General features: G+C 42.2%; 125 protein-coding genes, 1 pseudogene, 1 riboswitch and 2 other annotated features (2 of these 129 only partly in view). Of the genes and pseudogenes, 28 read left to right on the top strand and 98 right to left on the bottom strand.

Translation table 11 applies throughout. The features are described from left to right. The 5 genes and pseudogenes from P0G38_RS07315 to P0G38_RS17200 form a co-directional block, all read left to right on the top strand. Positions 1-662: the 3' portion of a LacI family DNA-binding transcriptional regulator gene (locus tag P0G38_RS07315; protein WP_005229927.1), read on the top strand. The gene continues 319 nt to the left of window position 1, outside the view; the window shows 662 of its 981 coding nt (coding positions 320-981); its start codon lies beyond the left edge, outside the window; the stop codon is at positions 660-662. Positions 663-736: 74 nt separating this feature from the next. After that, positions 737-2,140: a tagaturonate reductase gene (locus P0G38_RS07310; RefSeq protein WP_275854850.1), complete on the top strand. Its 1,404-nt coding sequence runs from the start codon at positions 737-739 to the stop codon at positions 2,138-2,140. 12 nt (positions 2,141-2,152) lie between these two features. After that, entirely contained in the window at positions 2,153-3,664 is a 1,512-nt protein-coding gene (locus P0G38_RS07305; protein WP_275854848.1) for a UxaA family hydrolase, read from the top strand. Positions 3,665-3,684: 20 nt separating this feature from the next. Beyond that, complete coding sequence (gene uxaC, locus P0G38_RS07300; RefSeq protein ID WP_151195043.1) at positions 3,685-5,073, top strand: glucuronate isomerase; 1,389 nt, start codon at positions 3,685-3,687, stop codon at positions 5,071-5,073. A 10-nt stretch (positions 5,074-5,083) separates the two neighbouring features. Continuing rightward, positions 5,084-5,699 (top strand): annotated as a pseudogene (locus P0G38_RS17200) (GDSL-type esterase/lipase family protein). Positions 5,700-5,945: 246 nt separating this feature from the next. On the opposite strand, the gene P0G38_RS07285 reads toward P0G38_RS17200, so the two are convergent. The 5 genes from P0G38_RS07285 to P0G38_RS07265 all read right to left on the bottom strand — a co-directional run bounded on the left by P0G38_RS07285 (position 5,946) and on the right by P0G38_RS07265 (position 10,140). After that, the gene (locus P0G38_RS07285; protein WP_005229917.1) at positions 5,946-6,752 is read right to left on the bottom strand and encodes a gluconate 5-dehydrogenase; all 807 of its coding nucleotides are present in this window, start codon (positions 6,750-6,752) and stop codon (positions 5,946-5,948) included. Positions 6,753-6,774: 22 nt separating this feature from the next. Further along, the gene (gene kduI, locus P0G38_RS07280; RefSeq protein ID WP_005229915.1) at positions 6,775-7,617 is read right to left on the bottom strand and encodes a 5-dehydro-4-deoxy-D-glucuronate isomerase; all 843 of its coding nucleotides are present in this window, start codon (positions 7,615-7,617) and stop codon (positions 6,775-6,777) included. A 12-nt stretch (positions 7,618-7,629) separates the two neighbouring features. Beyond that, the gene (locus P0G38_RS07275) at positions 7,630-8,628 is read right to left on the bottom strand and encodes a sugar kinase (RefSeq protein ID WP_115232477.1); all 999 of its coding nucleotides are present in this window, start codon (positions 8,626-8,628) and stop codon (positions 7,630-7,632) included. 1 nt (position 8,629) lies between these two features. Beyond that, on the bottom strand, positions 8,630-9,277 hold the full coding sequence (locus P0G38_RS07270) for a bifunctional 4-hydroxy-2-oxoglutarate aldolase/2-dehydro-3-deoxy-phosphogluconate aldolase (RefSeq protein WP_005229908.1): 648 nt from the start codon (positions 9,275-9,277) through the stop codon (positions 8,630-8,632). Positions 9,278-9,387: 110 nt separating this feature from the next. Continuing rightward, positions 9,388-10,140, bottom strand: coding sequence for an IclR family transcriptional regulator (locus P0G38_RS07265; protein ID WP_026008086.1), 753 nt, complete (start codon positions 10,138-10,140; stop codon positions 9,388-9,390). A gap of 151 nt (positions 10,141-10,291) precedes the next feature. Between P0G38_RS07265 and P0G38_RS07260 the strand changes: the two genes are divergently transcribed. After that, the gene (locus P0G38_RS07260; protein ID WP_074932736.1) at positions 10,292-11,032 is read left to right on the top strand and encodes a MurR/RpiR family transcriptional regulator; all 741 of its coding nucleotides are present in this window, start codon (positions 10,292-10,294) and stop codon (positions 11,030-11,032) included. Positions 11,033-11,050: 18 nt separating this feature from the next. Here the strand turns inward: P0G38_RS07260 and P0G38_RS07255 are convergent, their stop codons facing one another. From P0G38_RS07255 to recQ, 15 genes are all read right to left on the bottom strand, one after another. After that, entirely contained in the window at positions 11,051-12,424 is a 1,374-nt protein-coding gene (locus tag P0G38_RS07255) for a gluconokinase (protein ID WP_010749542.1), read from the bottom strand. Between the two features lie 220 nt (positions 12,425-12,644). Continuing rightward, on the bottom strand, positions 12,645-13,976 hold the full coding sequence (locus P0G38_RS07250) for a 6-phospho-alpha-glucosidase (protein ID WP_034858513.1): 1,332 nt from the start codon (positions 13,974-13,976) through the stop codon (positions 12,645-12,647). Continuing rightward, entirely contained in the window at positions 13,976-15,604 is a 1,629-nt protein-coding gene (locus P0G38_RS07245; protein ID WP_115232480.1) for a PTS transporter subunit EIIC, read from the bottom strand. The genes P0G38_RS07250 and P0G38_RS07245 overlap by 1 nt, the downstream gene beginning before the upstream one ends. A gap of 162 nt (positions 15,605-15,766) precedes the next feature. Then, entirely contained in the window at positions 15,767-16,345 is a 579-nt protein-coding gene (locus P0G38_RS07240) for a YesL family protein (protein ID WP_115232481.1), read from the bottom strand. 13 nt (positions 16,346-16,358) lie between these two features. Beyond that, positions 16,359-18,002: a type 2 periplasmic-binding domain-containing protein gene (locus tag P0G38_RS07235; protein ID WP_016610972.1), complete on the bottom strand. Its 1,644-nt coding sequence runs from the start codon at positions 18,000-18,002 to the stop codon at positions 16,359-16,361. Between the two features lie 18 nt (positions 18,003-18,020). After that, positions 18,021-18,896, bottom strand: coding sequence for a carbohydrate ABC transporter permease (locus P0G38_RS07230; RefSeq protein ID WP_005236529.1), 876 nt, complete (start codon positions 18,894-18,896; stop codon positions 18,021-18,023). 12 nt (positions 18,897-18,908) lie between these two features. Further along, positions 18,909-19,856 carry an ABC transporter permease gene (locus P0G38_RS07225; RefSeq protein WP_016610970.1) on the bottom strand — a complete coding sequence of 316 codons (948 nt, stop codon included), beginning with the start codon at positions 19,854-19,856 and terminating at the stop codon, positions 18,909-18,911. 48 nt (positions 19,857-19,904) lie between these two features. Beyond that, positions 19,905-20,831 carry an ROK family protein gene (locus P0G38_RS07220; RefSeq protein ID WP_181409206.1) on the bottom strand — a complete coding sequence of 309 codons (927 nt, stop codon included), beginning with the start codon at positions 20,829-20,831 and terminating at the stop codon, positions 19,905-19,907. Between the two features lie 13 nt (positions 20,832-20,844). After that, positions 20,845-21,846 (bottom strand): LacI family DNA-binding transcriptional regulator, encoded by a 1,002-nt coding sequence (locus P0G38_RS07215; RefSeq protein WP_275854831.1) that lies wholly within the window; start codon positions 21,844-21,846, stop codon positions 20,845-20,847. 222 nt (positions 21,847-22,068) lie between these two features. After that, on the bottom strand, positions 22,069-24,213 hold the full coding sequence (locus P0G38_RS07210; protein ID WP_275854829.1) for a glycoside hydrolase family 3 N-terminal domain-containing protein: 2,145 nt from the start codon (positions 24,211-24,213) through the stop codon (positions 22,069-22,071). 303 nt (positions 24,214-24,516) lie between these two features. Then, the gene (locus P0G38_RS07205) at positions 24,517-26,841 is read right to left on the bottom strand and encodes a lectin-like domain-containing protein (protein ID WP_275854827.1); all 2,325 of its coding nucleotides are present in this window, start codon (positions 26,839-26,841) and stop codon (positions 24,517-24,519) included. A gap of 45 nt (positions 26,842-26,886) precedes the next feature. Then, positions 26,887-27,252, bottom strand: a complete 366-nt coding sequence (locus P0G38_RS07200; RefSeq protein ID WP_008381556.1) for a hypothetical protein — start codon at positions 27,250-27,252, stop codon at positions 26,887-26,889. Positions 27,253-27,793: 541 nt separating this feature from the next. Continuing rightward, the gene (locus P0G38_RS07195; protein WP_074535191.1) at positions 27,794-28,534 is read right to left on the bottom strand and encodes a MurR/RpiR family transcriptional regulator; all 741 of its coding nucleotides are present in this window, start codon (positions 28,532-28,534) and stop codon (positions 27,794-27,796) included. A 57-nt stretch (positions 28,535-28,591) separates the two neighbouring features. Next, positions 28,592-29,011, bottom strand: coding sequence for a GNAT family N-acetyltransferase (locus P0G38_RS07190; RefSeq protein ID WP_275854824.1), 420 nt, complete (start codon positions 29,009-29,011; stop codon positions 28,592-28,594). 57 nt (positions 29,012-29,068) lie between these two features. After that, positions 29,069-30,835, bottom strand: coding sequence for a DNA helicase RecQ (recQ, locus tag P0G38_RS07185; protein WP_275854822.1), 1,767 nt, complete (start codon positions 30,833-30,835; stop codon positions 29,069-29,071). A gap of 118 nt (positions 30,836-30,953) precedes the next feature. Here recQ and P0G38_RS07180 point away from each other — a divergent pair, with 118 nt between their 5' ends. Continuing rightward, positions 30,954-32,069 (top strand): NAD(P)/FAD-dependent oxidoreductase, encoded by a 1,116-nt coding sequence (locus P0G38_RS07180; RefSeq protein WP_275854820.1) that lies wholly within the window; start codon positions 30,954-30,956, stop codon positions 32,067-32,069. A gap of 93 nt (positions 32,070-32,162) precedes the next feature. Here the strand turns inward: P0G38_RS07180 and P0G38_RS07175 are convergent, their stop codons facing one another. Continuing rightward, on the bottom strand, positions 32,163-33,173 hold the full coding sequence (locus P0G38_RS07175) for a plasmid pRiA4b ORF-3 family protein (RefSeq protein ID WP_275854818.1): 1,011 nt from the start codon (positions 33,171-33,173) through the stop codon (positions 32,163-32,165). A 66-nt stretch (positions 33,174-33,239) separates the two neighbouring features. After that, positions 33,240-34,778, bottom strand: a complete 1,539-nt coding sequence (locus tag P0G38_RS07170; RefSeq protein ID WP_015509936.1) for a metal ABC transporter substrate-binding protein — start codon at positions 34,776-34,778, stop codon at positions 33,240-33,242. 322 nt (positions 34,779-35,100) lie between these two features. Beyond that, positions 35,101-35,200: riboswitch (TPP riboswitch) on the top strand. A 93-nt stretch (positions 35,201-35,293) separates the two neighbouring features. On the opposite strand from P0G38_RS07170, the gene P0G38_RS07165 reads away from it, so the two are divergent. The 4 genes from P0G38_RS07165 to P0G38_RS07150 are packed head-to-tail and all read left to right on the top strand — an operon-like array spanning position 35,294 to position 38,528. Next, entirely contained in the window at positions 35,294-35,917 is a 624-nt protein-coding gene (locus tag P0G38_RS07165) for a YkoF family thiamine/hydroxymethylpyrimidine-binding protein (RefSeq protein ID WP_010749531.1), read from the top strand. Then, positions 35,910-36,512, top strand: coding sequence for an ECF transporter S component (locus P0G38_RS07160; RefSeq protein WP_010749530.1), 603 nt, complete (start codon positions 35,910-35,912; stop codon positions 36,510-36,512). Before P0G38_RS07165 ends, P0G38_RS07160 begins: the two co-directional genes overlap by 8 nt. After that, positions 36,509-37,921 carry an ABC transporter ATP-binding protein gene (locus tag P0G38_RS07155; protein WP_275854814.1) on the top strand — a complete coding sequence of 471 codons (1,413 nt, stop codon included), beginning with the start codon at positions 36,509-36,511 and terminating at the stop codon, positions 37,919-37,921. The genes P0G38_RS07160 and P0G38_RS07155 overlap by 4 nt, the downstream gene beginning before the upstream one ends. Then, positions 37,848-38,528, top strand: coding sequence for an energy-coupling factor transporter transmembrane component T (locus P0G38_RS07150; RefSeq protein WP_151195015.1), 681 nt, complete (start codon positions 37,848-37,850; stop codon positions 38,526-38,528). The genes P0G38_RS07155 and P0G38_RS07150 overlap by 74 nt, the downstream gene beginning before the upstream one ends. 62 nt (positions 38,529-38,590) lie before the next feature. On the opposite strand, the gene P0G38_RS07145 is transcribed toward P0G38_RS07150, so the two are convergent. After that, a complete protein-coding gene (locus P0G38_RS07145) occupies positions 38,591-39,109 on the bottom strand; it encodes a S24/S26 family peptidase (protein WP_010749528.1) in 519 nt (172 codons plus the stop codon). Positions 39,110-39,287: 178 nt separating this feature from the next. Between P0G38_RS07145 and P0G38_RS07140 the strand changes: the two genes are divergently transcribed. Together P0G38_RS07140 and proS are read left to right on the top strand one after the other, a co-directional pair. Continuing rightward, positions 39,288-41,129 carry a hypothetical protein gene (locus tag P0G38_RS07140; RefSeq protein WP_275854811.1) on the top strand — a complete coding sequence of 614 codons (1,842 nt, stop codon included), beginning with the start codon at positions 39,288-39,290 and terminating at the stop codon, positions 41,127-41,129. A gap of 96 nt (positions 41,130-41,225) precedes the next feature. Continuing rightward, positions 41,226-41,430: a binding site (T-box leader), on the top strand. A gap of 40 nt (positions 41,431-41,470) precedes the next feature. After that, the gene (gene proS / locus P0G38_RS07135) at positions 41,471-42,904 is read left to right on the top strand and encodes a proline--tRNA ligase (protein ID WP_142968228.1); all 1,434 of its coding nucleotides are present in this window, start codon (positions 41,471-41,473) and stop codon (positions 42,902-42,904) included. Positions 42,905-42,949: 45 nt separating this feature from the next. On the opposite strand, the gene P0G38_RS07130 is transcribed toward proS, so the two are convergent. The 6 genes from P0G38_RS07130 to P0G38_RS07105 all read right to left on the bottom strand — a co-directional run bounded on the left by P0G38_RS07130 (position 42,950) and on the right by P0G38_RS07105 (position 49,795). Further along, entirely contained in the window at positions 42,950-43,954 is a 1,005-nt protein-coding gene (locus P0G38_RS07130; RefSeq protein WP_275854808.1) for a lipoate--protein ligase, read from the bottom strand. 18 nt (positions 43,955-43,972) lie between these two features. Next, a complete protein-coding gene (locus P0G38_RS07125) occupies positions 43,973-44,713 on the bottom strand; it encodes an MBL fold metallo-hydrolase (RefSeq protein ID WP_005229857.1) in 741 nt (246 codons plus the stop codon). A 207-nt stretch (positions 44,714-44,920) separates the two neighbouring features. After that, the gene (locus tag P0G38_RS07120; RefSeq protein WP_338070821.1) at positions 44,921-45,691 is read right to left on the bottom strand and encodes a DUF975 family protein; all 771 of its coding nucleotides are present in this window, start codon (positions 45,689-45,691) and stop codon (positions 44,921-44,923) included. Positions 45,692-45,715: 24 nt separating this feature from the next. Further along, positions 45,716-46,798 (bottom strand): M42 family metallopeptidase, encoded by a 1,083-nt coding sequence (locus P0G38_RS07115; protein ID WP_010749523.1) that lies wholly within the window; start codon positions 46,796-46,798, stop codon positions 45,716-45,718. 188 nt (positions 46,799-46,986) lie between these two features. Then, the gene (locus P0G38_RS07110; protein WP_060793061.1) at positions 46,987-49,041 is read right to left on the bottom strand and encodes an FtsX-like permease family protein; all 2,055 of its coding nucleotides are present in this window, start codon (positions 49,039-49,041) and stop codon (positions 46,987-46,989) included. Beyond that, complete coding sequence (locus P0G38_RS07105) at positions 49,031-49,795, bottom strand: ABC transporter ATP-binding protein (RefSeq protein WP_151195010.1); 765 nt, start codon at positions 49,793-49,795, stop codon at positions 49,031-49,033. The genes P0G38_RS07110 and P0G38_RS07105 overlap by 11 nt, the downstream gene beginning before the upstream one ends. Before the next feature lie 287 nt (positions 49,796-50,082). Here P0G38_RS07105 and nrdD point away from each other — a divergent pair, with 287 nt between their 5' ends. Beyond that, a complete protein-coding gene (gene nrdD, locus P0G38_RS07100; protein WP_034869343.1) occupies positions 50,083-52,278 on the top strand; it encodes an anaerobic ribonucleoside-triphosphate reductase in 2,196 nt (731 codons plus the stop codon). An 83-nt stretch (positions 52,279-52,361) separates the two neighbouring features. Next, positions 52,362-52,958 carry an anaerobic ribonucleoside-triphosphate reductase activating protein gene (gene nrdG / locus P0G38_RS07095; protein WP_005229836.1) on the top strand — a complete coding sequence of 199 codons (597 nt, stop codon included), beginning with the start codon at positions 52,362-52,364 and terminating at the stop codon, positions 52,956-52,958. A 137-nt stretch (positions 52,959-53,095) separates the two neighbouring features. On the opposite strand, the gene P0G38_RS07090 is transcribed toward nrdG, so the two are convergent. From P0G38_RS07090 to dnaX, 13 genes are all read right to left on the bottom strand, one after another. Further along, a complete protein-coding gene (locus P0G38_RS07090) occupies positions 53,096-53,752 on the bottom strand; it encodes a DNA alkylation repair protein (protein ID WP_074932775.1) in 657 nt (218 codons plus the stop codon). A 19-nt stretch (positions 53,753-53,771) separates the two neighbouring features. Beyond that, the gene (dinB, locus tag P0G38_RS07085; RefSeq protein ID WP_005229832.1) at positions 53,772-54,896 is read right to left on the bottom strand and encodes a DNA polymerase IV; all 1,125 of its coding nucleotides are present in this window, start codon (positions 54,894-54,896) and stop codon (positions 53,772-53,774) included. A 150-nt stretch (positions 54,897-55,046) separates the two neighbouring features. Beyond that, a complete protein-coding gene (locus P0G38_RS07080) occupies positions 55,047-55,388 on the bottom strand; it encodes a P-II family nitrogen regulator (RefSeq protein WP_005229830.1) in 342 nt (113 codons plus the stop codon). 16 nt (positions 55,389-55,404) lie between these two features. Beyond that, a complete protein-coding gene (locus P0G38_RS07075; protein WP_005229828.1) occupies positions 55,405-56,622 on the bottom strand; it encodes an ammonium transporter in 1,218 nt (405 codons plus the stop codon). A gap of 171 nt (positions 56,623-56,793) precedes the next feature. Next, entirely contained in the window at positions 56,794-57,654 is an 861-nt protein-coding gene (rsmI, locus tag P0G38_RS07070; protein ID WP_015509949.1) for a 16S rRNA (cytidine(1402)-2'-O)-methyltransferase, read from the bottom strand. 70 nt (positions 57,655-57,724) lie between these two features. Continuing rightward, on the bottom strand, positions 57,725-58,072 hold the full coding sequence (locus P0G38_RS07065; RefSeq protein WP_026008088.1) for a DNA replication initiation control protein YabA: 348 nt from the start codon (positions 58,070-58,072) through the stop codon (positions 57,725-57,727). Positions 58,073-58,091: 19 nt separating this feature from the next. Continuing rightward, on the bottom strand, positions 58,092-58,892 hold the full coding sequence (locus P0G38_RS07060; RefSeq protein WP_194193730.1) for a PSP1 domain-containing protein: 801 nt from the start codon (positions 58,890-58,892) through the stop codon (positions 58,092-58,094). Between the two features lie 29 nt (positions 58,893-58,921). Then, positions 58,922-59,854, bottom strand: coding sequence for a DNA polymerase III subunit delta' (gene holB / locus P0G38_RS07055; RefSeq protein ID WP_005231923.1), 933 nt, complete (start codon positions 59,852-59,854; stop codon positions 58,922-58,924). Between the two features lie 14 nt (positions 59,855-59,868). Then, a complete protein-coding gene (locus P0G38_RS07050) occupies positions 59,869-60,198 on the bottom strand; it encodes a cyclic-di-AMP receptor (protein WP_005229817.1) in 330 nt (109 codons plus the stop codon). A gap of 32 nt (positions 60,199-60,230) precedes the next feature. Beyond that, on the bottom strand, positions 60,231-60,878 hold the full coding sequence (tmk, locus tag P0G38_RS07045; RefSeq protein WP_005229815.1) for a dTMP kinase: 648 nt from the start codon (positions 60,876-60,878) through the stop codon (positions 60,231-60,233). 20 nt (positions 60,879-60,898) lie between these two features. After that, complete coding sequence (recR, locus tag P0G38_RS07040) at positions 60,899-61,495, bottom strand: recombination mediator RecR (protein WP_005229813.1); 597 nt, start codon at positions 61,493-61,495, stop codon at positions 60,899-60,901. 14 nt (positions 61,496-61,509) lie between these two features. After that, on the bottom strand, positions 61,510-61,824 hold the full coding sequence (locus P0G38_RS07035) for a YbaB/EbfC family nucleoid-associated protein (RefSeq protein ID WP_005229811.1): 315 nt from the start codon (positions 61,822-61,824) through the stop codon (positions 61,510-61,512). A gap of 20 nt (positions 61,825-61,844) precedes the next feature. Then, positions 61,845-63,566: a DNA polymerase III subunit gamma/tau gene (gene dnaX / locus P0G38_RS07030; RefSeq protein WP_275854792.1), complete on the bottom strand. Its 1,722-nt coding sequence runs from the start codon at positions 63,564-63,566 to the stop codon at positions 61,845-61,847. Between the two features lie 283 nt (positions 63,567-63,849). On the opposite strand from dnaX, the gene P0G38_RS07025 reads away from it, so the two are divergent. Genes P0G38_RS07025 through P0G38_RS07015 form a run of 3 tightly spaced genes read left to right on the top strand, consistent with a single transcriptional unit; the run spans position 63,850 to position 67,038 of the window. Next, positions 63,850-65,079: an SPFH domain-containing protein gene (locus tag P0G38_RS07025; protein ID WP_074535172.1), complete on the top strand. Its 1,230-nt coding sequence runs from the start codon at positions 63,850-63,852 to the stop codon at positions 65,077-65,079. A gap of 16 nt (positions 65,080-65,095) precedes the next feature. Beyond that, positions 65,096-66,217 carry a TFIIB-type zinc ribbon-containing protein gene (locus P0G38_RS07020; protein ID WP_275854790.1) on the top strand — a complete coding sequence of 374 codons (1,122 nt, stop codon included), beginning with the start codon at positions 65,096-65,098 and terminating at the stop codon, positions 66,215-66,217. After that, positions 66,214-67,038, top strand: a complete 825-nt coding sequence (locus P0G38_RS07015; RefSeq protein ID WP_275854788.1) for a TPM domain-containing protein — start codon at positions 66,214-66,216, stop codon at positions 67,036-67,038. Before P0G38_RS07020 ends, P0G38_RS07015 begins: the two co-directional genes overlap by 4 nt. A 199-nt stretch (positions 67,039-67,237) precedes the next feature. Here P0G38_RS07015 and P0G38_RS07010 read toward each other — a convergent pair whose 3' ends face one another. Beyond that, a complete protein-coding gene (locus tag P0G38_RS07010) occupies positions 67,238-68,206 on the bottom strand; it encodes a pyridoxal-phosphate dependent enzyme (protein WP_275854786.1) in 969 nt (322 codons plus the stop codon). 210 nt (positions 68,207-68,416) lie between these two features. On the opposite strand from P0G38_RS07010, the gene P0G38_RS07005 reads away from it, so the two are divergent. From P0G38_RS07005 to P0G38_RS06995, 3 genes are all read left to right on the top strand, one after another. Beyond that, positions 68,417-69,436 carry a branched-chain amino acid aminotransferase gene (locus P0G38_RS07005; protein ID WP_275854785.1) on the top strand — a complete coding sequence of 340 codons (1,020 nt, stop codon included), beginning with the start codon at positions 68,417-68,419 and terminating at the stop codon, positions 69,434-69,436. 148 nt (positions 69,437-69,584) lie between these two features. Then, positions 69,585-69,758 (top strand): hypothetical protein, encoded by a 174-nt coding sequence (locus tag P0G38_RS07000; RefSeq protein ID WP_005231922.1) that lies wholly within the window; start codon positions 69,585-69,587, stop codon positions 69,756-69,758. 368 nt (positions 69,759-70,126) lie between these two features. Next, a complete protein-coding gene (locus tag P0G38_RS06995; RefSeq protein WP_275854782.1) occupies positions 70,127-70,480 on the top strand; it encodes a YolD-like family protein in 354 nt (117 codons plus the stop codon). 279 nt (positions 70,481-70,759) lie between these two features. Here P0G38_RS06995 and P0G38_RS06990 read toward each other — a convergent pair whose 3' ends face one another. The 28 genes from P0G38_RS06990 to terS form a co-directional block, all read right to left on the bottom strand. After that, complete coding sequence (locus P0G38_RS06990; RefSeq protein WP_275854780.1) at positions 70,760-72,874, bottom strand: YfhO family protein; 2,115 nt, start codon at positions 72,872-72,874, stop codon at positions 70,760-70,762. A 134-nt stretch (positions 72,875-73,008) separates the two neighbouring features. Beyond that, entirely contained in the window at positions 73,009-73,986 is a 978-nt protein-coding gene (locus P0G38_RS06985) for an N-acetylmuramoyl-L-alanine amidase (RefSeq protein ID WP_275854777.1), read from the bottom strand. A gap of 47 nt (positions 73,987-74,033) precedes the next feature. Next, positions 74,034-74,366, bottom strand: a complete 333-nt coding sequence (locus tag P0G38_RS06980) for a phage holin family protein (protein ID WP_275854774.1) — start codon at positions 74,364-74,366, stop codon at positions 74,034-74,036. After that, positions 74,363-74,599 carry a hypothetical protein gene (locus P0G38_RS06975; protein ID WP_275854772.1) on the bottom strand — a complete coding sequence of 79 codons (237 nt, stop codon included), beginning with the start codon at positions 74,597-74,599 and terminating at the stop codon, positions 74,363-74,365. The genes P0G38_RS06980 and P0G38_RS06975 overlap by 4 nt, the downstream gene beginning before the upstream one ends. A gap of 12 nt (positions 74,600-74,611) precedes the next feature. Beyond that, positions 74,612-76,273 (bottom strand): pyocin knob domain-containing protein, encoded by a 1,662-nt coding sequence (locus P0G38_RS06970; RefSeq protein WP_275854770.1) that lies wholly within the window; start codon positions 76,271-76,273, stop codon positions 74,612-74,614. Beyond that, on the bottom strand, positions 76,274-76,540 hold the full coding sequence (locus tag P0G38_RS06965) for a hypothetical protein (protein WP_275854768.1): 267 nt from the start codon (positions 76,538-76,540) through the stop codon (positions 76,274-76,276). It lies immediately after the preceding gene. Further along, on the bottom strand, positions 76,537-77,118 hold the full coding sequence (locus P0G38_RS06960; RefSeq protein ID WP_275854766.1) for a putative phage tail protein: 582 nt from the start codon (positions 77,116-77,118) through the stop codon (positions 76,537-76,539). The genes P0G38_RS06965 and P0G38_RS06960 overlap by 4 nt, the downstream gene beginning before the upstream one ends. Then, positions 77,115-78,248 carry a baseplate J/gp47 family protein gene (locus P0G38_RS06955; protein ID WP_275854764.1) on the bottom strand — a complete coding sequence of 378 codons (1,134 nt, stop codon included), beginning with the start codon at positions 78,246-78,248 and terminating at the stop codon, positions 77,115-77,117. The genes P0G38_RS06960 and P0G38_RS06955 overlap by 4 nt, the downstream gene beginning before the upstream one ends. Further along, positions 78,245-78,616 carry a DUF2634 domain-containing protein gene (locus P0G38_RS06950; RefSeq protein ID WP_275854762.1) on the bottom strand — a complete coding sequence of 124 codons (372 nt, stop codon included), beginning with the start codon at positions 78,614-78,616 and terminating at the stop codon, positions 78,245-78,247. The genes P0G38_RS06955 and P0G38_RS06950 overlap by 4 nt, the downstream gene beginning before the upstream one ends. 4 nt (positions 78,617-78,620) lie before the next feature. Next, positions 78,621-78,869, bottom strand: coding sequence for a DUF2577 domain-containing protein (locus tag P0G38_RS06945; RefSeq protein WP_275855229.1), 249 nt, complete (start codon positions 78,867-78,869; stop codon positions 78,621-78,623). A gap of 65 nt (positions 78,870-78,934) precedes the next feature. Then, the gene (locus P0G38_RS06940; RefSeq protein ID WP_275854760.1) at positions 78,935-79,912 is read right to left on the bottom strand and encodes an XkdQ/YqbQ family protein; all 978 of its coding nucleotides are present in this window, start codon (positions 79,910-79,912) and stop codon (positions 78,935-78,937) included. Then, complete coding sequence (locus P0G38_RS06935; RefSeq protein WP_275854758.1) at positions 79,912-80,586, bottom strand: hypothetical protein; 675 nt, start codon at positions 80,584-80,586, stop codon at positions 79,912-79,914. Before P0G38_RS06935 ends, P0G38_RS06940 begins: the two co-directional genes overlap by 1 nt. Positions 80,587-80,595: 9 nt before the next feature. Further along, positions 80,596-85,251 carry a tape measure protein gene (locus P0G38_RS06930; protein ID WP_275854756.1) on the bottom strand — a complete coding sequence of 1,552 codons (4,656 nt, stop codon included), beginning with the start codon at positions 85,249-85,251 and terminating at the stop codon, positions 80,596-80,598. Positions 85,252-85,456: 205 nt separating this feature from the next. Further along, positions 85,457-85,633 carry a hypothetical protein gene (locus tag P0G38_RS06925; protein WP_275854754.1) on the bottom strand — a complete coding sequence of 59 codons (177 nt, stop codon included), beginning with the start codon at positions 85,631-85,633 and terminating at the stop codon, positions 85,457-85,459. Beyond that, a complete protein-coding gene (locus tag P0G38_RS06920; protein ID WP_128489468.1) occupies positions 85,633-86,028 on the bottom strand; it encodes a phage tail assembly chaperone in 396 nt (131 codons plus the stop codon). The genes P0G38_RS06925 and P0G38_RS06920 overlap by 1 nt, the downstream gene beginning before the upstream one ends. 18 nt (positions 86,029-86,046) lie before the next feature. Further along, entirely contained in the window at positions 86,047-86,514 is a 468-nt protein-coding gene (locus P0G38_RS06915; RefSeq protein ID WP_213334283.1) for a phage tail tube protein, read from the bottom strand. Between the two features lie 18 nt (positions 86,515-86,532). Beyond that, entirely contained in the window at positions 86,533-87,837 is a 1,305-nt protein-coding gene (locus P0G38_RS06910; RefSeq protein WP_275854751.1) for a phage tail sheath family protein, read from the bottom strand. Then, the gene (locus P0G38_RS06905) at positions 87,838-88,044 is read right to left on the bottom strand and encodes a hypothetical protein (RefSeq protein ID WP_275854749.1); all 207 of its coding nucleotides are present in this window, start codon (positions 88,042-88,044) and stop codon (positions 87,838-87,840) included. Further along, positions 88,041-88,460 carry a phage tail terminator family protein gene (locus P0G38_RS06900; RefSeq protein ID WP_275854747.1) on the bottom strand — a complete coding sequence of 140 codons (420 nt, stop codon included), beginning with the start codon at positions 88,458-88,460 and terminating at the stop codon, positions 88,041-88,043. The genes P0G38_RS06905 and P0G38_RS06900 overlap by 4 nt, the downstream gene beginning before the upstream one ends. Further along, entirely contained in the window at positions 88,457-88,924 is a 468-nt protein-coding gene (locus P0G38_RS06895) for an HK97 gp10 family phage protein (protein ID WP_275854745.1), read from the bottom strand. Before P0G38_RS06895 ends, P0G38_RS06900 begins: the two co-directional genes overlap by 4 nt. Then, positions 88,921-89,283 carry a hypothetical protein gene (locus tag P0G38_RS06890; RefSeq protein ID WP_275854743.1) on the bottom strand — a complete coding sequence of 121 codons (363 nt, stop codon included), beginning with the start codon at positions 89,281-89,283 and terminating at the stop codon, positions 88,921-88,923. Before P0G38_RS06890 ends, P0G38_RS06895 begins: the two co-directional genes overlap by 4 nt. Before the next feature lie 4 nt (positions 89,284-89,287). Then, positions 89,288-89,662, bottom strand: a complete 375-nt coding sequence (locus tag P0G38_RS06885) for a head-tail connector protein (RefSeq protein WP_275854741.1) — start codon at positions 89,660-89,662, stop codon at positions 89,288-89,290. A 10-nt stretch (positions 89,663-89,672) separates the two neighbouring features. Then, positions 89,673-90,671: a head protein gene (locus tag P0G38_RS06880; protein ID WP_275854739.1), complete on the bottom strand. Its 999-nt coding sequence runs from the start codon at positions 90,669-90,671 to the stop codon at positions 89,673-89,675. Further along, entirely contained in the window at positions 90,671-91,258 is a 588-nt protein-coding gene (locus P0G38_RS06875) for a phage scaffolding protein (protein ID WP_275854737.1), read from the bottom strand. The genes P0G38_RS06880 and P0G38_RS06875 overlap by 1 nt, the downstream gene beginning before the upstream one ends. Positions 91,259-91,423: 165 nt before the next feature. Beyond that, entirely contained in the window at positions 91,424-92,431 is a 1,008-nt protein-coding gene (locus tag P0G38_RS06870; protein WP_275854735.1) for a minor capsid protein, read from the bottom strand. Positions 92,432-92,434: 3 nt separating this feature from the next. Beyond that, positions 92,435-93,826: a phage portal protein gene (locus tag P0G38_RS06865; protein WP_275854733.1), complete on the bottom strand. Its 1,392-nt coding sequence runs from the start codon at positions 93,824-93,826 to the stop codon at positions 92,435-92,437. A gap of 10 nt (positions 93,827-93,836) precedes the next feature. Next, positions 93,837-95,111, bottom strand: coding sequence for a PBSX family phage terminase large subunit (locus P0G38_RS06860; protein WP_275854731.1), 1,275 nt, complete (start codon positions 95,109-95,111; stop codon positions 93,837-93,839). Positions 95,112-95,116: 5 nt separating this feature from the next. Next, positions 95,117-95,935, bottom strand: coding sequence for a phage terminase small subunit (gene terS / locus P0G38_RS06855; protein ID WP_275854729.1), 819 nt, complete (start codon positions 95,933-95,935; stop codon positions 95,117-95,119). A 127-nt stretch (positions 95,936-96,062) separates the two neighbouring features. On the opposite strand from terS, the gene P0G38_RS06850 reads away from it, so the two are divergent. After that, positions 96,063-96,623 carry a hypothetical protein gene (locus P0G38_RS06850; RefSeq protein ID WP_275854727.1) on the top strand — a complete coding sequence of 187 codons (561 nt, stop codon included), beginning with the start codon at positions 96,063-96,065 and terminating at the stop codon, positions 96,621-96,623. 258 nt (positions 96,624-96,881) lie between these two features. On the opposite strand, the gene P0G38_RS06845 is transcribed toward P0G38_RS06850, so the two are convergent. From P0G38_RS06845 to P0G38_RS06830, 4 genes are all read right to left on the bottom strand, one after another. After that, the gene (locus P0G38_RS06845) at positions 96,882-97,817 is read right to left on the bottom strand and encodes a TIR domain-containing protein (protein WP_275854725.1); all 936 of its coding nucleotides are present in this window, start codon (positions 97,815-97,817) and stop codon (positions 96,882-96,884) included. Between the two features lie 292 nt (positions 97,818-98,109). Next, complete coding sequence (locus tag P0G38_RS06840; RefSeq protein WP_275854722.1) at positions 98,110-98,625, bottom strand: ArpU family phage packaging/lysis transcriptional regulator; 516 nt, start codon at positions 98,623-98,625, stop codon at positions 98,110-98,112. An 82-nt stretch (positions 98,626-98,707) separates the two neighbouring features. Further along, positions 98,708-98,914 carry a hypothetical protein gene (locus P0G38_RS06835; protein ID WP_275854720.1) on the bottom strand — a complete coding sequence of 69 codons (207 nt, stop codon included), beginning with the start codon at positions 98,912-98,914 and terminating at the stop codon, positions 98,708-98,710. A 114-nt stretch (positions 98,915-99,028) separates the two neighbouring features. After that, complete coding sequence (locus tag P0G38_RS06830; protein ID WP_275854718.1) at positions 99,029-99,925, bottom strand: hypothetical protein; 897 nt, start codon at positions 99,923-99,925, stop codon at positions 99,029-99,031. A gap of 133 nt (positions 99,926-100,058) precedes the next feature. Here P0G38_RS06830 and P0G38_RS17220 point away from each other — a divergent pair, with 133 nt between their 5' ends. Next, a complete protein-coding gene (locus P0G38_RS17220; protein ID WP_420842479.1) occupies positions 100,059-100,265 on the top strand; it encodes a KTSC domain-containing protein in 207 nt (68 codons plus the stop codon). Positions 100,266-100,297: 32 nt separating this feature from the next. On the opposite strand, the gene P0G38_RS06825 is transcribed toward P0G38_RS17220, so the two are convergent. From P0G38_RS06825 to P0G38_RS06735, 19 genes are all read right to left on the bottom strand, one after another. Then, complete coding sequence (locus P0G38_RS06825; RefSeq protein WP_275854716.1) at positions 100,298-100,630, bottom strand: nucleoside triphosphate pyrophosphohydrolase family protein; 333 nt, start codon at positions 100,628-100,630, stop codon at positions 100,298-100,300. A gap of 14 nt (positions 100,631-100,644) precedes the next feature. After that, positions 100,645-100,854 (bottom strand): hypothetical protein, encoded by a 210-nt coding sequence (locus P0G38_RS06820; RefSeq protein WP_128489414.1) that lies wholly within the window; start codon positions 100,852-100,854, stop codon positions 100,645-100,647. A 133-nt stretch (positions 100,855-100,987) separates the two neighbouring features. Further along, positions 100,988-101,713 (bottom strand): hypothetical protein, encoded by a 726-nt coding sequence (locus tag P0G38_RS06815; protein ID WP_275854714.1) that lies wholly within the window; start codon positions 101,711-101,713, stop codon positions 100,988-100,990. After that, positions 101,714-101,923 carry a DUF6877 family protein gene (locus tag P0G38_RS06810; protein WP_275854712.1) on the bottom strand — a complete coding sequence of 70 codons (210 nt, stop codon included), beginning with the start codon at positions 101,921-101,923 and terminating at the stop codon, positions 101,714-101,716. It abuts the gene before it with no gap. Between the two features lie 11 nt (positions 101,924-101,934). Further along, a complete protein-coding gene (locus P0G38_RS06805) occupies positions 101,935-102,405 on the bottom strand; it encodes a DUF1064 domain-containing protein (RefSeq protein WP_275854710.1) in 471 nt (156 codons plus the stop codon). A gap of 4 nt (positions 102,406-102,409) precedes the next feature. After that, positions 102,410-103,285 carry a DnaD domain-containing protein gene (locus tag P0G38_RS06800; protein WP_275854708.1) on the bottom strand — a complete coding sequence of 292 codons (876 nt, stop codon included), beginning with the start codon at positions 103,283-103,285 and terminating at the stop codon, positions 102,410-102,412. Positions 103,286-103,297: 12 nt separating this feature from the next. Next, positions 103,298-104,026 carry an MBL fold metallo-hydrolase gene (locus tag P0G38_RS06795; RefSeq protein ID WP_275854706.1) on the bottom strand — a complete coding sequence of 243 codons (729 nt, stop codon included), beginning with the start codon at positions 104,024-104,026 and terminating at the stop codon, positions 103,298-103,300. Continuing rightward, entirely contained in the window at positions 104,023-104,910 is an 888-nt protein-coding gene (locus P0G38_RS06790) for a recombinase RecT (protein WP_275854704.1), read from the bottom strand. The genes P0G38_RS06795 and P0G38_RS06790 overlap by 4 nt, the downstream gene beginning before the upstream one ends. Beyond that, complete coding sequence (locus P0G38_RS06785) at positions 104,907-105,098, bottom strand: hypothetical protein (protein WP_128489404.1); 192 nt, start codon at positions 105,096-105,098, stop codon at positions 104,907-104,909. Before P0G38_RS06785 ends, P0G38_RS06790 begins: the two co-directional genes overlap by 4 nt. Next, on the bottom strand, positions 105,095-105,409 hold the full coding sequence (locus P0G38_RS06780; protein WP_275854701.1) for a hypothetical protein: 315 nt from the start codon (positions 105,407-105,409) through the stop codon (positions 105,095-105,097). Before P0G38_RS06780 ends, P0G38_RS06785 begins: the two co-directional genes overlap by 4 nt. Beyond that, positions 105,409-107,355 carry an AAA family ATPase gene (locus tag P0G38_RS06775; RefSeq protein WP_275854699.1) on the bottom strand — a complete coding sequence of 649 codons (1,947 nt, stop codon included), beginning with the start codon at positions 107,353-107,355 and terminating at the stop codon, positions 105,409-105,411. The genes P0G38_RS06780 and P0G38_RS06775 overlap by 1 nt, the downstream gene beginning before the upstream one ends. After that, entirely contained in the window at positions 107,355-107,654 is a 300-nt protein-coding gene (locus tag P0G38_RS06770; RefSeq protein WP_275854697.1) for a hypothetical protein, read from the bottom strand. Before P0G38_RS06770 ends, P0G38_RS06775 begins: the two co-directional genes overlap by 1 nt. A 31-nt stretch (positions 107,655-107,685) precedes the next feature. Beyond that, on the bottom strand, positions 107,686-107,952 hold the full coding sequence (locus P0G38_RS06765) for a hypothetical protein (RefSeq protein ID WP_275854695.1): 267 nt from the start codon (positions 107,950-107,952) through the stop codon (positions 107,686-107,688). Beyond that, positions 107,953-108,135: a hypothetical protein gene (locus P0G38_RS06760; protein ID WP_275854693.1), complete on the bottom strand. Its 183-nt coding sequence runs from the start codon at positions 108,133-108,135 to the stop codon at positions 107,953-107,955. Between the two features lie 14 nt (positions 108,136-108,149). Beyond that, entirely contained in the window at positions 108,150-108,287 is a 138-nt protein-coding gene (locus P0G38_RS06755) for a hypothetical protein (protein ID WP_275854691.1), read from the bottom strand. Next, positions 108,284-108,451: a hypothetical protein gene (locus P0G38_RS06750; RefSeq protein WP_275854689.1), complete on the bottom strand. Its 168-nt coding sequence runs from the start codon at positions 108,449-108,451 to the stop codon at positions 108,284-108,286. Before P0G38_RS06750 ends, P0G38_RS06755 begins: the two co-directional genes overlap by 4 nt. Further along, entirely contained in the window at positions 108,448-108,744 is a 297-nt protein-coding gene (locus tag P0G38_RS06745) for a hypothetical protein (protein WP_275854687.1), read from the bottom strand. Before P0G38_RS06745 ends, P0G38_RS06750 begins: the two co-directional genes overlap by 4 nt. 204 nt (positions 108,745-108,948) lie before the next feature. Then, positions 108,949-109,233 carry a hypothetical protein gene (locus P0G38_RS06740; protein WP_275854685.1) on the bottom strand — a complete coding sequence of 95 codons (285 nt, stop codon included), beginning with the start codon at positions 109,231-109,233 and terminating at the stop codon, positions 108,949-108,951. After that, positions 109,233-109,424 carry a helix-turn-helix transcriptional regulator gene (locus P0G38_RS06735; RefSeq protein WP_128489394.1) on the bottom strand — a complete coding sequence of 64 codons (192 nt, stop codon included), beginning with the start codon at positions 109,422-109,424 and terminating at the stop codon, positions 109,233-109,235. Before P0G38_RS06735 ends, P0G38_RS06740 begins: the two co-directional genes overlap by 1 nt. Before the next feature lie 311 nt (positions 109,425-109,735). On the opposite strand from P0G38_RS06735, the gene P0G38_RS06730 reads away from it, so the two are divergent. The 3 genes from P0G38_RS06730 to P0G38_RS06720 are packed head-to-tail and all read left to right on the top strand — an operon-like array spanning position 109,736 to position 111,682. Continuing rightward, entirely contained in the window at positions 109,736-110,071 is a 336-nt protein-coding gene (locus P0G38_RS06730) for a helix-turn-helix domain-containing protein (RefSeq protein ID WP_086372743.1), read from the top strand. Positions 110,072-110,080: 9 nt separating this feature from the next. Then, positions 110,081-110,485 carry an ImmA/IrrE family metallo-endopeptidase gene (locus P0G38_RS06725; RefSeq protein WP_275854681.1) on the top strand — a complete coding sequence of 135 codons (405 nt, stop codon included), beginning with the start codon at positions 110,081-110,083 and terminating at the stop codon, positions 110,483-110,485. A gap of 57 nt (positions 110,486-110,542) precedes the next feature. Beyond that, positions 110,543-111,682 (top strand): site-specific integrase, encoded by a 1,140-nt coding sequence (locus P0G38_RS06720; protein ID WP_275854679.1) that lies wholly within the window; start codon positions 110,543-110,545, stop codon positions 111,680-111,682. 79 nt (positions 111,683-111,761) lie between these two features. Here P0G38_RS06720 and rplL read toward each other — a convergent pair whose 3' ends face one another. From rplL to rplK, 4 genes are all read right to left on the bottom strand, one after another. Beyond that, a complete protein-coding gene (gene rplL, locus P0G38_RS06715) occupies positions 111,762-112,133 on the bottom strand; it encodes a 50S ribosomal protein L7/L12 (protein ID WP_003127081.1) in 372 nt (123 codons plus the stop codon). A 61-nt stretch (positions 112,134-112,194) separates the two neighbouring features. Then, a complete protein-coding gene (rplJ, locus tag P0G38_RS06710) occupies positions 112,195-112,695 on the bottom strand; it encodes a 50S ribosomal protein L10 (protein ID WP_005236672.1) in 501 nt (166 codons plus the stop codon). A gap of 65 nt (positions 112,696-112,760) precedes the next feature. Beyond that, positions 112,761-112,887 (bottom strand) — a sequence feature (ribosomal protein L10 leader region). A 63-nt stretch (positions 112,888-112,950) separates the two neighbouring features. Continuing rightward, positions 112,951-113,640 (bottom strand): 50S ribosomal protein L1, encoded by a 690-nt coding sequence (rplA, locus tag P0G38_RS06705; RefSeq protein WP_005229790.1) that lies wholly within the window; start codon positions 113,638-113,640, stop codon positions 112,951-112,953. Between the two features lie 100 nt (positions 113,641-113,740). Beyond that, positions 113,741-114,163, bottom strand: a complete 423-nt coding sequence (rplK, locus tag P0G38_RS06700) for a 50S ribosomal protein L11 (protein WP_005229787.1) — start codon at positions 114,161-114,163, stop codon at positions 113,741-113,743. A 318-nt stretch (positions 114,164-114,481) separates the two neighbouring features. Here rplK and sdaAB point away from each other — a divergent pair, with 318 nt between their 5' ends. Together sdaAB and sdaAA are read left to right on the top strand one after the other, a co-directional pair. Beyond that, complete coding sequence (sdaAB, locus tag P0G38_RS06695; protein WP_005229781.1) at positions 114,482-115,147, top strand: L-serine ammonia-lyase, iron-sulfur-dependent subunit beta; 666 nt, start codon at positions 114,482-114,484, stop codon at positions 115,145-115,147. Positions 115,148-115,161: 14 nt separating this feature from the next. Beyond that, positions 115,162-115,343, top strand: partial view of an L-serine ammonia-lyase, iron-sulfur-dependent, subunit alpha gene (sdaAA, locus tag P0G38_RS06690; RefSeq protein WP_081118463.1) — the start only. It continues 691 nt past the right edge of the window; only the first 182 of its 873 coding nucleotides appear in the window; its start codon is at positions 115,162-115,164; its stop codon lies off the right edge, out of view.

The raw sequence follows: 115,343 nt of genomic DNA, 5'->3' as shown, positions 1-115,343 counted from the left end.
ATGAAGAGCCGAATCGCCTCGATGGAGCGATCGTGATGAGTCAAAGCGATCGTGATGACGGTTTTATCGCTGCTCTTTCAAAGAAAAACATTCCCATCGTCGTTTTGAATCGTCAATTGCAGGATGCAACTTTGATGAATGTCACTAGTAATGATGCCCAAGGGGTCTATCAAATGATCACCTATGTGCTTGAACAAGGCTTTCGAAAGATCGCCATGATCGAAGGGATCGCTTCCTTTGGTTCCGCTAGAGAGCGCCGCAAAGGATTTATGAAAGCGATTCAAGAAAAGCAGCTTGTCTGCCCGAAAGAATACTTCGTAGCTGGCGACTACTCGTTGGAAAGCGGTCAGCTGGGTGCCCAGCAACTACTCGCTTTACCTGAACCACCTGAAGTGATTTTTTGCGCCAATGATGATATGGCGATCGGTGCGATCAATGCCTGTCATCAAGCAGGACGAAAGATCCCAGAGGAGATAGGCATCATCGGTTTTGATGATAGTTCTTTTTCTCCCTATACGTATCCCCCATTAACAACGATCCGCAAACCAGTCTATGAAATGAGTCAATTGGCAGCAACCCTGCTGTTGCAGGCATTTGCCAATCAAGTAGTTGAGAAACAACATTTCTTTGATACCTCGTTAATCATTCGTCAATCGCTGTAAGCCTCTTGTTTTCAAGAGCGCTTACGCAAAAATGTTAACGTGTGCATATATATATTTTTTTTAAGGAGGATTCTATGAAAAAAATTACCGAACAACCCCATCAAACCTATCCAGCCCGAGTGATTCAATTCGGGGAAGGCAATTTTATGCGGGGCTTTTTTAACTGGCAGCTGCAGCAAATGAACAAGCAAGGTCTTTTTAACGGCAGTGCCGTTGTGGTACAGCCGATTGATCACGGCTTGAAAGAGCTGTTGGCACAACAAGAAAATCTCTACACCGTTATCTTAGAAGGGCTTGTCGATGGCGCTTTATCTCAAACATTTGAAGTCGTCTCCACCATTGATCAAGTGCTGAATCCTTATCAGCAATGGGAAGACTATCTTGCTTTAGCCGAAGACGAGCAACTTGAGATCATCGTTTCTAATACGACGGAAGCAGGTATTGCGTTTCACCCAGAGGATACCTTACACGATACCCCTCCCCAAAGTTTTCCCGCAAAACTGACCGCTCTTTTGTATCGTCGTTTTCAACTACGAAAAAAGGGATTTTTGATCATTCCTTGTGAATTGATCGATCGGAATGGGGAAAAACTAAAAGAGATCGTCTTACAATATGCCGCATTATGGTCTTTGGAATCAGACTTCGTCAACTGGTTAGAAAAAGAAAACACCTTCTGCTGCAGCTTAGTCGATCGGATCGTTCCAGGATATCCTCGCGACAAAGTGGCACAATACCAAGAGGTTCTTGGCTATGAGGATGCCGTAATGGTCACTGCGGAACCCTTTATGCTATGGGTGATCGAAGGAAACGGCGTAGCCGAAAAGCTCCCTTTGCAAGAAGCTGGGTTGAATGTGATCGTGACAGAAGATATGACTCCTTACCGTGAACAAAAAGTACATTTATTAAATGGTCCTCATACGGCGATGGTTCCACTCGGTCTTTTAGCGGGTTTAGAAACCGTTGAAGAAGTAATGAACGACCGTGAATTTGCAGCCTTTTTGGATGGTCTTTTTCAGGAAGAGTTGATTCCAATGCTTGATTTGCCTAAAGCACAGCTTGCAGCTTATGCGGACCAAATCAAAGAGCGCTTCAGAAATCCTTATGTGAAGCATCAGCTGCAATCGATCGCTTTAAACAGCGTCTCAAAATTCCGTGCGCGTCTTCAACCAGTCTTAAGTCGTTATGTCCAACAAAACCAGCAGGTACCAAAACGAATCACTGCCGCACTGGCTGGATTGCTGACTTTCTATCTCACACGATCCTTTCAAGATGATGAGCTAGTGACAACCATATTTCAGCAAGTGAAACAATTACCAGCAGAAGAACAGATCGCAGCTCTATTAAAAAATGAGCAACTTTGGCATGCAGACCTGAGCTTTATGACAGAGACAATCAATGAAATGTGCGCATGCCTAAAACAAGACGGACCCCGCCAGTTACTTGCGTCGATTGACACCCCTGAGCCAAGTTTGAAATAAAGGAGAATCTTTATGTCCAGCACATTAACAGAAACACCCGCGCAACTATTGAAATTGCACCCTAAAGACAATGTCGCAGTCGCATTAAAACCACTAGCTGCTAAAACGACCCTTGCATTTGAAGGCAAAACGATCACCCTTTTTGAGGATATTCCACAAGGACACAAAATCGCCCTCAAAGACCTCGCACAATCACAAGACGTGATCAAATATGGCTATCCCATTGGACATCTCTTAGCTGACGTGAAAACTGGCCAATGGTTGCATACCCACAATGTCAAAACCAACCTTTCTGGCACCTTAACATACACCTATGCTCCCGATTTGCATCCCGTCCGTTATCCAAAAAGGGCTGCGACGTTCCAAGGGTACCGTAGGGCAAACGGCAAAGTTGGAATTCGTAATGATTTACTGATCGTGCCAACAGTTGGTTGTATCAATGGCATCGCAGAGATCATTGTTGAAAACTTCAAGAAGAATCATCCGGATCTTGGCACTTTTGATCATATTACGATCCTTAAACATCCCTACGGCTGCTCTCAGTTAGGCCAAGATCATCAAAACACCCGTCAAATTTTAATTGATGCGGTGCATCATCCAAATGCCGGTGGCATCTTGGTCTTTGGCTTAGGTTGTGAGAACAACACCGTTCCCGAGTTTAAGAAAAACCTGGGTGACTACGATCCAAAGCGCGTCAAATTTATGGTGGCACAGGAAAGCGACGATGAAATTGCGGTCGGCGAAAGCTTATTAGAAGAATTACTGGAAGCAGCAAAAGAGGATCAACGAGAAGCCGTTCCCTTGAGTGAGCTAAAGATCGGGTTAAAATGTGGGGGTTCCGACGGGTTTTCTGGGATCACCGCCAACCCTTTGTTGGGGGCATTTTCTGACTTTTTAGTTTCTCAAGGTGGCAGTACAGTCTTGACGGAAGTACCCGAAATGTTTGGCGCTGAACAAGTCTTGATGGCGCGTGCACAAGATGAAGCCACCTTTGAAAAAATTCTCCATCTAATCAACGACTTTAAAGATTATTTCCTTGCATACGGTGAACCAGTCTATGAAAATCCTTCTCCTGGCAATAAGGCAGGCGGTATCACTACGCTAGAAGATAAGTCATTAGGCTGTACCCAAAAATCTGGGACTTCCGCTGTCGTCGATGTCTTAAAATATGGGGAAAAACTCCGTAAGCCAGGCTTGAGCCTGCTGGAAGGTCCAGGAAACGACCTTGTTGCCGCTTCTGCACTGGCTTCTGCCGATTGCCAACTCGTCTTATTTACCACTGGTCGCGGCACGCCATTTGGTGCCTATGTGCCGACCATGAAAGTTGCCACAAATCAAGAGATTTATCATAAGAAACCCCACTGGATGGATTTCAACGCTGGTCGCTTGTTGGAAGAGCCGATGGAGGTCGTGCTGGAAGATTTTATTCAAGCGATCATCGATACTGCCAGTGGAAAACCGACGCGTAATGAAGCCAACAACGTTCGTGAGATCGCCATCTTTAAAAATGGCGTGACACTATAATCAAAGAAAAGAGGTCCGACATGTTTTTAAATGAAAACTATTTATTGCCAAATGAAATTGCTCAAACACTATACCATGACTATGCCAAAGAGCTGCCGATTATTGATTACCACTGCCACCTAGACCCGAAAGAAATCTATGAGGATCGGCCGTTTAAAACTATCACCGAGGCATGGCTAAGTGGTGATCATTACAAATGGCGATTGATGCGCGCTTGTGGCGTACCCGAAGAAGCGATTACGGGCAATGCCAGTGATTATGAAAAATTTTTGGCATGGTGTCAAACAGTGCCAAAATTGGTGGGAAATCCCCTTTACAGTTGGACCCATTTAGAATTAAAGCGATTTTTTGAGATCGATCTTCCCGTTACTGAAGAAAATGCCGAAACTTTGTGGAGGCTATGCAACGAAAAATTGCAGCAAAAAGACTTTACCCGAAGAGCTTTGATTGCTCGCAGTAACGTCGAGATCGTTTGCACCACAGATGATCCAGTCGATGATCTTCACTATCATCACCAATTAAGCCAAACCGAGCAACGTTTTCGGGTCTTGCCGACCTTTCGACCTGACAAAGCGTTACAAATCGATAATCCGAATTTTCTTACCTATGTTACCAAACTCGAAAAGAGTGTCGAAAACGCGATCACTACCTACGATGCTTTCTTGAGAGCCTTGCGAGATCGTGTAACCTACTTTCACCAGCATCACTGCCGCTTGTCTGACCATGCGCTGGATACTTTAGTGTATGCTGCAGACGAACAGTTATCCCTAGAAGCAATTTTTGCCAAAGCATTAGCTGGAGAATCTTTGGAGGAAAACGAAGTCTCGTTCTTCAAAACCAATGTTCTAGTTGAACTGATGAAGCTGTATCACGAACATGGTTGGACGATGCAACTGCATGTCCATGCGTATCGTAACTGCAATCAACGAATGTTTGAGCGCTTAGGACCAGATACGGGCTACGATGGCATCAATGATCAACCACTGACTCAAAGCTTGCAGAAATTATTGAACGCCGCTGATGCGCAGGACCATTTGCCTCAAACGATTCTCTACTCCTTAAATCCCAATGACTATGATGCACTCGTCGCTTTGATGGGGTGCTTCCAGCAAGAAGGCAATAATAAATTGCAGTTAGGATCTGGCTGGTGGTATAACGACACCCGCGCAGGCATGCGTCACCAATTGACGAAATTCGCAGATGGCAGTGTGATCTTTAACTTTGTCGGCATGCTGACGGATTCAAGAAGCTTTTTGTCTTACACCCGTCATGAATATTTCCGACGCGTCTTTTGTGAATGGCTTGCTGAGATCGTTGTACGTGGTGAAGCACCTGCTGATCTTCGTCAGCTAAAACCATTAGTAGAAAATGTCTGTTATCAAAACGCCAACAACTACTTCAAATTTTAGGAGAAAGACAATGGAAAAAATCGTCATCGTCGGTGATTCCACCGCATCGATCAAAGAGCCTAGCGCTCGTCCAGAAACGGGCTGGGGTGAAAAGATCTCACGCTATCTCCCCCAGCATCAAATCGTCAACTTGGCAAAAAATGGGCGTTCCTCCAAAAGCTTCATTGAAGAAGGACGCTTGTTGCAGGCAAAAAAAGAACTATATGCTGGTGATTATCTCTTGATTCAATTTGGACACAACGATCAAAAAACAGATAGTCGTGGTACGACACCTGTAGAATATCAGCATAATTTAGCAACCTTCGTGCAAACGGCAAGACCAACAGCAACTTGATCCTTTGGCAGTCGGTCCTTACCCAGAAGCAATGCGTGCTTTGGCTACCTCCTTGGATGTGGTCTGTCTGGATCTTTTTGTCGCAACACAACGGTTTTTTTCAGCACTGGAACCACAACAGGCGAAAAACTATTTTCTTCATTTAGAAAAAAACCAGCACCCCAATTATCCAGCCGGCATTACGGATAACACGCATTTGAATGACCAAGGTGCTACAGCCGTCGCCAAATTAGTTGCCAAATGTTTGACAAATGCTCCATTACCGCTTGCACAACAAGTTTTGTTAGATTGAAACTCATTGTTCGTGTTAAATCTTCCCCTAACATAAATACGCTACCTGATTTGAAAAAGAGCTACTCAAGCAAAACGCTGCGAAGAACATTTTCCTTCACAGCGTTTTGCTTTTGATTCTTTTTAAAAGATTTGTTTGCCATTCCTTTGCTTCAACCCATTTATTTTTAAAGCCCTGCATTTCTTGGGTGTTGGACCATAAAAATGGGAACGATTGCAATCGTCCCCATCCTTACTACTGATTGTTTTATTCAGGTTGTTTCCCGATATACGCCAAGATACCGCCGTCTACATATAAGACATGGCCATTGACAAAGTTGGATGCCTCAGAAGCTAAGAAAACCGTTGGTCCTGCTAAATCTTCTGGCTCACCCCAACGGGCAGCAGGTGTTTTCGCTACGATAAATTGATCAAATGGGTGACGAGAACCGTCTGGTTGGATCTCTCGTAATGGTGCGGTTTGCGGTGTTGCAATATAACCAGGCCCGATCCCATTACATTGAATGTTAGCTGAACCAAATTCAGCACAAATGTTTTTCGTCAACATTTTCAAGCCGCCTTTAGCCGCTGCGTAACCAGCCACCGTTTCTCTTCCCAATTCACTCATCATTGAGCAAATGTTGATGATTTTTCCATGTCCTTTTTTGATCATTGACGGTAAGACTGCTTTTGAAACGATAAATGGAGCGTTCAAGTCCACGTCAACGACTTGGCGGAAGTCTTCAGCAGACATCTCCAACATCGGGATCCGTTTGATGATCCCAGCATTATTGACTAAGATATCGATCACGCCAACTTCTTCTTCGATCTGCTTGACCATTTCGTTGACTGCTTTTTCATCCGTTACATCACAGACATAGCCGTGGGCTTCGATCCCTGCTTCACGATAGTTTGCTAATCCTTTATCCACTGATTCTTGATCCAAGTTGTTAAAAACGATCGTTGCTCCTGCTGCTGCTAATGAACGAGCGATCGTAAAACCGATCCCATAGACAGCTCCAGTCACTAATGCGATCTTACCATCTAAACGAAATTGATCCATTGAAAAATCCATAATTGATAAACCCTCTTTCTTTTTATTTTAAGTCGTCCATTGCCACCATATCCATGTCGGTATAGGTGATATTTTCGCCACACATTGCCCAGATAAAGGAGTAATTACTGGTTCCAACACCCGAATGGATCGACCAGCTTGGAGAAATAACTGCTTGTTCTTCACTAACGACTAAATGCTTCGTTTCATCTGGTTTGCCCATCATATGGAACACTTTTGTGTCTTCGTTGGCAAAATCAAAATACACATATGCTTCCATCCGACGTTCATGGGTATGACTTGGCATCGTATTCCAAGCACTGCCTGGTTCTAAGATCGTGTACCCCATTTGTAATTGACAGCTTTCACAAACATTTGGGTGAATGTATTGATAAATTTTCCGTTCATTTAATGTCAAGCCCTCGCCTGTCTCCATTGGTGTGACTTGATCGATACTGATTTTTACATTTGGGTATTTCTTATGTGCTGGCACGCAAGATAGATAGAATTTCGCTGGATTTGCTGGATCATCTGAGTGGAACAAGACTTGTTTGGTTTCCTTGCCGATATAGTAGCCGTCTTGTTTTTTCATTGGTTCTTTTTGGCCATCGATCGTGATCGCACCAGGTCCTCCAATATTGATGACGCCTAATTCGCGACGTTCTAAGAAGTATTCCACCCCTAATTCGCTGCTTAATTGCACTTCTAACGCTTCTTCTGTCGGTGTCACTCCGCCAAAGATCATCCGATCATTGTGGGTATAGGTCAGCATGATTTGTCCTGGTGTGAAAATTTTCTCTACCAAAAATTCTCTGCGTAATTCCTCGGTACTATAGTGACGAATATCAAGTGGACTATGGGTATAGCGTGTTTCCATGTGTTGCATGTTTTATTCCTCCTATCGGATAATTTTTCCTGAACCTGTTGCAATAAATTCTTGTATCTCATTGGCGCTAAACTGATTACAGTCGCCATGGATCGTATGTTTCAAAGCAGATGCTGCAGTGGCAAAATCAATGATTTCTTGGTCTTGTTTCTTCGTGACAAGACCATGTAGGATACCAGCTGAAAAGGCATCGCCGCCTCCGACGCGATCAACGATGGGATTGATCTCATGGGTAGCAGAAACGACATAATTGCCGTTGTGCCATAGGCTTCCTGTCAATTGATTGTGACTTGCTGAGAGCACCTGACGACTAGTTGAATAAAAGAGCTGGATATTTGGATATTTCCGATGCATTTCTTGATAATAGTAGTCATCTTCGACTTCCTCTGTTGGAGCTGATACATCCATAAAGACTTGGGCATCTAACTGTCCTGCCGAGCAATAATCGACATAGGGGAGCACTTCTTGCAAAAAGACGCGTGCTTCAGCGGTCGTCCACAGTTTTCCACGATAATTGATATCGAAACTGATTTTACAACCAGCTGCTTTCGCTTCTTTGATCAACGTCAGTAAAAGTGTCTGCCAAGTCGTTGAAAGAGCGGGCGTGATCCCTGAAAGGTGAACAATGTCAACCCCATCAAAAAGGTCAGATTGCCACTCATTTTCTTTCATTTGAGCGAAGCTAGAGCCTGCGCGATCATAAACCACTCGCGCTGCTCGTTCCCCGATACCGGTTTCAATATAGTAAGTACCTAGTCGGGAACCGCCACGAAGCACGTGGCGACAATCGACGCCATAGCTTCGTAAATGATGAAAAACGGCATCTCCTAAAGCATTCTCAGGCACTTTACTAGCAAAAGAAACGCGATGACCAAAATTCGCTAAGGAGATCGCAACATTGGCTTCTCCACCGCCATAATGGGCAGCAAACATCGAACTATGGGCGATTCGGTCGCCTAACGTTGTCGATAGACGCAACATGATTTCTCCTAGTGTCAGAATGTTTGCCATCTTACTTTCCTCGAATCTCTTTTAATTTTGCCGCATATTGTTTCGCTACTTCTGTTACTTTGTCAAAATCCCCACTTGCTGCTGGCGCTAACAAATTCCCCCCTACACCAACGGCTACGACACCCGCCGCAAACCATTCTTGCATGTTGTCTAAGCTGACACCACCGGTCGGCATAATGTTTAATTGTGGCAATGGCGCTTTGAAGGCCGAGATGATACTTGGTCCATACGCACTACCTGGGAATAGTTTAATGATATCTGCGCCTGCTTTTAAGGCGTCCTTCATTTCTGAAATGGTCATGCAACCAGGCAGATACGGGATTTGATATAAATTACATAATTCAGCCGTTTCTTGATCAAAGGTTGGGCTTACCACATATTGTGCTCCTGCCATGATCGCTAAGCGAGCGGTCACTGCATCAAGAACGGTCCCAGCACCAACGACTACCTCTGGATTATCTTTGAAGGTTGCTACTAATTCAGCGATTACATCTGCCGCTTGAGGCACTGTAAAAGTCAACTCAATGCCAGTGATCCCCCCCGCAACGATCGCTTTACTTGCTTGTAGTGCTTCTTCTTTAGAAGCGCCACGCACAACAGCGATCACGCCGCTTTCCTTTAGTTTCATTAAATTCGCTACTTTTTTCATTGAGACCCTCCATTTATTTCCTATTTGGAAAATGGTATTTATTATAAAGAAACTTACACGTTTATTATACCGTTCTCGTTTTTATTTGCAAGGGCTTTCCACTAAAAAGTTTATAATGCTTGTTCAATTTGTTGTTTTGTCGCAATAATCGCATCGATCAATGTCGATTTGTATTCTGGGGTCAAACGGTATTTCGGTAGGCTGATAGAAAACGCCCCAACGATCTCCTGATCCTTTATCAGTGAGGCGCCGATGCAATAGATTTCTTGTTCCATTTCTTCATCATCAAACGCTACTTGGTTTTCTTTTGCCTGTTCCAATTCTTTCTTCAACTTCAACTGATTCGTAATGGTGTTTTCCGTATAAGCGGTTAAAGGCGTTGCTGCCAAATATTCTTCCACTTGAGGGGCATCAAACTCCGCTAAAACGGCTTTCCCCATGGCAGAGCTATACAACGGTCTTGTGATCCCTACTTTTGAAGACATGCGGATCGTTTGATTGTGGGGCTCCAATTTATTGACATAAAGAATCTCATTGGCAGTCAAGACCCCTAAGTGGATCGTTTCATCCGCCGTTTTCTGCAATGCTTCCAAGTAAGGCAAGCTGATTTCCACTAAATCAAGCTCTTGAATGTTTTGATTGGCATACTTGATCAGCTTAGACCCTAAGCGATAATTCTTCTCTTTGTCGCGTTTGACATAGCCGATCATTTGCAGCGTTTCTAATATTTTCAAAGCTGTGGATGGGGTTAGTTTCGTTGCTTCTGAAATTTCTTGCAATGGTTTACTTGGCGCTTCTGCGAGATAATCTAAAATGGTTGCTGCTTTTAGTAGTACGGTTCCATATGGTTTTTGCGTCATCATTTCTCCACCTTTATTTTCTATATAAGAAATTATAATATCTTTCTAGGAAATGCACAATCTTTTTTCCTATATATCAGCATGACGCGATTCCCATTTTACTTTCTGTCGTTATTCATTGTATGATGAAGACAAGACAAAGGAGTGCCGAACAATGGACTTAAATGTATTGATCAAAGGAAAAAAATTGACTGACAATGAGCTGCAAATCCTTGATTATTTGCTTGCAAATACCGCTGCGATCGATGGACTGCCCTTAAGAGAAATCGCTAAAGCGATCTACACTTCTCCCGCAACCATCGTGCGGCTTGCGCAAAAATTAGGTTTTTCTGGCTATCTAGAGCTACTTTACTTCTTAAAGAATCGCTTGAAAAATCAGACGATCACTGAAGCCGCCATCGATTACCAAATTGACGCTGCCAGTATTGCAGATACGATCGACGCGATCAAAGAAATCTATGAACGAAACAAGGACAAGTTTATTACGATTTATGCAACAGGTTTTTCTGGGATCGTGGCAGAATACCTCCACAAAAAAATGCTTGTCAACGGCATCAAAACCTTATTAGTCAGTGCTTCTGACTCAGGTGGGATCATTAGTAACAACATCGAGAACATCAGTATGCTGATCACCATCTCTAAATCTGGCGAAACACAAAAAGTACTGGAGAAGATGACATTAGCCAATGAACATCACATACCAACTGTTTTGTTTTGCGGGAACGGTGATCATCGCGCTAATCAACTAGCGACCTTTTCCTTTGAAGTGACCGATGAACGTCCCTACGACACCCAAAACATCCAGTACACTAGCTTCTTTGGTAAGCTGCTCTTATTGATGGAATATATCGTCGACGCTTTTACCCATGTTGAAAAAGAAAACCAGCAACCCTAGTGGATTGCTGGTTTTTGCTTATGCTTGAAAATAGGTTTTTGCCAGTTCTTGATAGAGCGCTTGGTTCTGCGGATCAGGAACAAATTTTTCATCTGGCTGATCTTGCCGCACAACAGAGCTTTTGTATAAATCATACAAGCCGAATATCGGTTCGTTTTCATCGGAAAGATAACAGGTCAGCCCCAACACATCCGCGGTCATTTGACCTAAAAGTTTTGTTTGAAAGAAACCACCACTTACAGTGACTGCCCCTTCCAACTGCGCCATTTGCTTTAATAAATCGATGTTCATCAGCATGCCTTCGATGACTGCCCGCAACATGTCTGAGCGATTGTGTTTCAGTGTCAAGCCAGAAAAGCCGCCTGTGATCTCATTTGTCCAAAAGGGTGCCCGCTCCCCGTTTAAATAGGGGAAAAAACGTAAGCCGTTACTGCCGATCGGCGACTCCTCCATGACTTGAGGCAGATAATGATAAAACGCATCAGGATCTTCTGATAAGGTCTCTTTTGCCCAAGCAAGGACACAGCCACCATTGTTTGAAGGTGCCCCTACGACATAGAGGTCATCTTGCAGATAGTAGCAAAAATTTTGTTTTTGGCGATCAAAGACGGTGGTCTCACTTACTTTACGAACCGCCGCACTGGTTCCGATCGTCAAGCTGTTGCGGATCCCTGTAGAAATATAGCCAGCATATGCTGCTAAACACCCATCGCTAGCCCCACACATCACTTCTACCTCAGGCTTCAAGCCACACCGCTGCGCCATCTCCTCGGTAATCAAAAAACGATCAGTCGGTGCACATAAAGGCGCTAACTGGGCTTTTGAAAGGGATAAATAATTGAGAATCTTTTGACTCCATTGCTTTTCTTTCAAAGAAAAAAGACCGGTCGCTGATGCGGTACTATAATCGATCCGTGCTTGTCCGGTAAACAACGCCATTGCTAGTTCTTTTAAGCCAAACCATTTCGTCTCTTTGGAATATGAACCATTCGTTTGAAAATAAGCCAGTTTCGCAAAGGGTGACATCGCATGGATCGGTGTCCCTGTCTCTTCATAAAACGTTGCCGCCAGATCCGTTTGACGAAAGGCCGTCATCGTTTGACTCGCTTGATTGTCTGACCAAATGTAAATCTCTTCTGCTGTCTCACCAGCCACTGGCATCAAACTGTGCATGGCGGTACTGAACCCGATCACTGTGATTGCCGCTTTTAATTGAGCGGGAATCGTTGTGACACCACTGATCAATTGGCTACTGATCTGGGTCGCTGATTGGGTCTGTTTTAACCCGTGGCTATGGGTTTTGATTGGTAATGACTGTGAGTAAATGATTTTCCGATCTTCAATGACCCCAAATTTTATGGCTGTCGTGCCGATATCAATCCCTAAAAACATCGCATTGCTCCCTCTCATCTGATTCAATTAGCTTTATTCTACCATAGTTAGTGGCATATTCTAGTATACCTGTCTGATCGTTTTGTTGATAAGACGTTTCGTGGTGATTTTCTTCAGAGAATTATCCTTCCACACCAAAAATCAAAAAAGAGAAAGATTCTTGGAGAATCTTCCTCTTTCAGTTATCCAATCAGCAAATGTTTCGCAAATGTGAAACAAATCAAGACAATCCTGGCCAGTAATCACCATTTTCCGAAACCAAATCATCGAGCAACTCTTTGGCTACTTTTGCGCTAGGAATCGTTTTGGAAAGGCTTAACGCTTGCCACATTTTTTGATAGCTCTTTTCCACATATGCTTCGACCACTAATTTTTCCACAGTCACCTGCTGAAACATCAGCGCTTGTTGGAAGGCAGGAATTTTTCCTTGAGCGAGGGCTTCTGGTCCATCAGAACCAACGATACATGGCACTTCCACCATGGCATCATCTGGGAAGTTCGCAATCGCGCCGTTGTTTTCCACAATCATGACCATTCGCTCATGCGTATTAAAAGCGATGGCGCGTGCCAAATCAACGATAAAGGTTGCATGGGCATCAATCTCAAAGGCGATCCCTTCAGCAGAGCCTTGGGCAGTGATCTTTTTGGCATGATCGAACACTCGTTTTTCCCGTCCTTCCATCACTTCATTGGAACGCGTATACTCTGGATGTTCTTTCATGTGTTCGTAGACGTAATCTGGGTATAAATAATACTTCAAGTACGTATTTGGCAGATATTCTGGTGTGAGCGCCAAGAGGTCTTTGGCTTTTTTGTGGGTGTCTTGCCAACTTGGGTCAGTATGTTGGGTATCCACTTCGATCTGCGTCAAATAGCCGTGTTCTGCAACGTAGTCACGAATGGTTTGAATGTACTCCGTGCCTTCTTTGTCTTTGACGCTGGTCCACCAGCCAAAATGATTCAAGCCAAAGTAGCGAACTTCTAGTTCCTCTGGCTGTTTGCCAATGATTTGCGACATGCGACGCAACGTGCCCACGGGCATGTCACAGATATTCAGAACCTTTGATTTCGGACGCAAGACCCGACACGCTTCAGCTACGATTGCAGCTGGATTGGAATAATTCAGCATCCAACAATCGGGGGAATATTTTTCCATGTAATCAATGATCTCCAGCATACCAGTAATGCTGCGCATCCCATAAGCGATCCCTCCTGGTCCACAGGTTTCTTGGCCAAAGACGCCATGACGCAAAGGGACTTTTTCATCTTTTTCCCGCATGTCATACTTTCCTACTCGGATATGCGCCATACAGAAGTCGACATCGCTGAAGGCTTCTTCAGGATCCGTCGTAAACGAAAATTCGATTTGCGGTGCTTGTTCTTTTAATAAAATCGCTAGGGCTTCACCAAGGATCGCTTGACGTGCTTCATCATTGTCGTATAGTTTCAGCTTTCTTAAAGGAAAGCGTTCTTGATTGTCAAGCAGCATCATAACGATTCCCGGGGTAAAAGTACTGCCGCCCCCTGCGATCACTACTGAAAAATTTTTCATCATTCAATCTCTCCTTCTCTTCCAAGATAATTTTCTAATTCTTCCCGCACTTTCGGCACGGTCAACCCGTAAACGACATGGACATTTTCACCGTTTTTGATCACGCCTTTGGCTTGTGTTTCGTCTTTTAGCAGTGCTTCATCCACGAGTTCAGGATCCTTTAGTTTTAAACGTAAGCGGGTATAGCAGTTGTCGATGGTTTTGATATTGTCATCGCCACCTAGCGCTTTGGTGATGATTGCTGAGATACTTGTTTCACTAGTTGGACTAGGGGCGGCTTGGTCACTCGCCATGACCCCGACACCTGCTCCAGCAAGTTGTTTTTCTTTGTACTCTTTCTTCGAATACAGTTTGGTCTCTGCCCCTTCTTCTTCACGACCGACCGTTTTCAAATTCAGTTTCGTGATCAAAAAGCGGAACAAGAAGTAATAAAGAAAGAAGAAGACGACCCCGACGATCAAGTACACTGGCCAGCGAGTTTTCTCGATCCCTAAGGGCAAGTTGTACAAAAGAAAGTCGATGAAGCCATTCGGTCCGATGGCGCGAGAACCAAAGAGATTTAACGCCACCATGCTCAAGCCGCTAAGGGCAGAATGAATGACGAACAAAACAGGTGCCACGAACATAAAAGAAAATTCGATCGGTTCAGTCACACCTGCAATAAAGGAAGTCACAACTGCGGGAATCAAAATGGCTTTGACTTTGACTTTATTTTCTGGTTTTGCCGTTTGATACATCGCCAAACAGGCACCGATCAGTCCAAACATTTTTGAGATCCCACGAGCGTCCCAAATGACACTTTGCGATAATACGCGGACTGCTGGGTCAGCAATTTCCGCAAAATAAATATTCCGTGCCCCTTCAAAGACTTGACCGCCAACTTCTGCGACACCGCCTAATGAAGTATACAAAAACGGCGTGTAGATCAAGTGATGCAAGCCAGTTGGAATCAATAAGCGTTCTAGCGTACCATACAAGAAGATACCAAAGTTGCCCGTTTGTTGAATGATGCCGCCTAAACCGTCGATGCCAGTTTGTATTACTGGCCATACAAACGTGGAAACGATGGCTAGCAACACGACGACCGGAATCAAGACAATAAAGACGAAGCGCGCGCCACCATAAACTTGAAAGGCATTGTTAAAGCTCGTATCGATGAAACGATTGTGGACCAATGCCACGACGATTCCTAAAATGATGCCAAGAAAGACCCCCATATCCAGCACTTGGATCCCTAAAACGATCGCTTGCCCTGAACCTTGAAGTGCATCGGCTGGAACCAACATCCCCCGAAGCTCCATGAATTTGTTCATGGCATTTAAGAAGACGAAATATCCCAACAACGCGGTAAATCCCGCTTCAGCCTTTTTCTTATTGGCTAGCCCTAGAGCGATCCCAACACAAAAAATAATGCCTAAATTGGTTAAAATCGGTAATAAGGAAGCGGATAAGATACTACCAAAACCGGTGGTTATCGGATTATCCAAAAAAGGAAACTGCTCAAGCAAGCGGACATTTGTAAACACATTCCCAACGGCAATCAATATCCCTGCGATCGGCAAAATCAAAACGGGCACAAACATTGCCTTGGAGAATTTCTGCATCGCATCCATCACTTTTTCTTTCATTGAGGAAACTCCTTTGTAGTTGATTTGTAGGTTCATTATAGGAAACATTTGTTACTAATAGAATAGCAAACGTTTTCAATTCAATGCGTTTCAAAGATTGGAACATGTTTCATCCTGTCTACTTCCTTGCTAGTGGCGAATACAAGCAAAAAACAGAGTGAATCAAGATTGATCCACTCTGTTTAGATGCAACACTTTTTGATAAAAATACAAGGGCCCAGACAGACAAAACAGATAGAAGATACTTGGTGCTGATTGCCATGTGAAGAAATAGCCGATCGCTGCTAGGACTAAAATTCCGATCCCTTTATGGTAGTGCATCATCGTAAAGAAAAAACTACTACGAAAAAGGTCAAACAGGTTTTGCCGATCTTGCAATTTTGATTGCATCACATACAGGTTAATGTTGTAGGACAACAAAAATGTAAGAAAAATGATGGTCAAAAAAGAGAAAAACAATGAATTCGTCAAAGCAGCAGAACGCCACAAGCTGAGTCCGCATAAAAATGAGAAGAGATTGAAGACCCCTAATGGTAGGGTCTTCAACAATGCGTTTTTGCTGTTTTTCAAGAAGGGGCGTAGCAGTTTTGCTTCAGGATGTTCATAAGCATCTACGACCGCTCGCATAGCTGCAGGAAACGTGATGATCGGAAACGACACCACCAAAAACAAGAGATTCAAAACCAGCATACGAAAAATAACTTCGCAAAGACGATAAAAACGACTCTCTAAAGCAAACATCACACACACACCTTTAGTTTAGTTTTTCAATATTTTCAGCGATTTTCTCATTTCGGTAATCAACGATTGCTGACCACCCATTGTTTTCTCGTTCTTGTAAGTAGTCTTCCCAAATCTGACGTCCCGCTTCTTCAGAGTCTGCTTGAATAAAGTTGACCAACGCTTGCACTCTTGCTGTGTTGATGGAAGTGAGGTTTCTTGCTTCAGAACCGGTGCGAGGATCAATGTCTTCGATCTCAAAACGTGGTGCTAACTTATCTTGAGACCATTCCACCATCTGACGAATCGATGTAGCTGGTTTTTGTCCCATTTGGATAGCATAATTGTCATTCCCAACAAACCAATAAGAACCTAGCCCAACTTCCTTGTCAAAACGAGCTATGTCCGAATTTCGTAAGGCCTCTGTTTCCTCTGAGTATTCAACCACGCCATCTACGAGGTTGTATGTTTCCCCTTCAATCCCAAAGGTCGTGACCATCGTGCCATATTCACTTGCCAAATAGGTCAAAAGCTCCATGGCTTTTTGGGGTTCTTTTGTCGACGTCGTGATAAAGGTTTGTGTCCATCCACCAATATTTCCGCCAGTAAAAGTGGAATCATCGCCATTCGAATTCTTCGGCCCATCGACGGCAATATAGGTTTGTTCAGGATTACGGGCATTATTGTCTGACATGAACTCATTGAGTCCTTTCGTGTTTGTATGCAAGTAAGCAAAGTAACGGCCCTGCCCTAGTTTTTCTTTCATCGTGTTGTCATTGTCTGAAAATTGGTCGTTGGTGATGTATCCTTCATTGTAAGCTTTTCTAAAAGTCTCGATCCACGTGATATACTCCTCATCAGCGTCTCGATCATTGAATTGCCCATCAACACTTGGTGCAATGCTTAGAAAATCTTGCAAAGTACCACCATAAGCGCCATCCCCGCCATTGGAAATGTCTAATGCAGTCGAAGCAAATGGGACTAATGCAGCACCATCATCTGCTGTCGGAAATGCTTCTTTTGCCCGTTTTAACGCATCTAAAAATCCTTCGGGCGTCGACATATCAGGTTCACCTAATGCTTCGTAAATATCTTTGCGGACAATGAAGACTTGATCTCCCACTACATTGCCGTCCTCATAATCTTGTGCAGTCGTTGAAAAGCTTGGGTATCCATAGATATTGCCATCTTCTAAAGTAAACCATTGAACAGATTCAGGCTTCGCTGCATGTTCTAGGAAATAAGGATCGTATTTTTCTGCCAAAAGATTCAGTGGTAAAGCAAATTTCGTCGCTTCGTTGGCAGCAGATAGATTTTTATCGAAGGTCATGATATCTGGCAGATCGCCTCCAGCTAACATCGTGTTAAGGTTCTCATCATTCCCTGAAATAAATTCGACATTGATATTCATATCTTCTTTGATTTTTCGCGTCACAGTATCTTTTCCCCAACCTGGCTGAGCATACCAATCAAAGTTGACATACCACTTCAAGGTCGCTTCATGGTCAGTGTCTTTTTGCCAGCTTGGGGTATCTTTGTCTGCTTCAAAGCGAGCTTCTGGCAGATCTTCTACTACAGCAGCCCCTTTTGACTCGCTGTTGGAATTACCACAGGCGCCTAATACCACGACTGATGTACATACGAGACCGATTCCTAAGAATAATTTGCTTGCTTTCATTTTTTTCTCTCCTTTTGTCTATTCTTTTACTGATCCAAGAGTCATCCCTTGAATAAAGTACTTTTGTAAAAATGGATAGATCACGACGACAGGAACCGTCGTTACCACCATGGTTGCTAATTGCAATGACTGAGAAGTCGTATTTCTGACCACATTGGTGCCTGTTGCTACTGCAGGCGATAGATTTTCCGAAACGATCCGAAATAGTAGCATTTGTAAAGGATATAAACTACGATCATCAACATAGATATTGGCGGTCATGTAGTCGTTCCACTGAAAGACGCCGTGGAATAATGCGATGGTTGCCAAAACTGGAAGGGACAATGGCAAAATGATTTTTACGAAAATAATAAAAGGATTGGCGCCATCCATCATGGCAGATTCTTCCAGCGAAAATGGAATGCTCCGGAAAAAATTCATCAAAATCACCATGTCGTAAAAAGAAAATAAGACAGGTATGATGTAAACCCAAAAATTATTTAACAAGCCGAGTTCTTTAAATAAGAGAAAGGTAGGAATCATCCCTCCAGAAACGAACATCGTTAAAATCCCCATGTTCATATAGATTTTCCGCCCCATTAAGTTTCTACGACTCATCCCGTAAGCAACCATCGCCGTCAATGCCGTATGCAAAACAACACCAATCACTGTTTTTGCAACTGAGATGACAAAGGCTTTATAGATCGCAGAATCTTCAAAAACGGTGTAGTAACTTTCTAGTGAAAATTCCCGTGGCCAGAAATAGATCCCCCCTCTTGCGGCATCGGTTGCATCATTGAAAGATAAGGCGACGATATTCCATAGTGGCAACGCAATGATGGCTAAGAAGAACACCATGAAAATCACATTGGCAGTATTGAAGATCTTCTCATCTTTTGAAAATGTTTGTTTCATACTTTCCCTCCTCTAAAAGACTGATTCATCACTGATTTTTTTTGTCAAAAGATGACTACCGACCACAAGGATCAATGAAACAACCGACACAAATAGACCAACGGCGGTCGCATAGGAGAAGTCTCCTTGTTGAATCCCCATTTTATAGACGAATGAATTAATGACTTCACTGGACTGATAATTGACAGGGTTTTGTAAGACGAGTGTTTGATCGAGGTTTGAACCCAATAACCCACCGACTGACAAAACAAATGTCAAGGCGATAATATGACGGATCGAAGGGATCGTGATCCGAGTGATCTGCTGAAACTTCGTGGCGCCATCCATTCTCGCTGCTTCATAAAGAGCTGGATTGATCCCTGTCATAGCAGCAATGTATAAAATCGTATTCCATCCAACTTCTTTCCAAATATCGGAAATGACTGCAATCGCCCAATATTTTTCGGGATCAGTCAAGAAGCGAATCGGTTCATCGATCAACCCAACACCTAACAGTAAATTATTGACCAAACCGGTATCAGACAACCACGTAATAAACATGCCTCCTAAGATGACCCAAGAAAGAAAATGCGGCAAATAAGACACCGTTTGAACGACCTTCTTCAAGCGCACATGAACGATTTCATTGATCAATACCGCTAAGCCAATCGCTGCTGGAAAACCAATCAGTAGTTTAAAAAAGCTGATGCCTAACGTATTACTCATCACCGTCCAAAACATTGAATCACTAAAAAATTCTTGGAAATATTGGGTACCGACCCACTCTGCATTCGCGATCGAATCAAGCACTGAGTAATCTTTAAATGCGATGACGATCCCGTATAGTGGGATAAAATTAAAAATAATCATCAGGATAATCCCTGGCCAAACCATTGCTTGATAAAAACTTTGGCCTTTTAGTTTCTGCAAAAAGGTTCTTTTCTTTGGGGTTGCTTTAAGTACGACTCCTTTAGATTCCATTGTTCCACCCTTTCTAAAACGCTTACTTTTTCATCTGAAGGAAATGAGTTACTTCCTTCGTTGGTTCATCAACTGATAGACCGCACCAATCATACCTGCATCGTTTTTTAATTTTGCACGTCGAATCGGTGCAATCGTGCGTCCTTCTAAGTAACCAATACTTTCATGGCGAGCTTTTAGCTGACAGAGGTTCTCTTCAAGCCTTGCCATAAACCCATCATTTTCACTGATCCCACCACCAATCAAAATCAGCTCGGGATCAAATGTACTGATCAAATTGAGCAAGCCCACCGATAAATCTTGAAAAAACTGTGCAAGCACTTGGTTCGCTACCACTTCTCCTTGCGCTCCTCGCTGAAAGATCTCCACCGCATCTTGAGGGAAATCACTCCGACCAAGCTGTTGAAGTGCCAACTGGTACTGATGGAAAAGACCACCCACGACAGCAGCTCTTTGGTTCAAGGAAACAGTTTCTAAATTTCCTTGGTCAGGTAAGCTATCGATCAGCATCCATCCGAATTCACCTGCCATGCCATGGCTGCCGCGATAGAGCTGATCATTAACAATGATCCCACCGCCAATGCCTGTACCGACGACAAGGCATAGATAGTTCTCACAGTTCTGTGCGTGCCCAAGCCATTTTTCAGCGATCGCCGCTGCATTGGCATCATTTTCAACCATGACCGGTAGCTTGACACGTTCTTCTATTTCTTGCTTTAAATTGATTCCATAAAGGGATTTGATTGATCCTGCTGTAATCATCGTGCCATCTTTTTGGATGATGCCCGGTGCGCTAATCCCGACACCATCGACTATTGCTTCTTGCTGCAATGATTTGATCAATGCTGTGATGGATTGCAAAAATCCCTCCTTTTCATGGATCGTCGGCATCTGTCCTTTTTTGACAATTTCACCGTTTTTCAAGATCACACCATATTTGATGGTGGTTCCTCCAACATCGATTCCAATAAACATTGCTTCACCCTCATTATTCATTTGCTTGTTTTGTCGATTGATTGATGCACAATTCCCCTGATAAAACGTAGGAGATCCCAATGGCATTTTCCTCAATCATTTCGATCAAGTGTTTGACTGCCGTGACCCCTTGCAATTGGATTGGATTTTTCACAGTCGTCAACCGAGGCATGAAATAGTCCAAAAGATCGATGCCATCAAAACCAATTACGCTGAAATCATCTGGCACCCGCCACTTGGTCTCATGGATCGCCTTGACCGTTCCGATCGCACTAAGATCATTTCCCGCCAGAAACGCTGTGGGTAAATCTTTCTGCTCTAGCAAAAACTGTTGCACACGGACTCTCGTTCGTTCTTCTTCAAAGAACCCTTGCAATTGATAGTCCGACCGTTTAGAAACCCCTGCCTCGTTTAATGCTTCTAAATACCCTCTTAAGCGCTCATCACTATCATAAACACCAGTAATACCACTGATAAAGGCAATTTTTTTGTGACCAAGTGATAAAAGATACTCGGTGGCTGCTTTTCCTTTTTCGAAAGAATCAAAGACTACACTGCCGAAGTTCTTTTCTTGAATGTTTCGATCGATAAAGACGGCTTTGATTTGTTCTCGTTCCATCGCAGCCAAATCCTGCTTCGTTAAAAAATCTTCAAATCCAATAATGCCATCAACAACACCACCTAAAATACTATTTAGGACAACACGCTTATCTGCAGATAAAAACACGTTGACTGCATACCCATGTTTTTCTGCCTCTCTGGCAATGGCTTCAACTAGTACGCTAAAGTAGGGGCCCTTAATGCTGGTAGTGTAAAAACCAAGCGTCTTGGTTTTCGTGTTTTTTAATTGTTTGCCCATCAAATTTGGGACATAATGCAACCGCTGCGCGGCAGCCATCACACGTTCTTTCGTTGCGGGCCGAACAACATCGACACCGTTTAATGCTTTAGACACGGTCGCAATCGACACGTTTGCCTCCTTTGCCACTTCCCGAATCGTGATTCGATTTGTCAAATGATTCTCCCCTCCTGAACGATTCTTCCCAAAAATAAAAACGTTTTTATTTTGCTGAAAAATCAACGACCACTCTAAGGTTGGCCATCCGATAAACCAACTATATATAAAAACGTTTTCACCCGCAATGGTTCTAGGACTAGTTGGCGCATGTACCAGCACCTTGAAACCTGTGCCACCTTGGTACAAGTTGTACCCGAAAAAAAAAGCCTCGAAAGGCTTTTAAATCGTGAGCGTACCAATCAACTTCGCTGAGGCAGCAGCAAAGCCAAGGTATAAGGAAATCGTACCAGGATCACTTTTTGTCGAGAAATCGGAATGAACATAAGCAAAATCCTCTGGTGTAACATAGAATGAATGCTGCCTTTCTTCGGCTGCAGCAAGATGGATTTTTTGCCATTGTTTTAATTCCCGCATCGGTCGCGCTACTTCTGTAACATCGTCTCTGCTATAGAGTTGCAGTGTCGTGGTATGCGGTACATCTCCCTCATTTTTCAGCGTGCAGCTGACCTCAAATGGTGCATCCTTTTCCTGAGGATTAATGATTTGGGTGTGGGTGATCGTGCATCGACCATAGCCCATCCCCGAGCCAAAAGAAAACAATGGCTCATTTTTTTCATCCATATAACGCGAAATATATTTTTGATCACTATTCTCTTCAGTCAGTGGACGCCCTGTAGAGAGTTGAGCATAAGTCAACGGCAACTGTCCTTCTGCCCTTGGAAAACTCATAGCTAAACGTCCTTGCGGTTCAGATTCGCCCATCAACAAATCTGCCAACGCATTGCCTCCTTCTGATCCAGGGAACCAAGCAATCATGATGGCTTGGCAAAGAGGCTCGATGGCGGTCAAAACCAGTGGTCTGCCACAGAAAAGAATCGTTGCGATCCTAGGATTGACCTGACTTACTGCTTCAATCAATGCTTCTTGCTTTCTTGATAAAGAAAGTTTGGTCAAACTTGCCGCTTCTCCCGCTTCCTCGCTAGTTTCCCCCAGAGCCAATAAAACAACCTCAGCTTCTTTAGCAACTTTACACGCCTCATCAATAAAGGTGCTCGTCAGTATTTCCCCGTCAGGATACGATAAGACAGTTAAGTCAATTTCTTTTTGAGAAAGCCCCTCCGCTAAGGAGACCGCAGCCTCCGGTTTGCCGATCCACGACCAAGCCCCCAAAAGATCCTTCGAAGCTGCTTTGGGGCCGATCAATGCGACCTTTTGCTTTTTCTGCAACGGTAACAGTGCTTGGTTTTTCAGAAGAACTGTTGTTTTCTTTGCTGCTTCTCGTGAAAGAAGACGGGTTTCCTTTAGGAGTCTAGGCGTTAATTTTTCCGGTGCTAACCCTCTATAAGGGTCTTCAAAAAGGCCTAGCTTGTTCTTTAAATGTAGCACATGAAAAACCGCCTTATTCAACTGCTCTTTCATAGCAGGATCTGCCTGAATGATTTGCTCCAGTGCGTTCAAATAGCAATCACTCATCATATCCATTTCGACACCTGCAGTAAAAGCTTTCTGTGCGGCTTCCTTTCGATCAGCAGCTACACGATGCGCCATCAATTCCGCCACCGCTGCCCAATCTGAGATGATCAAGCCGTCAAACCCAAGCTTTTCTCGCAATACTTCCTGCAACAATGGTTGATTGGCTGTGGCCGGCACACCATGGATCGTATTAAAAGAAGTCATGACCAATTCTGCACCAGCTTCAATCGCCGCCTGAAACGCGGGCAGATAATTTTGGTAGAGCTCCAGATCAGACAAATCGACAGTATGGTAATCCCGGCCGCCTTCTGCAGCGCCATAGCCGATAAAGTGTTTGACACAAGCAGCAATTCGCTGTTTATTTTCTGCAAGGGAAGCAGTTCCTTGATACCCTCGTACATAAGCAGCCGTCAACACCGCAGATAAGGTCGGATCTTCCCCATTACTTTCCAAGACCCTTCCCCAGCGCGCGTCTTTAACATGATCCGCCATCGGTGAAAACGTGACATGGACACCAGCTTCTGCCGCTTCTTTTGCTGAAGCTTTAGCAACTTCTTCCACTAACTGCGCATCAAAGGAAGATGCTAAGGCCAGTGGAATTGGGAAAATCGTTTCATACCCATGGATAACATCTGCCATAAAAACAAGAGGAATCTTTAAGCGACTTTTCTCAAGATAAGACGTTTGGATGGCATACACTTGTTCCGCAGTATGAGTGCCCAACACAGAACCAATCGAAAATAATTGGTCTTCACTCATGTGCCATTGTTGCATCGGACCGGTGATTTCTCCTCCTTGCGCAAAAAAATCTGGCGTCAATTGGACCAACTGGCCCACTTTTTCAGCTACAGTCATTTGGTCAATCAGTTCTTTTAGTTTTACGGTTTCCACTATTATTCTCTCCAATCATTAGGCTCTCTTCTTTTGCTTATCGAACTTGCGGCATTTGCTCCTTCTTAGCAGAAGCAACATGTTGCCGATTCCTTTCATTCAGTATAATTAAAAACGTTTTCAAAAAAAGACGGTCTTCATACTTTGGTGCAACTCATGGCAAAAAGGAAAAATCTTCATCATGGTACAAGGTGTACCATAAATAATGGATAACACCAAATCCCCTGATACATCCGACATTGTGTCTTCTCCGATGCTAACAAAAAGAAGCTGCAATTCGCTGCAGCTTCTTTTTGTTTATTGTTAAGGAACAAATGAAAGTTCCCAAAGAATGGTTGCTGAATATCTCGTGGCTTGAGGAGTCGCACTAATTGGCACCTCAAGTTTGACACTTTGATCCATTGTGTCTCGATCGCCAAAGCGCTGGACCCAAGTGCCTCTGCCTTGGTTGGCACCTGCTTGTGCGATTATCTCCGCATTTCCAACAGTCAGTGCTGCTTGCTTTTTATGAGTAGGTGGATCAGACACGTTTTCTCGAGTCGTTACTACATCGATATTGTCTAATAAAATTCTAGCACCAGTCAGTTGATGCCCTTCATCACTTTCAAAAGGCTCTCGTAAGGTTGCACGGAGGGTCCAACCGGAATTTTCCCGCCTCCGATCTGAAACCTGCACATAATTAGGGCGTAGATTATCATTTGGATCAGCCGGCTGAAGGAGTTTTTGCGGCAGGGCATCATAGGTCGTCGTTTCTGACCGAATGCCAACTGTCCCAAACTGGAATTGGGAAACAAAATCCAAGCTGACAAACCCTTGTTCTTCATCAATCTCAGGCGGATTCTCAGGGTTTACTTGCGTATCCGGATCAAAAGGGTCTACTGGTTGCGGAGTACTTTCCAAACCATAAACCAGCCAGTATTCTTGTTCATCTCGGGTGACGCTTGTTTCCAGCGGCTGACCGTCCCGCTCGTAAAGATATTGATAATAAGGAATCTCCACAGGCAGGATATCAACCGATTCATTTACGAATTCTCCTTGATAGGTTGGTTCCCTCAGTGCTCCCCCTTCTTCATCTATGTGATTGATCTTGATGTTCGATGGCACGCGATCAAATAAAAAAGTCACCTCCTGATGGAAAGGCTGCGGCATAATGTCAAATGTATCTGGGTCAAAGTATTCTGCTTCATACTCAACACCATAATAGTCATACCCTAACTGATAGGGTTCATCGCTCTCTCGGTTCTTGGGATCCAGTGTATGAAGAAAACGTAACGGCAGATCCAGTGTTTCAGCAGGAAGAATAGGCTCTCCTGTCTCTCGATCCAGATAGTTTACATGGACGGTTCCAGTACCAATGTAGTAGTTCATTTCTTCAAAATAAAAGGTATGGCGATCACTTCTCGCACCTGTACTGCCGGCTATAATAAATGCCATTGCAGAAACATCAGCGGGCTGCCAATCAGTGATATCACGTCGCCAAATCCGATCTCTATACGTAACTTGAAACCAGCGACCTTCATTATTTGGCTGATATTCAATTAGGATCGGGTCATCTGCTCCATTTCTAGCACCCGTAGTTGCTGCTGGAGCATCACCTTCCATATATGTTTCCAGTAATAACGGCGTCCTATGATAGATAAAGCCAGCAAAGGGCGCTCCATTGACAGCTATAGGGTCTCTTTCAACGATAAACCTATTCTGGTCAAAAAATCCTCTGGTAGTATTATAGTTATTGTCTAGTTTAAAAGCAAAAGCATCCCTCAAACCTCCGATTCCAAACGCATTGCCCTCATAACCTATTCTATTGGTCTCAGAATTGTGAAAGCCAAATGCCATACCGTCAGCACCAAGTGGTTTAGACCCAATATTGGCTTTACCTTTAAGCGTAAATGGCTGATCCAGACTAATTCTGTCTTTTAAGGTAACATAACCGACTGACCCAGTTATATCTTCTGTTAGTACTAATAGCCCAGTTTCATCATTGTAAGTAGCAGTATTTTCGTCACCTTCGATAGCAAAGTGTTCTCTAAAATTGCTTTTGTTAATTGTCACTTCGACCATCTGTCCACTTCTATCATCTACTTCTGGCTCTCTCGCTTCCGCATCCGCAGCTTGATCTGCTTCCGCAGAGTCATTCTCTTCTTCCGTCGAATCAGTGTCTTCGGCATCCGTATGATCTAAGATCAGCAGGCGCTGCGTAGCAGTCTCGGCAACGATGATCTCATATTCTCCGATCGTATCCACAAGAATCGGTAAGACAAAAGTCGTTTGTGGGGTCTCGCTGTTCAGCTGCCATACACCTTCGTGGTCTGTTGCTACCACCGTTAGTTCATCGTTCAAAGCTTCCTGATCAATGCTTACTTCCTGAGGCAACATGATGTCCACCGTTTCGAGGGCAACTTCTGAGTAGAAAATAAAATCTATTACGTGCTCGACCTCGCCTTGGATCAGTTCCTCCGCAAAGGAGATTTCTCCACTCACTTCATCGTCGGCCTTCTCCCCGTGTTCTTCCTCTGGTGTCCACGAAAAAATCGTCTCGGCATTCATGATTGTTAATGTTGTAATCAGTGGGAGTAAGGCAAGTAGAACCAGCAACCACTTATTTTTTTTGCGAAAAAATGAGTTCATCGCATTCACTCCTAAATGTCATTTCTCTTATTTTCCCCATGGGATCTAGCCCCACTTAGGGAATGTTGATTTCCCTTTTTTGATAAGTTGTTTTACTACGTATATGTTAAGTGCGGTGATCAGCAAGAGACTTCCGAGAATCACCCAATCCAACCGTTGAATGAAGTTTGTCTGGGGCAGCTGCCCGCCGGGTTTACCCGTGTCTTGCGGTGGACGCGGAACAGGACCGGTTGGTGGAGATGGTTCTGGTTGATCCAAAGGCTCATAAATCCCGGTAAACCCCACTGTCCCCTCCGTTTCCGTTGAACGTCTCTCCTCGCCAAAACTCGTTCTTGTAAACCCGAAAGCGAACAATAAGACCAAACATACTTTCAAAGCCCTTCCTCTAATTGACGCACCGTTAATATCCATTCTCCCTCCTCCTTGTGAGTTGTTCATTTCGAAAACCATCGTTTTTGAGACGTGTTATTTTATTATGGCCAATCTCTTTACAAAAGCCTAAATAGTACTGTTTAAATGGGATTCATTCTATTTTGATCGTAGTCGTATTTGATATCTCAAAAACGATGGTTTTCAAACATGTCATACTAATTATATCGATGTTCTACTTAGAATAAAATTCACGATATTCCTCGATCGATGAATATCCTGCATGGAGTTTAAAAAAACATACGTTTCATTCTTATGTTATTGTTGCAATTACTTTAGAAACTTGCCATCACCCTTTTATACAACAAAAAGCTCAATGATCTTAGATTACGTTGTTCTCGTAATCCTCGACACCTTGAATCGATGCTTCATGTCAGGCGTCCCTCTCATTTTATTTAAACAAGACTGAACCGTAATTAGCTTGTTAAAATGCAAAAAAAACTGGTCCAAAAGTCATCAAGAGAAAAGCATCTTGATCCATTGAACCAGTTTGTTTTTTCATTTATTAAAGGAAAAACGTTTCTCATTCCCCTGCAGATAAAGAAAACTGACGAACCGTCTCCGACAACGCTTCGACTAAGAAAAGGCAAGGAATTTGCGTCGTCAAATCTTCATACTTGTTGATGCGTTTTACATCAACTGAATAGTCCAAGACATAATCGGACATTCGTCCCAGAGTGCTATTGGCGTCACTGGTGATCGCTACCGTGGTGAAGTCTGGATTGTTACGAAACCCATTGACGACTTCAATGATCTCGGTAGTCGTTCCCGTGATGGAAAGGACGACGATCATATTATCCGAAGTATGCTTCAGCTTAGCAAAAATGGGGTACGTATTATCCACTAATGCATAGCTATTAAACCCAATCGTAGCAAAACGGCGGGCAGCGTATTCACACATGGAACCAGAGGCACCGATGCCATAAAAAATGATGTTGTCGCATTCCAACATTCTTTCTGCGATCCGACGAATCTTTCCTTCAATATCTCGCGGAAAATGTTCAGCATTCAGGACATTCATGCTGCTATAAAAACTAACGGCATCTAATTCAGGGACTTTAAACTGGGTACGAAACTCCGTAAAGCTTTCGTACCCTAATTTACGGATAAAGCGCATGACCGAAGAAGCTGAAGTGTGGGATTCAAGCGCGATCTCCCGGACACGCATGTAAGGAATTTTATCACTTTGGCTGGACATGTAATGATAGATTGCACGATCGGTCTCTGATAACTCATTGAAATCGATTTTTCCAAAAAAAGACATGTTAAACGCTCCTATTTTTTTGTTCTCCTATCAATGTACCATAAGCAGGCAGAAACATCACAACTGTTTGACAAGGAACAATTCCATCGGCTGATCAAATCCAGGACTTGTCAAAAGTAACCCACCGGCATCTTGGTAACCGAGTTTGCGATAGAAATGCTGTGCCTGCTCGTCGACTTGTGTGGAAGTCAAGCAAAGAGCGTGGCCAGCTGCTTTTTGCTGTTGTTCCCAATAAGTAACCAACCGTTTCCCGAGTCCCTTGCCTTGATGCGCTTCTGCGATCACTAACATGGTACAAAAAGGAATCGTGTCCCAGAAAAAATTGTAGCGTAGCAACCCTACTGGCTGGTCGTCTGCAACTACAACATAAGCAGTTTTTTCCATTATCTTTTTGGCGAAGACTTCCGTTGGTAAGTGAGTATCCAAAGAAAACCAAAATGCTTGATCTGCAGCTATTGCCGGTCGAATCGTAATCACTGATTTTTCGTCCCTTCCTGCTGTCTTTTTTGTCTTATCTTTGAAAAATGGTCTATTTTAGTCACTTTCCGTCTTTTCGTATTCAGAAAGCAATGCTAAAAAGGCGTCGCCATACTTATCCAACTTGTTTTGGCCAACTCCTTTGATCTGTAAAAACTCGATCGGCGTTTTTGGCTGAACTTCCGCCAATTCTCGTAGTGTTTTATCAGAAAAAACCACATACGGCGGCAAATTTTGTTCTTGTGCGAGATTCAATCGTAAGGTGCGCAGTTGATCGAATAGCTCATCGTCCACCACTAACTGTTTGACTTTGGTTTGTTTTCTATAAACTTTTGCTTTTCCAAGCAACACATCAATCCCCGCATTGGTCACACTTAACAACGGGTATTGCCCTTCAGACGGCAAAAGATACCCTGATGCTGTTAAATAATCGATCAGCTGATTGACTTCCTTTTGGGACCAATCTTTCATTAATCCATAAGTTGGTAACTTTTCAAAGCCCCACTGTTTGACTTTTTGATCGCCTGAGCCAGTTAGCACTTTCCCCACCAAAGCTTTCCCAAAGCGTTCGCCCATTCGTTTCACACATGACAACACTTTTTGTGTATCCACTGTGATATCCACTTGTTCTCTTTCATCAAGACAATTGCTGCAACGACCGCAATCGGATCCATCTTCTCCGAAATAACGCAAAATATAGCGCTGCAAACACAGTTGGGTATGTCCGTATTGGCTCATCTCCCGCAACTTCAAGTATTCGTTTTGGCGATAAAGAATGTCTGATTCGGATTGATCGATAAAGAATTGCTGGATCTGCATGTCTTGCGGAGCATAAAGCAAGATCGCATCACTAGGTTCCCCATCTCGTCCAGCACGCCCTGCTTCTTGATAATAAGACTCCAAATTACCTGGTATCTGGGCATGGATCACGAAGCGGACGTTGCTTTTGTTGATTCCCATTCCGAATGCATTGGTGGCTACCATCACTTGTAGGCGGTCATAGAGAAATTCTTCTTGAAAAAAGGAGCGCTCTTCTTCTGAAAGCCCGCCATGGTAATACCCGACTGACACGTGTTCATGCTTCAGCAGGTGATAGATTCGTTCCACTTCTTTGCGGGTGCTGGCGTAAATAATACCTGATTGTCCTTGGTTCATTTTCAAATACGTCGTTATGTAGGTATCTTTTTGATCCTTGACGACTTGAAAAGCCAAATTTTCCCGCGCAAACCCGGTCTTGACTTGATTTTCAGCTGGAATCGAAAGTAAGTTTTCGATGTCTTCGGCAACTTTGGGCGTAGCTGTCGCGGTAAGGGCTACGATCGTTGGCTTTTGTTCCCAATTGTCGATCGTTTCGGCGAGCCGCAGATAGCTCGGGCGAAAATCGTGCCCCCATTGGGAAATACAGTGGGCCTCATCAACGGCTAACAAAGCGATCGGCATCTGCCGCAGCGAATAGCGAAAAGCTTCTGAGTCTAGACGTTCTGGAGAAACGTACAGCAGCTTGATTCGTCCTTGACGAGCTTCTTGCAAGCGTTGATTGATCTGTGCCCCTGTCAAGGAAGAATTGATGTAGGCAGCTGGAATCCCCATATCAACGAGGCTGTCTACTTGATCTTTCATTAATGAAATCAAAGGGGAGATGACCAAGGTCACTCCATCCAGCAAAAGCGCTGGCAATTGATAACAAATGGATTTCCCTCCACCTGTGGGCATGATCCCCAAAACATTTTGTTGTGTTAAAATAGATTGAATAATCGTCTCTTGACCTTCACGAAACTGTGAATAGCCAAAATGTTCTTTTAAGACTGTTTGAATAGTTTGCATAATACCCTCTTTTCCATTTCCTTATTATACGCAATTAAGTACGCAAAGAAAACGGCATTAAGAGAACTTTCGCTTTTTATTCGCTTTTCATTGAAATCAACCAAAGGAGTCTTCTACTATGAAAAAAGTTGTGACTATCGGCGGTGGGATCATCGGTTTGACCCTCGCCAATTATCTTGATAAAACCAAATTTGACGTGACTGTCATTGATTCCCTTATAGGGCAAGCAACGTCTGCTAGCGCTGGCATCATCTCCCCTTGGCTCTCCAAACGCCGCAATAAAAAATGGTACCAGCTTGCACAAGACGGTGCCGCGTTTTTTCCACAATTGGTGCGGGATTTTGCTTTGGATGAATCCATCTATGCCCCCTGTGGCACTTTGGTGGTGCGACCAGAAAAGGCGCTTCAAGAACTGGCAGAATTAGCTGAAAACCGACGTAAAGCGGCACCAGAAATCGGTGAAATCGACTTACTGACGGGCCCACAAACCAAAGAGGTATTGCCAATACTTAAAGAAATGCCCTCTTTACGGATCTCAGGCGGTGGTCGCTTAGATGGCCAAGCTTATCTTGCCCACTTAAAAGCAACTGCTCAGCAGCAGCAAGTTGCTTTTATTGAAGAAAAAGCTGAGATCGTCAGAAACGACAACCATTGGCAAATCAAAACAAAGAATCAACTCCTTGAGGCGGAGATTCTTTGCCTGACAGCTGGACCGGGATTGCTAGACTTGTTATCACCTTTAGGGTATCAGGTTGATATCCGTCCGCAAAAAGGCCAGTTGCTCTCTTTTGCCTCCAGCCTGCCGACAAACAGTTGGCCGGTCGCCATGCTAGAGGGCGAGGGTGACTTGATTCCCTTCTCTGATGGGCAAATTTTATTAGGAGCCACCCATGAAAACGATGCTGGTTGGGATTTGACACCTACTGAAGCAGCCCAACAGCAATTGATGACAGGAATCGGTGCTTTTCTTGAAGACCCTGAAGCACTCTTTGCTGCCCCAATGACTATGCGAGTCGGCACACGCGCTTACACCTCTGATTTTGCGCCTTTCTTTGGGGAAGTGCCTGATGAAACGAATTTGTTCGCCGCCAGCGGGCTAGGTTCTTCCGGTTTAACGACGGGACCTTACATCGGTTATCTGCTAGCAAATCGGATCAATGAGGTACATGCGCAACCAACAGACTTCTCGTGCTACACCAAACCGATGACAGAGTATATCAAGAAGCGCCTTTGATAGGAAACCACTAAAAAACCACCAGAACCGTTACGGTCTGGTGGTTGTGCTGTTTGATTCTTGTAAAATTACGGACAATTTCCTAACTACTAGTTAAACATATTCTCCTGTTTCCCAATAATCGAGTAAAACTTCATTGATGATCTCACGATCCAGTGGTTCACGGATATCATCATCAAAGGCATCTTCGATCGGGACATCGCCCACAGCTTTGATACAAACCGGGACGACCGGATTCGGATGATCCTCTGCTGTCAACACTTTTTCAATCTTGATCTTATGTGTCCAATCTGCCCCCATATCATAAATATAGGTCATGGACCTACAATACTGAAAATCTTGGTCAATAGCGGACGCATCCGTTGGAACGGAATTGCCTAAGCCGATCGATTTCGAGCCGGCAATAAACAAATACAAATGTTGATTCATCCACTCAAAGGCAATCTGAATCAACATATGCAGCTGTTCATAGGTCAGCCCTGCTGGAATAATCAAACGACGCCAAATTGGCGGACGGTATCCTTCTAAATCAATACGGACCTGATATGCGACCGGCGTATCTGCTGCGTCATCAAAGGCCGTATGTTTTGTTGGAAATGGGACGATTTTTGGCGAGATTGCAGCAATACGCGGGTCATCAACAGGCAATAGTTCATGTTCTTCAGGATCGGTGTCTTGAATCATCGCTAACATCGCTTCTTTCTTTTCAGCTGACCAAAACTGGGGTTTGGACATCCGTGCGAAAAAGATAGGTTGTTTTTCAGCCAATACAAAGGCGATTTCTTGGTATTGTGATTTGGTGATATGCTTTTCTTTATACATGCAGTAATAAAAGTCTTCAATGGCTGTTTTGGCAAACGGAAGAAAATTTAAACTGTACGGTACTTCTTGAGGCAGCATTTCGGTATACACCGATTCGACAAAGACTTTGTCTTTTAATTTAGTCATGCCACCATCTGTTTCCGCGCAAAAGATCAAGTAAAAAACAGGATCTAAGTAGTGTTCAAGATCGTCGTCACTAACCACACTTGGTCCGCCATACAAATCAACGTGATCCATCATACGGTCAATCACTTTCGCTAATTTCTTCAATGTTTTTTCCAAAAAAATTCTCGCTCCTTCCTATCAAGTTTACTTTGACGAAAAGAGCGAGGATTGTCAATCTTTTTTTTAATGGGAAAGCATTTCCTGTGCAATTTCTAATCCGCTCATCCCAGTTGGATAATAGGTTGGCCAATGATCCATTTCTTCTAATAAGGCTTCATGACTATCATTGCCGAAGTAGATATGGAAATGATGGGACGCACTTGGTGCGATCATATGGTCGCTAAATTGGATATATTTGAACGCCGCATCTTCGTCAGTGCTTTCAAACAAGAAACGTACGCCCCGATTACCAGCGGAATAGTTCAAAATCTCTTTGCCAGTATACACATAATTTGCTTCTTTCTTCGTACCATCATCGAAGATAAACGTCATTGTATTGTCTGTGATCTTGATCTGAGCAACATCTGTTTGATAACCGGTCGTATAATACTCTTTGTATTCGTCAGCCGTCATTTTCTTGTCCATTTTTGCTTTATAATCAAACACTTGATCTAATGTTCCGTCTTGTAAAAATGGATACACGGATTGCCATTCTCCTGCCCAATCAGATAAGGGACGATCTTGTACATCTGCATCCTCGAAATAGCCGTTATAAACCGTTTTTTCTTTTTCGGCTTCCGCTATTTCTTTGTCATTTGCTACATCGGTCGTTTTTCTCAAGGCATCACGGTTTTGTTCCATGATCGAAATATAGTCTTCCCCGTTATCCATTTGCTCTTGGGTCAACCCTTCTAATGGATTCAAGACAGCCAGTTCGACACCTGCTTCTGAAGCTAACGTTCGTGCAATGCTGTCTTTGGCATTTTCTTCAAAGTAAATCGTTTGGATACCTGTTTCTTGAACGAACTCTTTTAGTTCTGCGATTCGTGAAGCGGAAGGTTCCTCGCTTGGTGAAAGACCAGAGATCGGTACTTGGGTCAACCCGTATTCCAATGCCAAATAACCAAAAGCTGCGTGCTGGGTCACGAAGTGATTTTGCGCTGGATTGCTAAACGCTTCTTCATAAGACGCATGAAGCTCTTGTAACTTCGCTAAATAATTCGCAGCATTTTCTGCAAAGGCTGTCGCTTTCGCTGGATAAGCCTCACTTAGTTGGTCACGGATCGCCTCTACTTGTTTCATGGCTAAGCTTGGTGCTAACCAAACATGGGGATCCAATTCATGGGAATGACCATCATCGCCATGATCGTGGTCATGATCATGATCCTCGTCTCCTGGAAGTAAGACCATTCCTTCTGTGGCTTTGACCACTGTCACATCGCCATCATTTAACGTAGCTTCAATCGAAGGAACCCACATTTCCATGTTCTCATTGTTGTAGACAAAGACATCCGCATCTTGGATCTTTGCCATGTCCTTTGCAGACGGTTCGTAGTCGTGGGAATCAGTGCCTGCGGGCATCAATAATTCGACCTGCCCTTCCTCCCCTACGACTTGGCGTGTAAAATCATACATCGGATAAAACGTGGCCATGACCTGAATTTGTTCATTCTCAGAAGAGGCGTTTCCTGACTGCTCCGTAGCGTCAGATCCACCTTGACCACAGGCAGCCAATGCGAGGGCTACTGCTGATAACATCGTTATTTTAAAAAACTTCTTCATTTTCTAACTACACTCCTTTTATTTTTCCTCTTTTTCTTTCCCTTGGTAAAATACTGATAAATCAATTACGATTTATAAAAACAAAACGTAACGTTTACGTTTTACCATCGGTTTTATACTTTACACAACTATTTGCAACCTGTCAACCGCTTTTTCACTTGTTTTTTTATATGTAAAAACCTTCATATGTACCACCACAGATATCAGTGAAGAAACTTCCTTGAAAGACTTGCTCTGCTAATTTTTTTTCAATCGTCGAACATCTCTTTTTATTGTCCTTTGCTGGGTCCTGTGCTACACTCGAGGGGTAATTGAATAGAAGATTATCCACTAGGGGCGCTTTATGCTGAGATAGACGTAAGTCTGGTCCCTTAGAACCTGATTTGGTTAGTACCAACGTAGGGAAGTGGCAGCGCATGATTTTTCGCGTTCCCATTTTTTCTGTCTACGTGTGGATAGAAAAAGGAGGAACGCTTTTTTTGTAGACAGAAAAACCATCGAGAGGAGAAGAGAAAATGACAAATGAACCAATCGCCTGTGCCGCAGGCGGGATCGATATCACTGGGTGCCGAGTAAGTTTGTACCCCATGAAAGACCACTTTGCGCAACAAATCGTAACGAGCATTGAGCGGACGGATACAACAGCTGTTTGGCAGCAAACCGATCTGTTCAGCACCCTTTTCCGAGGGGAAGCCCCAAGTGTTGTCGATGCGGCAGCTGGGCTATTTATCAACGCTTACGAATCCAAGACACACCTCGTGGGTGAGTTTACTTTTTCTAAGGGCTGTCCTGGCGATTCTGCCGGTGACGCGTTTTTGAATGGAGAACAGGCACAACCCAATAAAGCAAGCAATCTTATGAATGGTACGTTTGACGTGGATTGTAAATACTCGTTTTATGTATTTGGGGAAAACAATTACATGGAAGAGATCGCCACCATCGTCCAACTGGCAGAAACCTATGGTTTGGCGCCTCGCTCCGCCCATTATGTCACGATGCTGACGGGAACGGCCAACCAACTCTTTGGGTATTTTGAAGCGGCATTAGCGTATGCCCATGACCATCTTCCCCATTATGTGTTAGAAGCAACGGTCTCAGTCAACAGTCCTTCCAAAAAGAAGGCGGTGTCGCATGACTAAATGGGTCTTAAAAGATGTCATTATGGTGGGGATCGCTTCGTTGATTTTTGGCGTGATCTATTTGGGCGCTGTTCATTTTGGGCTGTTGTTAGGTACGCTTTTAACACCCTTTGGTTTGTCTGTTTTAGCGAATGAGTTTATTTTCGGGGTATGGTTCATGGCAGCGGCTTTTGCTGGCTATGTGCTGCGCAAACCGGGCGCAGCGACGATCACTGAGATGATCGCCGCACTTTTAGAAGTGTTTATGGGGAATTTTTATGGACCGATTATTTTTATCAGCGGGTTTGTACAAGGGATTGGAACAGAAGCTGGCTTTGCATTAGGTGGCTACCGTCGCTATGGCTGGTTCCCTTTGATCACTGGTGCCATTGGCGCCACGATCACGAGTTTTCTTTGGGGGATCATTCGGTCAAATTTCGTTGACTTGCAATGGCAGTTGTTGGTGGTGATTTTTATTATTCGCTTGCTTTCTTCTTTATTCTTTTCCGCCTTTTTGGTCAAGATCGTCTGTGACCATCTGACACGCATGGGCGTTCTCAATAGTTACCCGATTGCTGAAGACCAAACCATTAGCGCCAAACGAGAAGCGGCATGAGCCTGCTCGTGAAAAACGGCTGCTTTTTCGTGGATCAAAAACGGCTTGATCTGACACTGTCTTTAGCCCCCGGAGAAACAAAAGGAATCTATGGTGCTTCAGGAACAGGAAAAAGCACTCTTTTCTACCTCTTAGCGGGGCTTAACGAGAAAGGGTTTGAAGAAGGAACCTATACGATCGATGACCAAACGCTAAACCAGCTTTCCATTCGAGAAAGAAGCACGTCGATCAGCTTACTGTTTCAAAATCCAGATATGCAATTTTGTATGGCCACGCCTCGAGAAGAACTACTGTTTTGTCTTGAAAATCAATGTATTCCCCAAGCCGACATGCCAAAAAAAGTAGCGGAAGCCTTGACGTTTTGCGAGATCAGCCATCTTGCCGATCAGCCCTTTACGACCTTGTCTGGCGGTGAGAAACAGTTAGTAGCATTGGCTTGTTGTCTGATTTTAAAGAGTCGCTACTTGCTTTTGGATGAACCATTTGCCAATTTGGACGCTGACACAAGTCAAAAAATCATTCGAAAACTGCGACAGCTCCAAAAGCAACATGCCATTGGCATCTTACTGATCGACCATCAAATCAAAGAAACTGCTGACTGGGTAGCTGAGTGGCTGCTGATTGAAGAAGGATTCAGATCCGTCGATCAAGAAAAGATGCGCACACTCGATCAGGAGCTGCGCAGGTCACTACCGCCTGTTGAGATTAAGAAACTTTCTGCAAAAGAGCGGCTATCTTTTCAAGATTTTCGCCTGCCGATCCGTAACCAAGCGATTGTTTTTCCGAATCTTACCTTTGATAGTGGGACAATGATTGGTCTTACCGGACGTAGCGGCAGCGGCAAATCTTCGTTTTTAAAAGCGATCTTACAGCAGCAGGCGTACTCAGGAACCATTCGCCTGTGCGGGGATCCAATCAAGAAGCATCCCTCCCCTTTTCGGTCCATCAGCTGGATCATGCAAAATCCGCAGGACCAGTTTTTGGCTGCTACAGTGGCACAGGAGCTTAGCCAAGGACGTGCAGCGACCGAGAGTGACAAACTGCTGGAAAAATTGCGACTACAAAACAAGAGCACTCAGTCCCCTTTTCTACTCAGCCAAGGCCAGCAAAGACGCTTGGCAGTAGCAGCTTTATTGCAGCGACCAGTCAAATTACTGTTGGTGGATGAACCGACCTATGGCCAAGATGTCAAGCAAGCTTGGCAGGTCATGCAGCTGTTAGCCGAAAAAGCCGCAAGCGGCACCTTGGTTTTAATCGTTAGTCACGATGTCTTATTATTGGAAGCATTTTGTTCACAAATCATTGATTTTAATCATTATGAAAAGGAGGACATAGATGCGCACCCTCAACCCGACAGTCAAGTTATTCGCCATTTTAGGACTCGCCTTACTGGTTTCTTTTCAAAATAATTTCAGATTGAATCTGCTACTCTGTGTCCTGTTCTTTGCTGTTTCTGTAAACGAACGCTCTTTGAAAAAAAGCCTTTTGCTTGTTTCTGCATTGACCTTGGCAGCTGTGGGGGTCTTTTTCACCGGACTCCTTTACTACCAGGACAACCAAGGTGGCTCCTCCTCAGCAGCAGCTATGCGCTATGGACTTGACATGGCAAGCCGTATCTATTGCTTTGGTATGTTGGGTAGTTCTTTCAGTGTATCGACCACGATCAATGAGCTGATCTATTCGCTGCAGCAACAGCTGCGACTCCCCGCCGTTTTTGCCTATGGTCTGCTCGCTGCGTTTCAAATTGCGCCCATCATTCCAGCCGAGTATCAGAATATCCGTAATAGCATGCGTTCTAGAGGAATCCCCGTCAATCTATTTTCATTCAAGATGCTGATCCCTTTACTGGTCAAATCGATTCGTTGGTCTGAGCTCTTGGCGACTGCGATGCTTTCAAGAGGATTTGACAGCGAGGCAAAGCGAACCTACGCCAAGTCATTTCGCATCACTTTCGCCGATATGCTCTTTCTATCTTTTTGTCTGATAATCGGCCTCGCTGGAACCCTGATCTTATAAAGGGGAAAAAGAGAAAAAGCCAAAGAAACACTGCCGTTTCTTTGGCTTTTTCCTTCTTATGGCTAAGAGATGATTGATTTTTTTATGGATCCAGATTTGATTTGATAGAGCGTTACAAACAAGGTGGTCACTAAAATATACATTGCGAAAAGGAAATACATGTTTTTAAAAAGCTGGATCGTCGTTTGATTGAGCCAAGCCCCTACTTTAGGGATATAAAAAATGGGTTGCCCAATCAATTGGCTTTTTTGGATTTCTTTTGGTTCCATCTGGCTTTGGTTATCACCGATCGCATAAAGCACCGATTGGTTTTCTCCCACTGCAACGATTCGCCGTGTGCGCATCTGTCTGCCGTGATCGACATAATAGGTCACTTCATTACCAACGACCAAATTGTCTTCTGAAGCCTTCTTAACAAAAAGTAATGTCCCTTCGGAATATGTAGGTTCCATTGCATCGCTGTTAACGATGGCCATTGTGAAACCAAACGCATGAGGAATCACGACCGCTAAAACAGAAATCAGCATAAACAACAATACAAAAAGTGAGAGCATGATACTTTGTTTTGGCAAAAGTTTCATTTTCTTTTCTCCTTCTAAGGCTCAGTTTCTTTTTCGATTCTATAACATATTTAAATTTTTTTCAAATATTTAAAAACGATTCATTGAATTTTTATGCGTATTTTTTCTGATTATTATTTGACTTTATTTTACTATTTATATTATGCTAAAGGCGATTAAAAAACATAGGAGAAAAAGTATGCTTTTTTTAAATAACAAGTTCTTTTTTAAACGTTGGATTCCCTTTATCCTACTCGTTCTATTTTTGCTAGGAAGCATCGGTTTTTTTCTTATACTCTTCCTATCTCCTACTTCTGATAACCATACCGTGGAGAAGAAGGAAGATTGGATTTTTTATGCGGAAGACAATCCTGATTCTACTTTTATTAGCCGTTATGTGAAATATTTACCTAGCGTAAAAGCCAATGAGCGATTTGTCATGCAGCGAAAAATGACCAATGAATACAAATATCCAACGATGCTGCTGATTGGCGATCATCAACACATGACCGTCTATTTGGATGATCAAGAAATTTATACCAATGAAGCTGCCGAACATTCATTGACCTTCAACCATCCTGGCAAAACCTTATCTTTTATCACATTGCCAGAGGATTACGTTGGAAAGACGTTGAAGATCTACGTGACTAGTCCTTTCGACACCTATTCTGGCTTTCCAGCCGAAGTCTTTTTCGGTCCTGCCAATGCATTGATCGGTTATGTTTTTAGTCTATCAATTTTGAATATCTATATCCTCCTATTTACCGGATTTATTTGTATCCTTAATTTATTTTATCTCTTCGTTTCTTTTATCAACCAAAGAAAGCTGAAAGTATCTTCCATTTTATTCAGCGCCTTTGCTTTAAGTGCAGGTTTAGAAGCAGGCTTCGGGGATCTGCTGGGTGGACTGCTTTTTTCTCCCATCGTGAATTCATTTATGTTAAATTTTCTTTCGATTATTACGCCCATGTTTTTGATTGGGTTTTACTACACAAACATGCACTTCGTACGTAAGTATTATCAGAAATGGTTGTTTGTTCACTACTCCTTCGGGATCTTTGCCATGTTTTTGGCACTTTTTCAAAAACAAAGTTTGCCAGTCGTCATGAACTATCTGTTTTTGTTAAACATCACCAGCACCTTTGTGACTTCGTTTGCGGCGATTTATGAGGCGTTAAAAAAGAATCAATTTTATGTCCTTTGTGCACCTTGGATCGTTGTCGCGGCAATCGGTCATGGGTTCTTGTATATCCAGGATATTTTAGTCCTCCCGCAATCTGACATCAATTGGCGCTCGATCATCTTTTTCTTACTGATACTTATTTTTACTTGTTATGGGTTCCTCGAACTCTTTTTTGCCAGTGAAGGCAAAAATAAGCAGATCGACACAGCAGACATCAAAGTGCGATTGTATGAAAATCAGCAGGCGATCGGTCCAGATCAAACGGCACAATGGCAGCAAGTTTTACAAACCATCAAAAAGAGAACCCATACCATTAAAGACATGTTAGAAGACGAACAACTAGCGGCTGCGTATGAAGGTCTTTGCGAGATTGAAGAAGAAATCAAGCAGCAGCTAACGATCCCTGCGGTTGAAAAAGAATCGATCACGACGATGCTGCTTGCTGATTATCAACACACTGCCGCTCAAAAAAGAATCACGCTTACTTGCGATGACCTCACGGAACCACTGGAACGATTGGAAGAAAATGATCGTCTGTCCTTGATCGCCCATTGCTTAGAGTACGCCATCCGCTACACCTGTTCGGTCACAGATCCTCAAAATCGCAGGCTTTCGTTGAAAGTGACTGACACAAAAGAACAGCTACATATCGACTGTCAAATGCCGCTTTTGACAGAGGATGAGGCAGAAAAACTGCAAACTGATGAAGCAAAACGACAGGCGATCCATACCGATGTGCAAATGCTGGAACAAATTTGTCTTGTCTATCAAGGAAGTCTGCGTATCGAGGATTCAGATGATTTTCATTTTTTGCGTTTAACACTTGCCGCTAAAGCGGATCTGCTGTCTTTTGACTGACTGCCTTTTCTCCGATACGTTAAACGGTCTATTTTAAGAAAAAGCGAAAAAACTCTTGCTTTTTTCGCTTTTTCGCTTTAGCATGATAAAGAACAGCAACAAGCATTGGAATAGTAATTTTATGATGGTCTTAGAGAGTCGACGGCAGCTGAAAAATCGACACCCGCTGATAAAATGAACCTACCCAATGGCAATGACCGCAAAACGGTCGGTGGAAAGGCCTTATCCTTTACGAGTTGGATTATCCCGATCGATAATCAACAAAGGTGGTACCGCGAAATCCAAGCATTTCGTCCTTTTTAGGACGAGATGCTTTTTTATTTTTTTAAGGAGGAAAAACAATGACACAAAAAAATGATTTTACAGAATGGTATATCCAAACGATCCAAAAAGCCGAATTGATGGCTTACTCCCCAGTGAAAGGTTCCATTATTTTCCGTCCTGACGGCTTCGAACTTTGGGAGCATATCCAAGAGGAGTTCAATCGTTTCTTGAAAAAAGAAGGCATTCGCAATGCATACTTCCCAATGCTGATTCCGCAAAATTTCTTTATGAAGGAAGCGGATCATATCGAAGGCTTTGCCCCTGAATTACCTTGGGTCACAGAAGTCGGCAACGAAAAACTGGAAGAACCTTTGGCCTTGCGTCCAACCTCAGAAACCATGATCGGCTCTGCCTTTTCTGATTGGATCAACTCCTACCGTGACCTGCCTTATGAAATCAATCAATGGGCAAACGTCTTTCGTTGGGAAAAGAAAACATTGCCTTTCTTGCGTACCTCAGAGTTTTTATGGCAAGAAGGTCATACCGCTCATGAAAATGAAGAAGATGCTCGTCAACGCACCATGAAAGTCTTAGATGAATATGCCCGCCTTTGCGAAGAATTCCTAGCGATCCCTGTTTATCGTGGACAAAAAACCCCATCTGAGCGCTTTGCGGGGGCAGTAGATACGTATTCGATCGAAGCGATGATGAAAGACGGCAAAGCAGTCCAAGCAGGAACCAGCCACTACATGGGGACAAAATTTGCTGAAGCATTTGATATTACGTATCTAACGAAAGAAAACAAGCATACCCATGCCCACACAACCTCTTGGGGTGTCTCTACCCGCTTGTTAGGTGCCTTGATCATGACCCATGGCGATGAAAATGGTTTAGTTTTCCCACCAACCATTGCACCAACCCAAGTTGTGTTGTTACCAGTCGGTCCTTGGAAAAAGAATCCAGCCATCTTAGAAAAATTAGAAGAACTGTATGCCAACTTTAAAGCCAAGGGCATTCGTGTTCGTTTGGATGATTCTGATAACTCACCTGGCTATAAATTCAATGAATGGGAACTAAAAGGCGCTTGCTTGCGAATCGAATGTGGCCCAAGAGATTTAGAAGCTGGCAAAGTCATGGTCAAAGTCCGTGACCTACCTGACAAGCAAACGGTGGCGCTTGAGGAATTAGAAGCGTTTGTTGACCAAGAATTACAAGCAATGACTCCACGTTTATTAGCAGCTGCGAAGGAACGAAACAAAGAAAATGAGTACACCAACATCGATACATTGGATGAACTAAAAGCCCATATCGAAACGTGCAAACAAGAAGACAAAGTGACTGGTTTTGTTTTGATCGGTTGGGACGGCTCGGAAGAAACCGAAGCCAAAATCAAAGAAGAAACTGGCTTTACTACCCGAAACATTCCGTTTGAAGCGCCAATGGAAAAAACGGTCGATATCGTCAGCGGGAAACCTGCCAAACACACCGTTTGGATCGCCCGCGCATACTAATAAAAAACGAAGCAGCCCGATGGAAAAGGCTGCTTCGTTTTTTGATTAATAAATCAATGAAAGAAAATCTTCAGGCGTGATGTTGCCAAAATATTTTTTGACATCAATGTTGTCAATGACTTGTGCCAAATCTTCTTTGGCATAACGAGTACCGATCAGGGCTTGTTCTACATCTGCAATGTCCCCTAGGCCGAAAAAGTCGCCAAAGATTTTGGCATCCGTGATTTTTCCTTCTGCCACATTTAAACGAACTTCGATGGAGCCGATCGGGAATCGATGACGACGTTCGATATCAAAGGCTGGTGATTTGCCGTAATTCCAATCCCAATTACGATAATACTTATCGGAAATCTCATTGATCTTGACCCAATCCTCTTCTGTTAGTTCATAGGTTTTGACGTCTTCCACGGAATCGACACCAAAAATCTTCAACAAGATTTCTTGACGGAACTCTTCAGTCGTCATGTCTTGCTTCTCTTTTGGCAAGAATGGTTTGATGTTGGTCACTCTTGAACGGATCGATTTGATGCCTTTTGATTCGATTTTGTCTTTACGGACTTTCAAGGCGTTGACTACTTCATTGATGTCACTGTCAAACATGATCGTGCCATGAGCAAACATCCGGCCATTTGTTGCGTACATCGCATTCCCAGAAAATTTCATGTCATTGATCACAAGGTCGTTGCGGCCTTTTAATTGCGCCCCTTCAACCCCCATCTCATGTAAAGCTTGGACGATTGGTTTGGTCAGTTTTTCAAAATCTCTGAAAGAATTCCCATCGTCAGGCATAATAAAGCTGAAATTCAAGTTTCCGAAATCATGATAGACTGCACCGCCGCCGCTGAAACGACGAACGACATGGATCCCATGTTCATCCACATATTCCTTATTGATCTCTTCGATCGTATTTTGATTGCGTCCAATGATAATCGATGGTTCATTAATGTAAAAAAGTAAGATTGGTTCATCCACTTTCATTTCTTGAAGAAGAAAAATCTCGATGGCTAAATTGATGCGTGGGTCATTCAGTTCGTTCGGTACAAAAAGCATACTATTCGTTCCTCCTAATTAGATGATTTCAATTATTTTTTGAACAGCCGCCAATTCAACGGGGATCCCATTGGCAGCTAGTGCAGCCTCTTCTCGTAACTGTTCTAAATCACCGTGTTGCGGCAAATGCGTCAACATTAATTTTTTTACCTGCGCTGCATGGGCGATCTCGCCTGCTTCTTTTGACGTAAAATGAGCCTTGTGCCGCTCATTTCCTGCAAAAAGATAGGTATCTGCCAAAAACAGGTCAGCTCCTTGTGCAAACGGAACAAAAGATTCTAAGTAGCCAGAATCACCTGTAAAAACAAAAACCTTGCCTGTGCTTTTCTCAACAAATCGCATGGCATAGCAAGTGACTGGATGGATCGTTTTCATAAAGGTAATGGTAAACGGGCCCAATTCCAATGACTCCGTTTGGAGGTAATCAATTCCTTGAGTCACTCCAGGCATCGTCAGGCTTTCAAAATGAACAGTGTCCTCCCCATGTCCGTAGATCGGCAAAACCTGGCGTTCTTCGTTTCCTGGATATAATTGCCAATAGTATTGCAATACCCCTAGATCCGCAATATGATCGTGATGGTAATGCGTCAGAATCACTGCATCTAAGTCTAAGGGATCAAGGATTTTTTCTAGTTGGACCAAGGTGGTGCTTCCCGCATCAAGCAGCAAATGAAAGCCTTCCGACTCAATTAAATAGCCAGTAGTCCCTTCACCATTATACGGATAGGCACCTAAACAACCTAAGACAGTTATTTTCACTTGTGTTTCCTCCTCTTTGGCTCAAGCTGGTTTTCTACTTCTTTTATGCTATCACATCTCAGCTGATTTGACTAAAATCCGACCATTTTTTTGCAAAAAAAAGATCGAGAAAACGAGAAAAAGACGACGTCTATTGGTAGAACCCTATGAATGAGTTTTTTACTCTATCTGCAGGGAGCCAGACCAATGGGCCGTCGTCTTTTTTGTTTATCTGATCATCGCTCGTTGTTCATTGATCAATTCTTCATAGAATGCTGCGTTGACCGCATAGGCATAGGCGTTTGCCCACAACATCCCGATCAAAAGCGCCAAGAAACCGAGAATAAACCAACCAATCAGTGATAACTGCAGCCAAATGTATTGCCCCAGATGCGGCCGCAAAAGAGTAAAAGACACTTTGATAGACTGGAGTACCCCTAATTCCGGTTGATCATAGCGAAGATAGATTGCTAATTGGATCACACCAGTAACGACTTGTGACAAAAAGAAAAACAATATGATGGCGAGAAAAGTCCCAATCACAAAAGCGACCGAGCCATTAAACATCGCCACATCAACAGAGATTCCCCGATTAAAATTGAATACCAAGTCCAAATATTGATTGAGGCCTGATAAGACAAACTGCGGCAAGAAAATCGCAAAACTCAAAAGATAATTTAAAAGCGCGCTCACTAAATTTAGTAGCAAAAACGGTACATACAGACGTTTATCAAAGACTAGAAAAATATCCGCCACCTTGATTCCTCTGCCACGAAGCAGATAGAGTGCCATGATACTCAACGCTACCGAAAACGCAAAGAAGACAAAATTGTCCAAGATCAGATCGATCCAGCTTCCTGCATTGTTTGCACCAAAAGAAGTCCCAATACTACTAAAAAGCGAGCTGACCACCGCTTGTACCGCAACCGTCGCTAAAATACTTAAGACGAACGTTCCCCAGAATCCGCGCAAAGAGTTTTTGGCGGTCTCTCGAATCATTGTATTTGATCTCATAGACTCACCTTAATAACTGCGCAATGCTTTAACGGTCTTATCGTCTAAGCGGCGAACCACTTCCGTTACAAGCTTGACTGTATTGAAGTAGTCATCCTCATGAATGACAGAAGTATGAGAATGCAGGTAACGAACTGGCACGGTAATAGCGATCGAAGGGACCCCATCACGAGTCAAATGCATTTGACCAGCATCGGTTCCTCCACCAGTGATCACGGTATATTGGAAAGGAATTTCCATCTCTTCTGCGACATCGATCACAAAATTCAATAATTTCTTGTGAGGAATCATGGAAGCATCGAAAATCAGGACTTGTGGGCCTTTGCCTAACACAGAATCCGCTTCTTTTGGTGTCATTCCAGGTGTGTCCCCAGCGGTACCAGTATCTAGTGCGATCGCGATATCGGGATTCACTAAGTGAGTGCTTGTTCGCGCCCCTCTTAGGCCAACTTCTTCCATCACGTCACTGCCAGCAAACAAGCAGTTGGGATGTCCTTCTGCAGCCAAGGTTTCTAATACCCGCAGTGATACTGCCGTACCAATTCGATTGTCCCAAGCTTTGGCTAATAAAAATTTGCTGTCGTTCATCCGTTTGTATTGGATATAAGGGGTGATCATATCTCCTGGACGGATCCCCCAGCCTTTGGCTTCTTCTTCACTTGAAGCGCCGATATCAATGAACATATCTTTGATATCATACGGTTTATTTCGAGTCTCTGGACTCAAGACATGGGGTGGTTTTGATCCGACGACACCGTGGATCAATTTGCCTTCATTGGTTTTGATCTCGACTTGCTGTGCCAGCATCACTTGCCCCCACCAACCACCAAGGGTCTGGAATTCAATAAAGCCTTTTTCTGTGATTTTAGTTACCATAAAGCCGACTTCATCCATATGTCCCGAAATAAAAATTTTCGGTCCACCGCCATCACCAACATGTTTGGCAATGACACTTCCTAAACCATCAAAAAAGATATCTTCAGCAAAGTCTTTGGCATATTCTTTAAAGACTTCACGCACTTCCTCCTCATTCCCAGGAACCCCACGTGCAGTCGTTAGGTCTATTAAAAGCTGTTCTTCTTTTTTCTCCATCTTGCTTCCTCCTTTGTCTCATTGATTATGATTATACCATTCTCTTAATCTGGTGCCAGAGGGAAATACAAAAAGATTGGTTAAATGAAAAAACGATCCTCGTTTTGTAGTGATCCTCAAGATTAGATTTTTTGGTCTAACTTGTAAGGTTCGCTTCAATTCTAAGGATCGTTTTATCAAGAATTCAATCAAGTTTCAATTATTCGCAGACACAGCTTGACGGTAATCAAATAGGCAAATAGATAGACGACTGCTGCAACTGCCGCAAACAAATGAGCGACCCAATACCCAGGACTGTCGATGATTTGGGTGAAGGTATTGATGGCAAAGACGGCATGCAAGATCGCCAGTAGCGTACCTGGCATAAAAATCCAGATGTTTTGCCAGTAAACGAGTTTGCGTACTTCTTTTCGGGTGTAACCTAGTTTGGTCAATAATCGGTAATTGTGTTTCTCCCGCTCGGTATTTGAAAATTGCCGAACGATCAAACTGCTGGATGTCGTGATCAAAACGATCACACCTACAAATAATGACACAAACAAAACGATTCCTGCTTGCCGCCGCACGCCGCGCATCGTTGTAAAACGATTCGCTAAGGTCAGTCGATATGCGGTCATCTGGTTATTCTCACTGGTGGAATCTCGGGCAGTCTCTGGATAAAAACGCACGCTTTTTTGGTCATCGCTAAACTCATAGGTCAAAGGATGCGTCCACTCGATCGGCAGCTCTTCATCTAGCAGCTGAGTCAAGCTCTCCGTTTGCACCTTGTCTGTTTGTAAATAAGCAACGCTATAGGTGAAGCCCTCAACTTGCTGGTACGCATCATCTTGGATGACAAGGACATTCGGCAAGGAATAGCGCAAGGCAGAATCCCCAAAATAATCCTGTTCTGCTTGAATGAGTTTGAACGTATGTTGACTGCCGATTTTGACCTCATCGCGATAGGTGATAAACGAACGAGTCACATCGTATTGACTGTCAAAAAGCACCGCTTGTTTATCGGTACTCAGTTGAATCTCCGGGGCATCGGGAACCAGTTTTCGCAGACGCTGATAATCAGAAAAAGCGACCAGATTCACCATGATATTTTCAATATTTTCGTCTTGCAACTCTCCAAGGTAACGGGTTTGAACCGTCATATTGGTCATTTTATAGGGAATCGATTGTTCGGCAATAATCGGTGTATCGGCTTTTTCTAAAAGGTCCCGCAAGGTATCTGCCTGCTCTTCTGACACTTGAAAGGACGTTGGATAAATGCGGTTCGTTGCTTGATAGTTTAATGAGATGACCCCCATCGTTCCCCCGATCAGGGAGATTGCGATCGCTGTGATGATCGTCAAAAGCGCATAGCTTTTCCACGTTCTTTGCAAGTAAGCCCGCACGTTATTGTAAGCAATCAGTTTCGCCCCTTTGATAAGACGTTTTTTCGGCTTGCTCAAAAAATATAACAGTGCCGGTAACGAGCAATCAAAAAAAAGATAGGTTGCCGTCACACAACAAAACAGAATCAATAAAGGAATCCATAAAATTGCTGAAAAATCTTGTGTGTACGTGATATAGTTGGTCCAAGTTTCCCGCAGGGTCAAAGACAAATAGTAGCCGACCCCCAGTAGAATCAGACCTAGAACCCCCATTAATGAACGAAACGGGGTCATTTTCATTTTCTTGATCGGTAAGCGGTATTCAGTCTTAATCAGCTCACTCATTGGGGTACGCCATACAAAAAGGATCACTTGAATACTCAAAATAATCATCGCCGCGATAAAGACAAAAACCGTTGAAAAAATCGATTGGGGCGAATTAAAGAAATGACTCGTTAAATTCAAGCCCATCGCTCGAATCAAAATCATAGAAAAAAATTTCGAAAAAATAATCCCCATAAAGATGCCGGTCACTAAAGAGAAAAAGTTCAATAGAAACGTTTCCCGCAGCAACAGCCAAGCCAGACGACCTTGCCGCAGCCCCAAAAGCTGGTAAACACTGATTTCTTTTTGCCGCTGACTAAGAAAAAAATGATTGGCACTCAGCATAAAAAACAAGACGACAAAGGCAACCACACTGCTGCCGAATCCTAAAACCCCTTCAATGCGGATATCTTGCTGGACCCGTTGATTCAGCAGACGATCATTCATCAGGGCGTTAAAGGAATAAAAAATCATCACAGCGGTCATCATACAAATAAAGTACACCATATAGTTGCGAAACTGCCGCAAAAAACTCCGCCAGCCGATTTTAAACAACATGGCGCGGACCGCCTCCAATCGTTGCCTGCATATCGATGATTTTTTCAAAAAATTCCTGACGCCCGCCTTTTTTGACGACTTCTGCAAAGAAGACACCGTCTCGGATGAATAAAATTCGGTTGCAGTAGCTGGCGGTGAAAGGATCATGCGTGACCATCAAGATCGTCGTTTTTTCTTGTTGATTGATTTGCGCTAGATACCGTAACAATTCTGTTGCCGCTTTTGAATCAAGGGCTCCCGTGGGTTCATCAGCAAAAAGGACCGCCGGACTACTGATGATCGCCCGAGCAGCAGCGACCCTTTGTTTTTGCCCTACAGACAATTCTTCTGGGTAGCGATCTAACAAGTGCTCGATTCCTAACAAATTGGCCGTTTGTTCAATGCGCTCTTGGGTTTCACTTACGGGCAAGCGATCAATGGCAAGGGGAAGCAAGATATTGTCTCTGGCAGTCAACGTCTCTAAAAGATTAAAGTCTTGAAAGATAAAACCGATCTGCTGACGACGAAAATCACTGAGGGCTTTTTCCGACATTCGGGTAATGTCTTTGCCATCGATATAGATCGAGCCTAAGCTAGGTCGCATGATTGAAGACAACAGATTCATCAAGGTCGTTTTCCCAGCGCCGCTGGGCCCCATGACCCCGACAAATTCTCCTTGATCCACTGCAAAAGAAAGGTTATCTAATACTTTGGTTTGATTGAAACGAGTGCCGTAACTTTTGGTCAGATGTTTCACATCAATCATATTTTTCACATAGAACCCTCCTTTAATAAAATTCTCTCCTTATGGTAGCATACTTTTTCATTGAATACTTCTGCTTCAAAACAGAGAAAAAATAAATTTAAAAAAGTTTTTTATTCATTATGTGAAACATGGAACAACCAAATCCTTAATCTTATCAGTTTTCTCAGAAAACACCCCAATGAATATACACCATATATTGTGTATATCCAATTTACCAACCCTTATTCACCACTATATATAGTTGCTCATTTCTACAATTTGTTTTATTATATTGAGGAAGATAAGGAGTGGTAGAAATGATGAACATTAAGAGAAATCCTGAGCAAGGGTTGGAAAGACAGTCCGCTTTGCGTCAGTTAAAAATCGTAAAACGTGATGGACGGCTTGTCGATTTTGATGATCAAAAAATTTACGATGCGTTAGTGAAAGCCCTAAGAAAAATCAACGGCGAGCTTTCTCCCATCGACCACGAAAAAATCACCGAGATCGTTGACAGTGTCGATCACGAGATCGCGGAACGTTTTCGTACGAATGTAAAAATCTATGAGATCCAAAATATCGTCGAGCATATCTTATTAGCAAAAAACGAGTATGCCTTGGCTGAAGAATATATCAACTATCGGACCCATCGTGATTTCGAGCGCAGCAAAGCCACAGACATCAACTTTACGATCAACAAATTGATGAATAAAGATCAATCGGTCGTCAATGAGAATGCCAATAAAGATAGCAATGTGTTCAATACACAACGTGATTTGACCGCTGGGATCGTAGGAAAATCGATCGGTTTGAAAATGCTCCCTCCTCACGTGGCAAATGCTCACCAAAAAGGCGACATTCATTACCATGACTTGGATTATCATCCTTACACCCCAATGACCAACTGCTGCTTGATCGATTTTAAAGGCATGCTGAATAATGGGTTTAAAATTGGGAACGCCGAAGTGGAATCGCCAAAATCGATCCAAACGGCCACCGCTCAAATCTCACAAATCATTGCAAACGTAGCATCGAGTCAATATGGCGGCTGTTCTGCTGATCGAACAGATGAATTATTGGCTCCTTTTGCTGAGTTGAATTATCAAAAGCATCTAAAAGATGCCGAAGAATGGATCGAGTCGCCTGAACGTCGGGAAGCTTATGCGAAGAGCAAAACGCGCAAAGATATCTACGATGCAATGCAAAGTCTAGAATACGAAATCAATACGTTATTCACCTCAAACGGACAAACGCCGTTTACTTCCCTTGGCTTTGGTTTAGGAACCAATTGGTTCGAACGGGAAATCCAACGAGCGATTCTCCAAATTCGCATCAACGGTTTAGGCAGTGAAAAGCGTACCGCTATTTTTCCAAAATTGATCTTTAGTATTCGCCGTGGCGTCAACTTGGCCCCTACCGATCCGAACTATGATATTAAAGAACTGGCTTTAGAGTGTGCCACCAAACGGATGTATCCTGATATTTTGAATTATGATAAATTGGTTGAATTGACCGGCAGCTTTAAAGTGCCGATGGGCTGTCGTTCTTTCTTGCAAGGCTGGAAAAACGAACGTGGCGAAGAAGTCAATGTCGGTCGGATGAATCTAGGCGTCGTAACATTGAATATTCCTCGGATCGCCTTAGAAGCAAATGGTGATCAAGAAAAATTCTGGACGCTGCTGGAAGATCGTCTGCAAATCGTCAAGGATGCTCTTGTCTATCGGGTGGAGCGCTGTAAAGAAGCCAGTCCTGCGAATGCGCCGATCCTTTATATGTACGGGGCTTTCGGTGAACGCTTGGATCGCAAAGACAATGTGAATGAACTATTCAAAAACAAACGTGCTACTGTTTCTCTTGGATATATCGGTTTGTATGAAGCTGCTTCGGCTTTTTATGGTGGAACATGGGAACAAGATCCAGAAGCAAAAGCCTTTACCCTAGCGATCGTGAAAGAATTGAAAGCTCATGCAGATGCTTGGGGCGATGAATACGGCTATCATTTCAGCGTATACTCGACGCCTAGTGAAAGCCTGACTGATCGTTTCTGCCGCTTGGATACCGAAAAATTCGGTGAAGTTGAAAACATTACCGACAAAGAATACTACACCAACAGCTTCCACTATGATGTGCGGAAAAATCCGACACCATTTGAAAAACTTGATTTTGAAAAAGAATATCCAAAATACTGTTCTGGCGGGTTTATTCATTACTGTGAATACCCAGTCTTGCAGCAAAATCCAAAAGCGTTAGAAGCGGTTTGGGATTACGCTTATGATCGGGTCGCCTATCTTGGAACAAATACCCCTATCGATCACTGTTATGAGTGTGGGTATGAAGGAGATTTCAATCCAACCGAACGGGGCTTCGAATGCCCGCAATGCGGCAATCATGACCCAAAAAGTTGTGACGTCGTCAAAAGAACCTGTGGGTATCTTGGAAATCCTCAAGCTCGTCCAATGGTCAATGGACGGCACAAAGAAATTTCTGCCCGGGTCAAACATTTGCAAGAATAAACGAAAAAGGAGTGCTAGAATTCTTCTACACTCCTTTTCTTGAAGACCAATCCCTGTAATTCATGATAGAAAGAAGTTTTCTTATGAGAAATCCGAAACCTAAAGAATGGCAAGCCAAAGAATATAGCCAAAATTATATTGCTGATTACAAAGCCTTCAACTTTGTTGATGGTGAAGGCATTCGAAATAGTTTATACGTGAGCGGCTGTCTCTTTGCTTGTGAAGGATGTTTTAACAAAGCGGTCCAAAACTTTCGCTATGGTACACCTTTTACGCAAGAACTAGAGGATCGAATCATCGAAGATCTGCGGCATGATTATGTCCAAGGGCTGACCCTCCTAGGCGGCGAACCTTTCTTGAACACAACAGTCTGTCTGAAAGTCGTTGATCGGGTTCGTGCTGAATTTGGGCACAGCAAAGATATTTGGAGCTGGTCAGGCTACACCTATGAAGAATTGCTTTTGGAAACACCCGATAAATTGGAACTTTTATCCAAAATCGATATTTTAGTCGACGGTCGTTTTGAACTGAGCAAACGAAATTTAAACTTGCAGTTTCGCGGCAGCAGCAATCAACGAATCATTGATCTTGCTGCATCTCGGGAACAAGGAAAAGCGGTTATCTGGGCAAAGTGCAAAGATGCTGAAGCAAGCTACGAACAAATCAAAAAACAAATTTAAAAACTAAAAACACCGTGCATCTTGAGGTGACCCCAAAAGTTAGACCAAAAAATCGAACTTTTGCCGGTCACCTCCTCTTCCTTCAAAGATGATGCACGGTGTTTTTTTATGTTATCTCAACTCAGTGACCAAGTTTTTTACAGGTACTTACTTGCTTCACGAATCGTCAAAGGCGCCAGACTTGTTTGATAGCGAAGCAGAAAGTCTTGGACCCACTGAGGATTCGTCTTGGCATAATCTCGTAAGCTCCAACCAATGGCTTTGTTGATAAAGAATTCAGAACTCCCCAAATTATTGACGAGGACCTCTTCAAGCAGTGGTCGATCCATCTGTTCTTTTTGCAGCAGTTGATGGAGTATTGCCACTCGCCGCAGCCAAAGATTTTCCTCAAGACTCCAGCGAAGCATTTCAGCTTTTAACGCTGGCAGTCGGCGAACTAGTTTTCTGACAACCTCACTTAGGGCATCCACGCTATCCCACCAAGCTTTTGTTATGACTAGCTGTTCAATTTTTGCCAGATCGATGGCCGCTAGAAACGGCTCCATCACTACTAAATAATCAATCGCAAGGTATTGGTGTTCCCGATAGTTGCTTTGCCAACAATGATCGATAAAGTCCCAATCAACCGTTTTCGTTTGTTTTGCAGCTTTGAAGGTCGCTTTCTCCTGCTGGCGGCGCAACGGCGTAGGAATGCCTAAAAAATCAAACTGATGCCGCATGTAGGCGGCCATTTTTTCACTTCGCTCCTGATTAGCCAATCCTGTCATCGTGTCATATACTTGATAGAGTGTCATTTTGCTCCTCCTCTTCAGCCTACTGCTCGTCAGATAGTTGCCATAAGGGCAGTACGATATTTTCATAGGTCAGTGGATCAAGATTTGTGACGGTGATCCCCAAAAGACGGATGCCTTTTTCCAAACCTAAAATTTCTTCCCAAATCAGACTTGCTTCGGAAAATAGCTGTTCTTTTTTATGAACATAGGTTGGCAAGGTCACTCGCTTGGTGATCGTAGAGTAATCACTGTAACGAACTTTCAACACGACCGTCTTGCCATGTTTTTGTGTGCGCTTCAGTGATCTTTCGACTTCTTCTGCGATAGCCCGTAACTGGCTCAATACTTGTTCTTCACTGGTTAATGGATTGCCGTATGTATGCTCTTTTCCAACTGATTTCCGTTCTCTGGTCACACTAACTGGGGAATCATGGATCCCTCTAACTTTCCGATACAAGGAATACCCCATTTTGCCAAATTCACGAATCAGCGCCATCTCACTCCAGCCATACAGATCAGCTCCTGTAAAAATACCTAACTCATGCATCCGCGGAACAGTTTTCTTCCCGATCCCGTGAAATTTATCAATGGGTAATTGTTGCAAAAAGGCCACTGCCTCATCTGGCATCACCACCGTCAATCCTCGTGGTTTATGATAATCCGAAGACAGTTTTGCCAAGAATTTGTTGTAACTGACTCCTGCCGAACAGGTCAGATGAGTCTCTTGCCAGATGTCTCGTTGAATCAAACGAGCGATCTTAATTGCTGAAGGACAATTGATCTTGTTGACTGTGACATCTAGATACGCTTCATCAATAGAAACTGGTTCGATGATGTCGGTGTACCGATGAAAAATTTCTCTGACTTGCTGGGACACTTCACGATACTTTTGATGATTTCCCGGTTTAAAAATCGCTTGCGGACAAAGCTCATAGGCTTTTTGCGCACTCATTGCCGAGTGGATGCCATATTGTCGTGCCAGATAATTGGCGGTCGTGACCACTCCTCGTCCGCCAGTATCACTTGGGTGACGGGCAATGACGAGGGGATGCTTGGCAAGCTCTGGATCATCCCGTTCTTCCACCGAAGCAAAAAAAGCATCCATATCAATATGAATAATTTTGCGGCTCGTATCATTTTTTAAGGGAAATTGTAGTTCCGACATCGTTGTTCACCTCACTTCTTATTATAAACGAACAGAGGTTCCCTATCAAGCAAGGAATCGAGGGAAGCACGCAAAAAGGACCAATCTTCATTGGTCCTTCCTTCTACATTCACTGCTTTTGCGGCCCTCTTCATGGTCCAAGAAGTTCTACTATAAGGCAGCTTCCCCTCGTTCATTGGTGCGAATCCGAATCGCTTCTTCCAACGGGTAGACGAATATTTTGCCGTCACCGACTTCATCTGTCCGACAGATCGATACAATCAGCTCAATCACCGCATCGACTTTTTCATCTGCTAAAACAAAACGGACATTTACTTTTGGTAAAAGAGTTGTGATCACCTCTTGGCCACGAATAAACTCTTTGAGGCCTTTTTGATTGCCACAGCCCAGCACTTGACTGACTGTCATGCCGCTGATCAAATCAGACTGATCCAAAGCGGCCTTTAGTTCTTCTAATTTTTCTTGGCGAATAATCGCTTCAACTTTTTTCATGACTGCTCCTCCACTCTTAAGAGTCTAACCCCATAAAGGTAGGATAGGCCGTTTCGTCATGTTCGATCCGATCCATCCCCACTGCTTCTTCTTGTTGCGATACGCGAATCGGCATTACCCATTTGATCAAAGTGATAATGACAAAGGATAAGATACCAGCAAATAGAATCGTAAATACGATACTTTCGGCTTGTGCGAGAAAAAGATCAACGCCGCCATAGAGCAATCCTGACCGTCCACCCACTGCTGGATCCGCAAAGATCCCCGTCATCAAACCGCCAAAGATCCCGCCTACGCCATGGCAGCCAAAGGCATCCAGCGCATCATCTAATCCTAGACGATGTTTGATGACAGAAATAAAGAAGTAGCAAAACGGACTGACTAAAGCGCCAATGATAAAGGAAGACCAAAGCGAGACAAATCCCGCACCTGGTGTGATGGCAACTAAGCCCACGACGGCTCCAGTACACGCACCAACGATCGTCGGTTTGCCTAACACGATTTTTTCGATCAGCATCCAAGAAAGCATCGCACTGGCTGCTGCCGTATTCGTGGTCATTAGGGCGTGGATCGCTAGACCATCAGCTGCTAACGCAGAGCCAGCATTAAAGCCAAACCAGCCAAACCATAAAAGGCCAGCACCTAGTACAACAAAGGGAATATTATGAGGACGATATTCGGTTTGATGAAATTCTCGCCGCTTACCGACAACGATCGCTAAGACTAACCCACTGATACCCGAACTGATATGAACGACATTGCCTCCTGCAAAATCGATCGAGCCGATCGCATCTAAGAAACCGCCGCCCCATACCATATGTGCCATTGGAAAATACACAAGAACTAGCCAGAAGCCGATAAATAGGAAAATAGCTGAGAAACGCATTCTGCCCACGACAGATCCAGTAATGATCGCCGTTGTGATCAAGGCAAACATCATTTGAAAGGCCGCAAATAACCCTTCAGGAATCCCTTCTCCTTCTGTCATCGAGACATGATTGAAAAAGACTTTATCTAAATTCCCAATAAATGAGCCTGTGCCGCTAAAAGATAAGGTATACCCTAAAGCGACCCATAGCACAGACGCCAAGCCCATCGTACAAATCACCATCATCATGGTATTGAGGATGTTTTTGCGACGTTCCAATCCTCCGTAAAAAAATGCCAATGCTGGAGTCATAAGAAAAACCATGCCGCTACAAATTAAAATAAATGCAATATTCCCTGTGTTCATTTTTGACGCCTCCTTTTCTTTATGTTAGCTATCCTAACATCATATGTTCAAATAATCTAGATTTTTCTGAGAAAACCGTGAATTTTCTGAAAATAGCTAACTATTGATGTCAGATAATTTAACACAAGTCCGAAAAAAGACAAAAAAATACCGAGAGAATTCTCGGTATGATTACGTTTCTAATTGATGGTAGGCTTGATAAACAAGCTGTTTCTTCACTTGATTGCGTTTAGCCACTTCTTTGATGGCTTCTTTCGAAGACAAGTCTGCCTCTTCCATCAAGGCTGCCACCTGTTCAGCATAGCTTCCTTCATAAACGACTTCAGGGATTTCAGAAGCGCCTTCCACTAATAGACAGCATTCCCCTTTGATTGGTTGTTGGTCGAGGTATTCAATCAATTCTGAAAAGGTCCCTCGCAAGTATTCTTCGTGGATTTTTGTCAATTCACGGCAGATAACTGCTTGACGTTCTCCCAATACCTCTTTCATCGTTTCGATCGTCGCTGCGATTCGATACGGTGACTCATAAAAAATCATCGTAGCTTTTTGGCTTGCCAATTCACTTAACGCTTGCTTTTGTTCTTTTTTCTTACGAGGTAAAAAGCCATAAAAAAGATTCGGCTGCGGTGATAAGCCAGAAGCGATCAGCGCGGTCAAACCAGCCGTAGGTCCTGGGAGCGCAATCACTGCGATTCCTTCGACCAAGCACGCCTTGACTAATTCATGACCTGGATCACTAATGGAGGGCATACCAGCATCACTGCATTGGGCAATAGTCTTGCCCATTTGCAGCTGTTCTATCAGCTGTGGCACCCGTTCTTTATAATTGTGTTCATGTAAGCTTTTTTGAGGTGTCGCAATCTCAAAATGATTCAACAATTTCTGGGTATTTCGAGTATCTTCACTTGCGATCAGGTCCGCTTCTTTTAAAATTTTGACACATCGGAACGTCATATCTTCCAAGTTACCGATCGGTGTTGGAACAAGATACAGTTTTCCAGTGTCTTGTTTATAACTTTGCTGCTTTTGCATGTACTGCTCCTTTCGAAAAAAAGACCAGCAGAAACTGATCTTTTTTCTAACGAACCGCTTCGTCTGTCAGCTATTTGCCGCTTTCACGATAGATCACTTCTAGACAAAACGCACAAGGTTCGTCATGTTCTCTGCGAGAACCGTATAAGTCATAACAAACATGAAATCCTTCTTCGTAAATCTTTTCTAAATTCATCCGTGATTTAGAAAGCTCTTGTTTGACCGATTCAGCGGGTGCATCTGCCACTTGGTTCAACTCACGAATGTGTTCACGTAAGCGTTGATTTTCCAATTCTAATGTCGTATTTTTTTCGACGATTTCTTGCAAAGACTGCTTCATTTCCGCTAGATTATTCAAGGAATTTTGCAACTCCACTTCTAACTGATTCAATCCGTCATATATTGATCGTTTGTCCATGCTCATTATGGTCACCTACTTATTTTGTCACTAGTTCTTCATAATCATACTCGATTGGTGTTTGCCGATCATGCAAACGGACTTTGATCACTCGGCTCAACAGATCCAGCCCGACCACACGTCCTTTGCCATCTGGCGTTTCAACTTCCTTGCCGCGATCCGGCAATTCTTTTTTTGCACGCTCATACTCTTCACTTTCGTACTTAAGACAACACATCAAACGACCACATAACCCTGAAATTTTTGCAGGATTTAAGGAGAGCCCTTGATCTTTAGCCATCTTGATGGACACTGGGATAAAATCGCCTAAAAACGTCGCACAGCATAGTTTGCGACCGCAGGGTCCAACTCCGCCTAGCGCCTTTGCTTCATCCCTGACACCAATTTGGCGCAGTTCGATCCGTGTATGAAATTCACTTGCCAAGTCTTTGACCAACTCACGAAAATCAACGCGGCTTTCTGCCGTGAACGAAAAAATCAGTTTTGTTCGCTCAAAGGTATATGCCACCCGAATCAGCTTCATTGGTAGCTGGTGTGCTCGGATTTTTTCTTTCCCGATTTTCAACGCTTCGTCTGCTGCTTTTTGATTGGCGGCAGCATGCTCCAAATCTTTTTTCGTCGCTCGACGCAGGATCGGTTTGACTGCTTGAGGCAAATCGCTCTCATTCATTTTTCTGCTTTTGGTAACCACCGTGGCAAGACATTTGGCATCTTGTGATTCCACGATGACTTGTTCATTTATGGTATAGGTCTGTTTTTTTGGTGTGTAAAAATAAATCTGGCCTACGTCATGATAACGCACTCCGACAACTTCGATCATCTCTGGTCTCCTTTTCCGGCTGCTGCGTTTTATCCATAGATGATTTTCACGGAAAATTGTTCTGCCACTCCTTGGAAAGACACATTGGCTTGCAATTTTTTTTGTGCTTGCAATGCGGCTTCAATGGCACGATTGATCTCTTTTCCCCATAAACCTTGTGCCAACAATCGATCTCGTTCCTCTTGAAAGTAAAATAACAAGAGCAAAAAGATTTCTGATTGCTGATTTTTTTCTTTTGCTAGACCCAATAATTTTTTCTGAACAAAAATAAATGCTTGCGGGTCTTTCTTCAAAAGGTAATTCACCCAACGCTTAACAGCATCCTTAGTTTCATTAAACCATTCATCCTGCGAGATTTCAACTGCTTTATGATAACTATTAGTCAAGTGGCTCAGAAGTCGACTCGTCTCTTTGGAAAGTCCTTCTTCTTGCAGCTTCTCCTGTAGTTTTTCTTTTGACAGCGGCGAAAAATGAATGATCTGACAGCGAGACTGAATCGTCGGCAAAATACGTCCTAAACTCTCGGTTTCTAAAATCGCCAAAAAGTTTCCCACCGGTTCTTCTAAAAACTTTAATAGGCTGTTGGCAGCACTGTTGTTCATTTTGTCTGCTTGAGACAAAATAAAGATTTTCAGACGACTTTCAAAGCCGCTCTTTGAGAACTCCTCTTGCAGCTGCCGAATCTGGTCGACTTTGATCATCTGCCCATCCGGCTCGATTTGGATAACGTCAGGATGCTCTCCTTGGGCGATCCGCAGACAATTGCTGCATGTGCCGCACGGGGCTTCTTCTTGCACATTAGTACAAAAAAGGCGTTTTGCGAGCCACAGACTTAATTCGTGCTTGCCAGTCCCCTTGTCCCCTTCAAAAAGATAAGCATGAGCAATGCGCCCATGCTTGATACTTTTTTTTAGTTGGGCAAAAACAAGAGGCTGATATTCTTGTAGAAATAACTCCTCCATGAAAAGCTCCTTTTTTAATATTGATGGAATCCGTCAACCGGTAGCACGAACACAGTTGCTCCGCCGACTTCGACTTCGACTGGATAAGGAACTTGACCGTCTAAGGAAATGTCTAAAGACATCGGTGTCGAGACATATTGTTTTCTTGATTGACAGGTTTTTTTGATCAATTCTAATGCATCTTGTACCCGATCGTCTTCAATACCAATGATAAACGTACTGTTGCCAGCCTTTAAAAACCCACCCGTTGAGGACAATTTTGTAGCACGGATATTGGCATCAATAAACTCATTTGCCAAACGATTACTGTCTTTGTCTTGTACGATTGCCATAATTAATTTCATGGGACCATCTCCTTTGTGTTATCCAACCTACCCTAGATTGACTTGAAGTAAGCAGGATACGATTCAACGATTGCTGAATAGCTGGATTCAACAACTTCTTGTAACCCCATTCTAGCATCAATCTTATGAATGCGTACAGGATTTTCTTCCGCCAGCTTAAGATACGCATGACGAACCCGTTGGTGAAACTCCAATCCTTCCGAATCTAAGCGGTCATATTGATGTGCGCGGTTTTCTTGGATGCGACGCAAGCCAGTATCAGAGTCAACATCTAGATACAAGGTAAAATCAGGCGTCGTTCCTTCCGTCGCAAACTCGTTGATCCGTGCGATCTCAGGAATCCCGATGCGGCGTCCAGCTCCTTGATAGGCAAGCGAACTGTCAACAAAGCGGTCACAGATCACGATGTGTCCAGCATTCAATGCCGGCAGGACAACCTCAATCAAGTGTTGGCGGCGGGCCGCTGCATAAAGTAAGGCTTCCGTCCGCTCATCCATTTCTTCATTTCGCGGATCTAAAATAATTTTACGAATCTTTTCAGCGATTTTAACTCCGCCAGGTTCTCTTGTTTTCACGATTTTTCTTGTTGCTTCAAGCTGTAACCGAGGATACAACTCTTCGATCACACTGGTTTTTCCAGCACCATCCGGTCCTTCGATGGTTATAAACAATCCATTCACCCTAATTGCCTCCAATATCTTTATAATTCTCGGCGACCTTCTACTGCTTTTAGCAAGGTCACTTCATCCGCGTATTCAATATCGCTGCCCACAGATAAGCCATGAGCCAAACGCGTGACTTTAATACCAGCAGGCTTGATCAAACGTGACATATACATCGCCGTTGCTTCACCTTCCGTGGTCGCATTGGTCGCAATAATCACTTCTTTGACCTGATCATCATGCAGCCGCTGTATCAGCGATGCAATGTTGATATCTTCTGGACCTGTCCCTTCCATCGGGGATAACACGCCATGCAGCACATGATAAAGTCCATGATACTCCCGGACTTTTTCTAGTGCCATGACATCTTTAGGCTCTTCAACCACTAAAATCGTTTCTTTGTCTCTTGTTGGATCACTACAGATCTCACAAGGATCTTCTTCAGTTATATTTCCGCAAATACTGCAAAAGTGCAAATCTCGTTTGACACTAAGCAACGATTTGGCAAACTCATTGACGACTTCTTCTTTCATATCGATCGTATAAAATGCCAAACGTGTCGCGGTTTTTTGTCCGATTCCCGGCAGTTTCATGTAACTGTCGATCAATCGGGCGATCGGTTCAGGATATTGCACCGTCATTTCTCCTTTTATAGACCCGGAATGTTTCTTGTGTATTTGCCCATCGTTTGTTCCGATTCTTTTTCAATTTTCTTCAATCCGTCATTGACAGCTAAAATGATCATATCTTGCAGCATTTCCACATCGTCAGCATCAACGATCGCTTCATTGATAGTAATGTCTTGTAACGTCTTATCGCCAGTAAAGGTCGCTTTGACATAGCCATTTGTCGATTCGCCGATAAATTGTTTGCTGTTCAGCGCTTCTTGTTCTTTCATCATTTCTTTTTGCATTTTTTGCATTTGTTTCATCATGCCTTGCATATTTCCCATGCCTCGCATCATTATCAATCACTCCATTTTCATTAATTTTCTTCAATGCTGGTTAATTCACCAAATAACTCTTGCGCTTTTGTCACTAAGTCGTCATTTTCTGGTTCGACAGGAGCGGCTTCGGTCTCTTCTTGGTCTACTTCAATTTCCGAATCTGCCGCTGCTTGACCGCCGGCCAAAAACTCTTGCCGTAGTGCCGGCCAACTTTCTTTTGTGATAAAGACAGCCTGTGGGGCGTAGTCTTTGATCATCCGAGACAATTGATTATGGATCATCAATTGGAACTCTTGGTCGTTACTTGCTCGCTGGCATAAAATCTCATAATCAAAAGCGATCACGACGCCCGATTCGCTGGCAGCTTTTGCTTCACTGGAATGCAGCATCGCTCTTTGCGTCACGGAAAGAGACATCAAAAGATCGTCCCAAACATTGCGAACGTTTGCCAAGTCTTTCTTCGTTGCACTTTTCAGTACTTGGAACACGCGTTCCTTTGGTAAACGGAACGTAGTGGTCGCCTTGGCTTTCTTCACTGGCGCAGTGGTTTCCGCAACGGCACCTGCCGGTCGATTCTCCTGCAGTCGTTGCACCTCTGCCTGAAGTTTTTGCAATGCTTGCCGTAACTGCGCCACTTCTTGACTATTATCAGCTGAATTGCTAGCAACAGCAGCACTTTCTGGATCATTGGCTAATTTGACCACAGCCACTTCCAGATAGATCGTAGGATTGTTCGTAAATCGTACTTCATTTTGCGTATCGTTTAAGACCGTGATCCAGTGATAGATTTTTGCTGGCGGGGTATTTTTTGCCAGTGTTTGAAACGCTTCAGTCAACTGCAGCGACTTTTCAGATAGCAGCTGCGGCGCTTGTTGATACATCAGCAAGTCTCGACAATAAACCAACAAGTTTTCCAATAAACGTCGGGCTTCTTTACCAGAGGCTAATAACTCCCGCAAGGTCGCTAACGCATCGGCAACTTCTTTTTCCCCGCAAGCCTGCATCAGACGGTCCATCATTTCATAGGACAAGCTGCCCGTCACTTCAAGAGCATCTTGGGTCGTTACGGTTCCATCACTAAAAGCGATCGCCTGGTCGGTGATACTCAAGGCATCCCGCATACCGCCTTCTGCGGCTCGCGCAATGATCTGTAAAGCTTCTGCTTCGTAATTGATCTCACTAGTAGTAAGGACCGTTTCTAAATGACCCACGATATCTTGCGTATTGATCCGTTTGAAATCAAAGCGTTGGGTTCGGGAAATGATCGTTGCTGGAATCTTATGGGGCTCTGTTGTTGCCAAAATAAAGACAACATTTTTCCGTGGTTCTTCCAATGTTTTTAGTAAAGCGTTGAATGCGCCTGTTGACAGCATGTGCACTTCATCGATGATATAAACTTTGTATTCAGCTTGGGTCGGTGCATAGTTCGCACGATCACGAATAAAGCGAATTTCTTCTACACCGTTGTTGCTTGCCGCATCGATTTCGATCACGTCTTCTTGCGTCCCTGCTGTGATTGAGCGACACATATCGCACTCATTGCAAGGCTCACCGTTGACCTGGTTCGGACAATTGATGGCTTTGGCAAAAATTTTCGCTGCACTTGTTTTCCCGGTTCCTCGAGGACCCGTAAATAAATAGGCATGCGAGATCTGGTTTTGATCGATTGCATTTTTTAAGGTTTGGGTAATTGCTTTTTGTCCAACAACATCATCAAAACGCTGAGAACGCCAAACACGATATAATGCTTGATAAGCCATAGTTTTCCACACTCATTTCAAAATTCGCTACCTTCTATTATACGTAATATCAGCCAAAAAAACCACCGTTTGCGTGGGGGAATCTCAAAAGAAATGGAAATTTAATCCGCAACCTACCATTTGTCTCTTTTATTCAAATCCACCTGCGAACGAACCGTTTATTGATGGATTTTGCGAAAAACTCCTCTCCAACTTTAGACTGATAACGTAAATCTCACCTCCTATGGTATAATGAATCTATGTTCATCTATTGTGATGAAAACAATTTAAAGGAGGACTGAAAATGGGTATTATCAAAGCGGCAACAAGCGCAATTGGCGGCGGATTAGCAGATCAATGGCTAGAGGTGATCGAGCCTGACAATATGAGCGATTCGACAGTAATGACAAAAGGTGTCAAAGTGCGGCGTAATGACAAACGCGGTTCCAACAGAAAAGGCACAGAAGATGTCATCACTGATGGCTCAGTGATCCATGTCTATCCGAATATGATGATGTTATTGGTTGATGGCGGGCGAATCATCGATTATACCGCCGAAGAAGGCTACTATACAGTGAAAAACGAATTAGCGCCTTCAATGTTAAACGGTTCATTGAAAGATGCGATTTCTGAAACGTTTGACCGCTTTAAGTTTGGTGGCGTTACACCGCAAAAACAACAAGTTTTTTATATCAATCTACAAGAAATCAAAGGGATTCGCTTCGGTACTTCCTCGCCTTTGAATTATTTTGACAACTTTTACAACGCAGAACTTTTCTTGCGGGCGCACGGAAACTATTCCTTACGAATTACCGATCCAATTTTGTTCTATACGAATGCGATCCCAAAAAACAAAAGTCAAGTCGATATCAACGACATCAACGAGCAGTACTTAGCTGAATTTTTGACCGCCCTACAAACAGCGATCAACAAAATGTCCGCTGATGGCGAACGAATTTCTTACGTTCCATCTAAGAGCATGGAATTAAGCAAATATATGGGAACAGTTCTTGATGACAGCTGGCGAGAACTCCGAGGAATGGAAATCGTTTCGGTTGCCGTCGCAAGCATCTCTTATACGGATGATTCCGTAAAATTGATCAACATGCGGAACCAAGGGGCAATGTTAGGTGACCCTTCGATTCGTGAAGGCTATGTTCAAGGTTCGGTAGCTCGTGGTATGGAATCTGCCGGCAGCAATGCCGCTGGCGCTACGACTGGGTTTGTTGGCATGGGCATGGGGATGAACGCTGGTGGCGGTTATTTGAACCAAGCGTCACAAAACAACCAACAGCAGATGCAGCAGCAACAAGCACCTGCACAAAACAACGCAGATCATTGGGACTGCCCACAATGCGGCACCTCCAATACTGGTAAATTCTGCAGCAATTGCGGCACGCCTAAACCAACGAGCGATGGACCAAGCCTGAAAATGAAATGCAGCGATTGTGGTGAAGTGATCGATTTAGCCAACGGCATTCCAAAATTCTGTCCGAATTGCGGCAAACCTTTCAAAGGTGTCCCAGTAGACTAATTGAGGAGGATTGCTGATGGATGTTATCACACATAAGTGCCCCAATTGCGGGGGCGCTTTAACCTTTGATCCTGGCGATCAAAAATTTCATTGTCCATTTTGTCTGAGTATTTTTACTGAAGACGAAGTCACTGCCTTTGAAGAAAAGCAAAAAGAAGCGCAAATGGCCGCTGATTCTTCTGTAGATGCCACGGCTGCCTCAGTGACGGAGCCGAGCCTTGAAGAAGAAGTGCAGCAACAAGCCGATGCACAAGCGGGACAGATGGACCTTTTCACCTGCCCCAGCTGCGGTGCTGAAATCGTGACGGATGCGACTACAGCTGCAACCTATTGCTACTTTTGCCATAACCCGGTCGTTTTATCTGGACGGCTTTCGGGAGAATTTTTGCCAAACAAAGTCCTTCCCTTTGCGATCGAAAAAGAAGAAGCAACGCAAAAGTTTTTAGAATGGGCGCAAAAGAAAAAATTCGTCCCACGGGATTTCTTCGACCAAGCACAAGTAGAGAAATTGACTGGCGTATACTTCCCTTATTGGGTCGTCGATGCCGAGATGAACGGCTCCCTCTCAGGAATGGGTACCTCCTTGCGTATTTGGCGCGTTGGTGATATTGAATATACTGAACACAAACAATACGATGTCTTGCGACGAGGAAAAATCAAGGTGAATGAATTGCTCAAGCATGCGCTGTCAAAAAACGTCCAACAAAAAATGGTAACTGGCGTTCAGCCGTTTCCCCTTGAAAAAGCTGTTAATTTTCGCAGTCAGTATTTAGCCGGCTTCCAAGCAGAAAAAAGAGACATTGAATACATGGATCTTTCCGACGAAGTCAAAAACGAATTATCGGGTTATGCTGAAAACCTGCTAGCAGGTACGGTCAATGGCTATACTAGTTTTAAACGCAACAATCGATCCATCAATCTAACAAAAGAAGAAAACAACTACGTTTTGCTTCCTGTATGGCTAGTGACCTATCGAGCCGATGATGAAAACAAGAGTGCCTTTTATTATGCGATGAATGGGCAAACAGGAAAAGTCAGCGGTGTTTTACCGATCAGTTACAAACGCTTGGGAATCGTCAGTGGCGCAATTTTCGCGGCAACGACCATCCTCGCATTGATTGGAGCGTATTTCTTATGAAAAAACTATCTTATTTGTTGCTTCTGCTGGTTGGCTTTTTCTTAACCACCCTGCCCGCCTTTGCAGCCGAAGAGACAGTCGCAGACCACGCTGGACTTTTTACCGAACAAGAGATCCAGAAGTTAAATGAAGAAGCAGAAGCGCTGAATGCGAAGATCAAAGGCGAAGTGTTTATTCAAACAACGAACAGCAATACGGGAGATATCGAGTTGTATACTGATCGGTATCTTTCACGACGGATCGGCAACGACAACAACGGATCCGCTTTGGTGATCGATATGTCGCAACGTAAATTTCACGTTTCGACTTCTGGAAACATGATCGATTACCTCACCGATTCACGTCTAGACAAGCTACTTGATGCGGTATTTGACCAGATGGCAGAGGGAAATTGTTACCAAGCGGCATTGGTCTATCTGCAAAAAGCAGCTGGTTTTGTGGAAGCAGGTGTTCCTGCCGATCACTATCGTATCGATCGTGATACTGGAAAAATTACTTATTACAAAGTGATGACGCCACTAGAAATTGCTATTTGCTTAGCAATCGCGGCAGTGATCAGTATCGCCTTTTTCATCATTGTTAAATCTCGTTATCAATTAAAAATGGGCGGCTACAAATTTAACTATCTAGAAAAATCAAGTATTGATCTGACTCAAAAAGAAGATCGCTTAGTCAACTCCTTTGTCACAACCAGACGCATCCCCCGTCCTTCGAATAATGGCGGAGGCGGCGGTGGTGGCGGTTTTTCTGGCGGCGGAGGCGGCAGTACGACCCACTCTTCTGGCGGCGGTACTTTCGGCGGCGGCGGACGCAGTTTCTAATCGTTGAATAGTTGTTTTGAATGTAAAAAAGAGTTCCTTCAAACGGGAACTCTTTTTTTTGCTGCTATTCATACCATGAATCGAGAAGATCCTTTAGCTATCGTCACAATGATTTTGACCCTATCGCAGTTAAAGATATAGAGATCCTTTTGATAATTTTAAATGCACCTCATCGATTTTACTTGAGTATGCTTTTTATTCAAATCATTTCCTTAAACACAGAGAAATCAATATTGCCTCCGGAGACCAAAGCCACAGTTTTCTTTCCTCGAAGTAAATGATCGATCTGTCCGCTTAAAATCGCCGCTGTACTTAATGCACCAGCACCTTCTGCAATGACTTTTTCCTTCAAAGCCAAGTAATGGATCGCTTGTTCGATGTCGGATTCTTCAACTAAGACCGTTTCATCGATACGGGTCTTTAAAACATCATAGGTCAGCTCTCCTGCTAAAGCAACATCACAGCCATCGGCGATCGTTCTACTGCGGCGATTGGCTACCAGCTTTTGCTGCCAGATCGATGCGATCATACCATAAACGCCATAGGATTGAACGCCGATGATTTTGACTTCTGGACGAAGTTCTTTTAAGGCTAAAGCCATCCCAGCGATCAACCCACCACCGCCGATGGGAATAATGACATTATCAACATCTGGAAGATCCTCCAACAGTTCGATCGCAATCGTTCCTTGCCCCTCCATTACTGCACGATCATCAAAGGGAGAGACAAAAACTTCGCCACTTTCTTTCATGGCGTCTACTGTCAGTTGTTTGGTTTCATCAAACGTCTCTCCTGCTAAAACGACTTGTGCACCATAGCTTCTTGTCGCCTCTATTTTTGTTTTAGCAGCCGTTAATGGCATAAAGATTCGGACATTGATTCCCAGTAACGATCCGGCGAGAGCAACACCTTGCGCATGATTTCCTGCAGAACAGGCGATGACACCGCGAAGTTTTTCTGCATCAGTCAATGAAGCGAGCTTGTTATACGCCCCCCGCGCTTTAAAGGAGCCGGTACGCTGTAGATTTTCTAATTTCAAAAATATCGTGCCCTCTTTTTCTTTGCCTAAAATATTACTTGGTGCAAGTGGTGTATGGATCATGATTGGTTTCAATCGTCGATACGCAGCAGCGATCCCCAGACTGTCCGTCAACACTTCCTCAATCACAAACGTTCCCCCTTTTTTGTTTTTTTATACTCTCATTGAAGCACAGAACTTGTAGAAAAACAAACTGGGGAACTCGTACAAGCAAAGAGCACTTCCCTATCCTTTACACGTCAATGTCACCAAATCTTCTTACAGAATAATTTTCAGAAAATAATGACATTTCTTTTCTGAAGTGCTATACTTAGAAAAATTAAAAAAGGGTGTGAATGAATGACAATCGATTGGTCAAATTTAGGGTTTTCTTATATCAAGACGCCATGGCGTTTTTTGGCAACATGGAAAGACGGTTCTTGGAATGAAGGCGAACTTACCGAGGATAATTATCTGCATATCCACGAGGGATCAACCGCTCTTCATTATGGACAACAATGTTTTGAAGGACTAAAAGCCTACCGAAGAAAAGATGGCGGCATCAATTTGTTCCGTCCAGACGAAAATAGCAAACGGATGAATCGCAGTGCCTATCGCCTGCGCATGCCAGAGGTTCCTGAGGACTTTTTCTTAGATGCGGTAAAACAAGTAGTAAAAGCAAATCAGGAATATGTTCCACCTTATGGTAGCGGCGCCACCTTGTATATTCGTCCTCTATTGATTGGGGTCGGAGAAAACATCGGTGTCAGTCCAGCACCAGAGTATATTTTTACGGTTTTTTGTATGCCTGTCGGTCCTTACTTTAAGGGCGGATTGACACCGACCAATTTCATTGTTTCTGATTATGATCGCGCGGCACCAAATGGTACTGGCGCAGCCAAAGTTGGTGGAAATTATGCTGCGAGTTTGTTGCCTGGATACGAAGCCCATCAGCGGAAATTTTCCGACTGCATCTATCTGGATCCAGAAACGCATACCAAAATCGAAGAAGTCGGTTCTGCTAACTTTTTCGGAATCACGGCTGACAATGAATTTGTGACACCAAAATCTCCTTCTATTTTGCCAAGTATCACAAAATATTCATTGCTGCATCTAGCGCAACACTCATTAGGATTGACCCCTGTTGAAGGCGATGTTTATCTCAATGAGCTGGATCGGTTTGTCGAAGCGGGTGCCTGCGGAACAGCTGCTGTTATCTCCCCAATCGGCGGGATCCAAAACGGTGAGGATTTTCATGTGTTCTATAGTGAAACGGAAGTTGGTCCACAAACAAAAGCATTGTATGATCAATTGACCGGCATTCAATTTGGGGATATTGCTTCCCCAACAGGTTGGATCTTTGATGTCCCATTGAAATAGCCACACCCATAGACCATTATAAAACGAACGGTCCACTGTGATCGTTCGTTTTTTTCTCTTTCCGCCAACCAATTCCTTTCCATCAGGAGAGAATTGATTGCCACAACTCTTTCGACTTGTTACAATCATAGCAAAGGGAGGCGTAATGATGGGTAAACGACTCGGCTATTCTTTGCTTGCAACAGCATTGTATTTGGTGGTTTCCAATATCGGTAATCTCGTTTTTGGTATCAACCGCAGCTTTAGCTGGACCACAACATTGTGGGAAGCATTTTTCTTTTTTATTTTTGTGTTCCTATTCCAACAATTCCGAAAAAAATAAGCAGTGATCCTCGCTAGTAAGAAACGGGGATCGCTGCTTATTCCTTTTGCAGGAATTTCATTTACAAAAAAAAGCGCCAAACCCCTTCATACAACAGGATTTGACACTAAGAAAAATTATTTAACTGTATCTATATTCTAATTCTCCTGTTATCCTCTACAGACCCTATTGCCTGATATAATAATAAGTGTGCAGAAAACTGTCTTTCAACAATCTTTGACTACCACTCATTTTTTAGGTCAATGTATGGTCAAATATCACTCTATATAATAGAAGGAAAATAACAAACGCTACTCAATTTAACAATCTGTTCTCTTTACAAAGCGAACGTTCGTTCGTATAATTTTCGCTAAGAGGAGGGAAATTTTATGGGAATGATTAAGCCATATGAAGATCGGAAAAAGCTAAAATGGGTAGGATTTTTCTTGTCAGAACATACAGCTGACATCGCAAGAATAGAAAAAGAATTAAAATATACTTGCCCTGCTAAACCTGAAATGGATGAAGAAGAAATAAATGAATTCTTACAAACAGCAATCACAAAAAGTAAGAAGCTAGCTATACAGCTCAACTACACTGTCGATGATAAATTCATGCCTGATGTTACAGGTACGCTGAAAGGTTACGATGATCTAGGAATTTATTTAGACGACACTCTTGTCCATTATGATGAAATACGAAATGTTGACTATTACTCTGAAGTAAAATGGTTTGATGTATGAACATCATTACTATGTACGAACAAAAGTACATCGACCTTGACACGTTTATTAACGAGTTTCCTGATTCAATATCGGAATCTCAGGAATGTATCTTCGGCACTACATGCATCAAGTTCTATGTCGATCTTGTTTTGGGTAAAAACAATAATCTCTTCTTTATATCAAAATATAATTAATATTGATGAAATTTCCTCGAATCGTATTAACTAACTGGATAATAAAAAAATTTCTCCTGTTCAAACTTGAATAGGAGAAATATTACTTCTTATACTAATAACCTTATTTTGGTTTTATACTCATCATTGCTTTTCTTTTTTTGAAAAAAATGAAAAAAATACAGAAAATTAAAGATATGGATGCAGCTATAAATCCTACTAATAAAAATGGATTGAAGTAGATAAACTCAATCTGATTCTCTCCGGCATCTAATGGTACCTCAATATGATTCCAGTCTGTAATTTTAGGAATAACCTCATTTCCATTCACATAAGCCTTCCAGTTGCTGTGGTAAGGAACAGACAACACAAGACTTTGATCATTACCTGCAATTGCATTAATCTCAAATTGATTTTTATCGTAGGTTATATCCCTTACATTACCAGTAGAATCTTTTATTGATTTTTGCAAACGACTCCGATCTTCCTCATCATGTATATCCGAGATATTCATTTCATCTTTATTCAAAATATAAGCCAATCCTTGGAAATTTTTGTTTTCGTACACATACCATCGTTCATTGTTGAATGACAGTGTTTCCACTTGTTGATAATCAGCATCATTAAATATTGGCTCCTTTGATAGATAATATTTCACACCACTCAGAGTATTCATCGCACTATCATCTTCAAAACCATATGAACGCCATCGTAATGACCATTGGTTATATTGATCAACTGTTTCTTGTGTATGCTTGTTTATAACACTGAGCCAATAGGTCAATCCGTAATAATCGTTTATCATTGCTACATTTTCAGGTCGACCGTTAATTTCTGTAAGGGAATCATTAGATACTCTATACAACTCAATATCTTTCTCAATTTTGTTTGAGCTTTTTACTGGTGATGTTGTGTATACATCTGAAGTTTCGAATGGAATGAATTTTCGGGCCCATCCTTCACCGTAATCAGAATAAATACCCCACAAATTTATGATTAAATTTGTAATGATTATCGTTCCTATAAGAAAGTAAACAATGCCTATTTTTGCATTTTTACCTTTATGAAGAACGAGCTCATTGTCCAACACTTTTCTGTACTCCGTTAACACATAAGCCAAAATGCCTGAAAGTAATAAGTGTATTATGAATGCCCACCTATCATTTGTTTGGCCAAACCCATTAAATAGATACCCGGTAATAGGTAAGCAAGAGGCGATAAATGCAATACCTAGAAAAATCAGACACTGTGCTTTTTTTCTATCATTTGGTAAAAATAGCAATAGAATGATTGCTAATAATTCTATTACTATTATTCCCGATAGGAAAATGGGTGGCTCAACATCTTTCATTGTAAGTAAGTCGCCAAAATTGGTTGTGAAATTCGGGACATAGTTATTTAAATTGAAAATAATGCTACTAATAGGTTCACTTTTTCTCTCACTCAAGAAATAGCCTTGAAGAGTCGGAAAGAAAAAAGGCGCTGCCAATAAAATTCCTAGTGTATACGCAAATATCCCTTTCCCTACACTTACAAATAAATATTTCAAACTCAAACGTTTGAATAATAGCCGTATAGGGAAGTACAGGGCTAATACTACAGACACCATAAATAAAAAATAAAAACCGCATAACGCCGCAAACATCACAGAAACAACGAAAAGAGTAAATCTCTTTTGACGAATAATTTTCTCAATCCCTAATAGAATCATCGGAAAGAAAATTAAAACTGATAGCCATTCGATATACCGTGTTCCGCCAATAACCGAAAAACCACAGAAAACATAGGATAAAGCACTAAAAACAACCGCTACTTTGTCAAATCGGAGATAAGAGAAATATTTTATAAGAGCAAATCCGGATAGCCACATCCGAAAAACAATCATAAAAGAAAACAAGTAAGGCGCATTTTTATCAGTTACAAAAACAGAAACAATGTTTAATGGGTCACCAAAACCGTAGTAATTTAATGACCCAATTATGTCTTCGCCCATACCTATTGAGAGATCATAACCTGGGAGAATGATTTGCCCACTGAAAAGTCCCCCGATAAACTCTCGTAGATAACGACCTGTGTATATAAATGCAGGATAGTACTGCCCTACACTGTCTATATTCCATATCAAAGATAGCTTTTGACTCCACAGAGGATAGTAACCAAAAATGAAAATCAGTCCAAATAAAAGTGTAAACAATATAATTGATTGATGCTGTCTAATGAATGATCTTATCGTTTTCAAAGGTAATACTCCTTTACCAAATTAAATATTTCACTATTGACGACACTTCATAATAGCAGTTTCTCAATGTCAATTCAATTTAAATAACAACTACCCCTCTACATTTTAAAACAAAATATGGAGGGGACTATCATTTACACTACTGCTGCATAACGCCGATTACCAGAAACTCCAATCCAGCTTAACCATACATATCCCCCTGCCACGACTTTACGATCGTAGTTTACTGCTTGACCCGCTTTGTACTCCCCGACAATTGCAGAGCTAGTGGATGCTGCCGCTCGTATGTTGGTTGTCACAGGAAAACGATAACTTCCTCGATCTGGCAAATTTAATCCTTTCAATACTGGCTGAGGGGCAGCGGCTGTACTATTATTTGACAGTTCAGTAACTAAAGCACCCGATACCCAGCCAACACCATCGACTTCAAACCATGTGGTAAATCCATTGACACTTTCACCATTTCTGGTCAAACGTGTTGCGTTAAAAGTGTCTCCACGCTTTAGTTGGCGCAATACATCTGATTGAGTGTTTTGGTGACGTCTAACATTTAAGACATCAGTACTAACTACTTGTCTTACATTCCAAGTTTCCACAGTATAATTTGGTACTGGATTAGGCGCAGGTGTAGGCGTTGCAGTAGACCCAACACGGTTTCTGATTTCACCTAATCTTGGATATAAGAACGGCCCAGGGCATGCAGTTGCTGCACCTGGCGCATCTTTATGTCCAATAATTGTCATCTTCCGTCCATAGCGTTTCTCAATATCTTGAATCAACTTCACTAATGCATCAATTGTTTTTTCAGCTACTTGCCAATTTGGTGCCCCCGTTGTATTCGTACACTCGATTCCGATTGAATAGCTGTTAGCATTATTTGCATGCCAAGCAGTCTTCAGCTCATCGATATACGCTCTGATCGTTCCATCTTGCCCAATCCCGTAGTGTGCTGATGCTTGAACATTTTTCCAAACCCCTGGCATATTATCAAAGTTGGTGCCAGCTTGGTGATGTACTACAATCGTGGTGATTGCAGAAGTGTTTCTTGTTCCTGACCATTTCGTGCCGAAATTCTCGAACTGATATTTTGTTGCTAAACTTGAAATTCCCATTGATGACTCCTCCTAAAATTTTGTTTAGAAAAAGAGCAACCGATCGGCTACTCCTCATCTTTTAAATCCGTATGATAATGCGTTCGCTCTGTTTCGCTTTGTCCATCTCCGTAATAAACTTGATCATCATCTTGATCAAACACACTGACACTAAGATCAAACAAACCACCTGCAGCTAAACCAGCTACAAAACCGGCCCATGCATATAAGATAATTTCCTCCGGTGTAAAAGACATCGCAAACAAAATGCCTAACAAAATACCAGTGATCACATTAATCACTGGCAAGATTCGATAGTTGCTAAGTTGTGTTTTAATCAATCCTGTTGCACCTATTACAAGAGGTACAATGATAGATGCTGCAATTAATATTTCTTTCATTTTCTTCCTCCTATCTGCTTAAAAAGTGATTTGATTTGTGCCTCCATTGTAGCGATTCGAATATTGTACTCACTATGACTTTTTTGAACGTCCTTGATTGTACTCTTAAGTTCTTTGAGCGTTACATCCATGTCAGTAAACAACGCATAGAACTTCGACAGCCCAAAAATCAGACCCCCGACGAATGTGATCACCGCAATCCATTCCGTGATCGTCAACGTGCTAAAATCCATCCTTTCACCAACCTATCCTATTCTATATAGTTTCGCGATTATCAAACCGTTATCTGCACGACCGATTTGACCTTCTAGAGTTGTTCGCTCAAAACGATATGACTGTCCCTGCTTAAGTCCAGTAAAGATTGACGCGTATGATATATGTCTAAATATATTATCTGATCCATCTATCACACCAGCGCCGGACACAACTTGATTTGTTCCGCTCGGCGTATTTATTCCAACTGTCCATTTGCCACCGCCGAATCCCCAACCCGCAAGTTGCACATTTATTTCAGCCGTACAGTCCCATCTGGGTACGACGGTTATATTACTACCAGTAGCATGTTGTATATCGATTACATCAACTGTCGCCGCAATCGATGCATTACCTGAACCGTCAAAATTTGTTGAACCAGTCACTCCGCCTGTTAGCGAGATCGTTCTAGGTGTCGCTAGTCGTGTGGCTGTTGGTGCATTGCCTGATAGGGTTGTCGCCAGCGATACGTTATTGCTTCCGTCAAAAGAAACGGAGCCTGTTGCTCCTCCTGTTAATGAAATCGTTCTAGGCGTAGCCAACCGTGAAGCGCTTGGTGCATTTCCAGCAACCGTCGCTGCAATCGATGCATTGCCTGAGCCATCAAAGGTTGTCGAACCGGTTACTCCACCTGTTAGCGAGATCGTTCGAGCTGCAGCAAGGCGGCTTGCCGATTGCGCAAATAAGCCTGATTGTAACGTCCCATCAGCTGTGGCAATTGGGTGCCATCCTCCCCATGAGTTATTGTAGCACCGCCGAATATACAGTTTGCTCCCTGCTGGTGTATTAAATTCAGACAAGAGTTGGGTGACGATCGACTCATTTCCTGCATTCAAAACAACCAGACTAAAAGCGACAGTTGTTGGTGTATTTGATACTGTTTCCGCTGTTGCTGACAATCGACAACCATAAAAACCTGCGTTTTTATAGTTGTTCAAATTAGCATTGGCTGGTATTTCACTTACTTGAGGATCTGCTAAGAGCTCAACATTTCTTGTCCCGTCAAACGCCACGCCATTAATCGTTCGAGCAGTCTGCAATTTCGTCGCTGAAGCAACATTTCCCCCGATGACTTCACTTTTAGCCGTAGCAACCTTCGTATCTGCCTCGGCTTTCGTATAAGCCCCAACATTTCCAGCGGGAATCGCGATATCTTTCGTTCCATCAAAATCAACACCCGCGATTTTTCGTGAGGCCTGTAATTTCGTCGCAGAAGCGACATTGCCATTTTGAATCTCTGTTTTTACTTTGGCTACTTCTTGACTGGTAAATGTAGTGGCTTCTGCTTTTTTTTCGTCTGTGTATTGCTTGGCTGTTGTCAGGATTTCTTGATCGTTGGCATTTGACTCTGCCTTAGTATAAGCGCCGGTTTGTGCTGCCGTTACTCCGTGAGGATTATTCTTGCGGCTTTCATGGGTGTCTGTATGGGCTTTAGCGGTCTGTAAAATCGCTGCATCTCGACTGTCCGTTTCGACCTTAGTGTATGCTCCTGCTTGCGCTGCTGTCACACCATGGGGATTGTTTTTGTCCTCGGCATGTTTCTTCAGATCTCCGGCGTTTTGATCATTATTTTTTATTGATTGCTCAACACCATCCTCCCAACGTTGTGCATCCGCTGGTGTTATGATATCTTCGTTTCTCCATTGCTTTACCATCTAATTCACCTCAACTCTATATTTGAATAATGTGTCAGAAGTAACCGGAACAAAGACTTTGCAGCTAGAAAGCAACTTCTCACCTTGGAAAAATTCAATTTTTCTAAGAGTATCAATGCTTAGTGGTATATCAAATTCAATTGAAAGAATTTCATCTTCGACACTCGCATGAAACTCATCCAGTCGAACGGAACTATTTAAAATAATGTGGCTGATCATTTCCTTGAAACTATTATTCAAGTTTGTTTTTAAATCCGATGTGATCAAGTGATACTCACCTCAATTTCTTCTGCACGCTTCAACAATTGATCTCTCCCAACTCGACTTCTACCGATCCGAAAATAAGTTAATGGCGCGATTGTAGCTGACTCTTTAATGTTAATTCTTTGAAAAAAAGTTGGGCTTTGAATATAGACAATATTCGCCGGCTTGATTTTGTTGATAATTATATTAGCTTCCTGAAACCAATTAGCATTATCTGAACTTGATTCTAGTACAAGTTGATGATCTTCATAGTTCACGATTAAAGCATAGTTATCGGCTCCAAAAATTCTATCTAAGTGATCACGCAAATAGGGCACCGTAAATGGCGGCATCGACTGTAATCGGTTCAAGATTCGCTGTCGGCGAAATGTTAAATCTTCTAGTTCTTGATTAGCTAGAATACCAAGCAGCTGCTCATGAAAGCCTATCGTTTGTTCGTCTGCAGTTTGGATCCATTGATTTTTTTTAACTCGACCGATTTGTTGATCCAAGTGTCCAATCAATTTATCCTCCACGTCAAAAAGAACTTCAAACTCTCGAACGCCATCATACAAATCAGGCAGTAAATCTTTTAAGCTCATAGCACATTCACCTCGCCGAGTATCGGCAATTCTTGCACATTGTTGTTTAATTCCAATTGTACATCCGCCTCAGCACCATTCAACTTTAGTGTTTGGACATTCGCCACTCCTTGAACTGTCAGAATCGCTGCAGTAATTTGTGAACGAAAAATCCAGCTGTCATATCCTGCACTGCTTCGTTCGTCCCATTCACGCCGAACTTTATCAAAGTAATCTTCAATAACTTGATGAATGATATTAGCAATTTGAGGGTAAGAAACACCAATATTCAAGGTGATCTCAAATTCTACATCAATAGTTTTTATACTAGGAGCAGCGACTGTCACTTTATGTCCAATAGGTGCATAACCAATTCCCTGGCCATCCAAAGTCGGATCAATAACCTGTTGGACGGTTTCAACTAGAACATCGCTTGCTGCTCTGTAAGTATCGTCTAAAATAACCAGTCGTACAGTGCCTCCACCATCCCAAACTGGATAAACCTGTACAGCCCCTACACCATCGATCGCCGATGTAAGATAATAGTAATCAGCTATATTTCCGCCAAATGTTACGATCTCTTTTGAATCAATGATTCTCTTGCGTAGTTCGTCATCTGTTTCGGTATCCCTTGCTGGAATCAGAATTTCAGTTAAAATTGCTTCAGCTAGTCCGTTGAAGTTGTCTAGTGGCAATAACAATCCCACATATTTATTGCCGCTATCCCCTTCAGTCTCTGCCTGTAACCGAAAGACTCCTTCCTCTTCTTCAGCCGCAATGACGGTATAATACACCGGATCATCGCCAGTTGATGAAAAACGACTTCCTACTGCTACTGAAAAGGGACTGCCATCTTCTCTTGACAAACGTGCACGAACGATCGCCCTAGTTGCTTGAATCCGATGTAACCCAGTTTCTTCAGCTCGATAATCAAGATACTCTCCGGTTGCTGTCGCTACGAAGGTCTCTAGCAGCACATTTTTCAATTGCATAATGAAATCTGCAAGTTGATAGCACGTTGGAGCAAGAGCGTCATAAATAATAGATCCTTCTCGTGTATCGATCCCTTCCGGCACCTTGGATAAAGCTTTATTTATAAAATACTCATAATCATATTCTTCTAGGTATCTTCCGATTTCTTCTGGATTCAAACTACCACCTCCTGCTCAATCCTAATCTGACCAAAAATCGTAGCAACAAAAAAAGAGACTAGGATACTATTCCTACTCTCTTTGATTACATTAAAATCAGATACTTCTATAATTCGTTCATCGACTGACAACGCTTCTGTAACCAGCCGGTCGATCTCAGCCATTACTAAATCCATATCTTCCCCAATCAATGTCCGCAGTTCAATGCCATAGTTATCAGTGTAAATAGGCCAAGTAAAACGTTCGGTCTGCAATACTTTTCCGATTGATTGGCGCATTGCTTCAAGATCATCAATCCATCCTGCTATACGACCATTCACCAACCGATATGTTCGCGATGTTATTTGTTCTAAAATTTCCTCATCCATCTGATCAGCTCCTATCCAACACGTAATACTTTTGGCCCTTGCTTACTCGCAGCATCCGCACGCGGTCGCCGCTTTGTAACGAGCGGAATACCTGAGATGAGCCAGTCCCTGTCTTGCCATCAATCGTGACTGATATCGTCACTGAAAGCGGACGAACCATCTGCGACAAAATTAAATGCCGGCTAGTGATACTGAAACGATTATCGACCCTAATCGTTAAAGGACTTGTACTAGTGACGACACCATAAACCATATCTGACAGATCTGAGTCTTTAGGTTTACAATCCTTAATGATTCTTGCTAGTTCTTCACCCGGCATTATTCAATCACCTCCACATCTAGATCCATCGTATGGATTTTTCCAAAATTATGAGTGCATCTCGTTACTAAAGCTAAATTTTCATCACCAACACCTTCTCGGTGCATATCGGATAAACGCAATGTAAAGCTGTTGCCTGCACTAATTTCCATAGTACCGACCGCCTCAATGGATAATGATCGAAACTCTTTGTTATTTTCTCTCAGCAATGCGTTGGCCTGCTGTTGTAACTGTGACGAGTTAAGTTCAGCATCACTTACTGTTTCTATAATCTGTAATCGTCCCCACTTTTCGATGTTTCCTGAATGTGTTGCTGTATAAATTTCTCTACTGTTAGTTTCAGAATCTTCCCGAATCACTTTCACCGCATTGGCTGAGTCATCGATTGTTGATTCATAATCGTAGTCAGATATCAAAGACTCATCCCCTAAGACAAGCTTTGTGATCAAACGGTTAAACGTAGAAAATTCCAAAGTACCAGCGTTGTCACGAATGCTGTACCGCATACCACCATAATTCAACTGTGTATCTGTCAAAGAATCTTCAAGCATTGAAAAATATGTCTGGTTATCCATAACAGCTGCAGGACAGTTATATGGAACATGATCTAAAATTCGATAAGGCATTCCTTGAGTTTCACAAATCGTCTTAAACCGTGCTGAAGCACTCGATGCACCGAACACGATTGTGTCTTCGTTTTTGAGGTACCGCATATTGTCATATGCAATAATTTGCCACAACCTTGACTTTGTTTTTCGTCGAGTAAATATTTTTCCTTTAAAAAATGTTTTCCCATCGGCTTTCGCCTCAATTATGTCTCCAGTACGAAGAAAAACTCGTGGTTGCTCAGGAACGTAAAATTCAAATTTTCCGGGTTGCGAATAAATACCCGTTGTCCAACGTGGGTTGCTAGCGATCTCGGATAGATCATACATGCTCCAATATGTGATGCTCGTCTCTAAAATTTGTAAATTCATTAAATCCGCCTCACACTTCCTGCCGTGACCCAACCACGCCATCCACCATTGATTAAAGTGACGTGATAAGGATGACTACGACCTCGTTGGATAAAGTTTACTTTCCTTGTAGCATTGACTTCTGTCTGACCAGGCCCTGAACCAAAACTGTCTCGATGCAAACGACCGTTGACAATCACTGTGCTACCAATCGTAATCTCTTGACTGACAACAGGCCGAGCAGGCTGCTGGCTAACCTGTTTTGTGACAGTTTTGACAAACTTTGCAGCATACTCTCGATATTCTTTTAATGTGATCGAATATTCAAAATCACCAGTTGAGTCCACAATTGACCAATTAAAAGATTCAATTGAGGTCAACATGTTTATTTTTGAATCTGTTATGATCATACGAATCGGCTTTTGATCATCCATTGCTTTCTCGATCAACGCACAATAATCATTCGGTGGAAGAAACGAACTCCCGTTTAAAATCATCGAATGATTTTCTGATGCAGGAAAAAAGCAGTCAAATGTGACTGCTTTTAATCCTTTAGAGGCCAGATGGGTTATTTCCCCCAACTTGACCACTTCATTCGACTCGTTACGTCCGGGAACATCAACTAATACTGCACCCGGGTTAACGGGAAGCATATACCGCCTCCCATTTATCTCTAAATAAAATTTGATTGCCATACATGCCTCCTAACTCAAATCTGCATCTAGTGCATCTAAGATCACTTCTTCTACACGCTCGACGATTTCATCAACGTCAACAGGATCGCCATTATTGTTTTCAACATTGACTGTTACTTGAGGAACGACTTGTTTATGCTGCACGACGATTGTTTGACTTGCAGAAGCTTTGATCCGCGAGATATCTTTGTCATCAACTTGCACGTTGCTAGTGATCACTCCGCTAGTTGAAACTGTTGCTAACTGATCAGGAATAGCAGCTAACGCTAGTGTATCACTAGCCCTTTGTACTAAGTTTTGAGCCGTCATGATCCCATTTGCTAACCCTTCGGAAACAAAGCCGCCTATGGCCATCATGACCCTAGATGGTGAATTGATATCAAGTGCTTTGCGTACTGTTGCCGCTACTCTGCTTGCTACAGATTGAGCTGCAGCAATCGCGGAACTAGCTCCGGCTTGGATACCGGCTGTAAGCCCAGACATTGCATGTAAACCGGCTGATCGCAATTCTCCATTCAAGCCCGAGAACGCTTGGACGATTTTCCCTTTGCCGCTTTGGGCCGCCGATGCAGATTGTGTCATTCCTGTTTCAACTGACACTACCAATTCATCCATGCCGCTTTTGGCAGCTTCTTGAATGGCTGACATCGCCTCTTCCGTAGTTGACTGCATCGTTTGCATACTTCCCTCGAAAGAAGACGCTGCACTTTCTAGGCCCGAAATGCTTGCCTCAGTGATATCAATAAAGCTCTGCAGCTCTTCAGCTAACGTTTGGAAAGTAGTAACCATCTCAGATAGCCCATCTACTCCAGTTACCTCCGGAAACTCATTCATCTTTGTGATCACATCGGCAATACTTTCAATAGCTGTGTCTACTGCTGCAATGTCGATCTCAGGGAAATCTCTGATTGCTTCCGCAACTTGAACTAAACTGTCGATAGATTCTTGCAGTTTAGCAACCTCGGAACTCTTGATCACTGATTTGGCGAGTTGCCCTAATTCCGCTTCTCCTAGATGCTCAATCATTTCTTTTAATGCATCGATGGACAGTTTGACTGCTTTTGATGAAAAGATGACTAGTTCTAACTTCTTGAAAGCCTCGCCAATCTCAATCAACGTATCAATCGCCTGATTAACGTTATCTAATGACTTGTTGTGAACCTTCCTTTTCTTTAAAAGGTCACCCTCGGTCAACAGATTCATGCATTTTTCCAGTTCTTCAACTGCCCGTTCTACCGCCCATGAAGAAAAATGAACGTTTTGCAGAGTTTGAAATTTATGACCTAGTTCAATCAGTGTATCAACAATCTCGCTGACATTTCGAACAGTACCTTTGTCTAATCCACTTCCCCAAAATTTGTTCAACTTTGCTAGGAGATCTCCGCCAGTCAATAGATCAATGCACTTTTGAATTTCTTTGATTGCTTTTTCTACTGCGCTCTGAGCAAACATCACTAATGATAATCGTTTGAATTGCTCGCCTAGTTCTATAAGTGTGTCAACAATCTCACTCACATTTCGAACAGTTCCTTTATCCAAGCCACTTCCCCAAAGCTCATTGATTTTAATGAAAATGTTACCGCCGGTTAGCAAATCAATACAGTCTTGTAGATCTTCAATTGCTCTTTCGACTGCAGTTTTGGTAAACATTACCAACGAAATACGTTGGAATTGCTCGCCTAATATGATCATAGTGTCAACCATTTCACTGACATTCGAGACCGTTGAGCTATCAAAGCCACTCGTAAAACTATCGCCTACTGATTGCCAAAAACTTTTTCGACCTTCTAGCAAACTGACGACACCTAAGAGATCCTCGATTTTTTCTGCAATGTTTTCAGACACTTCGATCTGTTCGATTTTGGCTAGATTTTCAGCGACTGACACTAGCGTGTTCACTGTATCAGCAACAATTGCTGTATTGATTCCACTGATAAAATTCTTAAGTGCATCACCAAGTGTACCTAGATCGGATTCTGTAAAGAATTGGATCACACCAACTAGACTATTTATTTTAGATTTAACAGATCCAAAATCGGACGGCACTTTCTCATCGACTTGTTGAATTGCTTCAGCCATCAACATCAATTCCGCGGCAACTGCCACAACTGCGATAAAACCAGCGATCATTGCAGCACCACCGAATCCAGTCGCCATCACAGCGCCAATCGCAATCGTCAGTCCTGTAAAGGCGCCGATCGCAATCGCCATGTTAGCAATTTTCTTACTAAAATCAGCAATATTATTCGGCACTTTCTCATCTACCTGCTTCATCGCCTCAGCTGCTAACATCAATTCTAAGCAGAGTACAGCAACTACTGCTAACCCTGCCTTTGCAGTGAGAGGGTTCGCGGATGCTAAGACACCGGCAACGGCGACGATGGCACCCATGCCGCCCAATGCAAGCGCAATTGATGCAAGCTTAGTTGCGAAACCGCCAAAATCAGCTGGTACCTTATCGTCAATTTGTTTCATTGCTTCGGCCGCTAACATTAGTTCTAAACTAAATGCAGCCACCATTACTAAGCCAGCTTTTGCGGCCAATGGATTTAGCTTTGCAAGAACTCCAGCGGCAACGACTATGACTCCCATGCCGATTAAGGCTACCGCCATGCCTGCGAGTTTAGTCGCAATGCTTCCGAAGTCGTCAGATACTTTGTCGTTTATTTGTTTCATCGCTTCTGCAGCGATCATCAGATTAGCAGACAGTCCTGCGACAATTGCTAAAGCTGTCATTGACTTCCCTAGATCTTCGCCCCCCAGTTTTCCGGCTACAGCGACAATCGCCCCCATTCCAGCAAGGGCTAACGCCATTATGCCTAACTTGGCTGCTAATGATCCCAAGTCATCAGGAATCTTCTCGCTAACTTCTTTCAGCGCTTGTGCGGCTTGTTTGATCAACAAGATCACGCCAAAAACAAGCGCTAGATTAGTCACGCCTTTGGCAAAACTATTCATGGTATTCAAAAATGTGTCCAACGGATTCGTTATTGATTTAGCACCCATGTCAACTCCACCAGGCCCACCGCCAGGCACTCCCGGTGCTTTTTTTCCGAATCCAAATAAAGTCAATAGGCTGCCGCCTAACCCCTTTGCAAGCTTACCTGTCGCACCGACAATGGTTGTCAATCCCTTGCCAAAAGTTAGTAACGGTGTTAGAACACCTTTACCAATTTTGAATCCCACGAAGGCAGCTGCTAGTTTCGGCAGCATCGAGATAAACTTTGCAATGACATCTGAATGCCGTTCAATAAATCCAGCCAGTTTTGCGATTGCTCCTGTTACTCCATCAACAAAACCTTTAAAACCAGCGACACTAGCTTCACTACCGAAAGCGCCAGTTAGTTCCGCCAAGCTTTCTTTTACTGCAGATATCGCATTTCCGATCGGCTCTTTAATATCCTCAAAAGCATCTTTCAAAACATCCAGATAAGGACGCACTTTTTCAATCATGCCTGGGATCTTATCCATGAATCCCTCGATGTACTCACCACTTTCATCGGTATAGCCATTGATGGATTTGAAAAATCCTCGGACTAAATCTTTTCCGCTATCAAGATGTTGGGCAATAGTTTTTCCGCTGAAGGCCTCGGACATTTCATCCAGTTTGCGAATGGATCCCTCGACACCGTTGGTTACGGCTGTCCGGATGTTTTTAAAACTTGTCTTGATCCCTTCCGATCCGATCAAGGCCCGTTTTGCACCTTCAGTTCCGGTGTCAAAAAGCTCGATCAGTTTTGCATTAAATTGATCAAACGTCACATGACCTTTGTCCAAAGCATCGTACAAGTCGTATTGCGCTGATTTCCCAGTGTAGCCAAAGGCTTTAGCCACATCGTTAAGTGCAACCGGCATGGTGTCCATCAATGAGCGCCAAGAAGTCAAGTTAACCTCGCCACGACCTAGCATTTGCACATATTGCTCAAGCCCTTGTGCTGCTTTTGCCGAATCAGCTCCGGAAGCCAAAAATGCATTGTTCAATGAAATCGTGGTCTTAGTCGCATTGTCTAAGTCACCGGTCATCGTGGCAATCCGTTGAGTAGTTGGCACAACTTCGTTTAGAGCAGTAGGTAAACCATCAATCCCGTCTACCAAACGTTGTCGACTATCGTTGACTTCGTCCATTGAAAATCCAACTGCCTGCATCATTTTAGGAAATTGATTAAGCGTATCAAAACGATCAATAGCTCCATCAATTGAGCCTTTTACGACACCGATCGCCGCGCCAGCTACTTTCATCAGACCCAAAGCAGTCACAAAACCCTTAACACCTGTGGTAGCTTGTCCAGTCGATTCTTTGATTCCGGAAAAGCCAGATTTCAAATCATTGCCAAATTGATTGAAGGAATTTTTGGCCCCTTTAAAGGCATTACCTAAATTAGATCCAAAGCTTTTAGCGTGATTAATCACACTAGTGAAAACTGAGGATACGCCAGTACCTAAACTTTTAGCTGCAGACAATAACGGCGAAAATGCCGATCCAGCGATTTTCCCAATTCCAGAAAACGCCGACCAAACTTTACTCGTAATACCGCTAAACGTTGAAGAAATCTTCGAAGCGACTCCACCAAGATTTAGCTTCGACGAGATCTGATTTCCGAAGTTTCCAAACAAAGTCATGATCCGCTGAGTTGTTGATTGGACGATTCCCCAAACTTTATCCAATCCATTCCTCATTGAAGATCCTAACTTATTTACAGCAGATGCAGCCAAGCTGGCCATTTGGTTAAGGGCTTGCGCCGGCCCTGCAGCTTTCTGTTTAAAAGCGCTCATGGTCTGCGTTGTTTTATTTAAGCTGCTGTCGATTGTTTGTAAAACCGCGGTAAATTGATCTCGAAGCTTTAAACTAGCTTCAAGTGTTGTCATCTAGTCACCTCTTTTTTGCTTTTTTCATTGCCTTCTCTTCGGCTTCAATGCGAATGTCGGTAAATGCCATGATCATGGCTCTTTCACGCTTTGGCAAAGAAGCAAAAGCTTCCGGCGTTAATCCAGCGGTGTGATATGCATGATAGGCATACCACATCTCACCGGATTCGCCGGAAGCCATTAGTCCTTTACTTCATCTTTCAGTTCGTCCTCAGATTCGTTGAAGCCATTTAATTCCAACACTTCTTTGGTTAGATTTGCATATTCACCAGCTAAAAGCATTGCTTTGAGTGTATCCGTCGCTGATCCTTCTGTTTTGTAATAGGCTTGCAATTCAGCATCTTGTAGATCTGGCGTTTTCACACAGCGAGCTAATAATGCATCGCCGTATTTATCCGTATCGAGATCCTTGACTGTATTTCCTGCCTTGCTCCGACGCTTTGTCGTATGCACCTTTTTCAAGCGATCATTTTCAGTTTCTGATATTGCCTCAATCACGAAGGGCTCCTCAAAACGATCAAGTTTCACCTCTTTGGTGTCTCCAACAACTTCCATCATAAAGCTTTTGATATTCATCTATAATTTCCTCCCAAATTATCCTAGTGTAGGTACATTAAATTGATCAAGTAAATCAGCATCCGAGAACGTAAAGGAAACATCCTCATCCAACGTTTCTGATTCGATATCTAGTTTTGCGATCGGTACCGAATCAAAGATAACACCGCTGATCAACGTTGATTGCCGACCGATAGTACTGTTCGGATCATCATTGGTTACTTTGATCGTGATTTCCGGAATAGTACCAGATTTCAAATAGTTGATCCCGATTGTTGCGAACTCACTAGTAACTTTGTGAATGAGCATAGATCCCGAACCATTAGCCCCCGTTACCTTCTGCTGATTCATCCGTTTGCCTAAGACTGGCACCTCTGTTTTGATCAACTCCACTGTTGCTTCGATGTTCTTCAACCAAAACATCGGTACATTCCGTCCATCAATGGTCATGAAGGCAGTTCCCTCACGACCCGAAATAACATCACCCGATTTCAAAAATCCACTCATTGACTATTTACCCCTTTCTTATAAGACCTCTACGGTCATGTAAAGTTTTTCCATTGCATCGACCGGTTGGACTTGTACGTCCATAACAACCGCATCTTTGTCGTTACCTATGCCGATAAAGATGTCATCTGCAGAGAAATTCGTGATCGCTCCAGTACCTTGCAGGCCATTAAAGTAATTGATCCGATCTGCTTTAAATAACTCGCGACCATCTTGATCGTTATTGATTTGTCCAATGAAGTTTTCTTGGAACGCCTTCTTCGAGTTGTTGGCAATGTCATCTAAGCAGCGCAAAACACGATTTTTCGAAAAGTCTTTGCTTTTATCTGCAGTAAAGGACGTTAAGCTGTTGATGTCTTGCTCGATAACAACTTCTCCTCGCTGCTCAGTAAAGACGAATTCTCCATTTTGCAGTGCCTCAATAATTTCAGTGTTTAAGAAACGTTGTGTTACATCGACCGCTCCATCGTACTTTGTATAAGTCAGTGAAGTTGCGACACCAGCTGATGCCGAAGCACCTGCAACCCAAGCGGTCGCTTGTTCCGATGTGATACGAGTACCATCAAGTAAGATGACCCCATTTTTCACGTTGATCACTGCTTCGTTGTTAGCTGCATGGCCTGCTACGACCAGCTGGCATTTCTTGCCTTCTTCCTCACGCATCCGGTTGATAAAGGAAACACCTGCAGTTTTGATCACATCATCTTGCACTGGCAATGCTAATGTATTAAATTCAAAGACTTGAATCTTACTGAAAAAGGTCATGTAGTCGTTCGCGGTCGCCGGAGTATTTGAGCCATTTTCTAAGACAACTGAAAAAGCCGTTAACTCTCCGGATCCGACAAAGTTCACTACTCGATTCGCGGATAACTCCTCGATCGTTTTCGCTGTTTGCCGATCTACTAAACGTCCTGCCAAATATGTTTCTACATCGTAGGCATCCGTCACGTTCACATTTTCTTTCGAAACGACACTGATCGCATTCCCACGCGTTCCGCCATATAACGCCGTAATCGATAGATCACCTTCGGTTGCAGCGGCCCTTCCTCCAGATCCGACACGATAAACAAGTACAGTTGCCGCTTGCTTCAATGCTTCACGCAACAATAAGAGTTGCGGATCCGTCAAATCATAGCCAAAAGCGGTCAGGTCAGATGACGATGTCACCGTCACGACTTCCCCCTCTGGGCCAAAATCTAATGCAATCGGCAATGCTGTTACCCCTGATACCGAATCAGCTGGGCCAAGTCCTCCGCTTGATCGCACATTGATATAAGCGCCTGGTCTTACCTTATTCTGTGTTGTCCATGTTCCTCCTGCCATTTATTTCACCTTTTCCTTTCTTAATTTGATCAGCAACTGCTTTGCTTCGGCAATGCTGTATGCCCCATCCGACAAATATGCACCCAAGAAGTCGGCTTCAATCTTGCTGAACTCTGTCGACTTCAATAGCTCGTTTTTTTCGTATTTTTTTTCAGACGGTGTTGCTTTTGTTTCTACTTCAAGTTTCTTTTTTTCTTTTTTAGTCACTTTACCCCTCCTCTTTGTTCGAACGCTTCTATTTTCGGTGTGTCATCAACTGGCGCAACACGATAGCGCAAAGTAAATGTAAAATGGAGCGCCTGAGATTCGATTCTAGCTTCTCTATCGAGTAGCCCGACTGATAAATCATCAAGACGACGAAACTCGTCTAGGAGCTTGATACGCATCTTTTCGCACTGTTCTTTTACGCCAGGATCATCTACTGATCGATCAGGAAACCACATCACGCAATAAAGGTGCTTGCGACTTTCGTAAGCCATCAATTCGCCTTTGCTGTCCGCCATGATCTCATAAATATAAAAAGACGGTTCTTCAAAGCCTTGCTCTTGATTTTCCCGATAGATGACCGCATCAGGAACGATCCTAGAAAGTTCGTTTGCAATTGCCAAAGTTACATCAATCATGAGAAACCAAATCCTCTCAAATATTCTTCATAAGCCGGCCCGACGATTTTGGGCAGCTGACCAATGATCTCTTCCATGGTGATTTTTAGAAAGAACTGACCTTCGACCCAGCCGCCGTTAACCGTTCGATGGCCATTCTCGACAAATGGCGCGTATTCGGTGTTATTTGAGATAGTGACGATAAACCCATCACCAGTCGCTTGTGCGCCTTCGAGCACCCAATTTCGACGCAATTCACCACCGACTCGATTCCGACCACCAGATGCTTCAAACACAAACAGCTTCCCGTCTCGAGCGAAGAAGACCGAATTGTCATATTGGCCAACCGGAGTACGCATCTTAACTTCACGAATCATCAGATTTCCAAGGCGATTCATTACATCGATGATGAATGTTTCTTCTTGCAGATTCTTATGAAACTGATTCGCAAATTTTAAGAATTGATCAAACTCAAAATCACTCATGCCTGTACCTCGCGAACGATAATGATTTCCTGATGAGTGTGATAACTCGAAAAACCTTCGGAAGATCGCTTGTAGTCTCTCGATTTGCCGTGTGTGTCGGTAATAGAAATGCGTGATCCAGCTGGAATGACAAGCGCTGGATCACAATAGAGCATCGTATTGTATGTGACTTCTGCTACATTGCCATCGCTGACTGGCGATACTTGTTTTTGAGAAATTCTGCAAGGTTGATTACTGATCACAGCTGTCCACTTTGGCTTTGTTACCGATCCAACCTTTTCAGGTTTATTAGCAGAAACGGTCATTTTGCAATCGTATTGCTTTTCGAATTCTCTTTTTGCAAATTCAAAGATGTTCATCTGATCACCTCAATCGTCTGAATCTGTTTAAAACCTTTGAATAATTTCTAGCAAAAGAAGGTGCTTGCATCATCTTTTGATACGCCTCAGCCCTCGTTTCTTTTGCAATTGAGAAATCGCCCTCGCTTAACGATTTCACTTCTCCTTCAGCTTCTGCAGCGTTGAGAGAGAAACTTGTTTCGTTGATCAGATCCACTGACATCAAAACTGCAGTATTATCCAAAGCAACCGGCCAGTCATCTACATCAAAGTGGCAATAGCTTAAAATCTCCTGAATGGCTGTTTCGACTGCAAACAAAAAGACATCGTCTGATTTCTCATCATCGATGCCTTTGAGCTTTTTTAATCTATCTAAGATTCGCTTTTGCAGTTCTTTCATACGACTTCTCCTATAATTTGTGTTTCAATGCAACTAACCCGATCTGCTTGTCTTCACGCACTTTTTTCCAGTTGACCGGGTTTGCCAAATCACCGTTTGTTGGTGTAAAGTCAGATAATTCCTCTGGTTCAAAAGATAAGCCGTATGGATGCATAACAATCGCTCGACGTGTGTATAGCTTGTCGTTTCCGGCAGCCTTGTCACGATCAACCTCAAAAGTCGTCATATCTTCCGGAGTTGCTGTGTTTCGACCAATGGATGCGCCAGCCATCAGGTACGTTGTAAATACCGGATTTGCTTGTGTTCCTCCAACTGGTAAAGTATCATCCTCGATGACACGGTAGCCTAGATAAGTGTCGAAGTTTACTTTTGATTCTGATGCTGGGATATAGTTTTTAGTTGCCGTGTTTTGTTTTTGCAATGCGGTCTTTGTTTTAGAATGCATAGCCAATGTTGTCAGTTTTCCTGCACTTGTTCCCAACAATTGCTTAGCGTCTAAGATCATGTTTGCTTCAATACCAGAGCTCGCCTTGGATTCATCAGACAAATGACTATCGTGTAAGGCACCTGCTGGATCCTCGCCTGCTGCATCAGCAAATAGCCCGGCCATAATCGATAACAGAATTGCTTGATCATTTTCTAAGGTGAAGTCACCTAATTGGCGTAAAATTTCTTGGCGTGGTTTGGATCCAGTAACAATTGCAGATAACTCGGATGCAGCGAAACCAGACCCACGATACATTACATATGCTACTTGTTTTTTCGCTGAGATCTTACCGGTTTTCAGTGATCGATCTTCCTTCAAGATTTGGTCGGTACCTTCGATACGCCCGAATTCCGGCATGTTAAGTAAGAGACCGCCTGATTCGATATTTTTGTTAACGCGTGGATCCGCAACCATAACACCACTATTAATAAACGCAGAGTGCTTTTCTGCATAAAACGCTTGGTATTGATCATATTGCTCTGGTGTGATTAAGTCTTTGATTTGTGTGATTAAACTTGCCATTATACATTTCCTCCTAATTCTTCTTGTTCGTTAAAGTAAGTTTCGAGATCATCTGCTTCCATTGCTTCCTCAAAAGAGTTGTAGGTTTTCTCGGTCGCTTGTCCTGCTGGTGGATTATATCCGCCTTGCTTCGTGCCTAAGTCGAAAAGATAAGCATCCGATTTTTGCAATTCCTTGATCTGTTCTTTTGCGCCGGACAATTCACCGTCCTTGAAGACGATTTTTTCATCATCCAACAATGCAGCAACAGCTTTAGGATTCTTTACTTTTGCTTCAGCAAGCAACGTTGAAAGAGCCGAATCACGTTGCACTTTCGTGAGTGATTCCTGATATTTTGCTTCTTGTGCTGCATTTTCTTTTTGCAACTCCTTCAGCTGTTTTTTCAATTCTTCGTTATCGCTGTTGTCTTTTTGCAGTTTCTTCAAGTCTTCAGCATTTTTTGACACCTGATTCTTTAGCTCTGTTTCCGACTGCTGCAATGTAGCGATTTGAGTGTTAAGTGAATGGACAGTTTGGCCATGCTGCGCCATCACCGCATCTACTTGCTCATCCGACAGTCCAATTTTTTTCAAGTCTTCTCTTTTCATATTATTCGTCCTTTCGTTTTTTAACGTGGCTACGACCACGAATGGATTTTGATAGTTTAACGACATCCCGGTCGATCTTGATGCAAAATAAAAAGCCTAGCAAGCTAGACTAAACAAACCTATATCTTCAAATTCCCAATATTCTTCTAATTCGTCTACATCCAACTAAGCCACTCCCATTTTTTCTCGTTTCCAATCTTCGAACTTTCGATAATCCTTAACACTACCCTCGCCGGTTTCCGGATCACGTTGCCACCTCGATACACTTGACCAGCCGGGGATTACCGGCACGCGTGTGCACCTGCAGTTTGGATGATCAGGGCAATCCGGAGCGTCGGGATCGCCTCGCTCAAATTGTTGACTATCTAGATCTCCACAGCGATCACAAGTATGTGCTTCAAGAGTAGCAAGCCATTCCCATTCTTTAACACCTGTTTCAGCCATGGCTTTCTCATTTGCAACTTCAGCCAAATGGGCCGATTCTGTTTGAACTAATGTCGTCATCCGATTACGCAACACAGAGTCAATACCGAACATCATTTCTTTTACTGTCCGATCAATTCCCCATCCGTGAAGTAATGATAGTGACATCGTTTTTGCCAATCGATCCGGAATAGTTTTCAGATGGCTTTTCCATATTCTGCTCGAAAAGTTACCGCCTTTCCACGGCTTTGATATTGCGACCTGTAATGCATAGCTGCTGTATCGACTAAAATCTAAAGAAAAAGCACCTCGGTCGGTCAATTCATAGATCTGGCGGAGGTAGCTCTCATTAAGCGATTCTTTTAAATATGATTGCAGCGCTGCTTCTTGATTGTTCGCCATCTCCGCAAGTTCAAAGTATAGCTGTCGTTGAAGTTGATCCAAACGACTAACTCTTGATTTTAAATACTCACGATTTAACTCTTGCTCATAACCGCCAGATTTTGCCTTCTGGCGATATTGTTCGAGCGTCATCGACCAGGTCTTTTGCTCCTTTTTTGATAAAAGGGCCTGCGCTTCTTTGATCGATATCTGATCATTATCGGCGTAGCGTTCCGTCCACCGCCGGATTTCCTTGTACATTGATTTTGACAGACGTCGATACTCTTTTTGCATTTGTCGGATGTATTCCTGATCACGACGATCACGATCGATAGAAATCTGCAGGTAACGTCTCTGCCAATATCTCATAGATTACTCCTCTTCTCGATAATCGTCTTCACCACGAAAGGTACGTACTCTTTCCGACTGCAGGTTTGCGATCTCCGTTTCCCAATTCTCAACGATTGGATTGGATTTGGCTAAGTTTTCTTCACTAGTCACCGGCGCTAACTTGCTAACGATATCAGCTTGTTCGAGATCGTTATTAATCGCCGATCGCGTCCACGTTTGTTTAATAGTCACATCGGCATTCGCATCCGAGTACTCTAGAATGAAGCGAACTAACTCCGCAAAGCCTAATCGGAATTCGGTTTCTAACATTGACGCTTTAAGTTCAAGTAACGAGTACATATATTTTAAAGCAGCACCGCTATTATTCTGCCCAATATTTTTTTGGGGATCCACACCTTGTCCATGGACAAAAATGCTTTCCCGAGTTGTTTCTAAGATTTTGGATCTCGCTTCAATAGGAATATCAACTGCTAATGTTTGAACGCCGCCTTTAGCTCCCTGGCCGTCATCTTCAACCTTGATCATCTTGTATTTTTTCAAATCATCGAGGAATTCTTTTTTGCTTTCCCCACCGTAGTTCGTCAAAACATATATGATCTCTTGTATATCATCGACGTCATTTACGAAGCCAGAAAAAACTTTGTCATAGACGTCAATCAATGCTTTATACATTTCCAAGTCAGGCTGTTGCAGAGGGTTATTTCTCAATGGGATGAACGGTATTTTTGACCAACCATGTTTATAGGTGTTCGATTTTGATCGTTTCTCGTTGGTTCCAACGTCAACCATATCAAACACGTTATGTTCTTCCAAATCTTCCAATGGTTTGCCTTTCGGTCTTGAGTAAGCACTGCACTCTTCGTTATTCCAAAACTCATATACAAGATTTACATCACCTTGTTCGTCATAATCTTCATAAATTCTCAATACCCCTTCAAGTTGATTTGCTAAACGCTTTGAATAAATCGGAATGATTTGCTTCGAATCTATGACGGCGTATCTAAAGAAATTCTGTTGTTTTTCATCTCGCCATACATGCAGCCATGCAACACCAGCATTGCTTGCGTTTATACAAAGATCTTTTGCAACCTTGGGATATACATCCCCTAACAACTTTACGATTTCCTCGTTCAAGTGTTTGTCATCAACGTCAAACAAAGGCGGTACTGTCATTGCATAGGCAGCTTTTTGATTGACAAGAAGTTGATGGAAAGAGTGGCTTATCCGATTGTCAGCGTTTCGCAATGGATTGTCGGGATCATCATCCTTCAGTTTTTCTGCCAGCGGATTTCGTTTGCGCAAAATATCATTTTTGTTTTGATAGTAAAGTTCAGATTTACGAATTTTTTGGTTCCTGGCAGGAAAGCCTTTATAGTTTTCGCTAATTATTCTTTTAACTGTTTCTAAATCCAAGTGGCACCTCCTATTTCATGATTTTCACTTTCGCCGGTTTCTTCATTTCTTCCTCACGAGAGTAGCGAACAGCATCAATCGAGTGATTATTCTTATCAGGATAAGATCCTTTAAGGTTGCCGTTAGAATCTCTCTCTAATTCATACGTCGAAAACTCTCTCTTAGTATTAGGACAGCGATACGGATCTATAATGATTTCTTCTAGATCCTGCATCCATTTGATACCGTGCGCAATAGATCCTGGCCCTTTTTTGGCTCCTTTTATTTTCAGACCTAAATCCTTAAACTCATTATTTGTTCTAGGTTCGGCACTATCAGCTATGACGATTTCATTGTCAGGATTTAGTTTCCTAATTGCTGAAACCGCCTTGAGATTAGATAATCCCGCTTTGTGAACCTCTCCGAAAATATAAAGCTTGCGCCGCGTTTTGTCGAAGTGGTTTTTCGTATAATGCATCGGATCCCCGGCGTAACCGTGGTCGATACCGTGCGATACTTTATCAAAGCTTGCAATTTCATCATCAGTGATTTTACGGACGGTGATATTTTTAAATACTTCTGCGCCGGTACCAGTTACCTCGCCTAGATACTCATGCCTGTATTTGTCCTCATTCGTCTTCTTGAGGTGTTCTGCCTCTTGGATGAACAATTCCCCTAACCATTCTTTCGAAACAGTTGTGTAATCGCTGTGATGGACAAAAACCTCATCACGAACTTGTTGCTGTTGAATTTCTAAGTTTGTCCAGTTAGTGTTACTTTCCGGCGGATTGAACGAATAGAAGATGGTGATGCCTGCACCACCACGACCCAAGGATTGGTTGATCGTTCTAATTTCGGCCATCGAGTTAAATTCATCGACTTCCTCATACCAAATATACTTTGCATATCCTCGGCGGAATTTTGATGCCTTTACCTTTTTCGGCTTTTCAGCACCTTTGAAGATGATGCGTTGACCTGTCTTAATTTTAGTTATTCGTAGTGGCTTGACTGATGCATGATATTCATCGGTTAATCCAAGAATGTCAATTGCCCATAGCATTTGTTCATAGACTGATTCTCGAAGTGTTTCAGCTACCTTTCGTAAAACAACTGCGTTGGCGTTAGAATCTTTCTCAATCCCGAGGATAATTTCAACTGAAATAGCTGACGATTTTGTTGATCCACGTCCGCCTTTTAACCAATACGAAGAATTTAATCCGTCTTTTACTGCTTTATGAAATGAATAAAATGAAGGAGCTAGAACATCAGTGAGTTTTACATTTTTTTGTGTTACAACTTTAGCCATGCTGATCACCCTATATCGTCAATGATGTTGATAACTGTTCCGCCATCATTTTCATCGCCGTCCTTATTGATTAGGGCTTTAGTCGTCTGCGCTTTTGTGTGATCAATTTGAGCATCGATCAATTGACCACGTTTGTCATTCATCGTCAAATCAGCAAGCTGCTTTACTGCTCGCTGCAGCTGAGCGCTGACACGAGTGAGTGCATCCTCGATCGCTAAAATGTCATCGAGTTTTCGAAAGCTTTTTATCTTCTCTTCTGTTAGCACAAGTTCCGGAACGTCGACCTGCACTTTCCTTCCTAATTTTTTTGATTCGATCAGCGTCTTACGCCCACGCAACTCAAAGAGCTGCTCTGTCTCTTTTTCAGTCAGACCGGCTTCAGCATTTGCGATGCGCTTCATCATACGAACTTGCCGAACTTTTAGCAGTCTTATCTCTTCTGAAAGCACAAAAAAAGGATCATCATTCAAATTAGAATAAAGATCCTTTTCTTCTTCAGTTAGATATTCAGCAAAGATAGTTTCATGTTCGCCTGTTTTCAACGCATTTTTGTTACCCGTTGGCGGCGATGCTCGACAATTTCCCCTGTTGCCTTCAGCGTTTTTGTTGCCTGGTGGCGCACCACCTCTATTGGTAACGTTACTTTTGGCATTAGTAACATTACCTTTCAATTCTTCGGCCCATTTATCCTGCGATTTCCACTTCCGGATTTGCGAATCAGAAACGCCTAACTCTTCTGCAATTTCCTTCAAAAGCTTTTTGCCATCGGATTTTAGCCATATCTCTCTTGATTCATCTCTTCTTGGATCTCGTTGCCTAGCCATTCAATATGCACCACCTCACGATCATTAATTTGTTGAGTTTTGTTTTCTGATATTTCGAGCTGCCATTATATCTCAGCACTTTTGCTAACTGTCCATGATATAATCATTGAAAAAAAGGATGTGCCCTATGGATAATAATATAGAAATCAACCAACTCGTTGCTGAATTGAGTGAAATCAGTAAAAACACTTCGCTTGATTCTTTTGAAAAAAGAAAATTACAATCATATGTTTTCATAGCAAATTGCAACGGCCCTTCTGACGAATACAAAGACTTAATGTCAGATGTCACACATTTGTCTTTTCAGATTCAAAATTATCTACAAGAAAATAATATAGATCTTAAACAGATAGTTTTAGATTCATCTGAATTGACTGATGAGTCTAAACAAGTTCTACTTGCTTGCACTTCCGATCTAAAATATTTAACGCCTCGCGGTGGCTTTATTGAATTATTACCAGGGTTAGAGTTTAGCCAAGATACTGTAGAAGCTATAAAATTTTGGGTGTTGTTAGCAGGAAGTTTTGTAAATCTTCTCGCTATTTCACCTAAGTCCATAAAATCTATACAAGATATAATTTATAAACACTACGAAATTCAAAATATCAAATTAAAGAATCAAAAAGAAAAAATTGAATTGTACGAAAAAAAGAAAAATTACACCAGATCAGAGCGTAATAAATATTAACTTAATTCTCAGTATCTTTAAACATCGAGTCTGCTTCAATCCTTCTCCAGCTGCTTCTCTCGTATTTTAAGATATTCTAAAACTATAGGATTTTGAAAGAGTTGAAAAGCTTGTGAACTGTCAGACACGGGACTGTGTTCAGCTTCAATGACAACCTTTGTCTGATTCTTTTTTCGGTTTTTAAATTATCTACGAAAAGCTTTCGTTACCATGTAGGTCCTCTCACAACCATTTAAATCACGATCCTTACAATTTCTATTAAAGTATTGTTATTTTAGTTTTTGAAGGCAAGAGTGAATATAAATCTTTCATTATACTATTAATTATTAAAGAAGAATTCTTATATGTTTCTGCTAGTTCAATTGTAACGTAGTAAGTCCCTTTTGAATTACGATTTATCCTTTTTAAGTTTATTTTACCATTGTATGAAAAAGCCCACTTTTTAATTTCCATTATGAATTCGTCATATTCTAGTTCGATATTACGGATTGCAATCTTATATCTAATAGGATCAACCACTTCTAATTCTTCTATGTCATCGAATAAATTTTTCTGATAGTAGATAGTATTCTCATTTATTCTTTGAGGTCTATCTACCAAACTATTATTCAAGGAGTTTCTTTCCATTGATCTTAAAATGGATAAGACTTCTGATAATTGCCCGTCTTCATCTAATGTACCGCTAACTTCTTTAACTTCCGGACTTGGATTTTCAGTTTTAAATTTTTCGTATTGCTTTTCAAAATCAGGATACCATTTATCAAAAATCTCATCTAATATTGATTGATCAATTTTCCTTACATCTGTAATGTTTACATTAATCAACCTTATGAGTCTTCTAAAATCATCCTTGTTATAAGCAATTGCTTGGAATTGCGTCAACGGTCCCGTTATTCTTGATGGTACAATATCATGTAAAAGAGGTATTACATTCGTATTTCCCACTTGATTGGATATAGCGCCAGCTTCAAAGTTTAACCAAGGTTGAACAATATTTTCTTCAACAACAAAAAAAATACCCATAGGATTTCCTTTTAAGCCGTCTTTTATACTATCACTCCATCTTTCTCCAGGTTGAATATCATTGGGAGAATAATAAACTTCAAGTTGAGGTATTACTTTAGTTACCCAATCATTAAATATACATGCAAGTTTTTTACTTCTATCAGTTGACCAACTTAAAAATAAATCCATTTTATCAAACCAACTTTCATTTTTAAACAATCATACCTTTCGATTAAAATGAAAGCAATAACAAAAAGACAGTACTAGCAAATTTTGAAAAGAGGTATCTCCTCCATCAAATAGTGTGCTGTCTTTTATATCCGTCATTGAATCAAAGCGATGAGGAATTAGCCCCCTTTCGGTTTATACGTATGTGAGTAGTCATAGACCGTCTCTCTTAATCTTTTTGACAATATCATAATAACAAGATAAATGACCGGTGTGCGCCGAGAAATAACCGCAATATTCCGTAAAATGTTCGTTAGTAAAATGTTTTGCCAATTCTCTTAATCATTTCCTCTGCTTCGTCAGTATATACGAGCAGACCAACTTTGCTACAAAATTGAATAAACCCTTTTTGACTTTCGTCTGAAACAAAAGTCCGACCTGCAAATATTCGTTCACAAATCTGCTGAACGCTATGTCCGTAAACATATCTAAGCATGAATAGCTGTCGCCGTCTTTCCGTCCCACCTTCTCTCAACGGATTACTGATTGCTAGGTATCCTTGGCCAAAAATCGAATGTAGTTCTTTATATTCCGGCATAAATTCCTCTCGTTCAATCATAAATCTTTCAGCATCTCCAGAATATTCACGGTTTGGTGAGGAAGCGGTAGGCCCAAATGATTGGGTCATTTTTGGCATTCTGTTTTTGCCTACTTTTTCCCTAACCGCCCCATATTCAGTCATGAATATCTCGAAATTCTTTCTTGTGAGTTTCATGTCGATTTGATCAGGCTCTGGGATTTGGTATTTACTAACATCAAAAAGTGCCATTATGTCCGATTCCTCCTATTGTGATATAATATCTTTGTCGAAAATATTATTTTGGGTCGGAGGAATCCGGCTTTTTTATTGTTTATCCATCACTTTCCCCCTGTTCCAAAGCCCAGCCCATAATCATGTCTCTTCTAAAAACAGCATCCCGTCTCACGCCAGTTGAGACACCTATATAGTTAAACTTCAACACAGAACCGATATATGCCAATGGGTCATCTTCAAAATCACGCACATCTTCAAATTTCATCGTTTGCCCTGTAGGCAGCCAGATAATTAAACTTTTCATTGTTGATCCTCCTGTTGATATTTTTTTCAAAAAAAGGCAAAGTGTTAACATTGCATGTGTTGTTAGAGTATTTTTATGATATTTCGTCGGATAGCTGGCTGACTAATAGTACTTTTATGCTTCTAAAAATCTACGAACATCCGGCCATCGATCACTTACTTTCTCTAGCAGCTGCTGCTCTTCTTTTTCTCGATCTTCTGTTTGCGTGAGCAAAGAATAATCAATGTATGGTGAAATATTATACGTGATCAACTCATCTAATGTTTCTGGCTTTAATGCATCAAGCTCCCAACTTGAACGACCATAATTCTTGATATATCCCTTTGCACGACTATCTGATAGCTTGGCAGGATTAGGCGGCGGAGAATATTCCTCCACTTGATCCATATTTAGAGCTAGGCGTTTGAACTCCGGATATGCGCCGAATAATTCAAGTCTTTCTGTGATATCTCGGCTCATATCAATTCCGCTAGGATCGTGATCACCCAAATGAAGAATCACTGTTTCTTTCCCATCTTCCTCATATTCAATCAACCGTCGTGCCGCTCTCCACATTTCAGATTGTGACGTGTATCCTCGACAAGAAAAATAGTCGATATCCAATCGATTGCAAATCTGCCCGATGATTCCTGCTAGCGCATCTTTTTCCACCCAAACTTCAATATGATACGGTTGATTCTCCCATTTATCTAAGCGGTACAATTTAGCCGCCCTGTAAATAGTGATTTCCGGCTTGACATCTGATCCTAATCCTCGTAAGTTTCTAGTCCGATCAATAATTGCATCCCAATCGATTAAACCTGCTAGTCGGCCATCATTGATCAAGTTTCCAATGTTTTTATAGGATCTCTCGCTATTCTCAATTAAATCGGCCGCCACTAACTGGTAATATACTTGCCGCAATGTAAGATCATAACCTTTTTGGTGGTACTCATTAATCACGTCATTTATCAGCTCTATCATGTAAAGTGATTCTTGCCGAAACCTCTTTTCAATAAACTTTTGCTTCATTTTCCTCCTCCTTCAGTTGGTTATTTTGGTGGATAACCAACTTTTTATTGACGATAATATAGTCCAAGTACTCTTTTACGCATTAGCCATAATAAACTCTCTATATAACTATTAATAGAGGAGGAATATCAACATGGATATGATACCCGTCCGTAGAGAACGATTTATTGCATTTGGTTATGACCCGATGCTAAAGGAGTTACGAATTGATTTTAAAGCTAACATATACACCTATACTGAAATTCCTTCACATATTTATGATGCTTTTTTTAAGGCTCATTCAAAGACCTTATTTTATAACAGACATATAAAAAACTATCCTTGTCGTAAAGGGTATTGAATATGCTACCTAGTTGGTAAAATCTGTCGGTACTAGAACTTCTTTCCACCATGTTTATATGGTCTGCTTTTGTTAAACTCATGCTTATGCTCAATGATATCTTGCAAATCAATGCCGTACCTTTCGCACATGTCCATGATACGAATAACCACATCGGCAAATTCAGAAGGCACGCCTTCAAGTTTGCCGTTTTCGCCTAGATAAGTTTCGTTAAGCTCGTGACCGTTCCGAGATTCTTCTAACGCTTCTGACAATTCGGAATGGCACAAAGCTATGAGCGTACCGAATTCTCTTTCTTTATCCCACCAGCCATGCTTTACTGCGTTCTCATGAACCTCAGTTTGTAATTGTTTAATTGTTTTCATAGAAATTCCTCCGATTATTCGACCTCTTCAAACAAAATCGCATAATCATCAATATCCAAAATTTGCGAAATCTCTTGAACTCTTTTTAAAGTGACGTTCGCAATTTTGTTTTGCGCTTTTTTAGTGTTTCCATTCATAATTTCAGAAATTGGTACTTTTTTGTTTTCCGCATGCCACAAGACATTTGTCCAAAAGACTTCAATAACCCCTTTTTTGGTGCTCACGTTCAAGATCCCTCATTTCTTTTTTTATTGCTAAGCCATTTCGGTTACATACCGGGCAGCTTTTCGCAACTGCCCGGCCAAACTTGTCTTTTCTCCAAACTATGCGTTCGTCTTTACAAGATCTGCATATCATTTAGTACGGATCAACCTCGTCCTCGAAGTCATCATCTGTTTCTGCTTGATCCTCTTCCGTTTCAGAATCAGATTCTTTGGTATCATTTTCATTAGATTCGGTACTCAAATCATCACTTTCGGTACTGTTTTCCTCTGATTCGTTCCCCTCATCCTCAGCTTCTTTCGTCTCTTGGAAAACGACCTCGTTTCGTTTCTTGTCCCAAGCAGCTGCATACGGAGCATAGTATTCACGAGCCTTTTCAAGTTCGCTCAATACGGTGAGTGCTGACATTTCGTAATCTTCCGCAATTTCTTCGATCGCTTCACCGTCTTCGATTCTGATCAGTACGCTTCGAGGATTGATGTTACCCGGAAATTCAAGAGATTTCGCGGCTCTTATAAACTCGTCGACGATTTCTTTTGTTACCTCGAAAGGGCGATCTTCGATATCGATGTTTCCTTGCTCATCAACTTCAAGCTGTGTTTGTTCTTTTTTGACAAAATCGATAGTACCGTCATTGTTAACAACATATTCCTGGGTCGGAGCGTTTGTGCTTTTGTCAAAAGGAATCGAGTAACGGTAATACTCCGGGATGATCGTAAGATTCACAGTTTTTCCGGAGAAACGTCGTAAATCATCATATTTGCCGTCGAGTGATCGGTTTTTCACCTCAAGTGTAATTTTTGTTAAATCCTCGCTGGCAATATTAATTGATTTGATGGTTGGTCTAAATTCTAGTGACATTTATTTGTCCTCCTTTGAAGTATTCTCATTATTTTTATCTAAAATTTGTCTTTTGTAGTTTTGCAAATAACGCAATTGTTGTTTAACGTATGGTAGATCTGAGCAGCAATTCAATCGGTGAAAAACATCGTTTAACACTTCAAGAGGAAAATTGTTTTCTGCAATAATGTTGTTTATTTCTGCTTCAACTTGAGCCACTTCTTCGTTCACTTAACCACTCCTTAGTAGCCGGTTGCATCTTTCCAGTGATAATCAAAGTTCCTAGCTATAAATGGACGTTTCTCATTCAAAGGTTTTGTCACGCCCTGTGTGATTACTTTGAAATCATTCTTTCGAATCACAGCAGCCTCGACCGGATGTCCGTACTTGATAGCAAAAAGTCTGAATCTTAGCTTGTTAGATTGATCGATGCCATACATGCCAAAACTGTTCTTCACATCGATCACATGCCGCCAAGTTCCGTCATGATTCTTAATAATAAAATCAGGAGAGTAGGCAATTTGCGAGATCTTACCGCCGCCTCCTGGCAACTCAGTAAGTTCTGTAAGTTTGAATCGTGGATGCACTTCAAACGGCAACCCACACCCTTTAACAAAACGCTGATAAAACAATGCTTCTTTTTCTGAGTCGAAAACAAAGTCATCCAAATGAACTTTGTTGCCTCGTTTATTTAATGCAGTTGGTGATGACAAATGATCACTCCTCTTTCTTATGACTTAAATAGTTTTGAAGTTTCGCATCAAGCTCAGCCTGTCGCTCCGGAGATATAACTGGCTCAGAAGGCTCTTCATTAAACCATTCTGGTATCGGCTCCGATCGAATTGGTTTCTGTGTGACATAAGTCGTCTTTTTACGTGGAGAGCTGTTTCGGTTTTTAAATTGATTGTTTGCAGCAACTGCCTTTTCCAAACTGTCAATACCATTCGTTCTCCAATTCTCCAAAATTCGGTTTATATACGGTTTAAGAGAACCCATCTCCTTGCCATAATCGTAAGAAGTTTGGATTGCAAAACAGATCATCTCCCTTGGCCATTCCTGCAACCATCTAGCCAACTCTCCTTGAAGAACGCCTGTCGGGAATTTGTTGTAAAGTTTTTGAATCAGCTCAGCTGGATGCTCTCCATCATGTATGTTATTATTCTTTTCATTCTTATCATTCTTATCATTCTTGTATGTGGACACTTGTTGGACAGTTGATGGACGACCGCTGGACACTTGTTGGTCACTCGACTGATACTCATCCCAATTTTTTATTGATATGACGCTGTGTTTCGTCGTTGATTTGATGGACAACATTTCTTCTTTTTCAAATTTTTTTAACCATCTCCATAACGTACGCCCGACAATCTGTTGGTCACGTGGTACCCCCTCATTGAACTCTTTCTCAATAATGGCGCGCCCTGTGACGAATTGACCGCTGGACACGCGTACTTCTTGCCCATTAAAAACAAAACGACTTTCTTTGTGACTAGCCTTTATCAAACATAGCAACCAAAGTTTTAACATATTAGGATTGGCCCAAACGAATGAACTAGTCACTTTTCGATATAATTTGATATAGCCTAGGTTCATTCGTCCCACCACCTAAGCTATATAAACAGGAACGCCAACAAGTTTTTGCGTGTCCTCTTTAAATTTTTGTTCATGGCTATTTGCATCTGATAGATGAAGTAGCCAAACTTCTTGTAGTCGATCGCTTTTGTTTGACTTTATAAAATCGAGTGTCCGATCAAAATCGAAGTGACTTTCAAGCAGCCGTTCCTTGCGTTTGATATCGAAACCACGATTCATTTTCTGATCAACGATTTCTTTTGAATAATTTGCTTCAATCATCATATGAGTAACATTTGGAAAGCGATACTTCACGTAATAGGAATCTGTGACGAAGACCAATCTATCTCCGGCTGAGTTATCAATTAGAAAGCCGCAAGGTTCGGCAACATCATGCTTAGTTTCAAATGGCGTTACGTACCAAGTGCCTATTTTTTGAGTTCGCTTGTACTGCAGTTCGTTGAATCGATAACCATGATGAGCTTTCAACTTCAAAACTGGATCGTTAAACATAGCATCAATAGAACCGTGTGTCGCATAAACATCAACTGCAGTTTTATCGATCAGACTGCTAATGTATTTGCAGTGATCACGATGTTCGTGGGTGATCAACGCACCTGCCACCCTTGAAAAGTTGTATTCCATTAGCTGCTGAACTTTGCTAAATTGAACCCCACACTCGATGATCAGTTGAGAATGACCATCATCGATAAGATAGCCATTCCCACTACTTCCTGATCCAAAGACTTTTACAGAAATCAATAGGGATCTTCCTCTCCGAGATCAAATTGAGTTTGGGCTGCTTGATCATCAACATACTGTCCTTCTTGAATTTCTCCATCAGCTGAAACATTTGCTGGTCGTTCAATAGGTTCAGGATCTAGGATTTCGCTATTCGCATTTTGATCGATTTCTTCGATGATTTCCGCTTCTTTTCGCTCCGATTCATTTTGAAACTCATTTGCGGTTGTGTTATTGATTGCATCGATTAACAAATCGCTATCATCGCTAGTATTCACAAATGCTTTTGCTGCCCTATTTAAAACAGTCCGTTTTGCCATTTCTTGCGGAAACTTATTTTGGACGTTCTTTGTTTTAGCCTGGCTCCACGAAGCATCAATTTCTTTCTTTGTCATCGTAGTTAAAATTTTGGTTCCATCAGAGCGCTCAATGATGCAGTATGCACCTATGATGGGATTGTCTCGATTAAGAAATGAGGTCTTGTGCTCTTTTAATGTTTCGCGACCATCGAGGATCTCTACATCAAATTGATCGCCTTCGTAGATAATGTTGGCCCAAACGTCTTTAACATCCCTAAGTCTTTTTAGTACCGCTTGAGTTCCGAAGTAGGATCTTGTCATTTTCAACTGATTTCCGTAGGGAACGAAGTAACACTGTGTCTTTGCCGGACTTAGGCCTTGAACAACCATGTCTAACAATGAATTAGCGATCGATTCTTTTGTGCATTTTTCTAATAAATTCCCTCCAGCGGCATTAGACATTGCAAAGAAAGCAGATTTTAATGCATTTGCCGGACTATAATTTTGAGGTAAGGCAAGCCCTTCTTGTTGCATTGCTGCAACTTTGTGATTCACTGTGTCAGTGATATCTTTCTGCAAAACTGCAGGTGTATTTTGATTTGTCATTTTTCACCCTCCATAAATAATTTGTATTCTTCTCCATTCAAGGAGAAATAAATTTTGCTAGATAAATCTGGTCTGTTCGTTACCCCAAGAGTTTCAATCACTTCTGAATGCAAATCTTCCAAATTATTGAAAATGCCAATAAACTGGCGTTCATTTCTAGTTTTCGCATAAACTAAAATACCATTCATTCAATCCCCAACTCCTTTTCTACAGTAGAGAAGTACTGTTCAATTTCTTGTTTCCGTTTTACAATCTCAGCTAGAAGCAATGTTTGGATTACACTATCCAGACCATCAATTCCGAAATCTTCGTTCAATCGACCGCCCATGTCTTCGCGATAGGCATATCCCTCGAAAGTTAGTGTGTGTAAAGTAAATCTCGTATTTCCCTTCCGCAGTTTCGTTTCAATTTCACTCAAACCTTTGTACTGGTTCTGTAACTTCTTAGCTTTATCTAACCTTGCTTCGAGTTCTTTATTGACCTGTTCGATTGAAATCATCACACTACCTCTACTTTCAGATTTTTATTTTTAGTTACACGTAACTCAATCATTTGCGAATCAATCTGATGCAGATTATTTACCGATTCTGTATTATCAACAAATGTCGGCACACTCAACCCAAACTCTCTGCTCAATGTGTTTACAATGTCGAGATCGCAGTTTACTCGAGCGCCCGTGTTTAGACTAGCCCCATACTCAACGCCGTCATAGGTGGCTTCACAGACTTCCTCGATGCCGCCATTTTTCAAAATGTTAAAGAGTTTAAATTTAACAAGGTCAAATTTGCTATTGATTGATTCCTCCAAACTCTTAACTTTTTTGCGAGTAAACTCATCAAGAAGGAAAAGTTCACGTTCTACATCTTGGTTCTGCACCTTCAAAGCAGCATCTTCTTTTTTCAGTTCCTCGATTCGATTTTCGTAATCGGAAAGACTAGCTAGGCGCTGAAACTTCGCTTGCAATTCCGCAATACTCTCTCGTTTTCTGCGAATCTGTTCTTTCAAATCTTGCTCCTCTGCCGCTGTATCGGAAGTGGCATTCAAGATTTTCTGTTGAACAAGCATTATTTCATCTTGTATTTTTTTGTAAGTCGAAGTCTCTTCGAATTTTTGGGTTGAACTTTCGAGGAATACTAGTTCTGCATTGATTTTGTTCAGCGTTTCTTCTGCGTCGGTTAGACTTTTTTCCAAACGCGCACACTCGTTTTCGTGATCAGTGATCGTCTCCTTATAAGCAAGCAGTTTTTCCTTTGCTGCTTTCCCCTCAGCGATGTTGGTTTCCATATCTTTTGCTTTTTGCTGATTAAATTTTGAAATTAGTTCTTCGATTTGATCAGCCGGTAACTCTTGCGCACACGTCGGGCAGACTTTTTGATGTTCGTCAAAAGTCGTTTCTTTTAAGACCCGGTATTTATTCCGATGTTCAGTGAGGAAGTACTCTAAATCGTAGAATTGTTTGATTACTTTATCTTTCTTGCTTTCCTCTTCATCTCTAAGCTTTCTGATCTCATTAACAATTCGCTGTTGTTTGTGTAGATCTTCTTGCAAAGACCGGCTTTCCAAATGAGTACTCGACAGATGAGCTGACTGTGCTTCCGCTAATTTAATTTTGAGATTTGATAGCTCTTCTTGGTGATCCAGTACCGCATTACCTGCAGCAATAGCATTCAGTTTATTTTGTAAATCAGACACATCGGCTTCGTATTCCAAAACTTGTTCTTGGATATCGTCTGCAGATTGATCACCGATATCGGCTTTTGCTTTTGCAAACATTTCAGTGACTTCTTGGATTCGCGCTGGCAAGCCATCAATTTTCCGCTTGATCTCTTTTTTTCGTGAAGCAAGCACTTTGCGGTAATCATCAATTGAATACTCCTTGAAGATTTTTTCGATAGCTTTCAACGCTGGGTCTTTGGCAATGATTTCTTCATCAGTCAATCCAGTCATATTGACCAAGATTTCTCGGCGGTTTTTCCAGTTCATTTTCATAAAGTAGGTGGAATCAAATAGCATCTGCAGAATGTTCTCTGCTCCAATAGTTTCGAGGTATGCCTTCCATTCCTTTTCCATTTTCGGCACTCCATCGATCGTATACTTAGTCGTATCGTTCCCACGGACTTTTTCAAGTTGCCCTCGCGGTGTGTTCCATTTTTCTTCTTGTACGCGTTTCAATGTAACGTCAGTACCGTCAATGACTAATACAGCTTCAACTGTCGGCTCTAAACCAAGTTTTTCTTGATTAAGCTCATCAAGCGGCTTTGGATTTAATTTTGCACCTCGTGTATCTTTTCCAAAAAGTAGCCATAGCAATGCATCGGCCAATGTCGTTTTCCCTGAGCCGTTCTGGCCAGAAACTGTTGCGTTTTGACCCAACGGTTCAAAATCAAATGATTCAATACCTTTGAAATTTTTAAGTGAAATACGGTTCAACGTTATTTTTTTCATTAAAAATCACCTCGGATAATTCTAGCTAACCAGTCAGGAGCATCACTGAAATCATTTGCTTCAAGATCCTCTTCTTCCGAGCCTGCTTTTCGTTTACATACTGGACAGCCACAAGCTTTTGCATTTTTTTCCCACTGTTCAATCTGATTCACAATTACATGTTGAATTTTTTGATTTTTGCCGACTTGTGCTAGTGAGCAAATACCCGTTTTGTCCAGAGCCGATAATGACAAAGTTACATCTTCTTTTCGGCACTCCAACGCTAGTTCTTCAATCATATTTTGAATTTTTTTGTTCATGATGTTATAATCTCCTCGAATAGTTTGTTTTTTATTGGCTTACATCAGTTGCAGCTGGTGTAGGCTCTTTTTGTTGTTTTAGTTTAATAGCTTCGTTGATCAATTCGTCCCATGACCAAATGACTTGAGATCCGTCATCAAATTCAATCATTGGCGCTTGTCCCCATGTGGTGAGCAACTCAATCTTTTCTCCATCTTCCGATGTGGCTGTACCGACAAAAATTGACGGCGTAATGGACATAACCTTATTTCCTTTTTTGTTTATCGTATAGCCTTCTTTCGTTTTGTATTTCGGCATTTATTCATCCCTCCTTCTAATAGATTGCACCTGTCGAATGATTCCCAACTTAAGGCTGATCCATTCAAGCTCCAACTTTTCAGCGTCAGACAACTTCTTGCGTCGATTAATTGCTCCCATTCCAATCGCCATCCGACGCTTCATCAGTCTGCAGCTATATTTGATAATTGCGCTATCGTACATCGTTAACCCCCTTTTTACTTGACTTTCATTACCCAGATTAGCGTGATCATCAAAACAATATTTAGAGCAAAGCTTGCATAACAGATTGCTTGCAACTGACGTGCTTTATACAAGTAATCAGCGTTCAGTGCTGCCAGCCATTTTTTTCTCATACTTTTGCCTCCGCTTCTTCAATAACAGAAACGCGACTGTAGTTGACTTCGCCTTTGATATAGTCAAACAAAAAGTCAAGTGCACGTTCCTGCGCTTGAGCAAAGTCTTCCGCTTCGACGTAACACATATGTGCACCATAGTAAAAAACATCGTATTTATTCATCGTTCTTCCTCCTTGCCGGCAAATTCGTTAGAAAGTGAAGCTAACGGCTCAACTTCTTCGAAATATTCAATCAAGCGATCATACTCAAGGTAAGAAAGCATCTTGGCACCGACTGAGCATATAGTGTTTTCAAAGGTCGTCCAAAGGGTTTTAATTCGATCACGCTCGGCATAATATTCTTCCGGCGTTAGGTCTTCCTTTTCGTCATTGGTAGCGTTCAAGCGTTGCATTGTGTTCAGTTCTTCGTTGATTACTTCGATTAGTTGCTTGAAAGCAGATGATGTGTTTTTCATGATATCCCTCCTAAAATCGTATTTGGCGGTTAAGCCGATTCTGATACAGGATTTCTTGGTATTTTCCCAAATCCTGTCGGGCCTTCTCGTGCTGTCGCTCACTTAGCTGCCCTTTCCTCTCATGAATCAATAGCTGCAGGTCTCGGATTCTTTCTTTGATCAATCCGTTGATTAAAACTTCTTGTTCGAACGTATAAGCCATATTTACACCTCAAAATTTTCTATCAAAAATTGCTGCAAGGCTTCGCGACGTATCCGAATATCTTGTTTACTCCAAACTTGAATTTTCAATCCCTGATCAATCCAGCTATTCAACTTCGCATCACCGATCCCTAATACCTCTTTTACTGTCTCCTTGTTGCTAAACGGCGGAAGTTCGATCGTTTTTGTTACCAACCTCATCCTCTTTTCGAACTCAGTAACTGCTATCTGGACAAATTCAGGAATGATCTGATTTTCAATGACATTATCAGGTATCCGTATATCCATTAATCCCCACCCTCCTTCAATGCATTTAGCGCATCTTCGATCGGTTTAATTTGCTTATCTGGCTTTCTTTTTCCAGTTAAGATGTCTGACATATACGGTCTAGAAATTCCGATAGTATCTGCTAACCATCCTTGAGATTTTCCGTATTTCGCCAACTGGATTTTGACTTTAAGAACAAAATCTTGAGACATAGATCTAACTCCTTTCAAAATTTATTGAGTGTAAGCTAATAAAATTAGCTAATTCCCGTTGACACTCATCCCATAGTTGTGTACTATATAAGCATAACGAAATAAGCCAAACACACTCTATTAAATCAACATTCTAAGTTTGCCGACGTCGAATTGTTTATTTTAATTAGGTGTCTTTCTTGTTACTCATTAGCTAATTAAATTAGCTTACGTGATAAGATTAACCCACAACTATTGGATTGTCAACAGATTTATCCTATTTTTGTGTACTTTTTTCGTTAAATAATTTCTGAAAGCGTGGAATGCTTGATATGACACTATTTGAACGAATTCAAAAACTAGCAAAACAAAGGGATAAAAATCTAAAAGAGATATCATTGGAGCTTGGTTACAGTAAAAACTATTTGTATACATTGCAAAAGCAAAGTCCAAAAGCCGAAAATTTACAAGTCATAGCTGACTATTTTCACGTCTCTACTGATTACTTATTAGGCCGTACTGATAATCCTAATAGTTCTAGCGCAACAACTTCCGATGATTTAGAAAAAATGCTCGACAATGCGATGTCCTTCAATGGTAAACCTTTAACGGAAAAAGATCGCGAAGCAATTCGAGCATATATGGAAGGTCGTCTTAGTTCAAAATGAGGTGAAAGTATGGAGTTAGTGAAGAAGGTGCTGCATGAGCATGGGATTGATGTTGTGCCAATTGAGATGGAATCCGACGGCTGCTATATTAAAGAACTCAATAAGATTTTCATTAATAGCAGTCTGTCCTCCACGGATGCAAAGAAAGTAATTTATCACGAGGTTAAGCATGTCTTAGATCATAAAGAGTTTGCAGAACTATACAAAATATTTTATTTCCGCTCGAAAATGGAATATGAAGCTGATTGTCATATGATCAAGAATTTGCTTGATGAATTTATAGAACATAATCATTTAGATCCTGCTGACTTAAATATATTTTATTTTATCCAATACTTTGGTCTGGATACAAAGTGGGAACCGATGCTAAAAAAGTTTCTACTAGATAAAATCAATAACACACTTTGCGTGTGATTATTATTTTTCTTATAAAAAGAACATATATTCGCACTTAAGAAAGGAAGAAGGAATGTGATCAAACAATATACGAAAAAAGATGGGAGTAAGTGGTGGATGTTTAAAGCATATTTAGGCATCGATCCTGGTACGGGTAAAAAACTTTACACTACCAGAAGAGGTTTTAAAACTCAAAAAGAAGCAAAAATCGCAAAAGCTAGACTGGAAACAGAGGCCCAAGATAACAAATATGCGCCCGAAAAAAACTACACTTTTATCGATATTCAAGAATTATGGTATGAGGAATATAAGCATACTGTTAGAGAAAGTACACTTTCAAGGGTAAGCTTTCTGTTCAAAAAAAATATATTTCCTTGCTTCGGTAAAAAGAAAATTTCATCTTTTACAGTAGCTTACTGTCAAAAAACGGTGAACAAATGGAAAGCTGAATATTCAACCTATAAAGCATTAAAAACATATACCACCGCTGTATTTGACTACGCAGTCAGAATGAATGTAATAGTATCTAATCCTATGAAAGATGTATATATAACGAAAGGAAATGCGAGGAAAAAAGAAGATAAAATCAAGTTTTATGAAGCTGAGGAGCTCAAAGAATTTCTAGAAGTAGCAAAGAAAGATAAGTTTCCACTCTCTTATCCACTGTTCCGACTACTAGCGTTCACAGGGATACGAAAAGGCGAAGCTTTAGCGTTAACTTGGCAAGATATCGATTTTGAAAATAAAATACTCACTATAAACAAAACGATTGCAAGAAACACTAAAAATGAATTAGTGACAAATCAGCCGAAAACGGAAACATCCAACAGAGAAATTTCTCTTGACGATACAACGATTGAAGTGCTAAAAAAGTGGCGACAAAATCAACGCAAATATCTTCTTTCACATGGTCATAATTCGTTAAGACCAAACCAGATTATCTTCTCGTCAAAAAATAATAACTATCTGGATCCCCTAAGACCAAACAATATACAGAAACGATTATGCAAAGAAAATGGATTGAAAGATATAACTATTCACGGATTTCGACACACTCATTGCAGCCTACTATTTGAAGCTGGTTTATCTATTCAAGAAGTTCAATCTCGACTGGGCCATTCTGATATTCAAACAACAATGAACATTTATGCTCACGTCACAAAAAAACAAAAAGACTCCTCCGCCCAAAGGTTCGCGAATTATATAAATTTCTAAAAGTATGGTCAAAAGTATGGTCAAATAACAAAAAAAGCGCCAAACCCCTTCATACAAAAGGATTTGACACTAAGAAAAATTATTTAACTGTTACTGAAGCGCCAACTTCTTCTAAAGCTGCTTTCAATGCTTCAGCTTCGTCTTTAGAGATGCCTTCTTTAACTGCTGAAGGAGCTCCGTCAACGACTGCTTTCGCTTCTTTCAAGCCTAAGCCAGTTGCTTCACGAACTGCTTTGATAACTTTAACTTTTTGATCGCCAGCTGCAGTCAATTCTACAGTGAATTCAGTTTGTTCTTCAGCAGCACCAGCATCGCCAGCTCCACCAGCTACAGCTACAGGAGCTGCAGCAGATACGCCAAATTCTTCTTCGATAGCTTTAATTAAATCGTTTAATTCTAAGATTGTCGCGCCTTTTAGCTCTTCGACAATGTTTTCAATGTTCAATGCCATTTTGTTTTCCTCCATTTAAGTAAGTAGTTTAGTTTTTTAATACTGAAAAATCATGCGGCAATTATGCTGCATCTTCTTCTTTTTCTGCCACTGCTTTGACAGCGTAAGCCACGTTGCGGATAGGTGCTTGTAGCACAGATAGCAACATAGAAAGAAGTCCTTCGCGGTTTGGCAATTTCGCCAATGCAGTAATTTCTTCCAATGAAGAAACTTTGCCTTCGATGATACCGCCTTTGATTTCTAAAGCTTTTGCGTCTTTTGCGAAATCGTTAATGATTTTTGCAGGTGCAACAACGTCTTCGTTACTGAATGCTACGGCAGTAGGACCAGTGAATACTTCACCTAAACCTTCTAGACCAGCTTTTTCAGCAGCACGAGAAAGAATTGAGTTTTTGATAACTTTCATCTCAACGTTTGCATCACGCAATTGTTTACGTAAGCGAGTTACTTCATCAACAGTTAGTCCACGGTAGTCAACAACGACTACAGATGCGGCTGCAGAGAATTTTGCACTCACTTCATCAACGATCGCGGATTTTTTAGCGATAGCTGCTTCACTCATTTATATTTCACCTCCTGATTTTGATGGAAGAGTTTCTTCGAAACAAACTGTTCCTTTGTCCTAAAAAGGACAATAAAAAAACTCTATGCCACCGTAGACATAGAGGGACTATTGAAGGTTCTCAATAAACGTCCTCGGTAGGAAATTAAGGCAAATGCCACCTACTGTCTTCGGTACAGTTAAACTTTTAACCTTGACCACCTTACCATAGATAAGGTAGTCAAGTCAATAAAAGTTTTGAATTTTTGTATTAAATTAGAAAGAAGCTTGTTCTACATGGATCCCAGGACCAAATGTTGTTGTAACTGAGATATTTTTCATGTATTGACCTTTTGCTGCTGAAGGTTTAGCTTTCAACAATGTTTCATGGATTGTTTTGAAGTTTTCGATCAATTTGTCATCTTCAAATGAAACTTTTCCGATTGGTACGTGGATGTTTCCAGCTTTGTCAACACGGTAAGTTACTTTACCAGCTTTTACTTCGTTAACTGCTTTTGTTACGTCCATTGTTACTGTACCAGTTTTAGGGTTAGGCATCAAACCTTTAGGGCCTAATACACGACCTAATTTACCAACAGTAGCCATCATGTCAGGCGTTGCAACAACAACGTCAAAATCGAACCAGCCACCTTGGATTTTTTGAACCATATCGTCGTCACCAACGAAATCAGCACCAGCTGCTTCTGCTTCTTTGGCTTTATCGCCTTTAGCAAAAACTAAAACTGTTTGTGTTTTACCAGTACCGTTTGGTAATACAACCGCGCCACGGATTTGTTGATCCGCTTTTTTAGGGTCTACGTTTAATTTGTAAGCAACTTCAACCGTTGCGTCGAATTTTGCAATATTTGTTTCTTTTGCCAAAGCTACTGCTTCTTCAACTGAATAAGCTTTTGTAGCATCAACTTTTTTCAATGCTTCTTGCATTTTTTTGCTTTTTTTAGCCATTTTGTTTCCTCCTTGATGTGGTTATAACGGTAGAACCTCCCACGTGTCCCATATTTTTCAATATGAAGCCGACTGAGAAGCTACTTCCTTAGGGCTGTAATTATTCTACAGTGATCCCCATGCTTCGTGCAGTTCCTTCAACCATGCGCATTGCTGCTTCAACGTCAGCTGCGTTTAGGTCTTCCATTTTCAATTCAGCGATTTCTTTTACTTGATCGCGTGAAACTTTTGCAACTTTTGTTTTGTTTGGTTCGCCTGAACCTTTTTCAACGTTTGCTGCTTTTTTCAACAATACTGCTGCTGGTGGTGTTTTTGTAACGAAAGTAAATGAACGGTCTTCGTATACAGAGATCACTACTGGAATGATCAAACCTGCTTGATCAGCTGTACGAGCATTGAATTCTTTAGTGAATCCCATGATGTTGATACCCGCTTGACCTAGCGCAGGACCTACCGGCGGAGCTGGTGTTGCTTTACCTGCAGGAATTTGCAATTTAACGATTTTTTCTACTTTTTTTGCCACGAGACATACCTCCTTGAGTCCGTGATGTGGTTAATTGGAGATCCAAATTTCTCCTCCCACTTTGGTGATTCATGTGCACACACAAAAAACGTGTGACGAAAGCACACTGGAATATTATAGCATCTTTAAGGAATAATTCAAGGTTTTTCAGCTGATTTTTTTGAAAAAATACTCACCATCGCTTTTCGTCATTCCTTTGATAAAAAAATAAATAAAAATCCCTTGCTTTTGGTCTGCTTTTTTCATTCTCTCATTTTTTTATGCTACACTACTACTGGAATTCTTCCCTATTCGTTTACTACTATCGAGGTGAAAAAAATGGAACAATTAAAATACCGCAGTGTATTTGATATAATCGGTCCCATCATGGTGGGTCCCAGCAGTTCTCATACAGCCGGTGCGGCTCGGATCGGAAAAATCGTTCGCAGTATTTTTGGTGAACAGCCAGACAGTGTTGATATCCTTTTGTATGAATCGTTTGCCAAAACCTATCGCGGTCATGGAACCGATATTGCGTTAGTTGGCGGTCTTTTAGGCATGGAGCCAGATGATGCTCGCCTAGCAGACTCTTTAAAAATCGCTTATGAGAAAGGGATCGAAGTCCTATTCGTTCCTAAAAAAGAAAAAGCGGAACATCCAAATATGGTCAAGATGATTTTGACAAAAGGTAGCCACAAACTTTCTGTCACTGGTATCTCGATCGGTGGTGGCAATATTCAAATCTCAGAGCTTAACGGCTTCAAAATTTCTCTGACGCTGGGTACGCCAACTTATGTGATCGTTCATCAAGATGTTCCAGGAATGATTGCAAAAGTAACCAATTTACTATCAGAGGCTCAAATCAATATCGGTACGATGACCGTTACGAGAGAAGCTGTTGGTGATAAAGCAATCATGATCATCGAAGTCGATCAGCGCAATGATCAGCTGGCGCAACAAATCAAAGTTTTGCCACACGTTTACAGCGCTGCGTATTTTGATTAAAGGAGATAAGGCACATGTTCTATACAATAGAAGAATTAGTAACAGAGAGTAAAAATTATCCTTCCGTTGCAGAGATGATGATTGCGATCGAAGCAGAAAATACTGGCCGTAGTCGCGAACAGATCCTTGCAATCATGGAAAAGAATTTAGTTGTTATGGAACAATCAGTCGCTGAAGGTGTCTCTGGTGTAAAATC

Origin of the sequence: Enterococcus casseliflavus, from assembly GCF_029215545.1 — a bacterium.
Lineage (GTDB): Bacteria > Bacillota > Bacilli > Lactobacillales > Enterococcaceae > Enterococcus_D > Enterococcus_D casseliflavus.
Note: the sequence above shows the minus strand (reverse complement) of the source record. Positions and strands in the feature narration are given on the sequence as shown.

Excerpts from the sequence above, each read along its gene's own strand:
- P0G38_RS06760 (WP_275854693.1), bottom strand. The coding sequence starts at position 108,135 with ATGTACGATAGCGCAATTATCAAATATAGCTGCAGACTGATGAAGCGT.
- P0G38_RS06980 (WP_275854774.1), bottom strand. The coding sequence starts at position 74,366 with ATGAAAGAAATATTAATTGCAGCATCTATCATTGTACCTCTTGTAATA.
- P0G38_RS07165 (WP_010749531.1), top strand. The coding sequence starts at position 35,294 with ATGACAAATGAACCAATCGCCTGTGCCGCAGGCGGGATCGATATCACT.
- P0G38_RS07060 (WP_194193730.1), bottom strand. The coding sequence starts at position 58,892 with ATGATCGAAGTTGTCGGAGTGCGTTATCATGACGTAGGCCAGATTTAT.
- P0G38_RS07245 (WP_115232480.1), bottom strand. The coding sequence starts at position 15,604 with ATGAAAGAAAAAGTGATGGATGCGATGCAGAAATTCTCCAAGGCAATG.
- P0G38_RS06850 (WP_275854727.1), top strand. The coding sequence starts at position 96,063 with ATGGATAATAATATAGAAATCAACCAACTCGTTGCTGAATTGAGTGAA.
- P0G38_RS06745 (WP_275854687.1), bottom strand. The coding sequence starts at position 108,744 with ATGAAAAACACATCATCTGCTTTCAAGCAACTAATCGAAGTAATCAAC.
- uxaC (WP_151195043.1), top strand. The coding sequence starts at position 3,685 with ATGTTTTTAAATGAAAACTATTTATTGCCAAATGAAATTGCTCAAACA.
- P0G38_RS06800 (WP_275854708.1), bottom strand. The coding sequence starts at position 103,285 with ATGAACCTAGGCTATATCAAATTATATCGAAAAGTGACTAGTTCATTC.
- P0G38_RS06900 (WP_275854747.1), bottom strand. The coding sequence starts at position 88,460 with ATGATTGATGTAACTTTGGCAATTGCAAACGAACTTTCTAGGATCGTT.
- P0G38_RS17220 (WP_420842479.1), top strand. The coding sequence starts at position 100,059 with ATGGATATGATACCCGTCCGTAGAGAACGATTTATTGCATTTGGTTAT.
- P0G38_RS07170 (WP_015509936.1), bottom strand. The coding sequence starts at position 34,778 with ATGAAGAAGTTTTTTAAAATAACGATGTTATCAGCAGTAGCCCTCGCA.
- P0G38_RS06730 (WP_086372743.1), top strand. The coding sequence starts at position 109,736 with ATGACACTATTTGAACGAATTCAAAAACTAGCAAAACAAAGGGATAAA.
- P0G38_RS07235 (WP_016610972.1), bottom strand. The coding sequence starts at position 18,002 with ATGAAAGCAAGCAAATTATTCTTAGGAATCGGTCTCGTATGTACATCA.
- P0G38_RS07150 (WP_151195015.1), top strand. The coding sequence starts at position 37,848 with ATGCGCACCCTCAACCCGACAGTCAAGTTATTCGCCATTTTAGGACTC.
- P0G38_RS07035 (WP_005229811.1), bottom strand. The coding sequence starts at position 61,824 with ATGATGCGAGGCATGGGAAATATGCAAGGCATGATGAAACAAATGCAA.
- dnaX (WP_275854792.1), bottom strand. The coding sequence starts at position 63,566 with ATGGCTTATCAAGCATTATATCGTGTTTGGCGTTCTCAGCGTTTTGAT.
- sdaAB (WP_005229781.1), top strand. The coding sequence starts at position 114,482 with ATGGAACAATTAAAATACCGCAGTGTATTTGATATAATCGGTCCCATC.
- kduI (WP_005229915.1), bottom strand. The coding sequence starts at position 7,617 with ATGCAACACATGGAAACACGCTATACCCATAGTCCACTTGATATTCGT.
- P0G38_RS07305 (WP_275854848.1), top strand. The coding sequence starts at position 2,153 with ATGTCCAGCACATTAACAGAAACACCCGCGCAACTATTGAAATTGCAC.
- P0G38_RS06750 (WP_275854689.1), bottom strand. The coding sequence starts at position 108,451 with ATGAATAAATACGATGTTTTTTACTATGGTGCACATATGTGTTACGTC.
- P0G38_RS07130 (WP_275854808.1), bottom strand. The coding sequence starts at position 43,954 with ATGCTTTTTGTACCGAACGAACTGAATGACCCACGCATCAATTTAGCC.
- P0G38_RS07180 (WP_275854820.1), top strand. The coding sequence starts at position 30,954 with ATGAAAAAAGTTGTGACTATCGGCGGTGGGATCATCGGTTTGACCCTC.
- P0G38_RS06860 (WP_275854731.1), bottom strand. The coding sequence starts at position 95,111 with ATGGCTAAAGTTGTAACACAAAAAAATGTAAAACTCACTGATGTTCTA.
- recQ (WP_275854822.1), bottom strand. The coding sequence starts at position 30,835 with ATGCAAACTATTCAAACAGTCTTAAAAGAACATTTTGGCTATTCACAG.
- P0G38_RS06950 (WP_275854762.1), bottom strand. The coding sequence starts at position 78,616 with ATGGATGAGGAAATTTTAGAACAAATAACATCGCGAACATATCGGTTG.
- P0G38_RS06825 (WP_275854716.1), bottom strand. The coding sequence starts at position 100,630 with ATGAAAACAATTAAACAATTACAAACTGAGGTTCATGAGAACGCAGTA.
- P0G38_RS06885 (WP_275854741.1), bottom strand. The coding sequence starts at position 89,662 with ATGAAAGAACTGCAAAAGCGAATCTTAGATAGATTAAAAAAGCTCAAA.
- P0G38_RS07075 (WP_005229828.1), bottom strand. The coding sequence starts at position 56,622 with ATGAACACAGGGAATATTGCATTTATTTTAATTTGTAGCGGCATGGTT.
- P0G38_RS06780 (WP_275854701.1), bottom strand. The coding sequence starts at position 105,409 with ATGATTTCAATCGAACAGGTCAATAAAGAACTCGAAGCAAGGTTAGAT.
- P0G38_RS06835 (WP_275854720.1), bottom strand. The coding sequence starts at position 98,914 with ATGAAAAGTTTAATTATCTGGCTGCCTACAGGGCAAACGATGAAATTT.
- P0G38_RS06830 (WP_275854718.1), bottom strand. The coding sequence starts at position 99,925 with ATGAAGCAAAAGTTTATTGAAAAGAGGTTTCGGCAAGAATCACTTTAC.
- P0G38_RS06960 (WP_275854766.1), bottom strand. The coding sequence starts at position 77,118 with ATGAGCTTAAAAGATTTACTGCCTGATTTGTATGATGGCGTTCGAGAG.
- P0G38_RS06880 (WP_275854739.1), bottom strand. The coding sequence starts at position 90,671 with ATGGCAAGTTTAATCACACAAATCAAAGACTTAATCACACCAGAGCAA.
- P0G38_RS06875 (WP_275854737.1), bottom strand. The coding sequence starts at position 91,258 with ATGAAAAGAGAAGACTTGAAAAAAATTGGACTGTCGGATGAGCAAGTA.
- P0G38_RS07110 (WP_060793061.1), bottom strand. The coding sequence starts at position 49,041 with ATGTTGTTTAAAATCGGCTGGCGGAGTTTTTTGCGGCAGTTTCGCAAC.
- P0G38_RS07250 (WP_034858513.1), bottom strand. The coding sequence starts at position 13,976 with ATGAAAAATTTTTCAGTAGTGATCGCAGGGGGCGGCAGTACTTTTACC.
- P0G38_RS06765 (WP_275854695.1), bottom strand. The coding sequence starts at position 107,952 with ATGCCGAAATACAAAACGAAAGAAGGCTATACGATAAACAAAAAAGGA.
- P0G38_RS07090 (WP_074932775.1), bottom strand. The coding sequence starts at position 53,752 with ATGACACTCTATCAAGTATATGACACGATGACAGGATTGGCTAATCAG.
- dinB (WP_005229832.1), bottom strand. The coding sequence starts at position 54,896 with ATGTCGGAACTACAATTTCCCTTAAAAAATGATACGAGCCGCAAAATT.
- P0G38_RS06770 (WP_275854697.1), bottom strand. The coding sequence starts at position 107,654 with ATGAACAAAAAAATTCAAAATATGATTGAAGAACTAGCGTTGGAGTGC.
- P0G38_RS07265 (WP_026008086.1), bottom strand. The coding sequence starts at position 10,140 with ATGATGACGCAAAAACCATATGGAACCGTACTACTAAAAGCAGCAACC.
- P0G38_RS07000 (WP_005231922.1), top strand. The coding sequence starts at position 69,585 with ATGGGTAAACGACTCGGCTATTCTTTGCTTGCAACAGCATTGTATTTG.
- P0G38_RS06925 (WP_275854754.1), bottom strand. The coding sequence starts at position 85,633 with ATGGCTTCCGGCGAATCCGGTGAGATGTGGTATGCCTATCATGCATAT.
- P0G38_RS07145 (WP_010749528.1), bottom strand. The coding sequence starts at position 39,109 with ATGAAACTTTTGCCAAAACAAAGTATCATGCTCTCACTTTTTGTATTG.
- P0G38_RS07230 (WP_005236529.1), bottom strand. The coding sequence starts at position 18,896 with ATGAAACAAACATTTTCAAAAGATGAGAAGATCTTCAATACTGCCAAT.
- P0G38_RS06895 (WP_275854745.1), bottom strand. The coding sequence starts at position 88,924 with ATGAGTGATTTTGAGTTTGATCAATTCTTAAAATTTGCGAATCAGTTT.
- P0G38_RS07120 (WP_338070821.1), bottom strand. The coding sequence starts at position 45,691 with ATGATTCGAGAGACCGCCAAAAACTCTTTGCGCGGATTCTGGGGAACG.
- terS (WP_275854729.1), bottom strand. The coding sequence starts at position 95,935 with ATGGCTAGGCAACGAGATCCAAGAAGAGATGAATCAAGAGAGATATGG.
- P0G38_RS07140 (WP_275854811.1), top strand. The coding sequence starts at position 39,288 with ATGCTTTTTTTAAATAACAAGTTCTTTTTTAAACGTTGGATTCCCTTT.
- P0G38_RS07225 (WP_016610970.1), bottom strand. The coding sequence starts at position 19,856 with ATGGAATCTAAAGGAGTCGTACTTAAAGCAACCCCAAAGAAAAGAACC.
- P0G38_RS07020 (WP_275854790.1), top strand. The coding sequence starts at position 65,096 with ATGGATGTTATCACACATAAGTGCCCCAATTGCGGGGGCGCTTTAACC.
- P0G38_RS07115 (WP_010749523.1), bottom strand. The coding sequence starts at position 46,798 with ATGGAGAAAAAAGAAGAACAGCTTTTAATAGACCTAACGACTGCACGT.
- P0G38_RS06840 (WP_275854722.1), bottom strand. The coding sequence starts at position 98,625 with ATGGCACTTTTTGATGTTAGTAAATACCAAATCCCAGAGCCTGATCAA.
- P0G38_RS06775 (WP_275854699.1), bottom strand. The coding sequence starts at position 107,355 with ATGAAAAAAATAACGTTGAACCGTATTTCACTTAAAAATTTCAAAGGT.
- nrdG (WP_005229836.1), top strand. The coding sequence starts at position 52,362 with ATGAGAAATCCGAAACCTAAAGAATGGCAAGCCAAAGAATATAGCCAA.
- P0G38_RS06945 (WP_275855229.1), bottom strand. The coding sequence starts at position 78,869 with ATGGTTTATGGTGTCGTCACTAGTACAAGTCCTTTAACGATTAGGGTC.
- P0G38_RS07065 (WP_026008088.1), bottom strand. The coding sequence starts at position 58,072 with ATGGACAAACGATCAATATATGACGGATTGAATCAGTTAGAAGTGGAG.
- P0G38_RS07200 (WP_008381556.1), bottom strand. The coding sequence starts at position 27,252 with ATGGATATTAACGGTGCGTCAATTAGAGGAAGGGCTTTGAAAGTATGT.
- P0G38_RS07310 (WP_275854850.1), top strand. The coding sequence starts at position 737 with ATGAAAAAAATTACCGAACAACCCCATCAAACCTATCCAGCCCGAGTG.
- P0G38_RS07195 (WP_074535191.1), bottom strand. The coding sequence starts at position 28,534 with ATGTCTTTTTTTGGAAAAATCGATTTCAATGAGTTATCAGAGACCGAT.
- rplL (WP_003127081.1), bottom strand. The coding sequence starts at position 112,133 with ATGGCATTGAACATTGAAAACATTGTCGAAGAGCTAAAAGGCGCGACA.
- P0G38_RS06915 (WP_213334283.1), bottom strand. The coding sequence starts at position 86,514 with ATGAGTGGATTTTTGAAATCGGGTGATGTTATTTCGGGTCGTGAGGGA.
- P0G38_RS06845 (WP_275854725.1), bottom strand. The coding sequence starts at position 97,817 with ATGGATTTATTTTTAAGTTGGTCAACTGATAGAAGTAAAAAACTTGCA.
- P0G38_RS06790 (WP_275854704.1), bottom strand. The coding sequence starts at position 104,910 with ATGACAAATCAAAATACACCTGCAGTTTTGCAGAAAGATATCACTGAC.
- P0G38_RS06870 (WP_275854735.1), bottom strand. The coding sequence starts at position 92,431 with ATGAGATATTGGCAGAGACGTTACCTGCAGATTTCTATCGATCGTGAT.
- rplA (WP_005229790.1), bottom strand. The coding sequence starts at position 113,640 with ATGGCTAAAAAAAGCAAAAAAATGCAAGAAGCATTGAAAAAAGTTGAT.
- P0G38_RS06975 (WP_275854772.1), bottom strand. The coding sequence starts at position 74,599 with ATGGATTTTAGCACGTTGACGATCACGGAATGGATTGCGGTGATCACA.
- P0G38_RS06725 (WP_275854681.1), top strand. The coding sequence starts at position 110,081 with ATGGAGTTAGTGAAGAAGGTGCTGCATGAGCATGGGATTGATGTTGTG.
- P0G38_RS07285 (WP_005229917.1), bottom strand. The coding sequence starts at position 6,752 with ATGGATTTTTCAATGGATCAATTTCGTTTAGATGGTAAGATCGCATTA.
- P0G38_RS06890 (WP_275854743.1), bottom strand. The coding sequence starts at position 89,283 with ATGAACATCTTTGAATTTGCAAAAAGAGAATTCGAAAAGCAATACGAT.
- P0G38_RS07220 (WP_181409206.1), bottom strand. The coding sequence starts at position 20,831 with ATGTTTATTGGAATCGATGTTGGAGGAACCACCATCAAATATGGTGTG.
- P0G38_RS06985 (WP_275854777.1), bottom strand. The coding sequence starts at position 73,986 with ATGGGAATTTCAAGTTTAGCAACAAAATATCAGTTCGAGAATTTCGGC.
- nrdD (WP_034869343.1), top strand. The coding sequence starts at position 50,083 with ATGATGAACATTAAGAGAAATCCTGAGCAAGGGTTGGAAAGACAGTCC.
- holB (WP_005231923.1), bottom strand. The coding sequence starts at position 59,854 with ATGGAGGAGTTATTTCTACAAGAATATCAGCCTCTTGTTTTTGCCCAA.
- rsmI (WP_015509949.1), bottom strand. The coding sequence starts at position 57,654 with ATGCAAAAGCAGCAAAGTTATAAACAAGACACTGGAAAACTGTATCTT.
- P0G38_RS07240 (WP_115232481.1), bottom strand. The coding sequence starts at position 16,345 with ATGTTTGCTTTAGAGAGTCGTTTTTATCGTCTTTGCGAAGTTATTTTT.
- P0G38_RS06935 (WP_275854758.1), bottom strand. The coding sequence starts at position 80,586 with ATGGCAATCAAATTTTATTTAGAGATAAATGGGAGGCGGTATATGCTT.
- rplJ (WP_005236672.1), bottom strand. The coding sequence starts at position 112,695 with ATGAGTGAAGCAGCTATCGCTAAAAAATCCGCGATCGTTGATGAAGTG.
- P0G38_RS06740 (WP_275854685.1), bottom strand. The coding sequence starts at position 109,233 with ATGGATATACGGATACCTGATAATGTCATTGAAAATCAGATCATTCCT.
- proS (WP_142968228.1), top strand. The coding sequence starts at position 41,471 with ATGACACAAAAAAATGATTTTACAGAATGGTATATCCAAACGATCCAA.
- P0G38_RS07275 (WP_115232477.1), bottom strand. The coding sequence starts at position 8,628 with ATGGCAAACATTCTGACACTAGGAGAAATCATGTTGCGTCTATCGACA.
- P0G38_RS07160 (WP_010749530.1), top strand. The coding sequence starts at position 35,910 with ATGACTAAATGGGTCTTAAAAGATGTCATTATGGTGGGGATCGCTTCG.
- P0G38_RS07155 (WP_275854814.1), top strand. The coding sequence starts at position 36,509 with ATGAGCCTGCTCGTGAAAAACGGCTGCTTTTTCGTGGATCAAAAACGG.
- P0G38_RS07080 (WP_005229830.1), bottom strand. The coding sequence starts at position 55,388 with ATGAAAAAAGTTGAAGCGATTATTCGCCAAGAAAAATTAGAAGAACTA.
- P0G38_RS06785 (WP_128489404.1), bottom strand. The coding sequence starts at position 105,098 with ATGAATGGTATTTTAGTTTATGCGAAAACTAGAAATGAACGCCAGTTT.
- P0G38_RS07205 (WP_275854827.1), bottom strand. The coding sequence starts at position 26,841 with ATGAACTCATTTTTTCGCAAAAAAAATAAGTGGTTGCTGGTTCTACTT.
- P0G38_RS07050 (WP_005229817.1), bottom strand. The coding sequence starts at position 60,198 with ATGAAATTAATTATGGCAATCGTACAAGACAAAGACAGTAATCGTTTG.
- P0G38_RS06910 (WP_275854751.1), bottom strand. The coding sequence starts at position 87,837 with ATGGCAGGAGGAACATGGACAACACAGAATAAGGTAAGACCAGGCGCT.
- P0G38_RS06920 (WP_128489468.1), bottom strand. The coding sequence starts at position 86,028 with ATGAATATCAAAAGCTTTATGATGGAAGTTGTTGGAGACACCAAAGAG.
- P0G38_RS07015 (WP_275854788.1), top strand. The coding sequence starts at position 66,214 with ATGAAAAAACTATCTTATTTGTTGCTTCTGCTGGTTGGCTTTTTCTTA.
- P0G38_RS06735 (WP_128489394.1), bottom strand. The coding sequence starts at position 109,424 with ATGTCTCAAGATTTTGTTCTTAAAGTCAAAATCCAGTTGGCGAAATAC.
- P0G38_RS06970 (WP_275854770.1), bottom strand. The coding sequence starts at position 76,273 with ATGGTAAAGCAATGGAGAAACGAAGATATCATAACACCAGCGGATGCA.
- P0G38_RS07270 (WP_005229908.1), bottom strand. The coding sequence starts at position 9,277 with ATGAAAAAAGTAGCGAATTTAATGAAACTAAAGGAAAGCGGCGTGATC.
- P0G38_RS07260 (WP_074932736.1), top strand. The coding sequence starts at position 10,292 with ATGGACTTAAATGTATTGATCAAAGGAAAAAAATTGACTGACAATGAG.
- P0G38_RS06995 (WP_275854782.1), top strand. The coding sequence starts at position 70,127 with ATGGGAATGATTAAGCCATATGAAGATCGGAAAAAGCTAAAATGGGTA.
- P0G38_RS06755 (WP_275854691.1), bottom strand. The coding sequence starts at position 108,287 with ATGAGAAAAAAATGGCTGGCAGCACTGAACGCTGATTACTTGTATAAA.
- P0G38_RS06815 (WP_275854714.1), bottom strand. The coding sequence starts at position 101,713 with ATGTCACTAGAATTTAGACCAACCATCAAATCAATTAATATTGCCAGC.
- P0G38_RS07005 (WP_275854785.1), top strand. The coding sequence starts at position 68,417 with ATGACAATCGATTGGTCAAATTTAGGGTTTTCTTATATCAAGACGCCA.
- P0G38_RS07255 (WP_010749542.1), bottom strand. The coding sequence starts at position 12,424 with ATGTTTTTAGGGATTGATATCGGCACGACAGCCATAAAATTTGGGGTC.
- P0G38_RS07025 (WP_074535172.1), top strand. The coding sequence starts at position 63,850 with ATGGGTATTATCAAAGCGGCAACAAGCGCAATTGGCGGCGGATTAGCA.
- P0G38_RS06940 (WP_275854760.1), bottom strand. The coding sequence starts at position 79,912 with ATGAATTTACAAATTTTAGAGACGAGCATCACATATTGGAGCATGTAT.